Origin of the sequence: Microbulbifer halophilus (assembly GCF_026183675.1) — a bacterium.
GTDB lineage: Bacteria > Pseudomonadota > Gammaproteobacteria > Pseudomonadales > Cellvibrionaceae > Microbulbifer > Microbulbifer halophilus.
The window spans coordinates 57,475-171,143 of sequence record NZ_JAPIVK010000003.1; the positions used below are offsets into that span (position 1 = coordinate 57,475).

The window sequence follows — 113,669 nt, forward strand, 5'->3', positions numbered from 1 at the left end:
CTCTCTCTCGCCACGGTCGGGAATGCTGTCGGCGGCTCGGTGTTTGTGGGGCTGCTGAAATACGGCTATATCGCCAATCGCCGATAAAAAAGGCCAGCGGGCGGAGCCCGCTGGCCTTCTGTTTCGCCGTTTGCCAGTGCGGCGTCAGTGCACCCAGTGGTGGCGCTCCTGCTTCTCCTGGATGGCCTCGGCGGTCGGCGCCGGCATGGCGCTGATCGGCAGGCGCTCGTGGAAGAACGCCAGCCGCTCGTCGGCATCCAGCTCGTTCATGCTTTCCGCTTCGAAGACACGGCCGTTGATCACCGTATAGGTGATATTTTCCGACCGGCGCAGGTTTTCCAGCGGATTGCCGTCGACGACGATCAGGTCCGCCAGCTTGCCCGGCTCGATACTGCCGATATCCCCGTCCATGCCCAGGTAGCGGGCGCCGTCGATGGTGCCGGCGCGGAAGGCCTCCCAGGGGGTGAAACCGCCCTGCTCCATCATCCACAGTTCCCAGTGGGCGCCGAGTCCCTCGCGCTGGCCGTGGGCGCCGATGTGCACGGTCACGCCGCGCTCGCGCAGCTGTTTGGCGTGCTCGGCCACGTCGAAGTGGTTGTAGTGGGCGTCCGGCGCCGTCGGCCGTCGGATGGAGCGCGGTGCGACGATAAAGTCCGGCGTGAAGGTCGTCAGGCGCTCGTTTTTCCACACCTCGGTGCGGTCGTACCAGTACTCCTCACCCCAGAGACCGCCGTAGGCGACCACGAAGGTGGGCGTGTAGCCGACCTGCGTCTGGCCCCAGAGCTGCTTCACATCGGAATAGATATTGGCGATCGGCAGCGAGTGCTCCAGGCCGGTGTGGCCGTCGACGATCATGGTCATATTGTGCTGGTATTTGCCGCCGCCCTCGGGCACCACCATCATGCCCCGCTCGCGGGCCGCCTGCAGCACCTGTTGGCGCTGGTTGCGGCGCGGCTGGTTGTAGCTTTTCACCGAGATGGCGCCCATCTCCTGCAGTCGGCCGATGTGGAAGTCGGCGTCCTCCAGCGAGTTGATCTTGGCGCGATAGCCCGGCCCCTTGGCGCCGTAGAGGATGGTGCCGGTGGAGAAGATGCGCGGCCCGGTAATGATGCCGGCCTTCTGCATTTCCGCGGCGGAGAAGATCTCGCTGCTGTCGTTGGACGGGTCGTGAATGGTGGTGACGCCGAACGCCAGGCTGGAGAAGAGGTTCCAGTTCTGCTGCGGGACAATCTCCTCGCGGCCCTGGGCGCCGTGGGCGTGGGCATCGATCAGGCCCGGCAGCACCGTCTTGCCGCTGACGTCAATGCGTTTGGCGCCCATCGGGATTTCCACATCGCCGGCTGCGCCCACGGCGAGGATGCGGTTGCCGCGGAACAGCACGGTGCCGTTTTCGATCACTTCGCGGGTGTTTTCCGCGTCGCGCATGGTGACCACCCTGCCGCCGGTCAGCGCGATCAGTTTGTCGTGATTTGCGAACGGCTGGCTGAAGCTCAGGTCGCGGCCCTCGGCCACCGGCTGCGGCAGTTGCTCCGGCGCACCGGCGACAAAGTCGAAGGCTTCCGCCAGTTTGCGCTCGTAGAGTTTCGGCCCGTGGGCCCAGCCCAGGGTCTCGCTGTCGGCGGACCAGTGCAGGTTCTCGCCGGCGCGCGCCGATACCTGCGTCACCGCCACGGCCTTCGAGTCCGGGCCGATGGGCTCCGCCTTGCCGGTGTGCATGAACGGTGCCACATAGGCCTTGAAGTCCTGGGTGAAGGCGACCCAGTTGCCGTCCGGCGACAGGCGATAGGAGGTGATCTCCTCGCCGTGCAGGTGTTCGCGCTCGTCCTTGCCGTGCACATCCACGCTCTTCAGCAGTCGCTTGTTGTCGCCGTGATCGGAGAAATAGATGCGGTCGTCGGTGGCGCCGAAGTGCGGCTCGTAGCCGGATTTCACCAGCCGGCGCTGCCAGTCGCCGTCCGCATCCGCTAGGTAGATACCCGGTTCCAGCGAGTACTCCGGGCTCATCAGGTAGCCGCCGGTAAAGCGGCGGAAGGCCACGGTGTCGCCGCTGGGGGAGAAGGACGGCTCCACGTACAGGCCCGGCTCGCGGGTGATATTCTCGCCGCGGCCGCTGCGGGCGGAGACCGCGCGCACATGGCCCAGTTCCTCGTCGTCCCAGGTCACGTAGGTGATCTGGCGGCCGTCGCGGGACCAGCTGGGGTAGAACTCGAAGTGGTCGTCCTGGCGGGTCAGCCGGCGGCGCTCGCCGCTGTCCGCATCCTGGATGTAGATCTTGCCCAGGGCCTGGAAGGCGACCTGTTCGCCGTCCGGGGATTTCTGTGCCCAGCGGATCATCTTCACGTCGAAGGTTTCCGGGGCCACGTCCACCGGGAAGCGCACGGCGTCGGCGACCTTCTTGTCGACGCTGATGTGTGCGGTGATCTCCTCGATATCGCCGTCATCAGCGTCGATATGCTGGAATTTACCGTTTGACCAGACAATCAGCGATTCGCTGTCCGGCATCCAGTCGTACTGCACATAGTTGCCGTGGGAACCGAAGGTTTCCTGCAGGTCCCGCTCCAGTTCCGTGTAGATGGGCGTCTCCAGGCCGGTGTTCAGGTTCTTCAGGAACAGCACCGTCTTGTCGTCCTGGCGGCGCACGAACGCCAGTCGCTCGCCGTCCGGCGACGGTACCGGCGCGATGGCGCCGCCGGGGCCGGAGACAAAGGTCTCCTCTTTTCCGTCCCGCAAGTCGTAGCGGTTGATGGCAAAGATCTGTTGGGTGGAATTCTTGTTGTACTCCCACACGGTGCCCGGTGTGGTGTCGATGGAATAGTAGATATAGCGGCCGTCCGGGGAGAAGGTCGGGTCGGCGATATTCTTCTGCGCGATATCGCCCCCGAGGCGCTCTTTCAGCTGGCGCCCCGTGCCGCCGCCGAAGTGATACATCCAGATTTCGCCGGCGGGGATACTGCGGCCGGACATGAAGCCTTTGCGCGCCACCAGGGTGCGGCCGTCCGGGCTCCAGGCGGGCGAGTGCACCAGGTTTTCCTTCTCCTCGGTGAGTTGGCGCAGGTTTTCGCCATTGCGGTCCATGACCCAGATATTGTCGGCGCCGTCGCGGTCGCTGACGAAGACGATGGAGTCGCCGTCGGGACTGAAGCGCGGCTCCATGTTCCAGGCGATCTCGTTGGTCAGCGGTATCGCCTCGCCGCCGGAGACCGGCACCGTGTAGATATCGCCGAGCGTATCGAAGACGATTGTCTCGCCGTCGGGGCTGATATCCAGGTTGCTCCAGGTGGTCTCGTTGGTGTCGAGGCGGATGGGTTTGAATTCGTACGGCGGCTGGTTCACCTTCCAGGATTCCGCCTTTTGAGTGTCGCCGCTCTTCTGCCCCGTTTCCGCTGCGGGTGCCGCCAGCGCGCTCAGCGGCATGGCCAGAGCCAGCGCGGACAGCCCCAGCAGCCGGCGGCAGAGGCCGGTCTGTTTGTTGTCGATCATCGGAGATTTCCCCTGCGCCGCGCCTTGTGGGCCGGCGTTCGTGCGAGTTGTTATAAGTTGTGGATAAGTTGTGCAATTGATCGAATTGCGCGCCTCAAACTAACCGCTTTGGCGCGAGGCGGCAATCCGGTTGCGCCGATTGTCCGCTTGATGCGGTAAATGGAACTGAAATGCGGAAACTCACAAATAGTCCGGATCGGTGGTGAAGACCACGTCGAACTCCTGCTCGTGCACGAATTCGCCCATGCGATTGGTGAGGATTTCGCGCCATTCATCCGCCTGCTCCACCGGCGCCCCCCGGTAGGCGTCGTCCACCAGGATGCGCGCGTGCAGGTACAGGGAGCGGCCGGTCTTGGTCATGCTCAGGGACCAGCGGCGCCCGGGGATATTCTGCATGGCCCCGGCGAAGGCGCTGCGGATCTGCCGCTGTATCTTGGACGACGGTGACGCCAGCAGCACTTCCATCAGGTTGCGGTACAGGATCCGCACCGGCACGGGCAACATCACCGCCACCATGCCGATCACCATCCAGGCATCCACATAGGGCAGCTGGCCACCCAGCAGCTCGCCGAACTGCCACACGAAGGCAAAGGCGCACAGCACCACACCGCTCAGGATGGCGTCCATCAGCCAGGCGAAGGCGTCCACCTCTATCAGCGATGAACCGGTGGCCCGCGCGATGCGGCGCAACACCAGGTGCACCGCCAGGCAGCCGAGACTGGCAACGGCCGCGTAAACCGTGGCAATCCCCGCCTCCAGTGAGCGGCCGCCCTGGTAGAGCGCGGCGATGGCTGAGGACAGTGCCATCAGCATCACGCCCAGAATCACCATGCTCTGCAGCACATTGAAGGCCGGCTCGAAACTGGCGTAGCCGAACGGAAAGCGCCGGTCGGCGCCGCGGCGGATCAGGCGCGATACACTCAACATCACCAGCGACATGGCGAAGTTGACCAGGGAAAAGACGCCATCGAGAAAGATGGCGTCGGAGCCGGTCCAGTGGGCAAAGCCGAAACCCAATGCCGCCATTGCCAGGCAGCCGATAATCGATAGCCAGAGTCCCTTTGTTTCCACAGTGTCTTACTCCCGGTGAGGTTGGATGATTCTAACGTTTGGCAAGATGGTTTACCTGCCGCCAACTTGTGGTCCTGTCGCGAAGTCGCCACAATTCGCAGCCATTCCTGAATAAACACCGCGAAAAAGAGTTTCCATGAGTATCGATGTTGTCATTCTCGCCGCGGGCAAAGGCACCCGCATGCGCTCCGACCTGCCCAAGGTGCTGCACCCGATCGGGGGAGTGCCCATGCTGGGGCGGGTGATCGCGTCCGCCAAACAGCTGGGCGAGGTGGAGATCACCGTGGTGATCGGCCACGGCGCCGATCTGGTGCGCGAGCAGTTTGCCGACAGCGGCGTGAAATTTGTCGAGCAGGCGGAGCAGCTGGGCACCGGGCACGCGGTCGCCCAGGCGATCCCTAACTTCCGCCGCGGCTCCACGGTACTGGTGCTCTACGGCGATGTGCCGCTGGTGAAAACCGGCACGCTGCAGTCCTTGCTGTCCGCCTCCGACAAAGGCCCCGCCCTGCTGTCGGTGGAGATGGCCAACCCGGCCGGTTACGGCCGTATCGTGCGCGACGACGCCGGCCGAGTACAGGCGATCTGCGAGGAGAAGGACGCCGACGCGGACACCCTGGCAATCCGCGAAGTAAACACTGGCATACTCGCCGCGCCCGCCGATCTGCTGTCCCAGTGGCTGCCGGAGCTGTCCAACGACAACGCCCAGGGCGAGTACTACCTGACCGACGTGGTCGCGCGTTCGGTGAACGAAAATATCCCCGTCACCGGGGTGCGCGCCAGCGATCCGCTGGAGGTGGCCGGCGTCAACAGCCGCGCCCAGCAGGCCCAGCTGGAGCGGGCCCTGCAGCACGGCCGTGCGCTGGCGCTGATGAATGCGGGCGTGACCCTGCTGGATCCGGCGCGCCTCGATATTCGCGGCGGCCTCGAGTGCGGCACCGATGTCTCCATAGACATCAACTGCGTATTCGAGGGCGAGGTGGTATTGGGCAACGGCGTACAGGTCGGCCCCAATTGCCTGCTGAAAAACTGCCGCCTGGCGGATGGCACTACAGTGGAGGCCAACAGCATTATCGAGGATGCCGAGGTGGGCCAGGCCTGCACCGTGGGCCCCTTCGCGCGCCTGCGCCCGGGTACGCAACTGGCGGACGGCGCCAAGGTGGGCAACTTCGTCGAGACCAAGAAGGCGCAGATCGGCCGCGGCAGCAAGGTCAACCACCTGTCTTACGTCGGCGATGCCATCGTCGGCGAGGGCGTCAATATCGGCGCCGGCACCATCACCTGTAACTACGACGGCGTCAACAAGTTCACCACCGAGATCGGCGACGGCGCCTTTATCGGCTCCAATACCGCCCTCGTCGCCCCGGTGAAGGTCGGCCCCGGTGCAACTGTCGGCGCCGGTTCCACCATCACCCGCGAAGTGAGCACTGACGAACTGGCCGTGGCCCGCGGCAGGCAGCGCAATATCAGCGGCTGGCAGCGTCCGACGAAAAAATTCTGAGACCGTCGAGGAACCGCGGAGCTCAGTCCAACCTACATCGTTATCCGACTATGCGGATAGTTCGAAAAGAATACTAAAGCCGATGCAAAGGCCCTGATACCGGAAGCACCTTGTGGGACTGTCAGCGAGAGGGACCTCGCTGCCAAGCCTCTAGGGATGGATTAACGGCGTGCCCCACAAGGTGCTCCCGGTAGCTGGGTCGCCCCTGAGTTGGCTACCAGACCGGGCCTGGAAACGACGAAAAATCCGGCGGCATAACCCACCCCACCAAAACAGCCTCCCGCTGCCCGTCCATTACACTTCCTCATCGGGGCCACAAGGAAACATCCGATGCACAAACCCAGAATGCACCTGGTCGCGTCGTTCGATATTGCTCACCTGCAGTATCTCGACGAACAGGGCCGCGCTTCCCAGGAACTGCCCGATTTCGCCACGCCGGACACGCTGCAGGCGCTCTATCGGCAGATGGCGCTGGCGCGGTTGGTGGACGATCGTGCGGTAAAGCTGCAGCGCACCGGTCGCCTGGGCACCTACCCGTCCACACTGGGCCAGGAGGCCATTGGCGTGGGCACCGGTTCGGCCATGGACAGCGCGGATATCTATTGCCCCTACTACCGGGAAACCGGTGCGCTGCTGGAGCGCGGTGTCGACATTGAGGAAATTCTCGCCATCTGGGGTGGCGACGAGCGCGGCCAGTGTTTCCAGCACGCTCCCGAAGACCTGCCACTCTGTGTGCCCATCGCCACCCAGTTGCTTCACGCCGCCGGTGTTGGCGTCGCGTTGAAATACAAAAACGAACATTTCGACGAACCGCAACGGGTGGCCGTTGCCAGCGCCGGCGACGGCGCCACTTCCCGCGGCGATTTTTACGAAGCGCTGAATCTGGCGGGAGTCTGGCAGTTGCCGGCAGTGTTCGTGATCAACAACAACCAGTGGGCCATCTCCGTGGCCCGCAGCGACCAGACCGCTTCCCAGACCATCGCCCAGAAGGCCGTGGCCGCCGGTATTCCCGGCCTGCAGGTGGACGGCAACGATGTCATCGCCGTGCGCGCGGCGGTGGCCGACGCCGTCGAGCGTGCCCGCCGCGGCGAGGGGCCGACCCTCATCGAGGCGCTAAGCTACCGCCTCTGCGACCACACCACCGCCGACGACGCCGGCCGCTACCGCCCGGCCGGAGAACTGGAGCGGGCGCAGAAGCGCGAGCCCCTGGCGCGGTTGGCACACTACCTGGAATCCGCGGGCCACTGGAATGAGGATGCGGAAACCGAACTGCAGCGCGAACTGGCGGAGATCCTCGAGCGGGAGGTAAAGGCCTACAGCAGTCGCTCCAAAGACAGGCCCGCGGCGATGTTCGAGCACCTCTACGCCGAATTGCCGGAAGCCCTCTACGAGCAGCACGACGAACTGGCGGAACGCGGGGGGGATCGCTGATGGCGGAAATCACACTGGTGGAAGCCGTCACCCAGGCGCTGGCCCACGAGCTGGATGCGGACGAGCGGGTGCTGGTGCTCGGCCAGGATGTGGGCGCCAACGGCGGCGTTTTCCGCGCCACCGACGGCTTGCAGGAACGATTCGGCGCCGATCGCGTGCGGGATACACCGCTGGCGGAGACCATGATCGCCGGCATCGCCGTGGGCATGGCCGCGCAGGGCCTGAAGCCGGTGGCGGAATTCCAGTTTATGGGCTTTATCTACCCGGGCCTGGACCAGATCCTCAGCCACGCCGCGCGACTGCGCAACCGCAGCCGCGGGCGCCTGTGCTGCCCGATTGTCTACCGCGCCCCCTATGGCGGTGGTATCCGTGCGCCGGAACACCACTCCGAGAGCACCGAGGCGCTGTTCGCGCACATTCCCGGCCTGCGCGTGGTGGTGCCCTCCTCCCCGGCCCGCGCCTATGGCCTGCTGTTGGCCGCCATCCGCGATCCGGACCCGGTGGTCTTCCTGGAGCCCAAGCGCATCTACCGCGCCGCCAGGCAGGAGGTGCCGGACGATGGCGAGGCGCTGCCGCTGGATCGTTGCTTCCGCCTGCGCGAGGGCGGCGATATCACCCTGATCAGTTGGGGCGCGTCGCTGAAGGAGACCCTGGCCGCCGCCGAACAGCTGGCGGAAGACGGTGTAGGGTCGGAGGTTATCGACCCCGCCACGCTGAAACCGCTGGATATCCACAGCATTATCGACTCTGTGGAAAAAACCGGCCGTTGCCTGGTGGTGCACGAGGCAGCGCGCACCGGCGGCCTCGGCGCCGAGATTGTCGCTCAGATCAACGATTACGCCTTCGACCTGCTGCGGGCGCCGGTACAGCGGGTCACCGGCTACGACACGGTGATGCCCTACTACCAACTGGAAAACTACTACCTGCCGGATGTGGAGCGGATTGTCGCCGGCGCCCGCGCGGTGCTGGACTACTCGCACGGAGGTGGCCGGTGAAGCGGTTCGAATTGCCGGACCTGGGCGAGGGCCTGCCGGACGCGGTGATCCGCGAGTGGCATGTGGCCGAGGGAGACAGCATCGCCGCCGACGAGAGCCTGGTCACCGTGGAGACTGCCAAGGCGCTGGTGGAGGTGCCCTCCCCGCGCGCCGGCACCATCGAAAAACTCTACGCCGCCGAGGGCGACACCGTCGAGGTGGGCCAGCCGCTGGTCGCCTTTGCCGATGAAAAGCCTGCCAAGGGAACGGCGGTGGCCGCCCGGGATCGGGAGTCCGGTGAATCGGAAGCCGATAGCGGAGGCGGCGATTCCGGCACCGTGGTGGGTCAGATCCAGCGCAGTACTGAAGTGCTGGGCCGGGAAGCGGCGCCCACATCGGTACCGCGCCGGCTGGCCACCCCCTCCGTACGCGCCCTGGCCCGGCGCCTGGGCGTCGACCTGGAGAATCGCCGGCCCGACGGCGAACGCTTTACCGCCGCCGAGGTACGGGATCTGGCTGAGGCATCGGAAAAATCGCCGAAGTCATCGGAAACGTCGGTCAAAGAGCCGGGAAAAGCGAAAAAGCCGGTGGCGGAGATGACCCCGGCCCGCCGCGCCATGGCACTGGTCATGGGCAATGCACGGGACACGGTGGCGCCCATGACCCTCTGCGACGAGGTGGGTATCTCCGCCTGGTGGGGCGAGGCCTCCGCGACCCTGCGGCTGATCCGCGCGGTGCAGGCGGCCTGCGCGGCGGAGCCGAACCTGAATGCGCTCTACCAAGACGAGCGGCTGGCTCCATCGCAATCGGTCCATATCGGCCTGGCAGTGGATTCGCCGCGCGGCCTGTTCGTGCCGGTACTCCGCGATGTTGGCGAGCAATCCGATCGAGCGCTGCTCCGGCAGATCGAGGACTACAAGCGACAGGCCCGCGATACCGGCATCGCCCGCGAGGACCTGCAGGGTGCCACCATCCTGTTGTCCAACTTCGGCGCCCTGGCCGGCCGCTACGCGACGCCGGTGGTGATGCCGCCCACCGTCGCTATCGTCGGCGCCGGGCGCACCTACGACGGCGTGATCGCGGTGGACGGCAAACCCGCGGTGCGCCCCCTGCTGCCGTTGTCCGTCAGCGCCGATCACCGCGCCGTCACCGGCGGCGAACTGGCGCGCTTCCTGAAGACTCTGATGGAATCCCTGTCCTCGTAGGGGGCCCCGTGCGCACCAGATACCCCGGCGGTGCGCACGGCGCACCCTACCCTCCCATGGCACCGCCCACAAACTGTGGGAATTTCGCTTTCGTTTTGCTATTGTTAAGTTTCATATCGAAATTTAATGGATCATGTCGAAACGCAACACCCAGCAACGCCGCCACCAGATTCTGGCGCTCCTGAACGAAGCCGGCGAAGCCAGTGTCGAACAACTGGCGCGGCAGTTCGAAACCTCCGAAGTTACGATTCGCAAGGACCTGACTGCCATGGAGACCCACGGCCTGTTGCTGCGCCGCCACGGCGGTGCGATACCGGTGCCGCGGGAGCTGGTGGTGGAAGAGGCCCCTTCGGAGGTGAAGCGCGCCATCGGCCGCGCCGCGGCGGCGTTGATTCCGGATCACCACCGCATCGTGATCGACTACGGCCGCACCACCGCGGCGGTGATCCCGGAGCTGGAGCGCAAGCGCGGCCTGGTGGTGATGACCAACTCCCTGCACGTAGCCAACGCCCTGCGCGAGCTGGAAAACGAGCCCACGCTGCTGATGACCGGCGGCACCTGGGATCCGCATTTCGAGGCCTTCCAGGGCCGGGTGGCCGAGCAGGTACTGCGCGGTTACGACTTCGACCAGGCGTTTATCGGCGCCGACGGCATCGACCTGCAGCGCGGCACCTGCACCTTCAACGAGCAGCTCGGCCTGTCGCGGGTGATGGCGGAAGTGGCGCGCCAGGTGGTGGTACTGGCGGAATCCAGCAAGGTCGGCCGCCGCATCCCCAACCTGGAGCTGCCCTGGGAACAGGTAAACACCCTGGTCACCGACAGCGACCTGGAGGACGGCACTCGCGCCCGGTTGGAGCGACAGGGCGTGCGGGTCATTTGCGCCGAAGTGAGCGCTTACGTCTGAGCAGTCTCGCGGCTGCTCGATGGTCGAGTAGAGTGCGCCGTGCGCACCGCATCAAGCTAGGTTTAACTCAGTGCCATTCGGGGCGAACCCTGTGTTCGCCCAACCGGCATTCAGATTACAGAGGTAGAGGACTATGTGTGGAATCGTCGGCGCGCTGGCCCAGCGCAATGTCAGTGAAATCCTGCTGGAAGGCCTGCGGCGCCTGGAGTATCGCGGCTATGACTCCGCCGGCGTCTGCCTGCTGGACAGCGACGGCCAACTGCAACTGCGCAAGAGCCGGGGCAAGGTCGCGGACCTGGAGGCGCGGCTGGCCGGGTCCCCGGCCGCCGGCCGCCTGGGCATTGCCCACACCCGCTGGGCCACCCACGGCGCGCCGTCCGACGACAACTCCCACCCGCATATGTCCGGCGATATCGCCCTGGTGCACAACGGCATCATCGAGAACTACCGGGCGCTGCGCACACAACTGGAGGAACAGGGCTACCAGTTTGCCTCGGATACCGACACCGAGGTGGTGGTACACCTGATCCACTCGCTGGTGGCCGGGGGCAGAAACCTGCAGGCCGCGGTCACCGCCGCCACCCAGCAGCTCGACGGCGCCTACGCCCTGGGCGTCATCAGTGCCGCAGAACCCGACACCCTGATCTGCGCCCGCTCCGGCAGCCCCCTGGTGATCGGCATCGGTATCGAGGAAAACTTTATCGCCTCGGACCCGCTGGCACTGCGCCAGGTGACCGACCGCTTTATCTATCTCGAAGAGGGGGATATCGCCGAGATCACCACCGGCGGCATCGCCGTGCGCGATCGGAGCGGCGAGGAAGTCAGTCGCCCGGTGAAGAAACTGAACGGCAGCTATGACGCCGCCGACAAGGGCCGCTACCGCCACTATATGCAGAAGGAAATCTTCGAGCAGCCCCAGGTGGTGGAGGCCACCCTGGCCGGCCGCATCGGCGACAAATCGGTGCTGGCCCAGGCGCTGGGCGCGCGCGCCAACGAGATACTGCCGGAAGTGCAGCAGGTGCAGATCGTCGCCTGTGGCACCAGCTACCACGCCGGCCTGGTGGCCCGCTACTGGCTGGAGGACTGGGCCGGTGTGCCCTGCTCCGTCGAGGTGGCCAGCGAAATCCGCTACCGCAAGGCGGCGGTGCGCCCCGGCACCCTGTTCGTCACCATCTCCCAGTCCGGGGAGACTGCCGACACCCTGGCGGCACTGCGCCAGGCGAAGGAGCTCGGCTACCTGGCCTCGCTGACCATCTGCAATGTGCCCAACAGCTCGCTGGTGCGCGAGTCGGAACTGTCCCTGATGACCGAGGCCGGCCCGGAGATCGGCGTTGCCTCCACCAAGGCCTTCACCACCCAGCTGGTGGCGCTGCAACTCTTCTGCATCGCCCTGGCCAGGATCAACGGCCTGCCGGCGGCGCGCGAGGCGGAACTGGTGGACGCCTTGCACAAACTGCCGGACTTGATGGAACAGTTCACCGGTCTCGACAGCCGTGTGCAGGTCACCAGCGAGGCCTTCGCCGAAAAGATTCACACCCTGTTCCTCGGCCGCGGCGTCGAATACCCGATCGCCCTCGAGGGCGCGCTGAAACTGAAGGAAATCTCCTACATCCACGCCGAGGCCTACCCGGCCGGCGAACTGAAACACGGCCCGCTGGCGCTGGTGGATGGGGACATGCCCGTGGTGGTGGTGGCCCCCAACGACGAGCTGCTGGGAAAACTGAAATCCAACCTGCAGGAAGTCCGCGCCCGCGGCGGCGAACTCTTCGTATTCGCCAGCCCCGAGGCGGGATTCGAGAGCGAGTCGGGACTGACCGTGATCGAAGTGCCGGATGCTCCCGAGAGCCTGGCTCCGATCCTGTACACGGTGCCGCTGCAGTTGCTCAGCTATCACGTGGCGCTGTTGAAGGGCACAGATGTGGACCAGCCGCGGAATCTGGCCAAGTCGGTGACGGTGGAGTAACGATTGCTTCTCCTTCGCCTGTGTCCGCGCCAATTCGGCCAAGAGCGGATTTGCACTGCGAAGCTGACCGAAAGTCGAGTGCCATGGATGGCGCTTGTCAATGACACTGGGAAAACGCAAGCTTCAATTACGGCTTGCAAATATCAACCAAGCTCAATAGGAACACAGCACTGCCTATTCCGGCAACTCCACTATTTACAGTCAGAAATTACGATGGTAGTTTCTTTAAAAATCCCGCTACCGATATGTGAGTTACCAGCGGTTCCCAAAAAAATAAGAGGGGAATGGAGTATCGAGCATAAAACTTAGCCAGCCAACCCAAAATTTTAGGCTCCGCACATTAGCGGGGCCAGATCTTTCATTTGACACAATCTGGAAATTGTAAGACCTGACTCCCGTCGCTCGACCCCAAGGAAGAAGACCCTGCCAATGCTGAATTATAAGATCGCTAAGCAACTCGTAACAGCCGCTTTCCTTACAATAGTTGGCGGTTGTGGCGGTGAATCTGAAACATCTGCGCCGATCATCACACCCACACCTGATGAAAAAACCATGTCCTTGGTGAAGACATGGGGTTCCGGGTCATGCCTGAATATGGATGAATATGACAACTACATATATTGCGCAGCGGCTGGCGCAGGTGTTGATATATATGAAGTTCATTCATCGAAGTTGGAGCGCGTAAATTCGATAGACACTACCCAAACGTCTAAAAATTCACGTTCAACGAATACTGTTAAAATCAAAAACGGAAAGTTGTTTGCGGCAGGTAACGGTAAATGGTTGGATGTGTACGATTTAGCAAACCCCGCAGATCCTGTGCGTATCGGCTCCTTTGCAAACTCAACGTTTGAATCTGTCATTAGCTTGGAACTAACCGATAATTTAGCGTTTTTAGGTTTCTCGAATAATGGTCTTATGATACTGGATATTAGTGACCCACGAAATCCAGTAGAGATAGGAAAATACGAGGGCTTAGATGGCAGAGTAACCGGCCTGCTGGCTCACGGTACGATTCTTTATGTAGGTACACCGTCAGGATTTCATGTTTTAGATTTTACCGTAGTTGACAATATTACCACTGTATATTCTGAGGAGAATTCAGAAACTCTTAGCAGTGAATCGGGCAATGCCGTTCTTCAAATGAAGGGTAGCGCGCTTTATTATGCCTCCAGGTCCGGATTAAAAATCTATGATACTTCCGATCCGTACTTTCCTGTATTGCAAGAAACTGTTGGTGCCACATATGGAAAGTCCATAGTCGTGAAAGATAACGAACTGTTTTATTTGTCTGATTACTATGGTTTGGCCGTTTATCTAATAGAAGGACTTAGTCTCGAAAAAACACAGTCTATTAACCTTGCACACGGTGAGCCACTAACTATTGGTACCCATGATGATTCGATTTTTGTATCTACAACTTCACAAGGTATCAGCCTCCTGGACAGAAGCGCGGCTAATTCAGCTGAGCTGACTTCACTGGTAAATGATGTCGGTTCAGCAGCAGGGATTATTTCCCATAAAAAAATGCTGTTTGCACAGCAAGGTGTTGGGCCGATTTCTATCTTCGATACTGATTTGAATCGTCTATCTGTATTGCCAGGGGATTTCTGGGATTTTGCAATTACTGATAATGATATACTTTTTGGTTTTATTGGTCGGTTCGGTAGTCAGAGTTTGGTGGCTTATGATATTGAAGATATCGAAGATATTAAAATACTTGATTCAATGGAGGTTGATGCCATCAACCCTGATTTTATTTATGGCTTTGGCCTACACGTTGCGGGGGAGAGGTTATTTTTTATTGCTCAAGGTGGAGGTGCGCACTTAGTCGATCTGCCAGCTAGAAAGACTTTACCTTTTGTGAGCCCAAAAGTCACTACGTTTGAGTACGAGGATTTCAAGCTAGAGCGATTGCTGGTTCATGACGAATATATGTATATGGCTGACCTTAATTATGAATTGCGAATTGCTACTTTAGATAATATCGAGGGAGCTGTGAACAAACCCGGCCTGGAGATTACAGATCAATCCATTACAGGCATGAAAATACTAGAAGAGAAGTTATATATCACTACAGCCGGTGCAATTGAAAAATATAGTATTAATAATCCTCTACACCCTGAGCAGGAGATTAAATTAAGCACTCCTTCTGCCAGTAATGTTACTCAAAATCAGATAAATGGAATCGATCTTGTAGAGGGTGACTTAACGTATTTGGATCAAAGCAGTCGGTTGTGTGTGACCGAATCGTTGACTGATAATAGTTTTGAACCTTCTTGTCAGAAGCCGGTGCTAGGGTTTACGTCGGATTTTGTAGTTGTCGACAGCAATATTTATGTGGCAGCGGGAAGCTCGGGAAAGATATATCGGTACCAATACGATTGACTTTCGTTGGCTTCCTGGTCTCTGTACTTTGCCCCGAGGTCGCTGAGTTCGACTAGCTCGGTTCGGCCACAATCGTCACAGGCGTCGATGGCTGCTCCATCCCGCGCCTGAGCACCCCGGCAATCCACAGGCTGAGCCCGGCCACGACCAGCAACCCTGTCTCGACGCCGATCATTGTCGGCCAGTGTTGGCCGAACTCGCCGCCGAACAGCGCCCAGTCGGCGATCACGGTCATTACCGATAGCGCCGCGGTTATCCACAGGCTGAGGCGCAGGAACTGGCGCTTGTTGGCCACGACAAAGGCGAGTACCCCCGAAAGCCCCAGGCCGATGGCAAAGATCCGCGCGAGCCAGTCGCCGCGGGCCTCGAGCCCCAGTGGCATCAGCCGCTCGGCGAGGAAAGCCGCCGCTGTGGCCAACACCACGCCGCCGCAGCCCCCCAGGGTCAGGTTGGCCACCAGGCCGATACCGCGCGGGCCGACGTTTTTCTGCAGCGCGCGCTTGTCCAGCCACAGAAGGTTGCCCACCAGGATCATGCCAGCCACGCCCATACCCAGGAGGAAGTAGAGAATACGCAGGTCGACGCCGGCGAAATGGCCGAAGTGCAGGCCGGACATCACGTCCAGGCCGCGGCGCACGGCGTTGTTGTTCTGCGCATCGGTCTGGCTGATCAAGCTGCCGTCGCCGACGTGGTAGAACTGTTCGTAGCGTTGCGCGAAACCATCCGGATCCCGGGCGCGAATCTGCACCACGGCGTTTTCATCACCGTAATTGTAGAAGCGCAGCATCTCTACCGGCTCACCGTGTTGCCGCTCCACCTCTGCTACATGATCGAAGGCCCGGGTCATATCCAGCGCCTTGCCGCCGGGTTTTTCCTCGATGATGGTGAGGCCGGCGTCTTCCAGCAGCGCATTCTGGTCGCTGTCGTAGAGGAACACGGCAAAGGCGAGCTGGTAGATGATCGACAGATTGAAGACCAACCCGGTGATGGCGAACATCAGGCCGAACGGCAGGCTGGTGACGCCGATGACATTGTGCATGTCCAGCAGCCTGTTGCGCCTGCTCTTCTCCCGGTAGAGGAAGAAGTTGTTGAACAGCTTGCGCGCGTGGATGATGATGCCGGTGAGTATCAGTACCAGGAAGATCAGTGTGGCGAGCCCCACCAGGTACAAGCCACCGGGCAGGCGCAGGTCGTAGTGCAGTTGCAGCAGGAAGTCGGCGAGGTAGAAGTCCCCGATATCCGCCAGGGTTTCGCCGGTTTTCGGGTCCACCACCAGCTCCGCCACCTGTTCCGGGCCCTCGTAACCCTTTTCCGGTTCGAGATCGATATAGACATGGTGGAAGGGCCGGTCTTCACCCGCCATCAATACGGTCAGGTGCTCTTCGTTGTTGAGCCGATGCTCCTGCAGTTTGCGCTCGACGATCTGGCGGATCGGTATATCCTCTGCCGGGGAATCCACCTGGTAATGGGGAGCCTGGGACCAGGTTACCAGTTCCGGGTGAAACAGCACGATGGAGCCAGCCCAGAAGACGATAAACAGGGCCACTGAAATGATCACGCCCAGCCAGCTGTGAGCCTCGATCAGATTCCTGATGCCGGCGTTCTTTTCGCTTGTCTCGCTCATTGATCTCCGTATCCCGTCAGATATTTCCGTAAAGCAGTGCCGCGTTCAGCAGGCCCGATACCACCAGTAGCCCGGCGCAGTTGAGACTGGCGCGCCCGATGGACTGGCTGTAGTAGCAGTAGGTCATGATCCCACCCCAGAGGACGAAGGCAGTCAGCAGCCCGATCAGCAGTTTTACGTCCTGTGCCAGCGGCAGCAGCTGGACGAGGTTCAGAATCAGGCTGATGGAAATCAGCAGTCCGAGGAAAATCCCCGCGATCGATCTGGGCCACATTATCCGGTCACCATAATCAGAGAAAACAGAATGGCCGCCAGCGAACCCACCAGCAGCGGCCGCCCGTGCAGGTGCGCGGCGGCCAGCACCAGGCCGGTCCACAGGCACATCACCAGCACCAGTACCAGCAGGGCGCCGGCCACCGGGCCATAGACGCTCGCCAGCAACAGGACCGCGGCCGTTTGCAATACCGCAAATGTAATCCACGCGAGCTCCCTGAGGACTGGTTTGGCCAACAGGCGCTGGCGGTTCGATGCCAGGTAGGTCATCAGGCAGCCGGCGCAGACCATCAGCGCCGCCAGCAGTTTTACGAGCTGTCCTTCCATTACTTTTGCACTATCTATTTGTATTGATAATTGTTCTCATTAATTTTCGCAAATGATAGCATTGTGCGCAGTTTCCAACCATTCCTTTCTGTCTCGCCAAAATTACGGAGTAAAAAATGTCATTGAGGAGCTCATCGAGGAAGGGGGCGGCGGTCGCTTTCGCCCCGAATCCCCTGTGTCGCGCTATCGCTTTCGGCCTCACCTCCTCTCTCGCCTGCTTTTCCGCCGCGGCGGCCGAGGAGCCCGGCGGACTGGAAGAAGTGATGGTCATGGGTGAGAAAACCGAGCGCAGCCTGCAGGACACGGTGAGCAGTGTGCGGGTGGTTACCGCCGAGGACATCGAAGAGCAGGACATCAACGATTTCCACGATGTGCTGGACCGCACCCCCAACGTGAGCCGCAACCCGGGCAACGGCTTCAATATCCGCGGTATCGATGTCTTCAGTGTGTCCGGCGGCGGCAACAGTTACCTGGCCAGTGTCTATTCCGACGGCGCGCCCCTGCCCTACCGCCTGATTCAGAAGATCGGTTTCTCCACCTGGGATGTACAGCAGGTGGAAGTGCTGCGCGGCCCCCAATCGACCCTGCAGGGGCGCAACGCGCTGGCCGGGGCCATCGTGATGAATACCCAGGACCCTAGCTACGAGTGGGGCTTCAAGGGTCGCCTGGGCTTGGGGGAGGAAGGGCGCGAGGAGAAGGCGGTGGCCTTCGGCGGCGGCCTGGTCGAGGATCAGCTGGCGCTGCGCGTCGCCGCCGAGCAGCGCGACTTCGACGGCTATATCGAGAACACCAGCCGCGGCGAGAACAGCGACTTCAAACACGACGAAACGCTGCGGCTAAAACTGCTGGCCGAGCCGGATGCGCTGCCGAACCTGCGCGCGATGCTCACCCTGACTCAGGCCGAAATGGATAACGGTGTGGACTGGAGCAACAGCGGCGACGCCGACCCGTTCGCGAATCCGCACACCACTTTCAACGATCCCATGCGCGAATTTATCGATTCCGATATGGCGGTGCTGAAGATGAACTACGATCTCGGCGCCAACTGGGCACTGACCTCCACTACCACCTACAGCGACGTCAACTACGGCTACCGGTGGGATGGCGACCAGGGCCCGGAACCGGGCCATACCCTCGCCAATGATCGCGTGGACCAGACCCTGAGCCAGGAATTCCTGCTGAGCTTCGATTTTGACAGACTGCGCGGCGTGGTCGGCAGCTACTATTCGGACCTGGACGTGAACGCGCACCGCAGCGGTGCCCAGGGCATCAGCTTCGCCCGCCTCGGCGTGCCCACACTGCTGATGGCACCGCCGGAATTTGGCGGCCTGGGCCTGACCCAGGAGCAGGCCCAGGCGGTGCTGGCCATCTACGATCCCCTCGACCCGGTCATCGTCGACGACGACCGCACCCTCGAGCAGGGAGTCGGCACGGTGGCGCTGTTTGCCGACCTGACCTATCGGGCCGGCGACCAGCTCGATCTGTTCGCCGGCCTGCGCTACGACCGCGAACGCCAGGGGAATGCGAACAGCGCCGTCACCACCATCGTCAACCGCGAGGACATGCCGGACCCGCCCAACCCCGCCTTCGACCCGGTGACCGCGGCGCTGGTGGCCGGCCTCAACGCCAGAATCCTCGGTATGGCGGATGCGGCCTCCGGCACGGCACCGCTGGAGGACGAGGACTTCGACGCCCTGCTGCCCAAGGCCGGCGCCATCTGGCACTGGAGCGACGATATCTCCACCAGCTTTACCGCGCAGAAGGGGTACCGCTCCGGTGGCGTGGGCGCCAATATCGCGCGCGCCACCACCTATAGCTACGACCCGGAATACACCTGGAACTACGAACTGTCCCTCCGCTCCCTGTGGATGGACGGGCGCCTGGCGGCCAACGCCAGCCTCTTCTACCTGGACTGGGAAGACCAGCAGGTGACGGTGCAGCTGTCCAGCAGCACCTACGACCGGGAGACGCTCAACTCCGGCAGCTCGACCGTCAAGGGCGCGGAAGTGGAGCTGCTGTTCCAGGCGGACGAGCACTGGAGCGGCTACGCCGGCCTCGGCTACAGCAAGACCGAGTTCGAGGAGTTCGAGATAGTCCGGGACACCACCACCTACGACCTGTCCGGCCGATCCTTTGTCGGTGCGCCCGAGGTCACCGCCAACCTGGGCGCCACCTATCGCAACGGCGGCCTGATGCTGAACGCCAACGCCAATTACCGCGACGAGTCCGCGACCCTCGCGAACCCTTACAGCACCGGCCTGACGGAGGAGGACCCCGACTTCGACCCGAAGAACGACGCGCGCACCCTGGTGAACCTGCGCGCCGGCTATGAATGGGACAACCTCGGCGCCTTTCTCACCGTCAGGAACCTTTTCGACGAGGGGTATATAGAGAAGGCGGATTGGGGTGGCGGCACCCACTACCTGGGCCAGCCGCGCTTGGCGACCCTGCGCCTGGAGGCCGACTTCTGACGGCTGCCGGATATCGCCCACAGAAGCCCCGCTCGTCTCCGACCGGCGGGGCTTTCTTGTTGGGGCCATCCCTCCCCCTCGCTCAAAAGTCGATCAGCGTGCTATAACGGGGCCCGGCACAACAACGATCAGGGAGCCGGGTTATGACCACTGCGGAGAAAACAAGGAAAGCAGCGAATACCAACGAAGCGGTAATGAACGGCGATGTCAGCGTGCTGATGGGCGACAGTGCCCAGCCGCCGGAGCAGGTGCGCGCCGAGCGCAAGAAAAAGCTGACCGCCGCCTTCCGCCTGTTCGGCAAATTCGGTTTCGACGAGGGGGTCGCCGGCCATATCACCGTGCGCGATCCGGAGCTGGAGGACCACTTCTGGGTCAACCCCATGGGGGTGTCCTTCAAGCAGATCAGAATGTCGGATCTGCTGCTTGTGAACCACAAGGGCGAGGTTGTGGAGGGCGACGGCTACCTGAACGGTGCCGCCTTCACTATCCACAGCCATATCCACAAGCTGCGCCCCGAGGTGGTGGCCGCGGCCCATACCCACTCGATGTACGGCAAGGCCTGGTCCTCCCTGGGCCGGCTGCTGGACCCAATCACCCAGGACGCCTGTGCCTTCTTCGGTGACCACGGTCTGCTCGACACCTTCTCCGGCGTGGTGCTGGAAATGGGCGAAGGCGAGGCATTGGCCGCGGCGCTGGGGCAGAAGAAGGCGCTGATCCTGCAGAACCACGGCCTGCTGACTGTGGGTAAGTCTGTGGATGAAGCCGCCTGGTGGTATATCACCATGGAGCGCAGCTGCCAGGCGCAACTGCTGGCCGAGGCCGCCGGAGAGCCGAAGCTGATCGAGCCGGAAGTGGCCATCCGCACCCGCGCCGTGGTGGGCACCGAACTGGCGGGCCTGTTCAGCTTCCAGCCGCTCTACGACGTGATCACCGCCGAACAGCCCGATATGTTCGATTAGCCCCGTTTCTCCCCTCTCCCTTTGGGACAAATCCGCCGGGAGCGGATTTGGACGCCGCAGGCGCCCGCGCAGCGGGCGAGCGCCAGGGACGGCGCGAGTCAGTGGGGCCGGGGGAGAGGGCTCTCGAAGACCCACCGACCGCCTTTCCTATACTCGCTGTACATCCACAGGCACAGCGAGAATCCAATTGTCCCCACTCTCCCGCCGCCACTTTCTCAAAAGCCAGCTATTAATCGCCACCACCCTGGCGCTGCCGCCGCTGTGGTCGCCGGACGCGCTGGCCACGGCGCGCCTGAGCAAATTCATGCAACTGTCGGAACACCTGCTGGCGCCCTATGAGCTGGACCAGCGCATCGGCGCCCGCCTGCTGCTGGCGCTGAACGAGCAGATCGACGGTATCGCCGAACTCTTTGCATCGGTATCCGACGGCGCACGGCTGGCGGACTCGCCGCTGACCGGCCCGGTGATCGCCGCCTGGTTCCGCGGTGTCGCCGGCGGCGAGCTGGTGACCTACGAAAAGGCGCTCAAGTACCGGGCGGTGGTCGACGTGCTGCCGGTACGCACCTACTGCCGAGCGAAGCCGGGCTTCTGGGCCGAGCGGCCCGAGGAGAATATCTGAGATGGCGCGCAGGGAAGCGGATCTGGTGGTGATCGGTTCCGGCGTGGCCGGCGCACTGGTGGCCAATGAGCTGGCTGCGGCGGGCAAATCGGTGATCGTGCTGGAGGCGGGGCCGCGCCTGCCGCGCTGGAAAACCGTCGAGCGCTTCCGCAATCAGGTCGACAAGACCGATTTCATGCTGCCCTACCGCTCTTCGCTCTGGGCGCCGCACCCGCAGTACGGCGCGGCGGCCAACGACTATCTGGTTTTCAGGGGCGAACACCAATTCAACTCCCAGTATATCCGCGCGGTGGGCGGTACCACCTGGCACTGGGCCGCCTCCTGCTGGCGCTTCCTGCCGCGCGATTTCAAGTTGAAGAGCCTCTACGGCGTGGGTCGCGACTGGCCGATCGAGTATGACGACCTGGAGCCCTGGTACCAGCGCGCGGAGCGGGAACTGGGCGTCTGGGGTCCCTCCGACGAAGAGCTGGGTTCGCCGCGCAGTGCGCCCTACCCGATGGAGCCGCTGCCGCTGTCCTGGAACGAGGCGCGGGTCAAGGAGCGGTTCAATGCCCACGATGCCGGCTGGCGGGTGGTCACCGAACCGGTGGCGCGCAACAGCCGCCCCTACGACGGCCGTCCCACCTGCTGCGGCAACAACAACTGCATGCCCATCTGCCCCATCGGTGCCATGTACAACGGCATCTTTCACGTGGACAAGGCGGAACAGAACGGCGCCGAACTGATCGAGAACGCGGTGGTGCACCGGCTGGTGACCGACGGTGGCCGCATCGCCGCAGCGCACTATCTGGATCCCGACGGCAGGGAGCACGAAGTCCACGCGAAGAGTTTTGTGCTGGCCGCCAACGGTATCGAAACGCCGAAACTGATGCTGATGTCGACCGGTGGCGACCATCCCGAAGGCATCGGCAACCGCTCCGGCATGGTGGGGTGCAACCTGATGGATCACCCGGGCACCGGCGTACACTTTTACGCGGACGAGCGACTCTGGCCCGGGCGCGGGCCACAGGAAATGACTTCTCTGGTGGGCTTCCGCGACGGCGACTTCCGACGCCGGCAGGCGGGCAAGAAAATACACCTGTCGAATATCAATGCGGTGGATGGCGAAGCCAACAAAATCTTTGCCGACCCGGACAACCTGGGCACCGATGTGCTGGCACTGCGGGACAGGCTGCGCGATCGCGCCGCGCGCTATGTGGAATTCAACAGTTTTCACGAAATACTGCCGCTGCCGGAAAACCGCATTCGCCCGAGCCCGGATCACAAAGATGCGCTCGGCATCCCGCGGCCGGAAATCACCTACCGTATCGACGACTACGTCAAGCGCAGCGCCTCCCACACCCGCGCGCTCTACGGCGAAATCGCCCGCCTGCTGGGCGGTGAGGAAATCGCCTTCGCCGACGACTTCGCCCCCAACAACCACATCACCGGCTCCACCATCATGGGTGCCAGCGCCGAAGACTCGGTGGTGGACAGCGACTGCCGCAGCTTCGACCACCCCAATCTGTTTATAGCCGGCAGCTCGGTCATGCCCACCGTGGGTACCGTCAACGTGACCCTGACCATCGCCGCGCTGGCGCTGCGGATGGCGGATCTGCTGCAGGGGGAGGTCTGAATGCTCGGCTGTAGGAGCCTTCGGGCGTTGACCTGGGTTCTGTTGCTGTGCTTCTTTTCGGCAAACGCCCAAACCGACGAATTCGACGATCCCGAACTGATCGAACGCGGCCGCTACCTGGCCATCGCCGGCGACTGCGCCGCCTGCCACACGGCGGACAAAGACAAACCCTACGCCGGTGGCTACCCGATGCAGATGCCGATGCTCGGCACCCTCTACTCCAGCAATATCACCCCCGATCCGGAACACGGTATCGGCGACTGGAGCCTGGAGGATTTCGAGGGCGCGCTGCGCCGGGGTGTCGGCAAGGGCGGCCGCAATCTCTACCCGGCCATGCCCTATGTCTCCTACGCCAAAATCACCGACCGCGATATCCTCGCCCTCTATGCCTATTTTATGCGCGGCGTCGAGCCGCTGGCCGAGCCCGATCGCAGGAATGACATCCCCTGGCTGCTGCGCGCCCGCTGGCCGCTGAAGGCCTGGAATGCGCTCTACCTGAAACCCGGCCCCTACGAAGTGGATCCGGACCGCGGCGAGCAATGGAACCGCGGCGCCTACCTGGTGCAGGGGCTGGCCCACTGCGGTACCTGCCACACACCGCGGGGAATCGGCTTCCAGGAGAAATCCCTGAGCGAAAAGGGCAAACACTACCTGGCCGGCGGGCCGGTGCTGGCGGGCTGGCAGGCCTACAATATCACCCCGCACGAGAGCGGCGGTATCGGCCTCTGGTCGCAGCGGCAACTGGAGCAGTTTCTGAAAACCGGCCATGTAAACCGCCTCGCCCAGGCCGGCGGTTCCATGGCCGAAGCGGTCGAGAACAGCCTGGCGAAACTGCGCGACGACGATATTCGCGCTATTGCCACCTACCTGCGCGACATTCCGGCGCTGCCGGGTGTAGGGAAGGAACCGCGCCAGCAGCAGGGGTTGGCGGCGGAGAATGTGATCGCCCTGCGCGGCAAGCCGCTGAGCGGCGATATCGGCGAAGACACGGACGGCGCGCGCCTCTACCTCGGCCTCTGCGCCAGTTGTCACGGCGCCGACGGTACCGGCAGCGAGGACGGCTACTATCCGTCGCTGGTGCACAATTCCACCGTCGGCGCCCACAGCGACCACAACCTGCGCCGGGCAATCCGGTACGGCGTCGAGCGCGATATCGGCGACGGGGAAATCCTGATGCCGGGGTTTGCCCGCGAGCTGGATGAAAAGCAGATGAATGCGCTGGTGGATTACCTGCGCCAGCAGTTCGGCGGACGGCGCGGCCCGGATGCGCCGCGACCGGGCGAACACTGACAGGGGCGGTGCGCAATGCACGAGATTGCACTCGCCCTAGTATTGCTGCTGGCGGTTGCGGTCAGTGGTGTTATTGAACGGGTTTTCCCCCTGCGGCTGCCGCTGCCGATCGTGCAGATTGTCGTCGGCGCCCTGCTCGCGGTCGGTTTCCGTGTGCAGATCCCGCTGGATCCGGAAATCTTCTTCCTGCTGTTTATTCCGCCGCTGCTGTTTCTCGACGGCTGGCGCATCCCCAAGGGCGCCTTCTTTCACGACCTGAAACCGATTCTGACCCTCGCTGTGGGGCTGGTGCTGTTCACCGTCGTGGGCATGGGCTTTTTTATCAATTGGCTGGTGCCGTCGATGCCGCTGGCCGTGTGTTTCGCCGTGGCGGCGATACTGGCACCGACGGATCCGGTCGCGGTCTCCGCGGTGCGCGGCGACACGCCACTGCCGGCCCGGCTCGAGCATATCCTCGAAGGCGAGGCGATGCTGAACGACGCCTCGGGGCTGGATTTTTTCCGCTTCGCGGTGGCGGCGGCGATGACCGGCAGCTTTTCCCTGGCACAGACGGCACTGGGGTTTGTCTGGGTGGCGGCCGCCGGCGTCGCTATCGGTGTCGGCGTGGCCTTCCTGTGCGGCTACGCGCTGCGCTGGCTGGCGCAGTACGGTGGTGAGGATACCGGGGTGCAGATACTGGTGAGCCTGCTGGTGCCCTTTGCCGCCTACCTGGCCGCCGAGCACCTGGGCGGCTCCGGTATCCTGGCGGCGGCCACCGCCGGCATCGCTACCCACTATGTCAATCTGCACGGCGCCGAGCTTTCCAGCACCCGCATGGAGCGCCGCGCGGTCTGGAACACCGTGCAGGTGGTGATGAACGGCATCATCTTCGTGCTGCTGGGCGAGCAACTGGTGCACATCGTCACCGGCGGGCCGGCCGGAAAGCGCCACACCAGTGAATCCGGAGCGCCCGTTTGTCGGCAGTATTTCCGTTCAGGGGCCGTCGACGCGCATCTCCAGGGAGTAGAGAGAGTCCATGGCGGTGATAAACAGTGTCCTGCGCGCCTCGCCGCCGAAGGTGACATTGGCAGTCCAGTCTTCGGGCACGTCGATATGCTCGATTTTCTCGCCCTGCGGGTCGAATACGGTAACACCCTCGCCGGTCAAATATAGGTTGCCCCCGGAGTCCAGTGTCATACCGTCGGAACCCATTTCGGCAAACAGGGTCTTGCCGGACAGCCCGCCGTCACTGTCGATGGCGTAGGCATAGGTTTTGTCCGCACCGATATCGGCTATATAAAGTCTCTTCCCGTCCGCACTGCCAATCAGCCCGTTGGGTTTTTGCAGGTCGCCGGCAACGCGGGTGGCCTGCCCGGCGCCGGGTGCAAGGTAGTAGACGGCCTCGGTTTCAATTTCTTTCTTGTCCCTGTCCCAGTAGTCGCGGGGATAGAAGGGATCGGTAAAATAGATGCCGCCGTGCGGATTCACCCACAGATCATTGGGTCCGTTCAGGCGCCGACTGTCGAAATTGTCCAGCAGCACGGTGACTTTTCCGTCCGGGGTTATCTGCCACAGCTCCCCTTTGTCGTCGGCACAGGCGAGCAGGTTGCCGGTGTCATCGAAATAGAGGCCGTTTGCGCGACCGGCGTCGTCCATAAACAGGGACAGGGTGCCATCGGTGCCATATTTCCAGATGTTGTTATTGGGCTGGTCGGTAAAAAACACGTTGCCCGCCGGGTCCGCGGCGGGGCCTTCGGTAAAGCTGAAGTCTTCCGAAATCAGTCTGAGTTTTGCTCCCTCGGAGACAACGGCCGCTGCTGTGGAGACACCGCATGTGCATAAAACCAGCCCGAGCCAGATTATCGGTAATCTGTCCAACATCGTTCTTTTCTCCTGAGTTTGGGCGCGGGGGCTTTTTCCTGCAGTTCCCCGGGAGCCCTGTCGTTCAATCCGATGGTTGATCAGGATTCCGGTTTGCCGCCGTCATCCCAGTAGTGATCCAGGTGCAGGTCCCGGTCGCGCCGGTCCTCGCGCAGTGCCTGCAGCAGCTGCTCGCGGTAGATCTTGGTCTGGGCGATATGCTGGGTCTCGTCGCGCCAGTAGGGGAAGAGCTTTTCCAGCATACGCTGGTCGTGCTGGTGGAACTTGCGCGCCGCGCGGCGGGCCTGCAGCTTGCTCAGCCCCAGCAGTTGCAGCGCACACTCGCCGATCGCCAGTGCCGAATCCACCGTCTCGCGGAAGATGTACTGGACCCCGGCTTCCATCAGCGCGTACTGGTGCATGCGGTTGCGGGCCCGGGCCAGGATGGTCAGGTGCGGGAAGTGCTTGCGGATCTGCGCCACGATTTCCAGCGATGCGGCCTGGTCGCTCAGAGTGAGGATCACCAGGTGCGCGTTACCGGCGCCGGCGGCGCGCAGCAGGTCTTCGCGGGAGGCGTCGCCATAGTAGGCCTGGATGCCGTAGCGGCGCACCAGGTCCAGCTGTTCCGCGTTGCGCTCCAGCAGTGTGGTCTCGAAACCGCAGGCGTTCAGCAGCCGCCCGGCGATCTGGCCAAAGCGGCCGTAGCCGACCATGATTACCGGCGAGCCGCTATCCATCGGCGGTTCCTCTTCGCGCCCGCCGCCCTCGGCGGCACCGCGCATATAGCGTGGCAGCACAAACTGCTCGTAGACCAGCAGCAGTATCGGTGTCAGCGCCATGGACAGCGCGATCAACGCCACCAGCAGGTTGCCGGTGGTGCCGTCCAGTACCCGGTGCTGGGTGGCGAACGAGGTCAAGACGAAACCGAACTCGCCCGCCTGCGCCAGCGACAGCGCAAACAGCCAGTCCTCGCCGCGGGAGATGCCGACTGTGCGGGCCAGCGCGAAGAGTACGGCGAATTTTACTGCCACCAGCAGTGCCACCAGTGCCAGTAACAACAGGGGGTACTCGGCGATGACATTGAAATTCAGGTTGGCGCCCACGGCGATAAAAAAGAGGCCCAGTAGCAGTCCCTTGAACGGCTGAATATCCGCTTCCAGCTCGTGGCGGAATTCGCTCTCCGCCAGGATCACACCGGCGAGGAAAGTACCCAGGGCCGGCGACAGGTCCAGCGCCGTCATCGCCGCCGCCGAACCCATCACGATCAGCAGTGCGGTGACGGTAAAGATCTCGCGCACCTGGCTGCCCGCCACCAGGCGCAGCAATGGCCCCAGCAGATAGCGCCCGGCGAATGCGAAGGCCACCATGGTGCCGATCAGCGCGGCGCCGTAGGCCCAGCCGCTGAGCCCTTCCCGATCCGGCTCCGGCGCACCGCCGGCTAGCAGGGGCAGCAGCGCCAGGATCGGGATCACGGCGATATCCTGGAACAGCAGCACCGCGAAGGCGCCGCGCCCGCCCTCGGTTTTCAGCAGTCCCTTCTCGCTCAGGGACTGCAGCACGATGGCGGTGGAAGACAGTGCCAGGATCAGGCCGATGGCCACCGCGCTGCGCCAGCTCTCCTCGTAGAGCAGCAGCGCCAGTGCGGCGACGGCAATCGCGGTGCAGATCAACTGTGCGCTGCCGGTTCCCAGAATGGCGCCGCGCATCTGCCAGAGTTTGCGTGGTTGCAGCTCCAGGCCGATCAGGAACAGCATCAGCGCCACGCCGAATTCGGCGATATGCATTTCATCGCTGGCGTCGCCCACCAGCCCCAGGGCATAGGGGCCGATGGCCGCGCCGGCGAGCAGGTAGCCGAGTACCGAGCCGAGACCCAGGCGGGTGGCGATGGGAACGGCGATGGCGGCGGCGGCCAGGTAGGTTACCGCCTGTAGCAGGAAACTGGTTTCTTCCATCTGGGTTGTTGTCGTTTGTTATCCGGGAGTTGAGTCGGCTGTCTCGGGCTCGGCAATATCGCGCGAGCGGCGAATCAGCGGCGCGATGGTGGAGCCCTGCACCACAATCGAAAAGAGTACCACGCCGTAAGTCATGACCACCCACAGGTGGCGCAGGTCCTGGCCCTGGATCATTGCGTGGCCCGCGGGGATGGACATCGCCAGTGCCAGCGACAGGCCCCCGCGCAGGCCGCCCCAGATCAGGATGCGCTCCGTGTAGGGGTGGTATTTGCGCCGCCGCTTGAGCAGCGTAAAAGGCACACCCACCGCCAGCGTTCGCGCCACCAATACGATGGCGATACCCGCGGCGATCAGCAGATAGTCGAAGGCGCGGAAGTCGATGGTGATCAGGAAGAGCCCCACCAGCAGGAACAGCAGGCCGTTGAGGAAGTCCTCGGTGATGCTCCAGAAGTTGTCCAACTCGTGCTGGCTGACGCGGGAAAAACCGCGCTCGCGGGTGAAGTTGCCGATGATGATACCGCTCACCACCATCGCCAGGGCGCCGGAGACGCCGAGGATATTGGCCAGCGCAAAGCCGGCGGTGGGGATCACCAGCGTCAACAGCAGTTCCAGCGAGTGATCGTCGGTGGAGCAGATCAGCCAGTGGAACAGGCCACCGATCGCCAGGCCCAGCGCCACACCGCCGACAGCTTCCACCGCAAACAGCTCCGCCACCGCCGGCAGGGTCGGCTCGCCGCCCTCGAACGCCAGTGCGTAGATCACGGCGAAGATCACCAGGCCGAAACCGTCGTTGAACAGGGATTCCCCCTCCACCTGGATGGCGATCTGCTCCGGCGCCTTCAGGCTCTTGATGATCGCCAGCACCGCGATGGGATCCGTGGGCGAGACGAGGGCGCCGAACAGCAGGCAGTAGACAAAGCTCACCGGCATGCCCACAAACTGCAGGAACCAGTAGAGCAGTGCACCCACGAGAAAGGTGGAGATCAGGATGCCCAACACCACCAGCAAGCCTATCTCCAGCTTCTGGTTGCGCAGCGCCAGCAGATCGATATGCAGGCTGCCGGCGAACAGCAGGAAACCCAGCATGCCTTTCAGCAGCAGGTCCTCCAGGTTCATCAGCGGCAGCAGCTGGTCGGCCCAGATGTGCAGTTCCAGCAGCCCCAGCTTGCCCAGCCCGGTGACCAGCAGCGACAGCGCCAGGGAGCCGGCGGTGATGGCGATGGTGGTCTGGGCGCGCAGCACATACTGGTTGAGGAAACCGAGGAAGACGGACACCGCCGCGAGAAAACAAAAGGTGTAATAGACTTCCATCTGGCGCTCGGGGCCTCACTTCACGAGATTGCTGGGCGTGCCGCGTTGCGGCTGTAGGAGCCTACTTGCAGGCGAAAGAATCGGGGGCCCCGATTCTTTCGCCTGCAAGCAGGTTCCTACAGGAGGCTTTTGAAGCAAAAGCCGTCAGTCGGTCAGTGTGCCGTTATTGTAGTCGCGCAGTGCCTGCTCGATTTCCTCGCGGCTGTTCATGACGAAGGGACCGTAGTGGGCAACGGGCTCGCGCAGGGGCCGACCGTGAAGGCACAACAGGCCGGCTCCCTCATTGTGGGCGCGCAATTGTAGCGTCTCTCCGTCGCCGTACAACAGCATATTGCCCCGCTTGATGGCGCCGCGCTCTGTCTCCAAGGCGCCGCGATAGACAAATACCAGCACGCTGTGGTCCGCCGGTATCGGCAGCGTCACCTCGGCGTCTGCCGCCAGGCGGATATCTCCCACCGCTGCCTCGGCGGCGGCTTCGGTCAGCGGGCCCTCCCGGTCTTCTCCATCGACATGCCAGTGCCCGGCGATCAGCCGGATCAGCGAGCCGGCGCCGTCCAGTGCCAGTTCCGGCATTTCCCGCGCCTGGATATCGCGCCAGGTGGGATCGCCCATCTTGTCCGCGGCGGCCATGTTGATCCACAACTGGAAGCCGTGCATGCCGCCGCCCTGCCCGTCTTCGGCCTGCGCCGGCATCTCCGAGTGGACGATGCCGCGCCCGGCGCGCATCCACTGGGCGCCGCCGGAGGAGACGGCGCCGCGGTTGCCCAGGTGATCCTTGTGCTCGAACTCCCCGTTCAGCATATAGGTGAGCGTTTCGATACCGCGGTGCGGGTGCGGCGGGAAGCCGGCGATATAGTCATCGGCATTTTCCGAGCGGATTTCGTCCAGCATCAGGAAGGGACTGAAGTCCGGGCTCTGGAAGCCGGCCACACGCTGGATCTTGACGCCGGCGCCGTCGGCGGATGCCTGACTGGCGAGGCCCCGCACCATCGGGCGGGCGCCGGGGCGCAGTTCAAACTTTTGCATGATCACCTCCATTCGTGATGTTGTGCTCAGTATAAGCCGATGATTTCGATAAAAAATGGCAAAAAATTGCCCGCTTTATTCGAATTCCTAGACCGGTTGCGCTATAAACATTCCGCACGACGCCAATCAATGACAGAAATGCACGAGGAGAGCGCATGGCCAAGGTAACCCTGGAGCAGTGGCGGATGTTTCAGTCGGTGGTGGAGCACGGCGGTTTTTCCCAGGCCGCCGAGGCAGTGCACAAGAGCCAGTCCTCCATCAACCACGCGGTGCACAAGCTGCAGGAGAACCTCGGTGTGGCGCTGCTGGAGGTGCGCGGGCGCAAGGCGGCGCTGACCGATGCCGGTCGCGTCCTGCTGGCCCGCGCCGGCGGCCTGCTGGAAGAGGCAGAGTCGCTGGAGTCGATAGCCGCCAGTCTCGCCAGCGGTGAGGAGGCGGTGCTGACCCTGGCGGCGGACGTGCTGTTCGACTACGAGTGCCTGCTCGGTGCCGTCGAGCGCTTCGCCGCCGAGTTCCCGCACACCCGCCTGGAGCTGCGCGAAACGGTACTCTCCGGCGCCGGGGAACTGCTGCAACAACAGCAGGCGGACTTTATTCTCACCGCGCAGGTGCCGCAGGGCTTTGTCGGCGAACCGGTGGCGCGCGTGCGTTTCGTGCCGGTGGCCCACCCGCAGCATCCGCTGCACCATCTGGGGCGCCCGGTGACGCGCGAGGACCTGAAGACCTGCCGGCAGATAGTGGTGCGGGATTCGGCGCTGAAAAGCCGCCGGGATGCCGGCTGGCTCGGCTCCGACCAGCGTATCACCGTGACCAATGTGCAGACCTCGGTGGAGTTGATCGAGCGCGGCCTGGGTTTCGCCTGGCTGCCGGAGACGCGCATCCGCGAATCCCTGTCCGCCGACCGGCTGCTGCCGCTACCCACCGGGGAACCCTGGGAGCGGGAGGTGACTGTCTATCTGGTCTATGCCGATGCCGATTGCGCCGGGCCGGCCGCCAACTTCCTCGTGGACGCACTGCGGGACGGGCTGGGTCCCTTCGAATAGCAGCGGGCCGGGAGGTTGACCCGCCGGCTTCAAAAAATCGAATATTATTCGCAAAATTTTGCGGTTTTTTCGCTGATTTTCGGCACTACACTGAGGGAAGTTTCACTATTGATGAGTGACTGATCTCAACCCGAGGGCTCGGCGATGAAAGACGGTATATTTTGCGATCTCACCAAACTGCTCGGCCGTGTACTGATGGCGGCCATTTTTATCCAGGCCGGCTGGAGCAAGATCGGCGGCTACGAGGGCACCCAGAGTTACATGGAATCCGCCGGTGTGCCCGGCGCACTGCTGCCGCTGGTGATCCTGGTGGAACTGGGTGGCGGCCTGGCGGTGCTGTTCGGTTTCCTCACCCGTTGGGCGGCGGTGGCACTGGCGCTGTTCAGTCTCGCCACGGCGGTGTTGATGCACTACGCCCCGGGCGATCAGCAGGAAATGATCAGCTTCATGAAGAACCTCGCCATCGCCGGCGGTTTCTTCATCCTCGCCTGTGCCGGCGCCGGCCGCATCAGCCTGGATCAGCTATTCCGGCGCAAGCACTGATCGCCCCGCCGATGGCGGCGCGGCCCGCTGGCGCCGCGCTGCCACTACCTATTTCAATAAAACGATTTCGGAGGATTTATGGGTTTACTGGTCGACGGCCAGTGGCAGGACCGCTGGTACGACACGGAAAAGAGCGAGGGGGAGTTCGTGCGCGAACAGGCGCAGCTGCGCAACTGGATCACCGCCGACGGCAGCGCCGGCCCCAGCGGCGAGGGCGGTTTTGCCGCGGAGAGGGATCGCTACCACCTGTACGTCTCCCTCGCCTGCCCTTGGGCCCACCGCACCCTGATCTTCCGCAAGCTGAAACGGCTCGAGGATTACATCGGCGTATCCGTAGTGAGCCCCTACATGCGCGAGCACGGCTGGACCTTCAACGAGGACGAGGGCAGCAGCGGCGATCCCCTCTACGGCGCCGATTACCTGCACCAGCCCTACACCCGCAACCGGTCCGACTACAGCGGTCGCGTCACGGTGCCACTGCTGTGGGACAAGCAGCGCCAGTGTGTGGTCAGCAACGAGTCGGCGGAAATCATCCGCATGTTCAACCGCGCCTTCGATGGCCTGACCGGCAACGACGACGACTACTACCCGGCGGAGTTGCGCGGCGATATCGACGCGACCAACGACATCGTCTACGAAAATATCAATAACGGCGTCTATCGTGCGGGGTTTGCAACCAGGCAGGATGCCTATGAACACGCCTACGAACGGCTCTTCAGTACCCTTGAGCAGTTGGAGCAGCGCCTGGCCCGCAACCGCTACCTGACCGGGGACCGTATCACCGAGGCGGACTGGCGCCTGTTTACCACCCTGATCCGCTTCGACGCCGTCTACCACGGCCACTTCAAGTGCAACAAACAGCGGCTGGCGGACTACCCGAATCTGTGGGGCTATACCCGCGAGCTGTACCAGTGGCCGGGGGTGGCGGAAACCGTGGACTTCCACCACATCAAGACCCACTACTACGCCAGTCACGACACCATCAATCCCACCGGCATAGTGCCGAAAGGGCCGCAACTGGATTACGCGGCTCCCCACGGGCGCGGAAACTGAAGCGGGTGTGACGTTAAGCCCCCCTCTCCCGTCGGGAGAGGGGATCGAGGAGCCCGGAGGCCTCTCGCGGCCCCTTTGTTGGACTGCGCTGCGCTCATCCACCTACGCTTGTCACGAGCCGATAAACGCTTGATCTGGTTTCTATTCTTAGCCTGCTCAACGCAGAGCCGGGTGGTTTGGCGAAGCGAATTGTCCCCTGGCTAGTGGTCCATGCGGTAAATTCAGTAACACTATCTCTTCGCTACAGGCCCCAGTGCTGCATTGAAAAAGCTTGAATTAGCGCTGCTAGTCCTGCGCTTTTTCGCCTTGCCCTGGAACCTGTGGCTATGAGCTAGAGTCACCGAATTTACCGCATGAACCACTAGGCGGGAAACTCGGTACTGTAACCGAAGGTGCTGAAATCGTCCCGATAGACGCTTGCCACCAGGGCGATCAGGGCATCGTCGCTGTAGTAGTGGCGCAGCTTTTTTGCGGCACCGGTGGGCGGCGGTCCGGCACTGGTGATCTCGTCACTGATACCGGGCCGGATGCGCTGCTTGATCTCGGCCAGGTCCCGGTCCAGGGACTCCACTTTGCCGATAAAATCGAACTCTTCCGCCGGAATCAGCAACAGATCCGCCTGCGGCACCCAGTGGGCGTTGCTGTACAGGAAATCGCGATCGTCTGCCAGCCGCTGCAGGAATTCGGCGAAACTGATGTCGTTGCCGCGGCGGTGGGGGAAGCGCGCTATCTTGTCGAGGTAGGCGGACAATATCCGGCTGTAGGGATTGCGCACCACCGTGAACTTGAATAGATCGTCGAAACGCGCCATATCGGCGCGGCTCAGGCGGCCTGGGTGAGTGAAGATCTTCTTCGCTTGTCTGGACGGCACATCGTGTCCCAGCTTGAGGCGTACCAGATTGGTGACGATGGTGGAGTTGGCGGCCTTGGGAATCCGGCTGCAGAAAAAGCCCAGCTCCAGGTCGATCATGCCGCGGTCATTGGCGCTGCGCATCGAGGCGGGAGAGCGGAACGGATAGCGGCGGTAGAAGGGCCGCAGGGGTAGCGTTGCCGCATTGAAGAGGAGCTTGTCGAGGGCTGGGTACATGATCTGTATCTGGCCGGGGCGGCGGCCGGGTTACTGCGGAGCGCGCTACCTTACCACAGCTCGGCTAGCCGCACGCACCCTATAGCTGGGCGCGCATCAGGCGCTGGATTGCCGCGTAGCGCCGCTTTTCATCCTGTGCCGCCCGCTCGAGCCGCTGAAGCCTGAAGTCGAACTTCCCCGCGTCGCTATTTGCGGAACGCTGCTGCAGCGCGCGTCGGGTGGCGCGGACCTCCTGTTGAAGCTGGTGCAGGCTGGGATCGAAGCAGTAGCGGGCGACGACCCGCGGTTCCTGATCCGGGTGGCGATCGATAAAGTTCCGCAGCAGATTCCGGGCGTCGCCATTGTCCGGGTTGCGGACCAGGGATGAGCAACCCGCCTGCAGGCGCCGCCGCTCCTCCGCCGACAGCAGGGAGCCGAAAGCGCGCGCGGCGTCGGCGGAGCCTTCAATAGCCGCCACCACTTTTTCCTCAAGGTGTAGATGCGCCTCGAAGAGCGTGCGTTGTTCACCCGCCTCTTCCGCGCTGCCGTCTTTGCCGGCGGTCGCCGCCGGTACCTGAGTGGCGCCGGCACCGGTGGCAAATGTCAGGATGGCGGCAAGAGATAGCCAGCGGTTGGCGGATCGGTACAACATGTCATCCTCCGTGACTTGCGACAGTTGATTGGTTCAAATACAACGGTTTGTCTGGATGCCAGCATATTGCAAAAAGGAGGAAGATAAGTTGAACAGTTACCGCCGCGAACTGTGGTTTGATACGGAAAACCGCACGGAATTCATCAACATCACCCCGGAAGTGGAGGCCGCCCTGGAAGACAGCGGTATCCGCGAGGGGCTCTGTCTGGTGAACGCCATGCATATATCTGCTTCCGTCTTTATCAACGACGACGAGCCGGGCCTGCACCGGGACTTCGAGCATTTCCTCGACGAACTGGTGCCCTACGGTCCCATTGAGCAGTACCGCCACAACGACACCGGCGAGGACAACGCCGATTCCCATATCAAGCGCCAGCTTTTCGGCCGCGAAGTGGTGGTCGCGGTGACAGACGGCCGGCTGGATTTCGGTCCCTGGGAGCAGATCTTCTACGGCGAGTTCGATGGTCGCCGCCGCAAGCGGGTGCTGGTGAAGGTTATCGGCGCCTGATGCCCCGGCCCGCCGGGGACCCTTCTATACTCGGGTTATTCGCCCGACTCAGGAGATCCCCGATGAAACTCTACTATGCCCCCGGCGCCTGCTCCCTGTCCCCGCATATCGTCGCCTGTGAGGCCGGCATTCAGCTGGAGCTGGTGAAGGTGGACCTGGGCGAACACAAAACCGAGAGTGGCGCCGATTTCACCGAGATCAATCCCAAGGGCTATGTGCCGGCGCTGCAACTGGAGGGGGGCGAGATACTGACCGAGGGACCGGCGATCGTGCAGTTTCTCGCTGAGCAGAAACCCGAGCGCGACCTGGCGCCGGAGTACGGCACCCTGGATCACTACCGGTTGCTGGAGTGGTTGAACTATATCTCCACCGAGGTGCACAAGGCCTTCGCGCCCCTGTTCTCACAGGCGGCCGACGAGGAGAAGGAGCGGGCGAAGAAAACCGTCGGCAAACACTTCGACTTTGTCGAGAGGCAGCTCCAGCGCGACTACCTGCTCGGCGACCACTTCAGTGTCGCCGACGCCTATCTGTATACCGTTTTCTGCTGGCTGGGTGTGCACAAAATCCCCACCGACCGCTGGCCGAAACTGGAGGCCTTCCGCAAACGCGTGGAGGAGCGGTCCGCGGTGCAGAAGGCGCTGGAGGAGGAGGGGTTATCCTAACCCGGCGATGAAGAACCTGTCTGTTGCGGCGCAAAGCGCCGCACCGCCGGCACCGCATCTACCCGGATCGGCTGCCGCGCCCGCGCGATAAACACCGCCGACAACAGCGCCGTCACCGAGCAGCCCAGCATGGTGGCGGCGATGGGAACCAGTGTGCCCGTGTGCAGCCCGTTGACGACACCGCCCAGCGAGCCGCCGGCGATAAAGAGGGAGGCGCCGTAGAGGGCGTTGGCGCTGCCGCTGACGCGGGGGAAGAATTCCAGGAAGCAGGCGGCGGAGTTGGGCCCGGTGATACCGATACAGGCCATCACCAGCAGCAGCGGCCCCATCCACAGCCAGATCTCCTTCACCCCGGTGAGAGTGCCCAGCAACAGCAGGCTGCAGCCCAGCAGTTGCAGCGATATGCCCGCCAGCAGGATATTGCGTGGCTCGAAGTGCTTCAGCAGGCGGATATTCACCTGCACCATGCCGATCAGCCCCAGCACACAGGAACCGAAAAACAGCGGAAACTGCTTCGCCGGCACCTGGAAATACTCCATGAACACGAAGGGCGCGGTGGTGACATAGGTGAACATTGCACCGCTGACACAGGCTTGGGCGGCGAGGAAGCCCAGTGCGCGGCGGTTGCCCAGCACCAGCCGGTAGTTGCGCAGCAGGTCGCGCTTGGGGCCGCGCTGGCGCCGGGCGCGGGAGAAACGCGACACTGTCTCCGGCAGCAACAGCCACACCAGTGCCAGCATCGCCGTGGCGTAGCACAGCAGGAAAATGAAAATACTCTGCCAGCCGCCCGCAGCCAGCAGCAGCGAGCCGATCACCGGCGCGATCAGCGGTGCCACCAGCATCATGGTGCTGATCATCGAGATGATCCTCGCCGCCTCGCGCCCGTGGTAGAGGTCCCGCACGATGGCCGCGCAGATCACCGTGGCGAAGCCGCCGCCGATGGCCTGGAAGAAACGCAGAACAATCAGGTGATCCACATGGGTCGCGAACAGCACCAGTGCCGAGCTGGCGATATAGATGGACAGGCCGATGGTGCCTACGCCGCGCCGCCCCCAGCGATCCGACAGCGGCCCGCCCAATAACTGGCCCACGGCGAACCCCAGCAGAAAACTCGATACCGAGTGCTGCACCCGCGCCACCGCGGTGTCCAGCGTCCCGGCCATGGCGGGGATCGCCGGCAGATAGCTGTCGATAGAAAACGGCGTCAGCGCCACCAGGGCCGCCAGCCATACCGCCAGCCAGCGCGGCGGTGTCTTGTCGGCGGCAATGGACATGGGACTCATAATTCGGCTCTGGCACGGCGAAATGGTGGGAGGGGCCCGCGGCGGCAGCGGGGATGCGCCGCGGGCGCGCCATGGTAGCGGCGCGCCGGGGGATCTGCCAGTGGCGGTGGGGAATAGTACCGGGAAAAGCCTCAGTGCTTGTCTTCGCGCAGGGTATAGAGCCCCTGCTTGAGCTTCAGCAGGTGATCCTGCAACTGCGGCCCCTTGCGCTGGGCGACGCCGATGGCGAGCACATCGATCACCACCAGGTGGGCGATGCGCGACGACAGCGGTGTGTAGATCTCGATATCCTCTTCCACGTCCACTTCCAGCGGGATGTTGGCCTGCCGCGCCACCGGCGAACCGCTGGGCCCCAGGCCGATCACCGTGGCGCCCTGTTCCCGGGCCATACCCATGGAGCGCAGCAGCGCCTTGGTGCGTCCGCTCTGGGAGATGGCCACCACTACGTCGCCCGGTTGCATCGACATGGCGGACATGTTCTGCATGTGGTGGTCCGAGTGGGCGGCGGTGGCCAGTTGCAGGCGGAAGAATTTGTGTTGGGCGTCGGTGGCCACGGCGCCGGAGGCACCGAAGCCGAAGAACTCGACCCGTCGGGCGGCGGACATGGCGGTCACCGCCGCCTCCAGCGCGCGGGCATCGATCTTGTCGCGCACGTTCAGCAGGGTATCGACGGTGGAGTCGAACACCTTGCGTTTGTACTCGGCGATGGTGTCCGTCTCGGTGACGGCGATCTGGCCGAAGCTGGGGCTGGAGGCCAGTTGCTGGGCCAGGTTGAGCTTGAACTCCTGGAAGCCGGAACAGCCCACTGCGCGGCAGAAACGCACCACTGTCGGTTCGCTCACCTGGGCCTCGGTGGCCAGGTCGACGATGCGCATATGGATGATCTCGTCCGGGTTGGCGAGAATGAATTCGGCCACCTTGCGCTCTGATTTGCGCATGGAGGACAATTGTTCGCTGATTTTCTGCGTGACTTCCGCCGGTTTCACGGGACTTCCTTCTTTATTCCGGATACGCAGTTTAGCGGCTAGCCCGGGCACTGGCGAGCGCCGATCCGTAGTGTGTGCCGTGGCACCGTTGTGGGGGGCTGGTGGCTGCATCCGACTGGTGCCAGTAAGAAGATGTCGTGGCACCATGGCCTTCGCATCTGCATCGGATATTCTTTTCGAGTCCCGAGTCCCCTGTTTATTTACACAGGTAACCCCCGCCACCTCTGTTACAATCGCCGCCCATGGACGTTTCACAGATTCTAGACCCCCTCAACGACGCCCAGCGCGACGCCGTAGCCGCAACCCCGGGCAACCAGCTGGTGCTGGCCGGCGCCGGCTCCGGCAAGACCCGCGTACTGGTACACCGCATTGCCTGGCTGATGCAGGTGGAGGGCGCTTCGCCCTACTCCATCATGGCCGTGACCTTCACCAACAAGGCCGCCCGCGAGATGCGCGCCCGCATCGAGGAGCTGCTGGCGGTGAATACCTTCGGCATGTGGGTGGGCACCTTCCACGGTCTCGCCCACCGGCTGCTGAGGGCCCACTGGCAGGAGGCCAAACTGCCGCAGAATTTCCAGATCCTGGACAGTGACGACCAGCTGCGGCTGGTCAAGCGGGTGCAGAACGACCTGGGGCTGGACGAGAAAAAGTGGCCGCCGCGGCAGACCCAGTGGTGGATCGGCGGTCAGAAGGACGAAGGGCTTCGGCCTCAGTATATCCGGGCCGGCGCCGACCTCTGGTTGCAGACGATGGTGCGCATCTACACCGCCTACGAGGAGGCCTGCCAGCGCGGCGGTCTTGTCGACTTCGGCGAGCTGCTGCTGCGCGCCCACGAGCTGCTGCGGGACAACGATTCCATCCTGGCCCACTACCGCCGCCGTTTCCCGTTCATTCTCGTGGACGAGTTCCAGGACACCAACACCATCCAGTACGCCTGGCTGCGCCTGCTGGCCGGCGACCAGAGCCGCGTCACCGCGGTCGGCGACGACGACCAGTCCATCTACGGCTGGCGCGGCGCCAAGATCGAGAATATCCAGCACTTCGAAATCGATATGCACGAAGTGCAGACGGTGCGCCTGGAGCAGAACTACCGCTCCACCGGCACCATCCTCGATGCCGCCAACGCGGTGATTTCCCACAACACCGGCCGCCTGGGCAAGGAACTGTGGACAAAGGGCGAGGAAGGCGAGCCCATCTCCCTCTACTCGGCCTACAACGAGCAGGACGAGGCGCGCTTTATCGTCGAGCGCATCCGGGACTGGGTGCGCGATGGCAACCGGCGCGACAGCGCCGCCATCCTCTACCGCTCCAACGCCCAGTCGCGGGTACTGGAAGAGGCGCTGCTGCGCGAGCAGGTGCCCTATCGCATCTACGGCGGCCAGCGCTTCTACGAGCGCCTGGAGATCAAGAACGCCCTCTCCTACCTGCGCTTGATCGCCAACCGCGATGACGACACCGCATTCGAGCGGGTGGTCAATACACCCACCCGCGGCATCGGCACGCGCACCGTGGAAATGGTGCGCTCCGTCGCCCGCGAGCACGGCTGCTCCCTGTGGCAGGCGGCCAAGCGGATGCTGCAGCAGCGGGTGCTGGCCGCCCGCGCCGGCAACGCCCTGCAGGGCTTTCTCGACCTGGTCAATCACCTTGCCGCCAACGCCGAGGACAAACTGCTCGATGCCATCGCCGAGGACGTGATCGAGACCAGCGGCCTGCTGGACTTCCACGGCAAGGAAAAGGGCGAGAAGGGCCAGACGCGGGTGGAGAACCTGCAGGAACTGGTCAGCGCCTGCCGCACCTTCGACGGCGCGAACCTGCCCCAGGACGAGGACCGTGAAGAGGAGCGGCCGCTGCTGGAACAGTTCCTCGACAGCGCCGCGCTGGACGCCGGCGAGGGCCAGGCGGACGAGTTCGAGGACGCGGTGCAACTCATGACCCTGCACTCCGCCAAGGGTCTGGAATTCCCGCTGGTATTCATGGCCGGCGTGGAGGAAAACCTCTTCCCCCACAAGATGTCCGCGCAGGACCCGGGCCGCATGGAGGAAGAGCGCCGCCTCTGCTACGTGGGCATCACCCGCGCTATGCAGAAGCTCTATATCACCTACGCCGAGAGCCGCCGCCTGTTCGGCACCGAGAATTTCAATACCCCGTCGCGCTTTGTCAGTGAGATCCCGGCGGAGCTGGTGCACGAAGTGCGCCTGAAAACCGAAATCTCGCGGCCGCTTTTCAAACCGGGCTTTTCAGAAAACAAGTGGGGCAAAGTCGGCAACCTCTCCGACCCGCCACCGGATTTCGACGACCTGCCGCCGCTGGCCCTGGGTGGCCGCGTGGAGCACAGGAAATTCGGCGAGGGCACCGTGGTCCAGTTCGAAGGCAACGGCCCCCGCGCCCGCGTGCAGGTCAACTTCGACGACGCCGGCAGCAAATGGCTGGTGGTGGCCATGGCCAAGCTCCAGCCACTTTAATAGTGCCGAAACCCGTCCCCCGGGTGCGCGGAGCTCCAGCTCCGCACTCCCCTCTCCCTCCGGGAGAGGGCGCGGCCGCAGGTCCGAAAACCGTAGGGTGCGCCGTGCGCACCAGAGCGCCCGCCCCGACCGGTGCGCGCGGCGCACCCTACAAAACGCAATCGCGGAACATGAGCCCGCGTAGAAAAGCAGAATGCAAAAAACCAACAATAAAAAGCCATGAAAAAAATAAACTGGTACCCCGCCGTCATCCTCGGCCTGCTCGCCCTGCTGGTCATCACCTTCGGCGCCCTGGTGGTCTCCACCGCCTCCCGTGGCCCGGCCCAGCAGTTCGCCGCCGGCAGCGAACAGGAAACCTTCGAGTGGAAACTCGTTACCACCTGGCCGAAAAACTTTCCCGGCCTCGGCAGTGCGCCGGTGCGCTTCGCGGAAAAAATCGAAACCATGTCCGGCGGCCGCTTGAAGATCCAGGTCTACGGTGCCGGCGAGCTGGTACCGGCCATGGGTGTGTTCGGCGCCGTCTCCGAGGGCGCCGCGCAGATGGGTCACGGCGCCGCCTACTACTGGAAAGGCAAGGTGCCGGCTGCCCAGTTCTTCACCGCCGTGCCTTTCGGCCTCAACGCCCAGGAAATGAACGGCTGGCTGCACTACGGCGGCGGCATGGAATTGTGGGAGGAAATCTACGCACCCTTCGACCTGATCCCCATGGCCGGTGGCTCAACCGGTGTGCAGATGGCGGGCTGGTTCAACAAGGAAATCAACTCGGTCGAAGACCTGAAGGGCCTGAAAATGCGTATCCCCGGTATCGGCGGCGAGGTCCTGAACCGCGCCGGCGGTACCGCCGTGACCATCCCCGGCGGTGAACTGTACACGGCGTTGCAGACCGGCGTTATCGACGCGACGGAATGGGTGGGCCCCTTCAACGACCTGGCCTTCGGCTTCTACCAGATCGCCGATTACTATTACTACCCCGGCTGGCACGAGCCGGGCTCGATTCTCGAATTCATCGTCAACAAGACCGCCTTCGAAAAGCTGCCGAAAGATTTACAGGAAATCGTCCGCACCGCCGCCCGAGACGCAAGCCAGGATATGCTCGACGAGTACACCGCCCGCAACAACCGCGCCCTGCGGGAGCTGGTGGATGAGCACGGCGTGCAACTGCGGCGGCTGCCGGACGACGTGCTCGCCCACCTGAAGCAGATCAATACGCAAATCCTGGAAGAAACCGCTGCGGAGGACCCGCAGTTCGCCCGAGTCTACGAAGCGTTCAGGGCGTTCGAGAGCGATGTGATTCCGTATCACCGGATCAGTGAGGAGGCCTACTATCAGGCGCGAGCGTTGGAAAATCACTAATCGAAAAATGCAGGTTTTAAATGTGACGTAGTTTGCATTTTTGTGTCGAGTATATCCATAAGCCGATAGAGACACCATAGACAGCTTTTTATTCTCCAAGGCTGCGGAGATAATTCGCGGTCGGCTGGCGGTTTTGCCGGCCGTGAATAAGTAATACTTGGGGAAAATTGATGAAGAATCTACTGCGGCTGTCTTTTGCTGTTATTTTCACTGCCCTGGTCGGCTGTGCTACTCCACAACCACCGGTCCCTCTCGACCAGCAGTTCTACACTGCGGAGGACAAAAAGGTGGGCCTGATGCTCGAAGCTCCCGAAGCGCCCGATTTGGCGCTGGAAGGCAATATCGGCCTGCTGGACTACGCGATTATCGCCGCAGCCACCAGCTCCCTCAGCGAGCACTTTGAAAAACAGAACCTCAATGAATTTCTCGCCGTTGCTGAAGAGCTGAGCAGCAGCCTGGAGAAGGACGGCCTTACAGTGGTGCGCCTGGAAGTGCCGGAGGAGGCGCCGAAGCTCGCCAAGTTCAAGGACCCGGATTCCAAGGACCAGACCTACTACGCGTCCAGGGACCACCGCGGCCTTGTCGCGGAACACGGGGTCGACTACCTGTTGAAACTGAAGGCCACCCGGGCCGGCCTTGCCCGCCCCTACTACGGCTTTGTGCCCACCGACGATCCCCGCGCGGTATTCGATGTGCACGGCGAGCTGATCGACCTGTCCACTAACGAGCTGCTCTGGTACGCCAATATTTCCCAATCCGCCTACGCCACCGGCGAGTGGGACGAGGGGCCGAATTTCCCCGGACTGACCAACACCTATTACGTGGTGATGAACAAGGCCAGGCAGGATGTTGTCAACGCGTTGGCAAGGAAATCCGATATCGACAATATCGCCCTGAACGAAGTTGAAGGGAATGCTGCTGAAGAAGAGTCGTCCGCGGCTGAAAGCGAAGAATAATAACAAACCGACCGGAGCGGCGGTGGTCGCGGCCACCGCGGCAACTATACGATGAAAACAATAAGAAAACTGGCGCTGGCGGGCCTTCTGCTCGCCGGCTGTTCGCAGACATCCACCTACCACATCGCCGTCGGGGACACCCCGGCGATCCGGGCGCTAGACGGTATCTACCTGCAGATGGAACCGCTGGAAAACGGTCCTCTGACGGTGGAAGTACAGCCCGAGCCCTGGCGCTACCAGGCGGTGTCCTCACAGGCCGTCGCCGCCCAGTACTCGGCACCGCCGCCGTCCCCCGGAACCAGCCCGGGTCAGGCTGCTGCCGCCGGAGCGGTGGGCGGGCTGCTCGGTACGTTGATTGCGAAGGGAATGGTTAAAGACCAGGCGCAGGCGGCTGCGCAGCAACCGGCGATGCCCCTGGTGGAGAAGCTGATGGGGCGGGCGATACAGCGCGATGTGCGCGAGGGGCTGGTGGACGGGGTGCTAACCTCTGGATTTGCCGCACAGCACTCGCTGATTTACGGGCCGCAAACCGATCGGGGCCTGGCCGTGCTGAAGTTGCAGCCGTCGATCAAGCTCACCAACCGGATGGATGTGTTCAAGTTCAATATCAATGCGGAGCTGTCCAGGAGCGGTGAGCAGCCGCTGTACAGAAACTCGATCGAATACTGGTCGGCGGGCACCGGCTACGGTGACAAGCTGGATAACCTCGCCTACTGGCAGGTGGCGGACCTGGAGGCGTTCTACCAGGAGCTGGACAGCGCGATTGCCCATACTTCCGATTATCTCGCCATGTCACTGGACGGGGCCCTGCCGGAGGCGCAGTCGCAACAGGCGACACACAAGGTTGCCGCTAACGGCGGCTGGGTCATGCTGCGCGGCAACGTGATCCGCGCCGGCGATGGCCTGACCGTAATCAGGGATCTGCGCGGCAATATTAAGATCATCCGCGGCTCACTGATGCAGTGAACCACCGGGGCTCAGGTGGGTAGCGGCCTCGTGCGTCCGTGGTCGTCGATGGCCACGAATACAAACTCCCCTTCAGTGACCTTCTCCTGCTCGCCGGAATCCACCCGGGTCAGCCAGACTTCCACCATGGTGCGGATCGAGGAGCGCCCCACTTCGATGGGTTCGGCGTAGCAGCTGACGGTGGAGCCCACCGGTACCGGGCGCAGGAACACCATACTGCCCACAGCCACGGTGGTGACGCGCCCGCGGGCGATGCTCTGGGCGAGGATGGCGCCGGACAGGTCCATCTGCGACATCAGCCAGCCGGCGAAGACATCCCCTTGGGGATTGGTATCGCGGGGCATGGTCTGTGTCTGCAGGGTCAGGGTGCCGGTGGGTTGTGGCTCTTCATCAAGTGCGGGCATCGATCGACGGCTCACGGATTGTTAGATTTATTGGCGGCGCCCGGGGAGCGTCCCGAGCGGGTGGCGCATTCTAGCACAATGTGGCCAGCTTTTAACCAGCAGCCTGTGGCAAAAGCGGCTCTGGGAGCCGGCCCTCGGGGACCGGGCTCCAGCGTCCGCTAGTCGCTCTCAAGTGCCAGCAGGTTGTCTTCCGGGTTCTTGTCGATCATCTTGATATAGGGATCGATACCCACCATCGCCGGCTCTCCCTCCACCTCGAATTCCAGACGGGTGCGGTTTTCATCGAACTCGTGTTTGGCGAAGTAGAGCACATGCCCGGAGCCTTCGGCTTTATCGGGATCTTCGCTGAAAACGGCGATATCCAGGCGGTTGTCCAGGGGAATTTCCGTTTCCCGACCCTCGCCGTCCGCCCGGAATTTCTTCGCCGAGACCTCCAGTGCCACCCGGTAGCGGCTGTCTCCCAGCGGCTCGGAACTGGCGTCTTCCACCTTGAGGTCGAACAGCACGATGCGCTCCAGCATATCGCTGATCAGCTTCTGGTCCTCAGCCCCGGCGCGCTCGCGCAGCTGTGCCACCAGGTCCATGCTGGTGGGATAGGGGTCGCTGGCGTAGGCGCTCTCCTCGAGCAGGGCCGCCAGCGCGCCGTTGATCGCCTCTTCGCCCATGGCGTCCTTGAGCGCGTACATGGCCACCGAGCCCTTGCGGTAGTGAACGTAGGGCTGGTCCTCGTTGCGCACCAGCGGCAGCTCTTCCAGCAGTTCTTCGCCGCGGCCGCTGAGATAGCGGTCCAGTTCGTACTTGAGGAACTTGCGGATCTTCCGCGGGCCGTACTCCCGTTCCATCACCATCAGTGCCGAGTACTGGGCCAGGGTTTCCGAGAGCATGGTCGCGCCCTGCACATCGGCGCCCAACAACTGGTGTGCCCACCACTGGTGCGCCACCTCATGGGCGGTGACGTAGAACACATAGTCGATATCCTCCGGGTCGCGCAGGTCGGCGATAAAGCCGAGGGCCTCCGAATAGGGCACGGTATTGGGGAAGGCCTGGGCAAAGCGCTGATAGCCGGGGAACTCCACGATGCGCAACTGGCGGTACTGGTAGGGACTGAACGCCTCGCTGAAATAGGCCAGCGATCGCTTCACGCTCTCCACCATGCGCGGCACATTGTAGTCGTGGGGCTTGTGGTGATAGACCTCTATGGCCACGTCCCGCCACTGGTCCCTCATCACCGTGTAGTTCGCGGACAGATAGGAGAAAAAGTTGTGGATGGGCGCATCCATTTTGTAGTGGAAGTAGTGGCGATTGCCGTCCACCCAATCTTTCTGCAGATAGCCCGGCGCCAGGGCCGTCTGCCCGGCGCTGGTGCTGACGGTGGTTTCGAAGGTCACCCAGTCGGAATCGCCGCGCAGATAGGAGTCGCCGTGGTGGCTCCGGTCCTCCAGTTTGTGCATCCGCTGTGGCGGCGGCAGATCGTATTTTCTGCGCAGGTGGCGGTCGGTCAGCTCGGCGCCCTTGTTGTAACCGATATACGGAAAGGCCTCCATGTTGTTGAAAAAGGCACCGTTGGCCACCAGCGTGGTGGAGGAACCGGCGTTTTCGAAGCCGCGGTTTATCCTGCTCAGATCGAAGTCCAGGGTCAGGGACTCGCCCGGAGCCAGGGGTTGCGACAGGTCGAAAAAGCGATAGCCGAAGCGCTGATCCGTCTCCTGCAGCTCGGCGCCGCTCAGGGTTAACCGGTTGACGGTGAGGCCGCGGTCCAGGCCCACCATTATCTCGTCGATCGGCTCGGCGGTTTTATTTTCCAGCCGGTAGCTGCCGCGCACTTCGTAGCGACGCTCGTCCGGGAAAATATCCACGTCCGCCTTCACATCGGTAATACGCGGCAGCGCGGCCTCGGCGTAGCTCTTGTATTTTTTCTCGTAGTCCGCCGCCCACTCTTCCCGGTCCTTGCTGGTTTCGTAGTCGTTGAGAATATTGGTGTTGTAGAAAATGAAAGTGCCACTGGCCAAAAACAACAGCAGGGCGGTGCCACAGATGACGCGGCTGGGCGCGCCCAGCCGGTGCGGCAACATCCGCAGCCGGCCGCCGAGAGATTGCAGGGTGCCGCGCTGCCAGAGGCCGTAACTGAGCACCGCCAGCACCACGCTGAAGCAGCTCCAGTAAAAGGTGAGCCAGGCCCGGCCCTGTTCGAAGTGGCCGTAGCCGTTCATATCCGAATAGGGCGCCTCGCCGGTACCGGCAAACTGGTAGAGGTTGTGCTCGAAACCGAGGCCGTCCAATACCATGGTGCTGATCAGATAGCCCACCATGATCAACATCGCCAGGAATTTGTTGCGCGTGAGCACCTGCACAAAGAGCGACAGCACTGCCATCAGATAATACGGCGTGGCCACGTGGTACCAGACTCCGTACAGATACAGGCCGGGTTCGAGGTTGAAATAGCCTTTGGCAAGCTGTACCGATACGGTGGTCGCGACACTGGCGATCAGCACGCCCATCAGCACCACCAGCATGGCGACAAATTTGCTGAGTACGAAAATCCAGTTGGGGGTGGGTACCGCATCCATGATCTCGTTGCAGCCGGACTGGCGCTCGCGCCATACCAGTTCTGCGCCGTAGTAGATCAGGACAATCAGCATGATCAGACTGAAGGCGCCCTGAATCAGGTCCACCATGATACGGGTCACCGGATACACGGAGGTGCCGAAGAGCGCTCCCAGATCCAGGCTGGCGCCCAGTATATTGAACATGCCCAGCGCCAGAATCACCCAGAAGGCCAGGCTCTTGAGCACCGCTTTCACCTCGAAGGCGCAGCGGGTCCTAAACTGCAGCCAGGTGGTGCCGGCATTGAACACCGGCGCGAGCCGCGGCAGTTGTGCTGGGCCCACCTCCCGGCCCGTTTCCTCTTCAACCGGCGCGTTTTTTTTGCGGGACCAGAGGGGTTTTCTGTCGGCGAAGGAAAAAAAGCGGTAGCTCAGCAGCAGGAAAACCGCGCTGGCGCCCAGCCAGATCAGCCGGTTGAACAGAAACTCCCCCTCCATGGGCAGCATCGATGTGTTGCGTTCGAATGCGGTCCAGTAGCGGGTGGCGTTTTCAAACGCGGCGTAACCGAAAGGGTCCAGCAGCGAGGCGATGCCGCGGTTGGCGGGCTCATCCAGCATGCCCTGGCTGGTGAAGTAGAGCACCAGGAAGGCGATCAGCCCCGTGTAGGTGGCCATCATGCTGCGGGTGAGCGCCGCCAGGCTGAAAAACAGCGCGGCGCAGAACAGCAGGCTGGGCAGGGTGAGCAGAAACAGCGCCTGTGTATAGTAGGCGATATGCGTGGGGCCCAGGCGCTCTGCGTCCAGCCAGGGCATCCAGGAGCCCAGCAGTATGCCCAGCGCGCTGGCGGAAAAGGCGATAAAGGCCACCGCGAAGGCGCCGCTAAAACGCCCGAACAGATAGTCGCCCTTGCGGATCGGCGCGCTGAACAGGATGCCGTCCATTTTCATATCCCGGTCGCGCAGTACCGGGTTGGCGGAAAAGGCGGTGGTGATGAAAATACTGAAAACACTCATCACCATCAGCGTCTGTATGATGGCGTAGGGGGAGTTGATCAGTGTGCTGCCGCCACCACCGCCAATCTGGATACTGTCGACCGTAGTGGCGCCGAAGGTGAGCAGGAAAAATACCAGGCTGGTGACGTAGAACACCGGCTGGCGGATCTGGTAGAGAAATTCGAATTTTGCGATGGATGTGAACACGTTTTTCCTCCTGGCTCAGGCCGCGGTTTCCAGCGACGAGCGCTCTAGGTCAAAGAGGGTGGAGAAGTACACATCTTCCAGATCCGGCCGCAGCGGCTCGAAGGATTCGTGTGGTTGGCCGTCGCTGAGTACATGCACCAGGGTTTTGCCGGCGAAGAGGCGGGTGGAGATCACATCGAAATCCGCGCGGCACTGGGCCAGCTCGGATTTGTCGACGGTCTTGCGCCATATCCGGCCCCGCAGTTTCTCCACCAGTTCCTCCGGCCTGCCCCCGGCGACTATTTGCCCGCCGGCGAGAATGGCCATGCTCGGGCAGAGATCAGCCACGTCTTCGACGATATGCGTGGAGAGAATCACCACCACATTCTCGCCGATTTCGCTCAGCAGGTTGTGAAAGCGGTTGCGCTCCTGGGGGTCGAGGCCGGCGGTGGGCTCGTCGACGATGATCAGCTTCGGGTCGCCGATCAGCGCCTGGGCGATACCGAAGCGCTGGCGCATGCCGCCGGAATAGCCGCTCAGGTTATTTTTTCGGTCCTTGTACAGATTGGTCTGCGCCAGCAGCTCCGCCACCAGTTCGCGGCGTTGCTTTTTGTTGCTGATACCTTTGAGCACCGCCATATGCTCCAGCATATCCTCGGCGCTGATACGCGGGTAAACGCCGAAGTCCTGTGGCAGATAGCCGAGGCTCGCGCGGATTTGTTCCGGCTGGGTGGCCACATCGATACCGTCGAAAGTAATGGAACCGCTGTCCGCCAGTTGCAGGGTGGCGATGGTCCGCATCAACGAGGATTTTCCGGCGCCGTTGGGGCCCAGCAGTCCGAACATGCCTTTGGGGATGTCCAGGTTGACGTTTTTCAGGGCCTGAACGCGGTTGTCGTAGGTTTTGCAGAGATTGCGGATTTGCAGCATGGTGGATTCCCTTCTTGATTCGTGTAGAAAACTTTGACGACTCGGGCGGTGCAATCGGATGCGGTTTCGCAACCGGAGGGCTACTGCAATACTCCTGGCAACCAGGTCGCCAGCGCCGGCCACAGAGCCAACACACCCATCGCCAGCAACTGGATGGCGATAAACGGCATTACCCCCCGGTAGATGGCCCCGGTGGCGACACTCTCCGGCGCCACGCCGCGCAGGTAGAAGAGTGCGAAGCCGAACGGCGGTGTCAGGAAGGAGGTCTGCAGGTTGATGGCGATCATGATCCCCAGCCACACCGGATCCACACCCATCGCCAGCAGCACCGGCCCCACGATCGGTACCACTACGAAGGTGATCTCGATAAAGTCGAGAATGAAGCCGAGCAGGAAGATCACCGCCATCACCAACAGCGTCGCGCCGACCACGCCACCGGGCAGGCTGTGGAACAGGCCGGTGACCAGCTCCTCGCCGCCGTAGCCGCGGAACACCAGCGAGAACAACGAGGCGCCGATCAGGATCGCAAACACCATCGCCGTGACCTGCAGGGTGCTGCGCCCCACCTCGCCGGCGCGCTGCCAGCCCAGCGCACTGCGGCTGCGGGCCAGCAGGCCGGCGCCCAGGGCGCCCACGGCGGCGGCCTCGGTGGGTGTGGCGGCGCCGCTGATGATCGAGCCCAGTACCAGCAGCATCAGCAGGATCGGCGGCAGCAGGCTCCTGATTGTCTGCAGGTAGTCCACCGCTTCCGCATCGGCCGCCGCCGCCGGCTCGCGCCGGGCCACGAACAGCAGGTAGACGATATAGGCGCTCACCAGCAGCAGTCCGGGCAGGATGGCGCCCACGAACAGGTCTCCTACGCTCACCGGTTGCGGATTGAAGATACCGGCGGACAGCTGCGCCTGCTGGTAGGCGTTGGACAGGGTATCGCCCAGCAGTACCAGGGCGATTGAGGGCGGGATTATCTGCCCCAGGGTACCGGTGGCGCAGATGGTGCCGGTGGCCAGCCCGGGTGAATAGCCGCGACCCAGCATGGTGGGCAGCGACATCAGGCCCATGGTCACCACGGTGGCGCCGACGATACCGGTACTGGCGGCCAGCAGCGCGCCCACCACCACCACCGACACCGCCATGCCGGCGGGAATGCGCGAGAACACCTTCGCCAGGTTCACCAGCAGCTCCTCGGCGATGCGCGCCCGCTCCAGCATCACGCCCATCAGCACGAACAGCGGCACCGCCATCAGGGTGCCGTTTTGCATGATGCCGTAGAGGCGGTCGGGAAAGGCCCGCAGCAGCTCCGGGTCGAAGACGCCGGTGACGATACCCAGGCCCGCCGCAAGCAGCGCCGTGCCGCCGAGGGTAAAGGCCACCGGGTAGCCAAACATCAGCAGGCCGCAGACAGCGGCGAACATCAGCAGCGGAATCAGCTCGATCATGCGCCCGCCTCCTCGGCCGTGTCGGCCGGAGTTTTCCGCGGTGTCGGAGTCGGCGCGGTATCGGATTCCGACGCCATCAGGCGCGCCAGGGCGCGGCAGAACTGGGCGATGCCGGCGAGCGCCAGGGTGAATGCGGACAGTGGGATCAGGCTCTTGAGCAGGAAGACGCCCGGCAGGCCGCCGGCGCTGGAACTGGATTCCAGCACCGCCCAGCTGGCGGCGGCGAACTGCCAGCTGCCGCCGACGATAAAGGCGCACAGCGGCAACAGCAGCACCAGCGTACCTACCGCATCCACCCAGGCCCTGGCCCGCTTGCCCATACGGCGGTAGAAGACGTCCACCCGCACATGCGCGTCCGTCTGCAGCGCGTAGGCCAGGCCGAGCATGAAGGCGGCACCGTGCAGGTAGACTACCGAGTCCTGCAGCGCCACAGAGCCGCCGTTGAAGGCGTAGCGCAGCAATACCACGGCGCTTTGCAGCAATACCATGGCCAGCGTGAACCAGCCGAGCAGGCGGCCGGTGCCGGTTGCCAGCCGGTCGAGGCCGCGGGCGCAGCCGAGAAGTGGGGACATGGGGAGATCTCTCACGATATCTTATTGTTCTGTTCTGAGCCCCAAAGCCTACCCGATTCCGGCGCCGGATACCGAATTCCGGCAGTTGTAACGCAAGTTTCGGGGAGCAGGTCGGCGCCCGCACCGGTTTGTGCCGTCGGCAAGCCTTCCGCCTCGAATCAGGGTGCCTGTAACCTTTTTGTCATCTTTCATTCATAGAATCGTCACCCGTTGTTCCTAGCATCGCCTCGTGAAACAAATACGAATACCCTGGAGTTATCCATGCACAAGCGCTCCCTGAGCAAGAAACTGCTGGCCGCATCCCTGGCGTCCCTGACCATCGCCGCCTCCCAGGCGGCCCTGGCCGCCCGCGACCATATCAGTATCGTCGGCTCATCCACCGTCTATCCGTTTACCACCACCGTGGCGGAGCGTTTCAGTCGCGCCACCCAGTTCAAGACTCCGGTTGTGGAATCCACCGGCACCGGCGGCGGCATGAAGCTGTTCTGCCAGGGGGTGGGTGAGGCCACCGCCGATATTACCGGCGCCTCCCGCCGTATCAAGCAATCCGAGCTGGATATGTGCAACGGCAACGGCGTGGATGTGGTGGAAGTGCAGGTGGGCTACGACGGCATCGTGCTGGCCAACGCCAGAACCGCCGAGCCGTTCGAGCTCTCGCGCAAGGACATCTTCCTGGCCCTGGCCAAGAAAGTACCCGACCCGGACGGTTCCGAGACCCTGGTGGCCAACCCCTACAAGACCTGGAAGGACGTGAACCCGGCGCTGCCGGCGCACGAGATCGAAGTGCTGGGCCCGCCGCCCACTTCCGGCACCCGCGACGCTTTCGCCGAACTGGCGATGGAGGGCGGCTGCAAGCAGTACGACTGGATCGCCGCCAGGAAAAAACAGGACAAGCATGCCTACAAGGCCATCTGCCACACCATGCGCGAAGACGGCGCCTATGTGGAGGCCGGTGAGAACGACAACCTGATCGTCAACAAGCTGGTGGCCAGCCCCAAAGCGCTGGGTATCTTCGGTTTCAGCTTCCTGGACCAGAACGCCGACAAGGTGCAGGGTTCGGTGATCGAGGGCCAGTCGCCCACTTTCGATTCCATTGCCGACCAGAGCTACCCGATATCCCGCCCGCTCTTCATCTACGTGAAGAAGGCGCATGCCAACGTGGTTCCGGGCATGAAGCAATTCCTGGCTGAAATCACCAGCGAGCGCGCCTGGGGCGAAGACGGCTACCTGGCGGACAAGGGCATGATCCCGCTGCCCCCCGTCGAGCGCCGGCAGGTTGTTGCGGATGTGCGCAAGCTGAACGCGCTGACCAACCTGGCGAAGCAATAGTTGCGGACAGGCAGCAGGTAAACGGATTTACCCACCAGGCCCTCAGGGCCTGGTTTTTATTTATACGCCATGCAAACGTAACCAAAAGTCCGGATAATGCCGGCGAATCTATTGGCTGAGCGAATCGATGCAAACCCCTACCCTGTTCGCCCTGTTGCTGCTGCTGGTACTGGTGGCCTATGGCACCGGCTTTACCCGCGCGGTGACGGCCGCGCGCGGCAGCGGCGGCCTGCGCAACCTGGCCTCCCTGCCCGGCTACTATGGCCTGCACACCGCGCTCTGGTGCGGCCTGCCGGCGCTGTTGCTACTGGTGGCCTGGATCGCGTTTGACGACGCCATCATCTGCGCCATGGTCATCAACAGTCTCGCCGACAAACCGGAGACGATTTCCGCGCAGAATCTGCTCTGGACACAGATCCAGAACGTTGCGGCCGGCAACCTGTTCGGCGAGCCGGAACCGCAGATTGCGGCGGCGGCGGAACATCTCGCCGCACTGCGGGACAACTCCCGGCTGCTGAAAGCGGGCCTGACCCTGATCCTCGCCACCGGCCTCGGTGCCTTTACGCTGCTGCGTTTCTCGCCGCAACTGCGCGCGCGGGAGAAGGTGGAGAAAGTATTGCGGTGGGTGCTGCTGGCCTGTGCCTGCGCTGCGATTTTCACCACCATCGGTATCCTGCTGTCGGTGCTGTTCGAATCCCTGCGTTTTTTCCAGGCGGTACCGGTGAGCGAATTCCTGTTCGGCCTGCACTGGAGCCCGCAGATGGCCCTGCGCGCCGACCAGGTGGGCTCCAGCGGCGCCTTCGGCGCAGTGCCGCTGTTTACCGGCACCATGATGGTGACCGCGATCGCCATGTTCGTGGCAGTGCCGGTGGGCCTGATGTCGGCCATCTACCTGGCCGAGTACGCCGGCAGGCGCGTGCGCGCCTTCGCCAAGCCGGTGCTGGAAATTCTCGCCGGCGTGCCCACGGTGGTCTACGGTTTCTTCGCCGCGCTGACCGTGGCCCCCTTCATACGCGACGCGGCCGCGGCCGTGGGCCTGGAAGCCTCCAGCGAGAGCGCGCTGGCGGCGGGCCTGGTGATGGGGGTGATGATCATTCCTTTCGTGTCGTCGCTGTCCGACGACGTGATCAACGCGGTGCCCCAGTCCCTGCGCGACGGCGCCCTGGGGCTCGGCTCCACGCATTCCGAGACGGTGCGCAAGGTGGTGATTCCGGCCGCCCTGCCCGGCATCGTCGGCGGCGTGCTGCTGGCCGTATCCCGCGCCATCGGTGAGACGATGATCGTGGTGATGGCCGCCGGCCTGGCCGCCAACCTGACCGCGAATCCCCTGGACTCGGTCACCACCGTGACGGTGCAGATCGTCACCCTGCTGGTGGGTGACCAGGAATTCGACAGCCCCAAAACCCTGGCTGCCTTCGCCCTGGGCCTGATGCTGTTCCTCACCACCCTGGTGCTGAACTTCATCGCCCTGCATGTCGTGAAAAAATACCGGGAACAGTATGACTGACCTTACACAGGAGCAGGTGCGCGAACGCATCGAGCGGCGCCTGGCGGGCCGCCACCGCGTGGAAAAAACCTTCCGCGGCCTGGGGATCGCCAGTATCGCCTTCGGTATCCTCGCGGTGGTGATCCTGTTTAGCGACATCATCGCCAAGGGCAGCGGCGCTTTCGTGCAGAGTGCCGTCCAGCTGGAGGTCCACTACGACCCGGCGGTGCTGGGTATCGAGCAGGTGGACGAAGAGAGCCTCACCTGGGCCAACTTTACCGGCGTTATCCGCGAGGCCCTGCGCGAACGCTTCCCCGAAGTGAGCGGTCGCAGCGAGAAGCGCGAACTCTACTCGCTGGTCTCTACCGGTGCGCCTTTCAAGCTGCGCAACCGGCTGCAGGCAGACCCGGAGCTGCTGGGCCGGAGTGAAACCGTCTGGGTGGCCGCGGACGACGATGTGGACACTTTCGTGAAGAGCCTGTCCGACTCCGGGGGCGGCTTTCGCGGCCGCACCTCCGATCGCATGATCCGCTGGATCGACCAGCTGCTGGCCAGCGGCGAACTGAAAAAGCGCTTCAACAGCAACTTCTTCACCAACGGCGATTCCCGCGAGCCGGAACAGGCCGGTATCCGCGCGGCACTGGTGGGATCGCTACTGACACTGCTGGTGACCCTGGCGCTGTCCTTCCCGATCGGCGTGGCCGCGGCGATTTACCTCGAGGAGTACGCGCCCAGGAACCGCTGGACCGACCTGATCGAAGTGAATATCAACAACCTCGCCGCGGTGCCGTCCATCGTTTTCGGCCTGCTGGGGCTGGCGATCTTCATCAACTTCTTCGAACTGCCGCGCTCGGCGCCGCTGGTGGGCGGCCTGGTGCTGACGCTGATGACACTGCCCACCATCATCATCTCCAGCCGCGCCGCGCTGAAGTCGGTGCCGCCGTCGATCCGCGAGGCGGCCATGGGGATGGGCGCCTCGCGCATGCAGGTGGTCTTCCACCATGTGCTGCCGCTGGCGATGCCGGGTATGCTCACCGGTACCATCATCGGCATGGCCCAGGCGCTGGGCGAGACGGCGCCGCTGCTGATGATCGGCATGGTGGCTTTTATCGTCGACGTGCCCGGCGGCGTCACCGATCCGGCCACGGTATTGCCGGTGCAGATATTCCTGTGGGCCGACAGCCCCGAACGCGCTTTCGTCGAGCGCACTTCCGCCGCGATCATGGTGCTGCTGAGTTTCCTGATCGTCATGAATACCAGCGCAGTGTGGCTGCGCAAGAAACTCGAGCGCCGCTGGTAGTGGGTGTCGCCGAAAGATGCCGGCCCGCCCGGCCGCGCACACTGAGTGCTAAGATAACGGGATTGCTTCTATGAACACCATGACCCTCGATGCCGCCGGCCAGACTGCGCCGGCGCAACCGGAAAGCGTGGAAAAAGCCACAGTGGACACCGATACCAGAGTCACGGAAACCGTCGGCCAGCCCTTCTGCGACGACGCCAAGCTGCGCATGCGCGGCATCAACGTCTTCTACGGCGAGACCCAGGCGATCAACGATGTGAGCCTGGATATCGGCCGCAACGAAGTGGTGGCGATGATCGGCCCGTCCGGCTGCGGCAAGTCCACCTTCCTGCGCTGCATCAACCGCATGAACGACACCATCGAGGGCTGCCGGGTCGAGGGCGACCTGACCCTGGACGACGAGCCGATCTACGGCCCCAGGGTGGACGTGGTGCCGCTGCGCGCCCGCGTGGGCATGGTGTTCCAGAAACCCAACCCTTTCCCGAAGTCCATCTACGAGAACGTCGCCTACGGCCCCAAAATCCACGGTATCGCCAGCCGCCGCGCGGAACTCGATGAAATTGTCGAGAACAGCCTGCGCCGCGCCGGCCTCTGGAACGAGGTAAAAGATCGCCTCGACCAGCCCGGCACCGGTCTCTCCGGCGGCCAGCAGCAGCGCCTGTGTATCGCCCGCGCCATCGCCGTGAGCCCGGAGGTGATCCTGATGGACGAGCCCTGCTCCGCCCTGGACCCGATCGCCACCGCGCGCATCGAGGAACTGATCGACGAGCTGCGGGAGAACTACACCATCGCCATCGTCACCCACTCGATGCAGCAGGCGGCGCGCGTCAGCCAGCGCACAGCTTACTTTCACCTCGGCCACCTGGTGGAAGTGAACGATACCGAAACCGTGTTTACCAACCCGCAGCACGAACTGACCGAGGCCTATATCACCGGCCGCTTCGGTTGATCGGTTGAACGATTGCTAGCAAAGAAGCGACAGATTATGGAAATGCATTTCGACCAACATATCTCCCGGCAATTCAACGAGGACCTGGAAAGCCTCAAGACCGAGATGCTGGAAATGGGCGGCCTGGTCACCCGCCAGGTGGCCGACGCGGTGGAATCCCTGGCCAACGCCGACAGCGAGCTGGCGGAAAAGGTGCTGCGTATCGAAGAGGACATCGACCGGCGGGAAATGGCGCTGGACGAGCACGCCACCCTGATCATCGCCAAGCGCCAGCCGGCCGCGTCGGACCTGCGCATGGTGATGTCGGTGATCCGCATTGCCCGCGATCTGGAGCGGGTCGGCGACGAGGCCGGCAAGATCGCCAAGATGGCCATCGCGCTCACCGACGAGGGCACCTCGCCGCGCGGCTACACCGAGATCCGCCATATCGCCAGCGCCGTGCGCCGGATGCTGAACGAATCCCTGGATGCCTACACCCGTTTCGATGTGCAGTCGGCGATGAACACCCTGGCCGAGGACGAACAGGTGGATATGGACTACCGCACCGCGGTGCGGGAAATGATCACCTACATGATGGAAGATCCGCGCAGCATCTCGCGAGTGATGAACGTCCTCTGGACCCTGCGTTCGCTGGAACGTATCGGCGACCACGCCAAGAATATCTGCGAGCAGGTGGTCTATTTGGTGGAGGGCGCCGATATCCGTCACGGGCACGAGGACAACCTGAAAAAGGCCTGATAATTTTCGGGACTCAGGATTCAGGACTCGCCGTAGGAGCCTACCTGTGACCGCCACGGATGGCGGGGTGCCACCCAGCGCAGCCTTTTTATGGGAGAAAGCGTATGAAATACATCTTCGAGATCCGCGTCAAAGAGGGCCACACCGCCGAGGAATACGCGGATGCCTGGGTACGCGCCTCCGAACTGATCCAGCGCGCTCCCGGTGCCCGCGGTACCGAGCTGCACCGCAAGATCGGCGACCCGAATACCCTCATCGCCATTGCCCACTGGGACAGCAAGGCCGAGCGCGACGCCATGGAGGCGAGCCACAGCCCGCAGATCGACGAGATTATCCGCAGCGCCGCCAATTTTGTGGAGGTGCGGCCCATCGGCGAGTTCGAGGAGCCCGAGTGGGTGGTCAGGCACCCCGAGTGATCAAGTCATTTTTTACTACAAATAAAGACTAAACAAATTACTTCCACTGACTCCCCGCCTCATTTCCCTAACCCACGGCACCTGAATAAAAGCTGAACCTGTTTCATCGGAAATCAAAAAAATTCCGGCTTTGCCAAATATCCCACATTTCCTTTATTGATTGTTGTCGTCGGCAAAACTTTTGTTAGAATCCGCGGCCCAATTGGAACCCAGTGTTATGAAAAAGGAAATTGCGATGAAATTCAGATTTGCCGCTCTGCCGTTGATGATGTTGGCCGCAACCGCGTCGGCGGAAAGCTACAACTCCATCACCACCGGCGGTTATACCAATACCGAATCCGGGAATGCCGATGCGGACACCTTCCGCTTTGGCAGCACCTACTACTTCGCGCCGCTCGAAACCCGCGGGCCGCTGAAAGAGTTTGACTATATCATCAGGACCACCAATCTCTACGGTGATTATTCCTACACCGATTTTGATGGTGGCGATGCCGATGACCTGACCCTCGGCGGTGAGTACTTCGCAGCCAATGGCTTCATGGGCGGTGTCGAAGTGAATGAGGGCGATCTCGAAGACACCACCGAGCTGACGGCCGGTTACCTGTTCAATCCGGATCTGCTGGTAAGTATCAGCCGTGTCGACCCGGACGAAGGCGATGCGCAGAATTACGTCAACGCGCGCTACAACCACCGCTTGGGTGGCACCGACTATATCGGTTTCAATTTCGAGACCGATGACGACTTCGACAGCCAGAGCCTGTCTTCCAAGTGGTTTACGAAGCTGGGCGGCCAGACCTGGCTGGCGGTTGATGGCGGTTTCACCAATCATGACGAGATCGACAACGACTGGAATATCGGCGCCGAGTACTACTTCAGCAAGGCGACTTCCGTGAGCGCCGGTTACGAGGACTCGGGTCTCATGGGTGACATTTACGATTTGGGTGTCTCCCACTTCTTCAACCGCAACGTCGCGGGCAGCCTGGCCTACGTCACTCGTGATGATGTCGACGTGGACGAGTTCCAGCTGGGTGTGACTGTTCAGCTGTAAACGGCTGCTTTTCAGCCAATAAAAAAGGGCCGCAATTGCGGCCCTTTTTTGTCCGTGAGATTTTTTATCCCTGGCCGTCCAGCGCTTGCATCCGCGCCTGCGCCCGGCTGCCGATCTCGCCGCCGGCCCGCGCTGCGGTCTGGTAGTGGCTGTAGGCGTTCCTGACATTGCCCTGCTGTTCGTAGACCTGCCCCAGGTAGTAGTGGGCGTAGGGCGTCTCCAGATAGCCCAGTGAGCGGTTCAGGTCGCGCTCCGCGGCGGTGTAGTTCTCCAGCTGGGCGCTGGTCATGCCGCGCTTGAGCCAGTGGGAAAACAGCTCCGGGTTCTTTTGAACGGCGCGGTCGTAGGCTCGGTGGGCGCCCTGGTACTGCTTCTTCTGTGCTAGCAGATCCCCCTCCAGCGCGTAGAAGGTCGCTTCTTTGGGCTGCTGTTTCTGGGCCCGGCGCACCAGGGTCAGGGCGCGGTCGTACTGTTTGTCGCCGGCGGCCGCCATGGCCTCGTCGTAGCTCTTGTAGGCGTCCGCATCGCGCTTGAGCTGGGCGATGGCCCGCTGGTAGGCGGCGCGGTTGGTGGCGCCGCCCTTGGGCAGCTTTCTGGCGTGTTCGATATTCGCGTCGACCCGTGCCTGGGACGGCGGGTGGCTGGCAAACAGCGCCTGCAGGCCGCCGGACTGGCGCCCTTTCGACAGCTCCACGAATTTCTCCTGCAACCGCACCGCGCCCTGCGGATCGTAGCCGGCGGCGGCCATGTATTGCATGCCGTATTCGTCGGATTCCAGCTCGTTGTCGCGGCCGTAGCGGGCGATATAGGCGCTGCCGCCCAACTGGCCGCCGAGGGCCACCAGATCGCCGTAGTCGGTGTTCTTGGTGGTGGCGCCCAGCACTGCCAGGCCCGCGCCCAGTACCTGCTGCTGGGACATGGCGGCGGCGGAGTGGCGCGCGGCGGCGTGGACGATCTCGTGGGCGAGCACCGCGGCCAGTTCCGATTCGTCTTCGAGGATGGTCAACAGGCCGCGGTTGACCGCGATCTTGCCGCCCGGCAGCGCCCAGGCGTTGGGCGTGGAGTTGTTCAGCACTGCGAACTCGTAGGGCAGCTGCGGCTGGTCCGACTCCCGCGCCAGCTTCTGGCCCACGCGGCTGACGTAGTCCTGCAGCGACGGGTCGACGATATATTTGCCGCCCTGCTGTTGCTGGTTGACGGGGTACTGCTCCTCTCCCAGCGACAGCTCCTGGCCCTGGGACATCAGCGACAGCTCCTTCTTGCCGGTCACCGGGTTGACCGCACAGCCGGCCAGCAGTGAAACGGCCGCGGCGGCCGCGGTTATCTTGAGTGTGCGCGAGATCATCGCCTCCTCCCTGTATAATATCTGGTTTATGACCCTATTTTACACAGTCCCGGGAGCGAGGTTATGACGGCACTGCAGGTTATCGAATTATTCGCCGGTATCGATCCGGATGGGCAGCCGGTGGTGGAGCGGTTGCAGGTGCGGGTGAACGAGGACGACAGCTGCCAGCTGGTGCGCTCGCCGGTGTTTATCAAGGGCATCGCCAGCGGCGATACCATCAAGGTGGACAAGGACAGTCAGCAGTTCGAGCTGGTCAAGCGCTCGGGCAACCTGGCGGTGCGGGTGCTGTGTCGCGGCGACAGCGCCGCCCTCTCGGACAAGCTGACGCCGGAACTGGAGAAGCTCGGCGGCGAGCTGGATACGGAGAACCCGCGCGTGCTGGTCTATTCCATTCACGTAAGCTGCGGGTTTGCCAATATCGAAGAGATCCTGAACGGCGCCTGCGACGGCGCCAACAGCATCTGGAACTACGGTAATGTATACGACCCGGAGGACGGCCAGACACCGCTGAACTGGTGGGTGGATATCCTCAAGCCGGAGTAGGCCCGGCGCAGGCAAAGCCTCCTGCCCCAAAGCGGGTGCCACTTCAGACGCGAATATTCATTGTTATACAGGGAATCCGATGTTAATTGTTATCTCCCCGGCCAAGACCCTCGACTACGAAAGCGAGATCCCCGCGCTGGAGTCCACCCAGCCGGAATTCCTCAAGGAGTCCGCGGCGCTGATAAAGGAATTGCGCGAGCTGGGCCCGCAGGATATCTCCAGCCTGATGAAGATCTCCGACAAGCTGGGCTCGCTGAACTACGACCGTTTTCAGAGCTGGAAGCGCCCCTTCACTGACAAAAACGCCCGCCCGGCCGCACTGGCGTTCAAGGGCGACGTCTACAGCGGGCTGGAAGCGGAGACCATGGGTGTGCGCGACTTCAACTATGCGCAGAAGCACCTGCGCATGCTCTCCGGCCTCTACGGCCTGCTGCGGCCGCTCGACCTGATGCAACCCTACCGGCTGGAAATGGGGATCAGGTTCGAAAACGCCCGCGGCAAGAACCTGTACGAATTCTGGGGCGACAAGATCACCCGGGCCCTGGACGAACAGCTCGGGAAGCTGAAGAACCGGGAGCTGGTCAATCTCGCCTCCAACGAATACTTCAAGGCGGTGCAGCCGAAAGTGCTGGACGCGGACATCATCACGCCGCATTTCAAGGACTGGAAAAACGGCCAGTACAAGATGATCAGCTTCTTCGCCAAGAAGGCGCGCGGGCAGATGAGCCGCTGGGCCATCGACAACCGCGTGAAAAAGGCCGCGGAGCTGAAAGATTTCGATGTGGCCGGCTACGCGTACAACGCGGAGCTGTCGAAAGGCAACGACTGGGTCTTCACCCGCGACGAGGCACAATGAGCGAAGGACAACTGCCGGACGCCCCGGCCTGCGCGCGCAACCGCGACCCGATCCTCGAGCAATTGCAGCGGCTGCTGGCGGATCGACGCCGGGTTCTGGAGATCGGCAGTGGCACCGGCCAGCACGCCGTCTATTTCGCGCCGCGGCTGCCGCACCTGGTCTGGCAGACCTCGGAGCGTGTGGACAACCTGTCGGGTATCCGCGCCTGGCTGGCGGAAAGGCCCGCCGCCAACCTGCCGGCGCCGCTGCACCTGGACGTCGACGGCGACTGGCCGGCCGCGGATGTCGACGCGGTATTTACTGCCAATACCCTGCACATCATGTCCGCCGACTCGGTGCGCACCCTCTTTCGCAAGCTGGTATCGCTATTGCAGCCCGGGGGGCTGCTGATAGTCTATGGCCCGGTAAAGATCGCCGGGGAATTCATTGGCCCCAGCAACGGCGACTTCGACCACTGGCTCAGGGCGCGGGATCCGCTCAGCGGCATCCGCGACCTGGAGTGGCTGGACCAGCTGGCGCGTGACGCGGGACTGGTGCGCGAGGAATTACACGACCTGCCGGCCAACAACCAGTTGCTGGTTTACAGACAGAACAATGGAGGGGAATCCTGATGCCCGAGTGGTTTGAGATGAGCGTGGTCATCGCCTTTGCGATCGCAGCGGTATTTTTCTTTGCCAAGTACCGCGAGACGGCCAATACCCTGCACGAGAGCGAGCGCATGAAAAAGCGCCTCTCCGACGACCTGAACCGCTACCGCGACGTACCGCGCCTGCGGGCATTGCGCGATGCCATGGTCAGCGCCGACGGCCTGCCGCTGGACGACGACGGTCGCGAGCACCTGCTGCTGCGCGACGGCGAGCTGCAATTGCACCATATTTCGATGCGCCGCCAGTGCAATACGGTGAGCGAGGGAGATACGGTGACTTATACGAAGAATGGCGAAGAGGTGAAGCTCGAGGAGCTGGAGTAACTTCGCCTGCGGCCGCGAAGTCCAACAGTGTGGCCCGGTGCCCTGTCCGTTGGACTTCGCGGACAAGTCTACAGGGACGTATTTACGGTGGGGGCGCCTAGCCGTGTCCCACAAGGTGGTCCCGGTAGCAGGGCCGCCACTGAGTCATCTTACCGGCCCGACACCCGAGGTGGCCCACTCACCGGGCAGCGATCAGGCCGCGGTCTCGGAAACCAGCTTCTGCGGCGGGAAATGCAGGGTAAAGGTGCTGCCGTGACCGGGCACACTTTCCACACTCATTTCCGCGCTGTGGCGCAGCAGCACGTGTTTGACGATTGCCAGCCCCAGGCCGGTGCCGCCGCTCTCGCGGGAGCGGCCGGCGTCCACGCGATAGAAGCGCTCGGTCAGGCGCGGGATATGGATCGGGTCCACGCCGATACCGCTGTCGGTTACCGAGAAATGGCCGCCGCGCTGGTCGACCCACCAGCGCAACTGAATGGGCCCGCCGGACGGACTGTACTTGACCGCGTTCATTGCCAGGTTGGCGAAAGCGCTGTGCAGTTCCGTGCCGTCGCCGATCAGGAGGGTGTCCCGCTCGCAGTCGACGCCGATTTCGTGGCGGCCGTCACTGAAGCTGCGCGCCTCTCGCGCGATGCGCTCCATCAGCTCTCCCACTGCAATCTTCTCGCCGCCGCTGTCGCGCTCTGAGGTCTCCAGCCTTGAGAGCAACAGCAGGTCGTTCACCAGTGTGGTCATGCGCTCGGTCTGCTCGCCCATCTGCGCCAGCGGCTTCTGCCAGCCGTTCGGGGCCATGCCGCTGCCCTCGAGGGTTTCCAGGTAGCCGGCGATCACAGTCAGCGGTGTGCGCAGCTCGTGGGAGACGTTGGCGACGAAATCGCGGCGCATCTGTTCGAGATTGTGCAGGCGGGTGATGTCGCGCACGATCACCAGCGCCTCGTCGCGGCCAAAGTGGGTGACTTCCAGTTGCAGGATACGGGCCTCGTTGCCCGGCGCCGACAGGGTCAGTGGTTCCCGCGGGCCCCGGCCGTCGCTGTGCATATAGTGCACGAAGCCGGGATCGCGCACGAAGTTGACCAGCGGCTGGCCGGCGTCGCTCGGCTGCAGCGCCAGCAGTTCACCGGCGGCGGGGTTCCACCAGGCCAGGTTGCCATCGTCCTCGAGCGCCACAATGCCCTCGCGCAGCGCGCTGGTACTGTCCTGCACTCGGCGCAGCATCGCGTGCAGTTTCTGTTTCTCGCGCCTGTGGCGGCGCTGCATGCGGTAGAAATCGTCGGCGATATCGCCCCAGACGCCGAAGTTGGTCGGCGCCGGGCCGCGGCGACCGTTGACCAGCCAGCGGTCGAAGCGGCTCTGCTGCCAGAAGATCCAGATCAGGTAGACGGCCAGGCCGAGGGTCAGCGCCAGCAGCCAGCGATTGCTGGCAAAGCCGAAGATGGTGCAGCCGAGGGCGATGACTACAAAGCGGGAAAATTCGCCGATACTGCGGTCCAGCATAATCCTGCCGTTTTAAGCGGGTTGGCGGGGGCGCGACACCCCCGGAATTGGTCCGGATGGATTCTATCACCCTCAGGTTTCGGAGTCCGACGTACCCTATCCCGGCTCCCGAATTCGAACCGGGAAACCTGTCGAGTTACACCCGCTCCGCAGTCTGCACCGAAAAGCGGTAACCGGTGCCGCGTACCGTCTGGATAAAGCGATCGTGGCCGTCTACGGCCAGCGCCTTGCGCAGGCGGCGGATATGCACGTCCACGGTGCGCTCCTCCACATAGACGTTGCCGCCCCAGACGTGGTCCAGCAGTTGGGTGCGTGTGTAGGCGCGCTCCTGGTGGGAGAGGAAGAAGGTCAGCAGGCGGAATTCGGTGGGCCCCATCTCCACCGACTGGCCATGGATGGTGACCCGGTGGCCGATCGGGTCCAGCACCAGCTCGCCGGCGGTCAGCGGTTCTTCCGGTACGGACGGGCCGGCGCGGCGCAGTACCGCTTTCAGGCGCGCCACCAGTTCCCGCGGTGAGAAGGGTTTGGTGATGTAATCGTCGGCGCCGGTTTCGAGGCCCTTGATCTTGTGGTCTTCCTCGCCCTTGGCGGTGAGCATGATGATCGGCAGTGTCGAGGTGAGCTCGTCCCGCTTCAGGCGTCGCGCCAGTTCGATGCCGGAGACATCCGGCAGCATCCAGTCGAGCAGGATCAGGTCCGGCTGCTCGTCGATGACCATCGAGTGGGCTTCCTGCGCGTTCTCCGCTTCGATACAGCGGTAGTCGGCCATTTCCAGCGCCACCCGCAGCATATCGCGTACCGGCGCCTCGTCGTCGACTATCAGGATCGTGTTGTTTGTCATCTGCCTGCCATACCCTGCTTATCCAATGTCGCCATTTAACGACATTGACGTGACAAATATATGACAGTTTCGGGCCTGTCCCCAGACAAGAGTTACCCCGGCAGGTAGTGGAAAAAAATTCCCGCGAACAGCGAGGCGCCGACCCAGTTGTTATTCAGGAAGGCCTTGAAGCAGGCGTCCCGTTGCCGGTCGCGCGCCAGCCACTGCTGGTAGGCAAAGAGCCCCGCGGCCCCGGCCAGCCCCAGGTAATAGATTCCGCCCAGCTCGAAGCGCTGCCCGACCAGCAGCAGCGCAAACAGCGTCATCAGTTGCAGCATGCCGATCATGGCCCGGTCCATATCGCCGAACAGCACTGCCGTGGATTTGACGCCGATCTTGAGGTCGTCGTCCCGGTCCACCATGGCGTAGAAGGTGTCGTAGCAGACGGTCCACAGCAGGTTGGCGGTGTACAGAAGCCAGGCCAGCGCCGGCACCTCGCCGGTGACAGCGGCAAAGGCCATCGGGATGGCCATGCTGAAAGCCGCCCCCAGCACCACCTGCGGCAGGTTGGTGTGGCGCTTGGCGAACGGATAGCAGAAGGCCAGTGCCAGTGCCGGCAGAGACATCAGCACGGTGAACCGGTTGGTGGTCAGCACCAGCACCAGGGAGGCCAGGCTCAGGCCGATAAACAGCAGCACCGCGCCCCGCGGCGTGGCGCGGCCGGTGGCCAGCGGTCGCGTGGCGGTGCGCTTGACGTGGCCGTCGATGCGCCGGTCGGCGAAATCGTTGATGGCGCAGCCGGCCGCGCGCATCAGTATCACGCCCAGGGTGAACACCGCAAACAGGTGCAGGCCCGGCCAGCCGCCGGCGGCCAGCCACAGCGCCCACCAGGTGGGCCACAGGAGCAGCAGGGAGCCGATGGGCCTGTCCAGGCGCGCCAGTTGCCAGTAGGGCAGTGCGGCGGGCCAGCGCTGGTCGAGTTGTCGGCTGATCACGATTGTTCCCCTGTATCGGCAGAGACGGTGCTGCGCGCGTAGGGTGCACCGTCGGGTTCGAAGGCGCGCAGGAAGGTCTCCGCCACCAGCAGCGGTTTGTCCCGCAACCAGAAGGTGGAACGGCGGCCCCAGGCGCGCTCGTTTTCGCCGGCCAACAGGCGCAGTCCGCAGTGCGGGTTGCGCCGCAGGCGGTTGAGCAGAATCGGTCCGCGGCGAATATCCGGTTCGTTGAACAGCAGCTCCCCCAGCGGGCGGCTGTCGAGGTTGCGCAGGTAGCGGGACTTGCCCTGCAGGCAGCGCTCCGGCAGCACGCTGCGGGCGTAGACCCAGGGCCGGCCGCGGCCGCAGAGCAGCACTTCCCGCACCAGCGCGCGGCTGCGATCCCGCAGGCCCAGCGCCCGGCGCTCCTCCAGGCCGGGTTGCTGCCAGCGCTGGCTCAGCACTTCCACCCGGAACTGGCCGTCGCTCAGGTGTTTCAGTGCCGCGGTCAGCGAGCCCGGGTGCTGCAGCCAGGGCACCAGCGCCGTGGGTGGCTGCCGGTACAGAGACTCCAGCGGCTGGCTCAGCCAGTCGCCGACCGGTAGGTAGGGAGATTGGTACAACTGCGGCTCCGCTCTTTCACAAAGGGGTATTGTACCGCGGTCGGGGGATTGAGTGGATGGTGGCCATCACTGGCCACTCACCAGGCACCACTGCTTTTGATATAGTGCCGGGCTTGCCGCAATAAACAGAAAACTAGACGAGAAGCTGCTTCATGGGCCTCACTACCAGAATCCTGATCGCGATGCTCGCCGGTATTGTCGTCGGCGTCGTGTTCAATTTCCTCAATACCAGCCAATTGCTCGGCAGCGGGCTCACCGGCTTTATCAACGGTTACCTGACCGAGGGGCTGTTCGATGTGGTCGGCCGCATCTTTATCGCCTCGCTGAAGCTGATGGTGGTGCCGCTGGTGCTGGTGTCGCTGGTGTGCGGCGCCTGTGCCCTGTCCGAGGGCAGCCGTATCGGCCCGCTGGCGGGCAAGACGGTTCTGCTCTACCTGCTGACTACTGCCGTGGCCATCACCCTGGCGATGGTCATGGGGCTGGTGATCCAGCCCGGCGTGGGCGTGGAGGCCACCGCGAGTGCGGCCTTCGAGGCCGCGGAGTCGCCGCCCCTGTCGGATGTGCTGGTGAACATCTTCCCCACCAACCCGGTGGAGGCGATGGCAGAGGGCAATATGCTGCAGATCATCGTGTTTGCGCTGCTGATGGGCTACGCCATCTCCCGCTGCGGCGAACCGGGCCAGCGCATAGCCAGCTTCTTCAATGATCTGAACGGGGTGATCCTGCGCATGGTGGGCGTGCTGATGGCGTTCGCCCCCTACGGTGTCTTTGCGCTGCTGGCCAAGACCTTCGCTACCCTGGGGATGGAGTTTATCCTCGACCTGGGCGTGTACTTCCTGGTGGTACTGGGCACGCTGCTGCTGCACGGGCTCGGGTTCTACTCGCTGCTGCTGAAGCTGCTGACCGGTCTCAATCCCGTCGAACTGCTCAAGAAGATGCGCCCGGCGCAGGTGTTTGCCTTCAGTACCGCCTCCTCCGCCGCCACCATTCCGGTGACCCTGTCCACGGTGGAAAAGCGCCTGGGTGTGGACAACAAGATCGCCGCCTTTACCGTGCCGCTGGGGGCCACCATCAACATGGACGGCACCGCCATCATGCAGGGCGTGGCCACCGTATTCATCGCGCAGATGTACGGTGTGGATATCGGCCTGATGGGCTACCTGACGGTGATCCTGACCGCGACCCTGGCCTCTATCGGTACCGCCGGCGTGCCCGGCGTTGGCCTGATCATGCTGGCGATGGTGCTGCAGCAGGTGGGCCTGCCGCTGGAGGGGATCGCCATCGTGATGGGTGTGGACCGGTTGCTGGACATGGTGCGCACCGCGGTGAACATCACCGGCGACGCGGTGGTGAGCACCGTCGTGGCGAAGAGCGAAGGCGCCGTGTCCGAGGAGATCTTCTACGACCGCAACTACAACAGTGTGGCGGATCGCGCTGCCACCAGCAGTTAGTGGCCGGTGTGAGTGGCTGGTGCTTCCGCCACTCACCGGCAGCTAGTGGTCCATGCGGTAAATTCTGTAACACTATCTCTTCGCCACAGGCCCCAGTGCTGCGTTGAAAAAGCTTGAATTAGCGCTGCTAGTCCTGCGCTTTTTCGCCTTGCCCTGGAACCTGTGGCTGTGAGCTAGAGTCACCGAATTTACCGCATGAACCACTAGTGGGCGGTGCGCAAAGTTCTGTAGCAGTTCGCTGCGCCAGAACGCCCGGCTCTGCGTCGAGAAAGCGCGAAATAGAACCACTATTCCAGCGCTTTCTCGCCTTGATCTGCGCGTTTTGGCTATGCTCCTTTGTGACAGGACGTCGTGCGCAGTCCACTAGCCACTCACCAGATCCTCCAGCTCGCCGGCATCCAGTTCGCCATCGATCTCGTCTAGAATTTCCTCGACCATCCCGGACAGGGCCAGCTTGATCGCTTCCTCGGTATTGTCCTCGGCAGTGCCGCCGCTGCGCGGTTTTCGCACCCGGTATTCTTCCCGCACGCCGAGATCGGCGATATCCAGGTTGTACTCGCGCAGGGTGCGGCCGGCGACGTCGCGCAGCCGGTGGTAGTACCGGCCCTTCAGCTCCACGGTGCCGCGTTCGAGTTCGTAGTCGCCCTCGTTTTTCAGGTTGCTGAGGTGCTTGATCACCTTGATATCGAGACGGTTCTGCAGTGTCAGCAGGCCCTCGCGGGCCACCAGTGGCACTGCCTCGTCGGTGAAGAAAGCGTTCAGTTGCAGCGATAGCCGATCCCGCAGATGCCGGCGGTACTTTCGCAACGCGGCTTCCTTGAGATCGCTGAGACTGGCGCCGTTGTCGGCCCGGGCCAGCAACGCAGTCAGGTTGGCGCCGCTGACCGGCATGGGCACGTCCATGGCGATCTCGGTGGGGACTATGTGCAGGGTGGGGTTCTGTTCGTCGCCCGAAAAACCTGCCTGCGCCGCGATGGCGGAGGAAAAGGTCAACAGGCCGGCCACTATCAGCCCACGGGCTGTAAATCTCATCACCAGACTCTCCCTGAGTTCTTATGGTTATTGTTATATCTGCGGCGAATCTGTTTATTGTTCGCTTGGTGCAGAGGTAGAGGCTGCCATCAGCTTCGGGAGAGGGCAAAGATTTTCGGTGACTGGTTGGTCAGAATTAAGGTTCTGTGATTTCCGGCACGGTGGGTCAACAAGATGTCTGTTAAAGGGCCGCCAGCTCTCGCAGCTCGTCCGCCTCCAGATCGTCCTCGATCCGGTCCAGCAGTCGCTCCACCATTTCTGTCAGTGCCTCCTCGATGGCCGCATCGGTGTTGTCTTCGGTTTCGCCGCCGCTGCGGCTGACCCGGTATTCTTCCCGCACACCCAGTTCGGCGATATCGATACGCCTTTCCCGCAGCGGCTGGCCGGCCTGGCTGTCGAGCCGGTAGTGGTAGTCGCCGCTCAGCTCCAGGATGCCCCGTTCCACCTGGCGATCGCCGATGTTTTTCAGATCGTTGAGTTTTCTGCCCACGGAAATGTCCAGGAAGTTGTGCAGGGTCAGGTAGCCTTCCTGCTGTACCACCGGCACTTCCTCGTCGGTGAAAAACGCCTGCAGTTGTCCGTAGAGTTCCTGTTGCAGCCGCGCGGTGAATTTGCGCGCGGCCTTTTCCTTCAGCGCGCTGAGGCTGTTGCCGCTGCCGGCCTGGGCCAGCAGCTTGGCCAGATCGTCGCCCTGCACCGGGGTGGGCATATTCAGGGCGATTTCCGCCGGGACCAGTGCCAGGCTGGGGGTGGCAGCGTCGCCGCCGATGCCGAGGAATCCGCCCTGGGCGAAAACGCCGCAACTGACAACGAGAAGCAGCAGCCCGCTTGCGAGGCGGCTGCGGATGGATAGCTTGTTCACAAAACTCTCCCTGAGACCTGTCAATTTTCACTCGATTGTTATTGTGGGCTCTGGCCAAATTATTTTGCTTTTAGTGTCGCCAGTGGCAGGCTGCCACCGCCGGCGGCGGAGCGCAAAAATATTGGTGACCAAAACAGGATAGCTGGTTTTGAAAATGGACGGTAGATCAGGCCTCGGCGTAACGGGGCCTATTCTGCAGCCAGCGGGCGATCAACTGGCGACGGATGTCTTCGGTGAGCGCGGCGGACGCGGCGATTCGCTGCACCTGCGGCAGCAGGTGGGCGTCCCGCTGCAGGTCGGCGACGCGGTGCTCGATCTCGCCGGTCTGGCGGGTACCGAGAATCTCGCCGGGCCCGCGCAGGCGCAGGTCCTCTTCGGCGATGGCGAAGCCGTCGCTGTGTTGCCGCAACGCCTGCAGGCGCGCGCGGCCGTTGCGCGATAGCGGCGTGCCGTAAAGCAGCACGCAATGACTGGCGATGGAGCCGCGCCCCACCCGCCCGCGCAGCTGGTGCAGCTGCGCCAGGCCCAGGCGCTCGGGGTTTTCGATGATCATCAGGCTGGCGTTGGGCACGTCCACGCCCACCTCGATCACCGTGGTGGCCACCAGCAGGTCCACCTCGCCGGCCTTGAAGGCGTTCATGACCCGCTCCTTCTCATCCGGCTTCAGGCGCCCGTGCACCAGTGCGATGCGCACGCCGTCGAGGGCTTCCGCCAGCTCGCTGGCGGTGGTTTCGGCGGCCTGGGCCTGCAGCGTTTCCGAGTCCTCGATCAGGGTGCAGACCCAGTAGGCCTGGCGGGCCTCGGCCACGGCGCCCTGTACCCGTTCCATCACCCGATCGCGGCGCTCGCCGGAGATGGCCACGGTGTTGATCGGCTGGCGCCCGGGCGGCAGCTCGTCGATCACCGAGCAGTCCAGGTCGGCGAAGGCGGACATGGCCAGGGTGCGCGGAATCGGGGTGGCGGTCATGATCAACTGGTGCGGCTGCAGCCGGCCGGAGACGCCGTCGGCGGCGCCCTTCTCGCGCAGTTCCAGCCGCTGGCGCACGCCGAAGCGGTGCTGTTCGTCGATGATCACCAGCGCCAGGTTGCGAAAGCTCACGTCGGCCTGGAAGAGTGCGTGAGTGCCCACTACCAACTGCGCTTCGCCGCTCTCGACAGCGGCCAACTGCCGGCGCCGCTCCGACGCCTTCAGGCTGCCGGTGATCTGCGCCACGCCGATACCCAGGGGTTCCAGCCAGCCGCAGAAGTTGCGCCGGTGCTGTTCGGCGAGGATCTCTGTGGGTGCCATCACTGCCACCTGGGCGCCGGCACTCATGGCGCGCAGGGCCGCCAGCGCCGCCACCAGTGTCTTGCCGGCGCCCACGTCGCCCTGCAGCAGGCGCATCATCGGGCGGCTCTGTTCCAGGTCGGCGGCAATTTCGGCGCAGACGCGCCGCTGCGCGCCGGTCAGGGAAAACGGCAGCCGGGCGAGAAAATCCCGCTCCAGCGACGCGTCGCCGGGCAGCGGCGGCGCGGCCACGGCCGAGTGGCTGCGCCGCAGTTCCAGCAGGCTCAGGTGATGGGCGAGCAGTTCCTCCAGCGCCAGCCGCTGCTGGGCCGGGTGCTGTCCCTCGGCCATCTGCTCCAGGTCGGCGCCCGCCGGCGGCGCGTGCAGGTACTGCAGCGCCCCGGCCAGTGGATAGCGCAGGGTCGACGGCAGCGCATCCGTCGGCAACAGTTCGGTGACGCCGTGCTCGAGCATGGCCAGCGCCTGCTGCACCAGGCTGCGCAGGCGCGTCTGGCTGACGCCCTCGGTGAGCGGGTAGACCGGTGTCAGTGTGTCGGGCCTGTCCGAGGTCTCGGCGCCCACTATCTCCGTTTCCGGGTGGTAGAGTTCCAGGCCGGCGGCGCCGCGGCGGGCCTCGCCGTAGCAGCGAATGCGAACGCCGCGGGCGAAGCGGTTTTTCTGTGCGGCGGTGAAGTGGAAGAAGCGCAGCGACAGGGTGCCGGTGTTGTCCTGCAACTTCACCAGCAGGCTGCGGCGGCGGCCGAAGACCACGTCGGCGGCGCGCACCTCGCCCTCGATCACCGCGTCCATACCCGGCGCCAGCGCGGCGATGGGTACCACGCGGGTGCGGTCCTGGTAGCGCAGCGGCAGGTGGAACAGCAGGTCCTGCACCGTGGCGATATGCAGTTTGCCCAGCACTTGGGCGAACTTGTCCCCGACGCCCTTGAGGGCGGTGATCGGTGTTTCCGCCAGGGATTTTCCTCCACTCACGGCCGGCTCACTGTTCCGTCAGATGGCACTGGCTGATGGCGTCGCGCAGTATGTCGATGGCGCGGTGGCGCGGGAAGCTGGCGCGCCAGGCCAGGGCCACGGTGCGCTGCGGCGCCGGCGACGAGAAGGGGCGGGTCTCCAGCAGGCCGCTGGCGTACTGGGAGGCGGTGGCGGCGGACAGCGGCAGCACGGTGATACCGAGGCCCGAGGCCACCATATGGCGCAGCGTCTCCAGCGAGCTGCCGTCGGCGGCGGTGCGGATTTTGCCGTTGCCGGACTCCCCCTCGATCGAGTGCTGCAGCTGCGGGCAGGCCTCCAGCACCTGGTCGCGGAAGCAGTGGCCCTCCCCCAGCAGCAGCACGTTGTCCTCGGACAACTGCCCCGGATCGATAGTCTCCTGTTGTGCCAGCGGGTGGTCGGCGGGCATCAGCACCACGAAGGGTTCGTCGTAGAGCGGCTGGGTGACCACATCCGGTTCGGTAAACGGCAGCGCGATGATGATCGCGTCCAGCTCGCCCTTGCGCAGCCGCTGGCGTAGCACGGCCGTGTAGCCCTCTTCCACGTACAGCGGCATATCCGGCGCCAGCCGCTGCAGTTGCGGGATGAAGTGCGGGAAGAGGTAGGGCCCGATGGTGAAGATGGCGCCCACCGACAGCGGGCTGGACAGTTGGTCCTTGCCGGCACTGGCGATATCCTTGATTGCGGCCGACTGCTCCAGCACCAGTTGCGCCTGGGCGATGATCTGCTCACCCAGTGGCGTCGCCTGCACCCGGGTCTTGGAGCGCTCGAACAGCGCTACGTCGAGCTCCTTTTCCAGCTTCTTCACGGCGATGGACAGGGTCGGCTGGCTGACGAAGCAGCGCTCGGCGGCGCGGCCGAAATGCTGTTCCTGGGCCAGGGTCACGATATAGCGCAGTTCATTCAGTGTCATGTTTTAGGCAATCAGCTGATTAAAGGTAATAGCAATTATTCATAAATCATAGCCGCTGGCCAGTACCTGGCGCCACACTGGTGCTACCGAAAGCGTCCGTTAGTAAAAATTGCTATTAATCGGACGAATTCGACGATAAAGGCGCAGAATTTTGCTATACGTGTAAGGACACAACGCGAGGAGCACCGTCATGGGCATTTTATCCTGGATTATTCTCGGACTGATCGCCGGTGCGCTGGCCAAATGGATTATGCCGGGGCCGGACCCGGGCGGCTGGATTGTCACCATCGTGATCGGCATCGTCGGCGCTTTTCTCGGTGGCTGGTTGGGGTCGCTGGTGGGGATCGGCGGGCCGGTGACCGGATTCGGTATCGGCGATATCATCACCGCGACCATAGGGGCCATCGTACTCCTGTTCATCTACCGGATGCTGAAGCGCCGCAGTCACTGAAAGCGCGGCAGCGCCGCTTCTGTGGGGCACCTGCTCCGCAGGGGCGGCTATTGCCGAAAAACCACAAAACCCGCTATCAAGCGGGTGTTCTCGAATCGACGGTATGCCTGTGGGGCCCCACTGGGGCTCTTTGTAGCGGGGTTAAAAACACAACAACAAAAGGGGATGACGGCAAGGCGGCGCTACAGCGGTCCGCATTTGCCGTGCACGTCATATATGGAAAAAGAAAAACTCTGGATTTTGGGTTGCGGGGACCTGGGGGCGCGCCTGGCCCTGCAGTTGAACCGGCAGGAGTACAGTATCTACGGAATGCGCCGCAATCCATTGGTGGCGCTGGCAACCAAGCGTCGCGCGGATGTGGTCAATTGGCGCCGCGGCGACGCGACGAAAAAGCGGGACATTGAGCGGCTGCTGGCGGACGGCGCCGACGTGATCCTGGCCACCTTCACCCCGGACGAATACTCTCACGGCGGTTACTGCCGCGCCTATGTCGATACCGCCAACGCCCTGGCCGAGGCGCTTCCCAACCTGCCGCGTCCGCCGCGCCTGTTGATCTGGGTCTCCTCCACCCGGGTCTACGGCCAGAGCGGCGACGAGTTCCTCGACGAGCGGACACCGCCGCTTCCCAACAGTTTCCAGGGCGATATGCAGCTGGCGGCGGAGGAGATCATCGGCAATGCCGTGCCCACCACCTGCGTGGTGCGTTTCGCCGGTATCTACGGCCCGGGTCGCGACCGGCTGCTGTCCCAGGTACGCGCCGGCCGCTGCGCACCATCGCAGCCTCCCCAGTACAGCAATCGTATTCATGTCGACGACGCCATCGGTTTCCTGATTCACCTGATGGAAAAGCACAAGCGGGGCTGGTCGCCGGAGAAACTGTATATCGGCGCCGACAGCATGCCGGTACCCATGCACGACCTGCAGCAGTGGCTGGTCAAGGCGATGGGTTACACCAGTGCGCACCTGCGGGAAATCGTGCAGACCAGCGAGCGCCGCTCGAAGAAACTCAGCAACGAGCGCATGCTGGCCAGCGGTTACGAGCTGAAGTATCCGGACTACAAGGTGGGTTACAGCGCGCTGCTGGAGTCTGAAGGGTGAGGGACAATGAATGCGGAATGACGGCTTCGTGGCAAGTGTGTGCCGTTGAGTGGGGTCCATCGTCGGTCCTCTCGCTTCGATGTCGGCTGTAACCCACCGTACCGTCTGGGCCACGCCGAAAGCCGGCGATATCTCCAGACTGGAACAGAAAACCGAGCCGCTGGGCGCCCTGCCCGATGATCGCGTGCGCGTCGATGTGCACGCGGTGGGGCTCAATTTTGCCGATATCTTCGCCCTCACCGGGCTCTACTCCGCCACGCCGCAAGGCGCTTTTATTCCCGGGCTGGAATTCGCGGGCGCCGTATTGGAGTGCGGCGCCGATACCGCGGGTTTCTCGCCCGGCGACCGGGTCATGGGGGTGACCCGCTTCGGCGGTTATGCCTCGGTAATCGATAGCGAGCCGGATACCCTGATACCGCTGTCGGACGACTGGGATTTCGCCCGGGGCGCGGCCTGGCCGGCGCAGACGCTGACGGCCTGGTATGCGCTGACCAGACTGGGCGCGCTGCGGGCGGGGCAGCGGGTACTGGTACACAGTGCCGCCGGCGGCGTGGGGCTGCAGGCGATGAAACTGGCCCGCGCGCTGGGTGGCGAGCCGGTGGGCACCGTGGGCAGTGCCGACAAGGTGTCCACGCTCGCCGGGGCGGGATTCGACCGTATCCTGGTGCGGGAAAAGGATTTCGCCCGGCAGTTGCAGCGCGAGGCGCTGCAGTTCGAGCTGGTGCTGGATGCCGTCGGCGGGCGCGTGCAAAAGGCGAGTTTCGACGCGCTGGCGCCGATGGGTCGGCTGGTGGTTTTCGGTGCGGCCGAATTTACGCCGAAGGGCAAGCGCCCGGATTACCTCAAGGCGGCCTGGCGCTACCTGCGCCGCCCGCGCTACGACGTCATGGACATGATCAGCAGCAATCGCTCGGTGCTGGCCTTCAACCTGATCTGGCTGTGGGAACAGAAACCGGAGATGCGGGCGCTGCTGGCCGAGCTGGAACGGGTGTCGCTGTCACCGCCACTGGTGGGCCATCGCTTTTCCTTCGACGATGCCCACGCGGCGCTGGAGCTGCTCCGCTCGGGGCGTTCTGTGGGCAAGGTGATTTTGGAATGCTGAACGATGAATGCGGAATGATGAACACGCGATTAGGCATTCTGCAGCAGGCGCAGTCCCGGGTCGCGACCTGACACTTGGTCAGTATCGCCCCGATGGCTGGCAGACACCCCATCCCCCTGTTCCGCATTCATCGTTTAGATAACCATCACCGCTTCCGCCTCGAACAACGCTCCCTTCGGCAGTTCCTTCACGCCCACGGCGGCGCGGGCCGGGAAGGGCTCGTCGAACGCTTCCGCCATGATTTCGTTCACGGTGGTGAAGTTGCCCAGGTCGGTCAGGTAGAAATTCAGTTTGACGATATCGCCGAGGGAGCCGTTGGCCGCCTCGCAGACCGCCTGCAGGTTCTCGAACACCTGGCGCGCCTGGTCGGCGAAGTCGTCGGAGACGATCTCCATGGTCTGCGGGTCCAGCGGAATCTGCCCGGACAGGTAGACGGTGTTGTCCACTTTGACGGCCTGTGAATAACTGCCGATGGCTGCCGGTGCCCTGTCTGTTTTTATCACCGCGCGATTGGGCATGTCTGTACTCCTCCCCGGTTGGGGCCGCTTGCTGAAAAAGAAGGCGGGAGACTATAGCGCGAAATACCGGAATCCGGAACACGCGGCCCAGGATCCGTCGGGTGCACTGTGGATCGGGCCTGTGGAGACTACCGGAGATTGATCCGTAAGCGGGTTCCGGGTCGGCCCTGCTGCCGGGGGCTGTTTGCTCAACAGCCTCATCGGCAATCGTTTCCCAAACAGCCCCCGGCAGCAGGGCCTTCGAATCCGGCTTCGCTATTCTTTTTTGACATTGATCGGCCGGTGCGCACGGCGCACCCTACCGAGGGGCCCGGGCGGGGCTCCTACGGCCGCGCGATGCGAATCACCGCCGGCAGGTTGCGCAGCCGCTTCATCACCCGCGCCAGATGTACGCGATTGCTCACCTCGAGTGTCATGGCGATGACGCTGTTGTGTTCGTCTTTCTCGTCCACGTGGATCTGTTCGATGCTGGCGCCCTCCTCGGTGATGCGGGTGGCCAGGCGGGCGATGATGCCGCGTTCGGATTCCACTTCCACGCGCACGTCGCCGAGGAATTCCCCCTTCACGTCCGGCGACCAGTTCACCGCCATGATGTTTTCCGGGTGTTCGCGGAATTCGATGGTGTTGCGGCAGGTGTCCCGGTGGACCACCACGCCCTTGCCGGAGCTGATGTGGCCGATGATGGTGTCGCCGGGAATCGGCCGGCAGCAGCGGGCGAAGCTGATCAGCATGCCCTCCTGCTCGTCGATGGTCAGCGGCGAGGAGATGTTGCTGGCTTCCACTTCTTCGCTGCCCCGGGGCACCAGCTGCTTGGCCGCGGAGAAGGCCACCTTGTTGCCGAGGCCGATTTCCTCCAGCAGCTTGTCCAGGGTGGAGCAGCGGGTCTCCCGCAGGCCGGCCTGCAGTTGTTCCTCGCTCAGGTCCTGCAGGCGCCGGTTGAACTTGCCCAGCGCCTTTTCCAGCAGCCGCCGGCCCAGGGCCACGGAGTCGTGGTGGCGCTGGTGCTTGAGGAAATGGCGGATGGCGCTGCGCGCCTTGGCGGTGACGACGAAGTTGAGCCAGCTGGGGTTGGGCTGGGCGTTGCGGCTGGTGAGGATCTCCACCTTCTGGCCGCTCTGCAGAGGCTGCGATAGTGGCGCCAGGCGCTGGTTGATGCGCACCGCCACGCAGGAATTGCCGATATCCGTGTGCACCGAATAGGCGAAATCCACCGCGGTGGCGCCGGCGGGCAGGTCGATGATCTGTCCCTTGGGGGTGAAGACGTAGACTTCGTCCGGGAAGAGGTCGATCTTGACGTTCTCGATGAATTCCAGCGAATCGCCGGCGCGCTGCTGCATTTCCAGCAGTCCCTGCACCCAGCGGCGGGCGCGGATCTGGCTGGTGCCGCCGGTGTTGATCACCTCGTCGCCGGCGGCCTTGTAGAGCCAGTGGGCGGCGATACCGCTGTTGGCCATCTCGTCCATTTCCTTGGTGCGGATCTGCACCTCGATGGGTACCCCGTGCATACCCAGCAGTACCGTGTGCAGGGACTGATAGCCGTTGGATTTGGGGATGGCGATGTAGTCCTTGAACTCGCTTATCACCGGTTTGTAGAGGTTGTGCATGACCCCCAGTGCCCGGTAGCTGGCGTCCACGCTGTCGACGATGATACGGAAGGCGTAGACGTCCATGATTTCCCGGAACGACTTCTTCTTGGTGCGCATCTTCTGGTAGATGCTGTAGAGGTGCTTCTCGCGGCCGATCACCAGCGCGTCTATGTCCTCGCGCTGCAGGCGCAGTTCCACCGCGTTCTGGATTTTCTCCAGCAGTTCCTTGCGGTTGCCCCGCGCGGCCACCAGGGCCGCGCGCAGGCGGCTGGCGCGCAGCGGGTAGATGGCGAAGAAGGCGCGGTCCTCGAATTCGATGCGCACGTCGTTCATGCCCAGGCGGTTGGCGATGGGGGCGTAGATTTCCAGCGTCTCGCGGGCGATGCGGGCGCGCTTGGCGGGTTTGAGGGCGCCCAGGGTGCGCATGTTGTGCAGGCGGTCGGCCAGCTTCACCAGGATCACGCGGATATCCCGTGCCATCGCCAGAGCCATTTTCTGGAAGTTTTCCGCCTGCTTTTCCGCCGGGCTGTCGGTTTCGAACTGGGTCAGCTTGGAGACGCCGTCCACCAGTTCCGCCACCTCGTCGCCGAACTGTTCCACCAGTGCGGCCTTGGGTATGCCGGTGTCCTCGATGACGTCGTGGAGCATGGCCGCGGCCAGGCTCTGGTGGTCCATGTGCATGCCGGCCAGTATCGTGGCGACGGCGAGCGGATGGGTGATATAGGGTTCGCCGGAGCGGCGCTGTTGCCCGTCGTGGGCCTGTTCCGCATAGAAGTAGGCGCGGCGGACTGTCTGGATCTGGTCGGGGGGAAGGTACGACGAGAGGCGGTGGGCAAGACTATCGATGGTGTGCAAAGCCGCGCGCGCCTCTCGGTTCGGTGATCAGTTCAGGGGAAATTCAACAGTCCGGTCAGTGCCGACGGGCGGGATCAGCCCAGGTCCTGGTCGGACAGGTAGACCGGTGCCGCCGCTGCGGGCTCGGCCGGTATTTCGTCTTCGTCCGGCTCGTCGAGGATACCGACGTCCACCAGGCCCTCCTCGATCTCGCGCAGGGCGATGACCGTGGGCTTGTCGTTCTCCTCCGGAACCAGCGGATCCCGGCCGCCGGTGGCGATCTGGCGGGCGCGTTTGCTGCCCACGATGACGAGTTCGAAGCGGTTGTCGACGTGCTCGAGGCAATCTTCAACGGTAATACGTGCCATAGACTTTCGATTCCATCTATATTTGAGGCGCCGCGCGCGACGCAGTGGGTGCCCGCCGGGGCGAATTCGGACCGGTTATTCTACCGGACCGCGAAGTGTACGCAAATCGATCAATCGGCTCAATGGCGCAGAAGCTTTTCCAGCAGCCCGCCAAAGCGCTCCTGCTGTTGTTTCAGGCGCTGGCGCTGTGCCAGCACTATGGCCCGGAGTTCCTCCAGCGCGTGCTCGAAAGTATCGTTGATCACCAGGTAATCCGCTTCCGGGTAGTGCGACATCTCGTCGATGGCCTGGTCCATGCGCCGCTCGATCACGCTGTCGTCGTCCTGGCCGCGGCCGGTGAGGCGCTGGCGCAGCGCTTCCTGCGAGGGCGGCAGGATAAAGATGCCCACGGTGTCCGGCATCAGCCGGCGCACCTGGGCGGCGCCCTGCCAGTCGATCTCCAGGATCACATCGGTCCCCTCGGCCAGGGTCTTTTCCACCCATTCCTGCGAGGTACCGTAGTAGTTGTCGAACACTTGTGCGTGCTCGAGAAAGGCGTTCCTGTCCAGCATCTGCCGGAACGCGTCGCGGCTGACGAAATGGTAGTTGACCCCCTCCTGCTCTCCCGGGCGAATGGGCCGGGTGGTGTGGGATACCGACACGGTGAGTTGGCTGTCGCTGTCCACCAGCGACTTCACCAGGCTGGTCTTTCCCGCGCCGGAGGGCGCGGACACGGTAAATAGGGTTCCTGTAGGCACGACTGATCCTGTATCCGGACAAATGCGCGGGCATTATAACCGGCACTGGCAACGGGCAAAGATACAGAGCCGGGAGATTGGCGTCCGGAAAGGGGAAAAGGCCGAGCCCCGGCCGGGTTGGGGGGATGTGTTGGGATTTCCGGCGGCGCAGCCCGCACCATCAAACCGCATGGTGAAGGCGACATCGCCGAGCCCGGCCGGGGCCGCCCGGCGGAAGTTTCCCCGATCACCTCTTACCCCCTGTGATCGGATCGCGCTTCCTGTTGCTAATCGCTAACGGAGGCGACTGTATCCTCTTTACCACTAAATGCCAACCACAGCCATGCCAGTCCGCTCGCCAGCGCGTAGCCGGCCAGCGCCGCGGACAGTGCAAAAGGCAATATCGGCGCCACTGCAAGCAGCAGCCCCAGGCGCGCCAGCTCCCAGTGGCGCGCCAGCCGGTGGCCGTCGAGGATGCGGCCGTTGCTGATCAGGCCGAAGGCCAGCAGGCCCACCGCCAGCAGTTGCTCGCCGTAGGCCATGTCCCGCGCGTACCAGAGCAGCGCCAGGGTGGCGCCGGAATAGCAGAGGTGCTGCGCCAGGGCGTAGAGGCGCTGGCCGCAGCCTATCTGTGGGTCGAAGCGCCGGAAGTCGCCCAGGTCGCAGGAAGGCTCCGGCATCGCCTCCTCCGCGTCCGCCGGTCGGTAGCCGGTGCGCCGGAACCAGAGGGTGAGCTTCTCCCGCCAGCTTTTCGTGTACCAGGCGTCCAACGCCATGCGCCGGTAGTGTTGCAGGTTGGCCGCCAGCGGATCGAAGCTTCTGAGTGGCTTGCGCACACCGTAGATACAGGGCTCCTGTTCCAGCTCCTCTTGATAGCTGCCGAACAGCCGGTCCCAGATAATAAAGACCCCGCCGTAGTTGCGGTCCACGTACACCCTGTTCTGGGCGTGGTGCACCCGGTGGTTGGACGGCGTGACGAAGATCCACTCTATCCAGCGGACTTTGGGGAATTTCTGCGTGTGCACCCAGAACTGGTAGATCAGGTCGATGGCGCCGGCGGTGATCATCAGCTCCGCCGGCAGGCCGATCAGCAGCAGCGGAAGATAGAAGATCCAGCCGATCGGCAGCCCGCCGCTGGGCTGGCGCAGCGCGGTGGTGAGGTTGTAGTCCTCGCTCTGGTGGTGCACCAGGTGGTCGGCCCAGAGCAGGTTGATCTCGTGGGCGAAACGGTGCTTCCAGTAGTAACAGAAATCGTAGGCCACCACCGCCAGCAACAGGTGCCAGGGATTGGCGGCCGTCCAGTTGAAACCGACGGCCTGGTAATAGGGGGTGAGCAGCTCGTAGGCGGGCAGGTAGATCAGCAGGCCCACGCCGGAGCGCACCAGGCCGCTGATGCGGCTCATGATACCGGCGCCGAGGCTGCCGATGGCATCGTTCAGCCGGTACAGGCCCCAGTTGCGCCAGCGGTCCAGCGCCAGCTCCACCAGAACCGAAACCAGGAAAAAGGGAATCGCCAGGGTGACAAGGCTCACGGGTACCTCTTTGTATTTTTTATATCGGTCGATTTGTGGTGACTTTGCCACAGCCGGCGGTGCCGGCCCAGTCGCCCGGGGCCGTATTTTCAAAATCCATCAGGTTTTGCCCGCCCGGGTTGTGGTGCGGGCCGGGGGCTGGAATAATTTTCCCGGCCGGTACAGACGGACTGCACCGGACATAACAACAAGCAAATGGAATAAGGAAGCATAATGACTACAGCCGCCAATCCCTACGCCTCACCGCAAACCACCGACCTTACCGAGGGGCGTGACGAAGCGCCGGCCGAACCCAGGGTCTTCAGCTATGCCGGCCGTCTCGGGCGCATGCGCCTGGTGGCCTACACCTTCTACATGTCGCTGATCACCATGCCGCTGGCGTGGATGGCGATGGGGCTCATGTTCTCCGGCAGCATGGTGCTCGGCGTTCTCACCTATATTGCGGTGTTCGGGGTCAGCCTGGTATTCGGCCTCTCTCTCTACGTGCGCCGCCTGCACGACCTCGATCAGCCGGGTATCTGGGTGTTGCTGCTTGTGCTGCCGCTGGTGAACCTGGGCCTGATGATCTACCTGCTCTTTTTCCGCGGTACCGATGGCGCCAACCAGTACGGCCCGGAGACCACGCCCAATTCCACTGGTGTCAAGGTCGGCTTTGTGCTGACACTGGTGTTTGTGGTGGTGATGCCGATACTGGCCGCAATCAGCATCCCCGCGTACCAGGATTACGTGGAGCGCGCGCAACAGTCACAGCTGCAGTAACCGTGTGCGGATTTTGAGTTGATAATAAAAAAGGGGCGGCCGATCGGCCGCCCCTTCTCTTTGCTGCAGGCTGTTACTGACTCTGCGCATCCAGGGTCACGCCCGAGTAGGTCTCGTAGCCGTAGATGCTGATATACCAAGTGCCCGATTGCGGGTTACTGAAGCTGCAGCTCTCGTCATTGCCCCACTCGTAGGGGCGACAGTCGTAGCTGCTGCTGGTGGGCTGGGAGCCGTAGCGTACATACAGGTCGCCGTCGCCGCTGCCGCCGGACATCTGTACGTCCAGCGTCGACATGTCGGCATTCACCTCCAGGGTGAAGTGCTGCCAGGAGCCCTGGCTGCCGGACAGGTCTGTCTCGGTCCAGCCGGTGGCGCCACTGCCACCGCCACTCTCGTCGAAGCTGCCCACCAGGCTCACGCCGGAGAAACTGCTGTAGGCGCGCACCATCACATAGTAGGTGCCCTCCTGCACGTTGGAAATGCTGCAGGTCTCCTCGTTGCCGCTCTGATAGGGACGGCAATCGTAACTGGAGGTGGTGGGGGCGGAGCCGAATTTCACATAGAGATCGGCATCGCCGCTGCCGCCGGAGATCTGGAACTCCAGGTTGGAGGCGCCCGCCGGTACGTCCAGTGTGTAGTGCAACTCCTCGTCGGTGCTGGCGGCCAGGTCCGTCTCCGCCACGCCGTTTTCCAGCACGCCGTCGCCCGGATCGGTACCGCCGCCGCCATTGGCCGCGTCCACCGCCGCCGCCGCATCGACGATACCGGCACCGCAGCCGCTACAGGACGCGGGGAAGCTGCGCGCCGTGTTCTCCAGGATGGAGCCCACTTCAGACGGGGTGATGCTCGCGTCTACCGAGTAGAGCAGCGCCGCCGCGCCAGCTACGTGGGGGGCGGCCATGCTGGTGCCCTGGTAGAAGGCGTAGCTGTCGCTCTCCGGGTCCTGGCTGCCGCTGTTCAGGGTCGACAGCACGCCGTTGCTGGTGGTGGAGGTGTCGCCGCCGGGGGCCGCCACTTCCACCACGCTGCCGTAGTTGGAGTACCAGGCGCGGCCGCCGGATCTGTCTACCGAGGCCACGGTGACGACGCCGTCGCAGCTGGCCGGGGAGTAGCTGCCGGCGTCGTCGTTGGAGTTGCCCGCGGCCACCACGACTGTGGAGCCGAGGCTGCGGGCCGTGTCGATCGCGTTCTGGGTGGTGCTGCCGCAGTTGCCGCCGCCGCCGAGACTCAGGTTCAGTACCTGCGCCGGGTTGGCGTTGTCGGGTACACCGCTGACGGAACCGCCGGCGCCCCAGACAATCGCGTCGGCGATATCGGAGGTATAGCCGCCGCAACGGCCCAGCACGCGGATCGGTACCACCTTGGACTTGTACGCCACGCCGGCAACGCCGCTGCCGTTGTTGGTGACCGCCGCCACGGTGCCGGCCACGTGGGTGCCGTGCCAGCTGCTGTCGGTGGCCGGGGAGCCGGAGTAGCAGGCGTCGGCCGGGGCCCAGTCGCCCGGGTCGCTGGCGTCGCTGTCGCGGCCGTCGCCGTCCCGGGCTATGTCCGAGTCGGAGATCATGTCGTAGCCCGGCAGCAGGTTGTCCGCCAGGTCCGCGTGCGGGCGATAGCCGGTGTCGATCACCGCCACTGTGACGCCGTCGCCCTGGGTGGTGTCCCAGGCGGCGGGCAGGTTCAGGCCGGCGGTGGCCTCGAAGTAATGCCACTGCTCGCCGTAGCGGGAGTCATTGGGGGTGGCCATGGGCTGCATCAGCAGGTCGGGCTCGACGTATTCCACATTGGGATCCTGCTGCAGGCGGCCGGCAATCGCCGCCAGTTCGGATTTGCCCTTGCGGCCGTCGAGGCGCATCAGCTGTGCGCCAGTGGCCAGGCGACGCATATGCCTGAGGTCCATGCCGGCCATGCGCGAGGCGTGTTCCAGGGCCGCCTGTGACATGCCGGGGCCGCTGCCCATCTGCGCGGAGTTTTTGTATTTGACGATAATGCGGTCGGTCATCGGCGCCGCACTGAAGGCTGCTGCCGAGGGATTGTTTTTTTCTACCGCCGTGGCGAAGGGGGCACTGGCGAGCAGCGCGGCGGCGCTTACCAGTGCGGATTTCCGCAGTAGTTTATTGATTGGTGATTTCATTGTTACTAGATGCTCCATAATTATTTTTGTCGGAGTGCTTTATATTGTGGTTGTTGCACTACCGGTTTGATTCAACTTTTTTAATGTTTTGATTACCCTCCTTAGCTTTTTTCCGCAGTGAATGGCCTGTGAGATCGGCTTGGTTGCGCACCAATTTAGCGCAAAAGTAGCCGTAACATTTATCCTAAGTATTCTCTATAACGGTAATGACCCTCCTTCCCTCAGTGGAAAAATGCCCCCAAAAGTGGATTTTTGTGTCAATAAGTAGATCCTTTTAGTCTAAGGATAAGCCCATATGGAATACGAGAAAGAGGCCGCAGCAGTTTTGCAAAGTGCCGCAAATACAAAAGAAGGAGGTGAGGGGGATAAGGGAGGCCAGGTGGGTTTGGCGGGAAGGGTATATAGCGCCGCCGCGGTCAGTAAAAAAACATTGCGTGCGGCGCCTGTCTCGAAAAATTTTCCGCTTATTCGATATTTTGCACTTGCTCCCGCATCTGCTCGATCAACACCTTCAACTCCACCGCCGCCTGGGTGGTATCGGTGACCACGGACTTGGAAGACAGTGTATTGGCCTCGCGGTTGAATTCCTGCATCAGGAAGTCCAGCCGCCGGCCGATGGCGCCGCCGCCTTTGAGTACGCGGCGGGCTTCGGCGACGTGGGCGTCGAGGCGGTCGAGTTCTTCGTCCACGTCGGCTTTCTGTGCCAGCAGTACGATTTCCTGTTCCAGCCGGTCCCGATCCAGGTCGTCCAGCAGTTCTTCCAGGCGCGTGCGCAGTTTTTCCCGCTGGGCGTCAAGGATCTGCGGCAGCAGTTTGCGCACCTCGGCCACCTGTACCTCTATGCTCTCGAGGCGCGTCTCGATAAATCTGCGCAACTCGGCGCCCTCCCGCTCCCGGTTGGCGGAAAGCTGTTCGAGCGCTTCCCGGAACGCCTTCAGGATCGCGGAGGACTGTTCCTCGGTGTCGGTTTCCGGTTCCGCGATCACGCCCGGCCACTGCAGTAGCTGCAGCGGGTTGAGCGGTGCCGGCCCGTCGATCTGCGAGGATACCCGCCCGGCGGCGCTGACCAGGGCGCGCACCAGTTCTTCATCCACCTGCACTGAGGTCTGCTCGCCGGTATCGGCCTTGAGGGTCAGGCCCAGTTCCAGCTTGCCGCGGGCCAGCTGCTTGCGCAGGGCCTCCCGCAATCTGGTTTCCAGCGGGCGCGCGGCTTCGGGCAGGCGGAAGTGCGGTTCCAGGTATCGGTGGTTGACCGAGCGCAATTCCCAGGTGGCAGTGCCGGTGGCGAAAGAGGCCTCGGCACGGCCGAAAGCGGTCATACTGCGCACTGATTTGCTGCCCATTGCGACTCCCTGAAGGCGTTGACTGTTATCCGGTGGGGGCGGGCATCATAGCATGCCCCCTGCGAGCCGGGTGGCTCAGGGTATACAATGGAGCGCTTTGTAAGAAATGGAGAGGTGGAGCATGCAGCGTCCCAGTGGTCGAACGCCCGAGCAATTGCGCGAGGTGCGCATTACCCGCAACTATACCCGTCACGCGGAGGGCTCCGTGCTGGTGGAGTTCGGCGATACCAAGGTGCTGTGCAACGCGTCGGTCGCCAGCGACGTGCCGCGCTTCCTGCGCGGCCAGGGCAGTGGCTGGATTACCGCGGAGTACGGCATGCTGCCCCGCTCCACCGGTTCGCGCATGGGGCGCGAGGCGGCCCGCGGCAAACAGGGTGGGCGCACGGTGGAGATCCAGCGCCTCATCGGTCGCTCCCTGCGCGCGGCGGTGGACCTGAAGAAGCTGGGCGAGCACCAGATCACCCTCGACTGCGACGTCATCCAGGCCGACGGCGGCACCCGCACCGCGTCCATCACCGGTGCCTGCGTGGCGCTGGTGGATGCGCTGCGCTATATGCAGCGGGAGAAGATGATCAGTACCGATCCGCTGAACAATATGGTTGCCTCGGTGTCGGTCGGCATCTATCGGGGCGAGCCGGTGCTGGACCTGGACTACCCCGAGGACAGCAGCGCCGACACCGATATGAACCTGGTGATGGCGGAAGACGGCGGCATGATCGAGATCCAGGGCACCGCCGAGGGCGCCCCCTTTACCGAGCAGGAGTTTGCGCAGATGTTGGCGCTGGGTCGGGCGGGGATCGATGAGCTGATCGATCGGCAGAAAAAGGCATTGGCGGAGTGACGGAGCAGGGTGCGCACGGCGCACCCTGCGGCTTCGACCAGTGTGGCGCGCGCACCGCGCGTCACACCTCCAGGTCGTAATCCATGATCACCGGCAGGTGGCTGCAGAAGTCGACGTTTTTGTTGATGGCGCCGTACTCGATGCGGTTTCTGAGGCCGTGGGAAACCACCTGGAAGTCCGTGCGCCAGCCGTCGCCCTCGCCCACTTTGCCGCTCGGCCACCAGGTGAATTCGTCCGCGTCTTTCACCACCTTGCGGAAGGCGTCGATGTAGCCGATATCGTTGAACAGCTGGTCGAGCCAGCGCTGCTCGTGGCGCATGAAGCCGGGGGTGTCCTGGTGGTCCTGCCAGTTTTCGACGTCGGCGCGGCGGTGGGCCATGCCCCAGTTGCCGCAGAAGATGAAGTCGCGGCGCTTGCGGCTGATCTTGGTCAGGTGCGCCTGCATGTCGTCGAAGAACTGGACCTTTTTCTCCAGTGAGGACTCGTCGGTGGCCACCGGTGCCAGCAGGGAGCCGATGCTCAGGCGTTCGAAATCCGCCTGCAGGTAGCGGCCGAACATATCCTCGCCATTGGAAAAGCCCATGCCGAAGATGATCGCCTTCGGCTGGCTGCGGGTATAGATGGCAACGCCGTTTTCGTGCGGGGTACCGGAGTCGAAGAAATAGCTGTAGAAGCCGTCCGGGTGGAAGATCGGGTGATCCAGCTCCGGTTCCAGCGAGCGCAGGTCCTGGAGGCAGATCACGTCTGCATCCTGGTCCGCCAACCAATCGTAGAGGCCGCGCTGAGCCGCCTGATGAATGCCGTCTACCGACAGACTCACTATTCGCATTATTAGCCCCTTACCAGCGGACTGTGTATGATTACTAACATTATCTAACAGTCATTCTCCGACAGGTCCCTGCGGAGAAGTCTCCTTTCACCTTAGCCAATAGTTATCAAATTTCCATGCAGCAGTATCAGCGCGATTTTATCCATCTGGCCCTGGATCACCAGGTGCTGTGCTTCGGCGACTTCATCCTGAAATCCGGGCGCCAGAGCCCCTATTTTTTCAATGCCGGCCGATTCCACACCGGCGCCGCACTGGCAGCACTGGGGCGGGCCTACGCCGAGGCGATCATCGCGTCGGGGGTGGAGTTCGATGTCATCTTCGGGCCGGCCTATAAAGGTATACCGCTGGGTGCGGTAACCGCCGTGGCGCTGGCGCAGAAAGGTGTGGACAAGCCCTTCTGCTACAACCGCAAAGAGGCCAAGGATCACGGCGAGGGCGGAACCTTAGTGGGTGCGCCGCTCAAAGGCAAGGTTTTGATCATCGACGACGTGATTACTGCCGGCACTGCGGTGCGCGAGGTGATGGCGGTGATCGAGCGGAACGGCGCCGAAGCCGCCGGTGTGGTGATCGGCCTCAACCGCCAGGAGAGGGCCGGCGAGGACTGTGAACTTTCCGCTATCCAGCAGGTGGAGCAAGAGTACAATATCCCGGTATTCGGTATCGTGCAGCTTGATGATATCGTCAGCTTCCTGCAGGAGGAGTCGCAGGATAGCGAAACCCTGCGGAAAATCGTGGACTACCGGCAGCGCTACGGCGTCTCCAGCCAGTGACCCCGCATCGGTCGCGGCCCGGGACGGCAGCGCGCCGGACAATTCAGTGAGAAGTGCGATGAAAATCGCCCCGTCAACAATATCGCTACTGCTGGCCGCGGCCCTGGCTGCGGGCGCCCCGGCAACGGTGTGCGTCGCCGGGGAGACAGAGTTCGGCGACGATGTGCTCTACCGCTATACCGACGAAAACGGCGTCCAGGTGCTGGACGACGCGGTGCCGCCGCGCTATGTGGCCGGCGGCTACGAGATACTGGGCCGCTCCGGGCGCGTGCTCAAGGTGGTGCCGCCACAGCTGACCGGCGATGAGCTGAAAGAGCAGAAACGCCGCCGGGCGCAGGAAAAGGCGGACCGCAAACTGCTCAAGCGCTACAACAGCATCGCCGATATCGAGAGCGCCCGCTCGCGCAAGCTGGCCACCGTGGAGCAGGATATGGCGATCATGCGCTCCAACATCGTAACGCTCGGCAACCAGATAGAGCAGGAAGAGGCCAAGGCTGCGCGCACCCAGCGCAACGGCGGTGACGTGGTGCCGGAACTGCTGCAGCGCATCGAGGACCTGCGCCAGGAAGTGGAGGTGGTGCGCGAACGCCTGCAGCGGCGCGAAGCCGAGGCGGAGCGTCTGGACAAAGAATTCGATCGCGCCGCGGCGCGCTTTGCCGAAATCGCCGACTAGGCGCCTGCTGCGTAGGATGGGCAAAGGAGCGCAGCGACGTGCCCATCAGCCGCACCGGTGATGGGCACGCTCCGCTTTGCCCATCCTACCCACCCATCAGGGCACCAGCGCCGTCTCCCGAAAGAAACCCGCCATCAGCACTGGCCACTGCTCCGCCCAGTATTCGGTGGGCTTGCGTTTGAAGCCGCTGCGCACGTACTGGACGATACGGCCCTCGGCGCTGGCCATCAGCAGGTTGGCGGCGCCGCCCAGGGGAATGGCCGGGCGCAGTTGCTCGCGCAGTTCCGCCTCGCGCAGAATCTGTTTCAGCTGGGTTTCCAGGCGATCGAAGAACTGCAGGATGCGCCCGTGCAGCCGGTCCGTCTCGCCGGTGAGGGCGTCGCCGGTGAGCAGGCGGGTGATACCCGGGTTGCGCTCGCAGAAGGCCAGCAGCAGGTGCAGGATTTTCTGGCAGCGTGTCAGGGCCGACGGCTCGTCCTGCAGGATCAGGGACACGCGACTGAACACCGTCTCCTCGATAAACTCGATCAGTCCCTCGAACATTTTCGACTTGCTGGGGAAGTGGCGGTACAGCGCCGCCTCGGAAAAGCCCACCTCCCTGGCCAGGGCCGCGGTGGTGATGCGGGCGCCGGGGCTGGCCTCCAGCATATGGGCCAGGGCCTGCAGAATCTGTTGACGCCGGTTGATCTTTTCGCTGCTCATTGACTGCCTTGTAACCCGGGCGCTGCCCGGATGCTGGGTTTCTTGTTATCGCCGAGAGAAGTGCGGCGGCGGAATGCTAACGATTCGCCGCGCCCGCTTCAAATGCTATCCGATGAATAGACGCCCGCTGCGCGTCGGGCTTCAGTTGCCCTCGTTGGTGATCAGGGTGCCGACGCCGGTATCGGTGAAGATCTCCAGCAATACCGCGTGGGGCACGCGCCCGTCGATGATATGCGCCGAGGTCACACCGGCCTTGACCGCGTCCAGGGCGCAGGCGATCTTCGGCAGCATGCCGCCATAGATGGTGCCGTCGGCGATCAGGCCGTCCACCTGCAGGGTGGAGAGCCCGGTGAGTACCATGCCTTCGCTGTCCTGCAGTCCGCCGACGTTGGTCAGCAGCATCAGTTTTTCCGCCTTCAGGAATTCGGCGATTTTGCCGGCCACCAGGTCCGCGTTGATATTGTACGAAGTGCCGTCCTCGCCCACACCGATGGGGGCGATCACCGGAATAAAGTCGCTGTTGATCAGCATATCGATCACATCGGTATCGATGCTCTCCACTTCGCCCACGTGGCCGATATCGATGATCTCCGAGGCGTGCAGGCCGGCGGTTTCGTGTTGCATCTTGAGTTGCCGGGCCCGGATCAGCAGGCCGTCCTTGCCGGTCACGCCCACGGCGCGGCCGCCGTTGGAATTGATCAGGTTGACGATCTGCTTGTTGACGGTGCCGCCGAGGACCATTTCCACCACGTCCATGGTCTCGCTGTCGGTCACGCGCATACCGTCGACAAAGCGGGATTCGATGCTCAGCTTGTCCAGCAGTGTGCCGATCTGTGGTCCGCCGCCGTGTACCACCACCGGGTTCATGCCCACCAGTTTCATCAGGATGATGTCGCGGGCAAAACTGTTCTGCAGCGCCTCGTCCACCATGGCGTTGCCGCCGAACTTGACCACCACCGTCTTGCCGATAAAACGCTGGATATAGGGCAGTGCCTCGTTCAGTACTTCGGCGACACGCAGGGCGGATTTGCTGTCCAGTGACATAGGGTTTCGGTTTCCTTTTTTATGCCGGCGTTTTGCGTCTGTAGTAGCCTGCTTGCAGGTAAAAAAACAGGTCGCAGGGTGCGCCGTGCGCACCAATGGATTCTTTGCGGTGTTTCGGAATTGGCCCGGTGCGCACTGTGCACCCTACACAAGTTGCCAGTCGGGCACGGCCAGCTTGGGGTCGATTTTCTTCAGTTGGGCCATCAGCTGCTGGCGGATACGCTCCAGCGCCTCTTCGGTTTCGGCCTCGAAGCGCAGCGTTAGCGCGGCGCCGGTATTGGAGGCGCGCACCAGTCCCCAGCCGTCCGCGTACTCGATGCGCAGGCCGTCGATGGTGTTGATATCGGCCTCGCCGAAATCGCCCTGTTTTTGCAGCTTTTCGATCAGCGCAAATTTTTCGCGCTCGTCCACCTCGATCAGGATTTCCGGTGTGCTGACCAGTTGCGGCAGCGATTCGAGCAGCTCGTCCAGGCTCTGTTCGCGCAGCGCCATGATTTCCAGTATCCGCGCGGCGGCGTAGATGCCGTCGTCGAAGCCGAACCAGCGGTCGCGGATAAAAATATGGCCGGACAGTTCGCCGCCGAGAATGGCCTTTGTCTCCAGCATCTTGGTTTTCATCGGCGCGTGGCCGGTCTTCCACATGATCGGGCGGCCGCCGTACTGGTTGACCAGCTGCGCCAGGGCGCGGCTGCTCTTCACGTCGAAGACGATATCCTCGCCGGGATTGCGCGCCAGGATATCCCGGGCCAGCAGCATCACCAGGCGGTCCGCCCAGGCGATGCGGCCGGAAGACGAAACCAGAGTCACTCGGTCGCCGTCGCCGTCGAGCGCGACACCGAGATCGGCGCCGGTCTCCTTCACCTCGTCGATCAGCGCCTCGAGGTTCTCCGGGCGCGATGGGTCCGGCGGGTGGTTGGGAAAGTTGCCGTCGATCTCGCAGAAGAGCGGTGTCACCGCACAGCCCAGTTGCTCGAACAGACGCGGCGCCAGCAGCGAGGTGGCGCCGTTGCCCGCGTCCACCACCAGTCTCGGCTGCCCGGCCAGGGCCACATCGTTGAAGATGGCGTCGATATAGGTCTCGCGAATATCCTGCTCGCGATTGCTGCCCTGGCCGCTCTTGAAGGGCCCCTTCTGCATCAGTTGGTGCAGGCGCTGTAGTTTGTCCTCCGCCAGCGGCCGGCCCTTCATGACGATCTTGAAGCCGTTGTAGTCCGCCGGGTTGTGGCTGGCAGTGACGACGATACCGCTGCTGGTGTTTTTGCCCCTGGCACAGGCGAAATACAGCAGCGGCGACGGCACCAGGCCCAGGTTTACGCTGTTGCAGCCGCTGTCGAGAATGCCCTCGATCAGGCAGCTGGCCAGCAGCTCGCTGCTGTTGCGGCCGTCGCGGCCCACCAGCAGCAGCTCCTCGCCGATGTGCTGGGCGAGGCTGCCGAGTGCGCGGCCCAACTGGTAGGCGAAGGGCTCATTGATTTCCCTGCCGGCGATACCGCGGATATCGTAGGCGCGAAATACCTGCCGCGGGAAATCGGTAGTGGCCTGCAGCTCCGATTTGGCCGGCGCCTGCGCCGCCGGCTGTTCGACCGTGGCGCTGGGCGCGACGCGCTGCGGAACCGGCTCCTTCCCGCTTTCGGCGAGCAGGTCCGGTTGGCCGGGCTCGGGATGGTCGGCATTGCCGCCGCGGGCACTACTGCCAATGCTGCGCTCCCAGGGCGCCGGGATATGGCGGGGCACAAAGCGCAGCAGCAACAGCAGGGTGATCAGCAAACCGATACCGCCGCCGATATAGCACCAGCGCCCGGCGATGCCGTGTGTGCGGGCAAAGCCGGCATCGGGGGTGAATTCCACGGTCAGGTAGCTGCCCTCGACTGCGGCCCTGGCCGAGCTGCCCCTGCCCTGGCCGGCGCGCCACAGCGCCCGCGCCGGGCCGTCGGAGAATTTCTGCAGCAGAACCAGTTGCCCGCCGCCGCTGTGCAGCTCTTCCAGTGTTGTGGCAAAGGTGTCGAACGGTTGTGTCACCAGCAGGGCGCTGTCGCCTTCCAGGGGGATGGCATTGTGTAGTTGCCGCCGGTCGTCGACACCGGTGCGCAGGATTTCCAGCGGTTGAGACGCCTCCTCCAGGCTGCGCTCGAGCAGGTCCACCAGGGCGAAATTGAGTGGCGGCCGGCTGCCTGCGCCCACGCGGATGTCGCCGCGCCCGAAAAACTGTGCCCGGGCGCCGTCCGGCAGGGCGGCATTGTCGTTCAGTGTGGCGGGGGTGAAAGCGCCGGCCAGCTTCTGCAGTTGGCCGGCGCGCGCGCGCAATTGTTGTTGCAGCTGCGCGGCGTCTTCCCGGACGCGGCTGTCGGCCGCCGCCGCTATCTGTTCCGCACTGCGCGGGGCGACGATATTGCGCTCGATATAGTAGGCGCCGCCCATCCAGGCGGCCACTGCCAGCAGGGCCGGCAGCAGCAGGCCGCGGTGAATCACGGGGAGGCGATCGGGTCTGTCGGAAGCCACGGGAAATTCCAGTAACGCTGATTGTTATTGTGCAAATGCCTTGTCGGCGATGATTTCGATCAGTTGTTCGGCCAGCCCGGTTTTCAGCGCCGGCGGCAGTTCGCGGCTGCCGCCGGCGTCAATCACGGTGACGGCGTTGCGGTCGCTGTCGAAGCCGCTGTCCGCCGCGCTGACATCGTTGGCGATGATCAGGTCGAGGTTCTTGCGGGCCAGCTTGCCCCGCGCGTGCTCGAGCATTTTTTCCGTCTCCGCGGCAAAGCCCACGGTAAAAGGCCGCCGCTCTTTGCGTGCGGCGATGGCGGCGACGATATCCGGATTCTTTACCAGTGCCAGGCTCTCGCGCTCCCCGTCACCGGTCTTCTTGATCTTCTGCGCGGAGATTTCCGCCGGGCGGAAGTCCGCCACCGCGGCGGCGGCGATGAATATATCGCACAGGTCGGCGGCGCGCTCGGCGGTTTCGCGCATTTCCAGCGCGTCGGTGACATCGATGCGTTTGACCCCCGGCGGCGTGGGTTGATTGACCGGCCCGGCGATCAGTGTCACCTCGGCGCCGGCCCGCTGCGCCGCCGCAGCCAGCGCAAAGCCCATTTTGCCGGAGCTGTGGTTGCTGAGAAAGCGCACCGGATCCAGCGCTTCGCGGGTGGGGCCGGCGGTCACGGCGATTTTCCTGCCCGCCAGCGACGCTGTCGGCCGCAGCAGGGATTCGGTTTCCGCCACCAGTGCGTCGGGTTCCAGCATGCGCCCGGGGCCCACATCGCCGCAGGCCTGGCTGCCGGCGGCCGGCCCCCAGATCAGCGTACCGCGACCGGCCAGCGTGTCCGCGTTGGCCGCGGTGGCCGGGTGGCGCCACATGGCCTGGTTCATGGCCGGGGCGATGGCCAGCCTCGCCTCGCTGGCCAGGCACAGGGTGCTCAGCAGGTCGTCCGCCATACCGGCGGCCAGCTTGGCCATCACCTGGGCGCTGGCGGGGGCGATCAGGATCAGGTCCGCCCACTTGGCCAGCTCGATATGGCCCATGGCGGCCTCGGCGTCCGGGTCCAGCAGATCCGTATGCACCGGGTTGCCGGACAGTGCCTGGTAGGTCATCGGTCGCACGAACTCCTGCGCGCCGGCGGTCATCACCACGCGCACGTCGGCGCCGCGCTCGCTCAGGCGGCGCACCAGGTCGGCACTCTTGTAGGCGGCGATACCGCCGCTGATACCCAGCAGGATGCGTTTTTCGGCCAGGGAAGACATAGGGCTGTTTCCGAAATCCGGGGAGCGGGTAAGATTAGCATTTCTGCGCCCGATCAATAAGGAAAGGAATCGACGCCATGGAAGGGAATCTGACCATCAAGGACTGGCCGGCGGCGGAACGGCCGCGGGAGAAGCTGCTCGAGCGGGGCGCGGAGGCGCTGTCGGATGCCGAGCTGCTGGCCATCTTCCTGCGTACCGGCGTGACCGGTTTGTCGGCGGTGGACCTGTCGCGCCAGTTGCTGGCGGATTTCGGCGGCCTGCGGCCGCTGCTGGAGGCGGACAGGGGCGAGTTCTGCCGCGGCAAGGGGCTGGGTGACGCCAAATACGTACAGCTGCAGGCGGTGCTGGAGATGGCGCGGCGCCACCTGGCGGAGGCGCTGCAGCGCTCCGACGCCCTGCGCAGCCCCGGCGCCGTGCGCGACTACCTGTCCGCACAACTGCGCCACCGCCGCCGGGAGGTCTTCTGCTGTCTCTACCTGGACACCCAGCACCGCGTGATCGCCTTCGAGGAACTGTTCGAGGGCACCCTCAACGCCGCCAGCGTCTATCCCCGCGAGGTGGTGCAGGCGGCCCTGAAGAAAAACGCCGCCGCGGTCATCCTCGCCCACAACCATCCCTCCGGTGTCAGCGAGCCCAGCCAGGCGGATATCTGGATCACCGAGCGGTTGAGCAAGGCGCTGGAGCTGGTTGATATCAAGGTGCTGGACCATATGATCGTCGGCGAGGGGCAGGCGCTGTCGTTTGCCGAGCAGGGATTGCTGTGAATGGTGGAAAGGCCCGGGATCCTTTTGCGTCATTCCGGATCAAGTCCGGAATGACGAGAGGACAGATACAAGGGTGCGCCGTGCGCACCGTTGACCTGGTGGTGAGCACAGTGCAGCTACTGCTCCCGAGCCCCGATTTCCCTGTACAAAACTTGCTCCCCGCCCCCTCTTCTGGTATAAAACGCCGCTCTTTGCGGCCGGGCCAGATTCTGAACAGTATCCGCCGCCGCCCAGGAACCGGACTAGAATCCCGAATTGATGTCCCCGCACCCCTGTCATGCGGGCACGAGAGTTTTGAAGAGGCCAACAGATGTCCAAGGTATGTCAGGTAACCGGTAAGCGCCCGGTCACCGGTAACAATGTATCCCACGCCAAAAACCGCACCAAGCGTCGCTTTGTGCCCAACCTGCACAGCCACCGCTTCTGGGTGGAATCAGAGAAGCGCTTCGTGAAGCTGCGCGTCTCCTCCAAGGGTATGCGCGTGATCGACAAGAAAGGTATCGATACCGTGCTGAAAGAGCTGCGCGCCCGCGGCGAGAAAGTCTAACCGGCGTCGAGCCGCTGAGAGATTGGAGACAGTAAGATGCAAGAGAAGATTCGCCTGAATTCAAGCGCCGGTACCGGCCACTTCTACACCACCACCAAGAACAAGCGCAACATGCCGGAAAAGATGTCGATCAAAAAGTACGATCCGGTCGTCCGCAAGCATGTGATCTACAAGGAAGGCAAGATCAAGTAGTTGCCTGTCTTGAAGCGTTCGAAAAAGCCCGGTTTTTGCCGGGCTTTTTTCATTCGGGCAGCCTTCGGCTGTGCAAAACGGCAGTCCTGCCGTTTTGTGTGGGTTGTTGTTCATCAGAAGCTGAAAGAATAGCTCCCCTCTCCCTCCGGGAGAGGGGTCGGGGGAGAGGGGCATGCCGGAGCTGCCAGAAGTAGAAACCACCCGCCGCGGCCTCGGCCCGCACCTCGAGGGCCACATCGTGCGTTCGGCCACCGTGCGCCAGCGCCGGCTGCGCTGGCCGATAGATCGCGGTTTCGAGAAGCGCATCGCCGGCGCGGAGATCCTGCGCCTGGAGCGCCGCGCGAAGTACCTGTTGGTGCACACCGACAGAGGCTGTGCCATCTGGCACCTGGGCATGTCCGGCAGCCTGCGCCTGGTGGAAGCGGACTGCCCGCCCGAGAAGCACGACCACGTCGACTGGACCCTGGATAGCGGCCTGATACTGCGCTACCGGGACCCGCGCCGTTTCGGCGCCCTGCTGTGGACCGGCGGAGACCCGGTCGCCCACGACCTGCTCAGCCACCTGGGCCCGGAACCCCTGTCGGACGATTTCCACGGCGACTACCTGTTCCAGCGCTCCCGCGGCCGCCGCCAGTCGGTGAAGACTTTCGTCATGGACGGTCGCATCGTCGTCGGCGTCGGTAATATCTACGCCAGCGAATCCCTGTTTCTCGCCGGCATCCGCCCGCAGACACCGGCCGGTCGTATCTCCCGCGCCCGCTATTGGCGACTGGCCGACGCCATCAAGCGGGTATTGGCCCGCGCCATCGACGACGGCGGCACCACCCTGCGCGACTTTATCGGCGGCGACGGCAAGCCCGGCTACTTTGCCCAGCAGCTCAATGTCTACGGCCGCGCCGGCGACCCCTGCCCCAAGTGCGGCGCGTCGGTACGCGAGGCGGTATTGGGCCAGCGCAGCACCTTCTTTTGTAACAGGTGCCAGCGCTGAGGGCAGTGATGCAAAGCGCTGCAGGTTCCGCTTGGCAAAAAATTGTCGGCGTCGCTGAGCGGCGGTTGGGAAAATATCCTCCCGAGACTATAAATCGGATTCCGTAGCGACGATTCGGAAGTCTGCCCGTGATCATGATGCTGCCCTTCGTCACAGTGCTGGTATCCGCCTGGTTCGCCTGGCGCTTTTACCATATGACCGATCCCATGAACCTGTCGCTGTAGGAGCCGCCGGTGAAACTCTCCCTCGGCCGCACCGCCCCCTGCGTCAACAGCCTCGCACTGCTGGGTGTCAGCGGTATCCTCTGGTTCGCCTTCGGCTGGCAGTTGGTCCTGCAGGAACTGCCCTGCCCCCTGTGCCTGTTGCAACGGGCCGGCTTTGCCATGGTGGGGATCGGCTTGCTGCTCAACGTCTGTTTCGGTTCCCGTCCGCTGCACTACGGTATTGTCGTCATCTCGGCGCTGGCGGGCATGGTGTCGGCGGTGCGCCAGGTGCTGCTGCATATCGCCCCGGGCGACCCGGGTTTCGGCTCGCCGTTTCTGGGCCTGCACTTCTACACCTGGGCCGCGGTGGCCTTCTTTGCGCTGTTGGTGTGGAGCGGCCTGATGCTGATGTTCGACGACATGGCGAGCGGCCCCGAGTCCGGCGGGCGGCGCAGGCCCGGCTGGCTGGGGAAGCTGGCGATAGCGGCGTTTCTCTCCATACTGCTGATCAACGCCGCGTCCACCGCCCTCGAGTGCGGTTTCGGTCCCTGCCCGGACAACCCCACCGGGTACCAGTGGCTGCCCGGCTGAGCGGAAGCCGTTTCCTATACTGACAGCCATCGGAATCTGCACGGAGGAGTGCGCGGTATGCGAGGGATCTGCTTCCTGGGTCTGTTACTGGCCGTTCTGGCGACCGGCTGCGAGCGCGGAGAGCGCAAAAGCCTGGAACGGGAGGCCGGGGCTGAGGCGCCGCAATCCGCGGTGCAGCCGGCGGAGCTGGTATTCAAAGGCGGCCATATCTACACCCCCGACGAGGCTAAGCAGATCGCACGGGCCATGGCTGTGCGCGATGGCCGTATCGTTTTTGTCGGCAGCGACGGCGATGTCGGGGCGTACATCGGTCCGGATACCCGCGTGGAAAATCTGCAGGGCAAGCTGGTGCTGCCGGGCCTTGTCGACGTCCACGGGCACCTGCTCGCCCCCGGCGACAGGGTCGACCTGTACGCCGGTAAAAACGTGGCCGACTACCGGGAAGTGGTGGCGAAATATATTCGCGAACACCCGGACCGCCAGCTGATCGTCGGCAAGGGCTGGCGGCATACCGCCTTCGCCGGACAGCCGCCCCACAAGGGCCAGCTCGACCAGGTCAGTGACACCATTCCCATCATTCTCTTCTCCAGCGACCACCAGAGCGTCTGGGCCAATTCCGAAGCCTTGGCCGCCGCCGGTATCAATAACGACACCCCGGACCCACCCGGCGGCGCAATCGAAAAGGACGACACCGGCCTCGCCATTGGTGTGTTGCGCGGCGACAGCGCCGTGGCGCTGGTGGGGAAAATCATTCCGGAAAAAGCCGCGCAGGACTACCGCGCGGAAATTCGTGAAATAAAGGAGAGCGGCGGTCTGGAGACCAGTGCTTGGGCGGATTTTGTTGTGCTGGATAAAAGCGCAGCCGGGGCCGGTCTGGAAAAAATCCACCAAGCGAAAGTGCTGCGCGCCTATTACAAGGGAAAGCCGGTTTTCGATGCGAAGAATAACCGGTGAAATTGAACGCGGCGTAGATTGGAGTGAGCGCCGCGAAGTCCAACAGCTGCCCTGTCAGGCCGCGGAAGTCAGCTTCAGCCCCGCAATCCCCATCACAATCAACCCGATGCAGAAAAGCCTGGGCAGCGCCGTGGATTCGGAAAAAAGCACAATACCGAGAATCGCCGTACCCACGGTGCCGATCCCGGTCCACACCGCATAGCCGGTGCCCACGGGAATCGCCTTCAGGGCCTGGGCGAGAAAATAGAAACTGGCGATCATCGCCAGTATCGTCAAAACGCTCGGCAGCGGCCGGGTAAAACCCTGGGTGTACTTGAGTCCCAGGGCCCAGCCGATCTCCAGAAGGCCGGCGACGGTCAGTAGGAACCACGGACTGGTCATTGTCTGCCCCGTTTATTTGCCCAGCGCACTGCCCTCGCGGCGCGGGTCGGCGCCGCCGCGCAGCTCGCCGTCGATCAGCGCAATGGCGTGAATGCCGCTGTTCAGGTCCCGCTCTACAACCCGGTGGCCGAGTTTTCCCAGTTGCGCCACCGTATCCGCGGAGAAGTGGCCCGGTTCCAGTTCCACCCGACGGCCGATGGCGCCGATATTGCCCGCGGCAACGGCGTCTTCAATCGGCATACCCAGCCCCAGGTGGTAGAGAATGGTGCGCGCGGTGTAGTCGATAATGCGCGAGCCGCCGGGGGAGCCCACCAGCAGGCGCATCTCCTTGTCCGTATCGAAGACGATGGTGGGCGACATGGAGGAGCGCGGCCGCTTGCCCGGCTGGATGCGGTTGGCCACCAGCGAGCCCTTGGCGTCTTTCGGTGTGAAAGAGAAGTCCGTCAACTGGTTGTTGAGCAGGAAGCCCTTCACGAGCAGCCGCGAGCCGAAACCGGTCTCGATACTGGTAGTCATGCTGACGCCGTTGCCGTAGCGGTCGACGATCGACAGGTGGCTGGTGTTGGGCATTTCCGGCGAGGCCGCCTCCAGGCGCGGCTCGTCGAAAGACTGCGGTTCGCCGGCGACGGCTTGTGTGGCGCGCTCGGAATCGATCAACTGGGCGCGCCGCGCCAGGTACTGGGGCGCGACCATGGCCTGGCTGGGGACGCTGACAAAGTCCGCATCTGCGGAATAGGTATTGCGATCGGCGAAGGCCAGTTCCGAGGCCTCGCTGAACAGGTGGGTGAGGCGGCTGCCGCCGGCTTCGTATTCCGCCAGCGGAAACTCGCCCAGCATGCCCAGGATGGCGCCCACGGTGGTGCCGCCGGAAGACGGCGCATCGGCGCCGCAGACGCGATAGGTCAGGAAGATACTGCAGATGGGGTCACGCACCCTGGCTTCATAGCCGGCCATATCCTCCAGTGTCATGACACCGGGGTTCTGCGGGTCTTCGCGCACTGCCTCCACCAGCGCCTCGGCAATCGGGCCGCGGTAGAAGGCGTCGGCCCCCTCCTCTGCAATGGTGCGCAGCGTGTCCGCGTACTCGGGGTTTTCCAGCCGGTGGCCCACCGGCAGCGGCTCGCCGTCCTCGCCGAAAAAGTAACCGGCGATGGCCGGGCGCGCATCCACCTGCGGCAGCCTTTCGAGCAACTGGTGCAGACGCGGCGAGACGCGGAAACCGTTTTCGGCCAGTTCGATAGCGGGCTGGAAGAGTGTTGCCCAGGGCAGTTTGCCGTCGCGTTCGTGGGCCAGTTCCAGCATGCGCAGTACGCCGGGCACGCCCACGGAATAACCGCCGATCACGGCCTCGAAAAACGAGCGCGGCTGGCCGTCGTGCAGGAAGTAGTTTTCGTCCACGCCCGACGGCGCGGTTTCGCGACCGTCGTAGTATTGCAGTTCGCCGTCGTCGGCGCGGTAACTCAGCATAAAGGCGCCGCCGCCGATACCGGACGACTGCGGTTCCACCAGGCCGAGCACCAGTTGCGCGGCGATGGCCGCATCCACGGCGGTGCCGCCGCGGGCGAGTATCTTTTCCGCGGCGCGGCTGGCGTGGGGGTTGGCGGTGACCGCCATAGCGTCCCGCGCGGTGGCGGATTTGACTTCGGTCCGGCCGGTGGCCACTTCCGGCTGGACTTCCTGCTGCGCCAGGGCAAGCGGTGCGGTGGACAGGGTGAGGAGGGCGAGAATCAGATAACGCACGAGAAACTCCGCGGACGGTAAAAGTCCGGCCGAGTGTACCAGAAAGCGCGGGAGAGGCCGGCCGCCGTGCGGCGACCGGAGGGCGCGGGGCCCACTATCGGTTGAATTTTTCCTGCAGCGCCTGCCGCACCTGGGCGGGGACGAAATTGGTCACGTCGCCGCCGAGGGAGGCGATCTCGCGCACCAGCGACGAGGAAATGTAGGAGAGGTGTTCCGCCGGTGTCAGGAACAGGCTTTCCATATTCGGCGCCAGTTGGCGGTTCATATTGGCCAGCTGGAATTCGTACTCGAAGTCGGACACCGCGCGCAGGCCGCGCAGCACGCCGTAGGCGTCCACCTGGCGCACCAGATCGGCGAGCAGGATATCGAAGCCGATCACTTCCACATTGGGCAGGTGCTTCAGTACTCGCTGGGACAGCTCCACCCGCTCGTCCAGGGTAAACAGCGGATTTTTGCGGGTGCTAGCGGCCACCGCCACGATCACATGGTCGAACAGTCGGCAGGCCCGCTCCACCAGGTCCATATGGCCATTGGTGATTGGGTCGAAGGTTCCGGGGTAGACGACTTTTTTCATACGTCAGTTTTCCGAGCGGGCCGTGGGGAAACGCATGGTAAACAATTTGTCCCACCGGCTCAAAACAGTGCGATTCACGCACCTGTCTGGGGATCGACGCGGAATAGCCGCATTTGCACCTGCCCCGCCCGCTTGTCCTTCTCCAGATGCCAGCCGTCGGGCGTCGGCAGGGTCGTATCGCGCGGCGTTTCCACATAGACCCGTGTGCCTTTGCGGAGATGCGGGGCCAGTGCCTCCAAAGTCTGTCGCCAGAGATCGGCGGCAAAGGGCGGATCCACGAAGACGATATCGAAAGGCTCGCGCTCCGCGGCGAGAAAGTCCGCCGCACTGCTGTGGTGCACGCGGGCGTTGTCCGCCTGCAGCAGTTGCAGCTGGTCCCGCAGTGTCTGCGCCGCGCGCCGGTTCAGTTCGACAAAGTCGACCTGCCCCGCACCGCGCGACAGCGCTTCCAGCCCCAGTGCGCCGGAACCGGCGAACAGGTCCAGGCAGCGGGCGCCCGGCAGCTGGAACTGCAGCCAGTTGAACAGGGTTTCGCGCAGCCGGTCGCCGGTGGGCCGCAGGCCCTCCACGGTGGCGAACTGCAGCCGCCGACCGCGCCAGCGGCCGCCGATAATGCGCAGCCGGGATGGGGGCTGCGGGGTCGATTTGCGCGGGGAACGTCGGGTCAAGGTTTTCTCTCTGCAGTTGTTCGAGGTTCTGGCTGCCCGGGAGGTCGGGCGTGCTAAGATTAGCGCCTTTCTGCCAGCGGTACACTCGGACCCATTCATGATCTTTGACTTCCTGCGAAAAAAGAAGCCCAGGCCCGACGAGGCCGAATCCGAACAGTCACCCGCGACCGAAGAGCGGGTGGCCGGGGTTGCGGAAGAAACACCCGCGGCCCCGGAGACCGGCGGTGCACCGGTCGACAGCGGTTCCGGGGCGGCGGCCGAAGCGGAACCCGAGCCGGCTGCCGAATCCGAAAAGTTGGTTGAGAAAGCGCCTGCGGAGAAAAAAGGGGGCTTCTTCGCCCGTATCCGCCGCGGCCTCAGCCGCACCAGCGGCCAGTTCGCCGAGGGCATGGGCAACCTGTTCCTGGGCGCCAAGGAGATCGACGAGGACCTGCTGGAGGAGCTGGAGACCCAGTTGCTGATGGCGGACGTGGGCGTCGAGGCCACCACCGAGATCGTCGACCGCCTCACCGAGCGCGTCTCGCGCCGCGAGCTGGCGGACGGCGATGCGCTCTACCGGGCGCTGCAGGAGGAACTGGCGGATCTGCTGGACAAGGTGGAGGAGCCGCTCGAGATCGACAGCGGCAGGAAACCTTTCGTGATCCTGGTGGTGGGCGTCAACGGCGTGGGCAAGACCACCACCATCGGCAAGCTGGCGCACCGCCTGATGGGCGAGGGTAAATCGGTCATGCTGGCCGCCGGCGACACCTTCCGCGCGGCGGCGGTGGAGCAGTTGCAGGTCTGGGGCGAGCGCCACGATGTGCCGGTGGTGGCCCAGCACACCGGTGCCGACAGCGCCTCGGTGATCTTCGACGCGGTGCAGTCGGCCCAGTCCCGCGGTGTCGATGTGGTGATCGCCGATACTGCCGGGCGCCTGCACACCAAGTCGAACCTGATGGAGGAGCTGTCCAAGGTGCGCCGGGTGATGGGCAAGCTGGACCCGAGTGCGCCCCACGAGGTGCTGCTGGTACTGGATGCCGGCACCGGCCAGAACGCCACCAGCCAGGCGGAACAGTTCCGCGAGTCCGCCGGCGTCAGCGGCCTGGTACTGACCAAGCTGGACGGCACCGCGAAGGGCGGTGTGATCTTTGCCCTGGCGCGGCGCTTCGGTATTCCGGTACGCTTTGTCGGGGTCGGCGAACAGGCAGAAGACCTGCAGCCGTTCGTCGCCCGCGACTATGTCGCCGCGCTGTTCGACCGCGACAGTGCCTGAGCTTCCCCTCACGGCCTAGAGGGTCCAGGGCGCCGCCGAACTTCAAAGTTAAAGCTCCCCTCTCCCACCGGGAGAGGGGCCGGGGGAGAGGGCGTCATCCGCCCCTCCCAGACAAGAACAATAACCGCCCATGACCACCTTCGCCCATGATTACGTTTGACAGCGTCAACAAACGCTACGAATCCGGCCAGGACGCCCTGGCGCGCGTCAGCCTGGAGATCGAGCGCGGCGAGCTGGTGTTCCTCACCGGGCACTCGGGCGCCGGCAAGAGCACCCTGCTGAAACTGCTCACCGCCATCGAGCGCCCCACCCGCGGCAGCATCCTGGTGGCGGGCCAGAACCTGAACCGGCTGCGCAACGGCCAGATTCCCTACTACCGCCGCAACTTGGGTATCGTCTTCCAGAACCACCAGCTGTTGTTCGATCGCAGCGTCTACGACAACGTCGCCCTGCCGCTGTCCGTTTCCGGCTGCAACAAGCGCGAGGTGGGTCGCCGGGTGCGCGCGGCGCTGGACAAGGTGGGCCTGCTGCACAAGGAGCGCCAGAACCCGATCGTGCTGTCCGGCGGCGAGCAGCAGCGGGTGGGCATCGCCCGCGCGGTAGTCAACAAGCCGGCGGTGCTGGTGGCTGACGAGCCCACCGGCAACCTGGACCCGCAGCTGTCGGCGGAGATCATGCAGCTGTTTTCCGATTTCAACGCCGTGGGAGTGACGGTAATGGTGGCCAGCCACGACCTGGAGCTGGTCGCGCGCATGAAACGCCGCGTGCTGACACTGCAGGCGGGCCAATTGATCTACGACGGGATTCCGAGCCGTGAAGCAGCCTACCCGTAGCACCAGTGCCAGCCGGTCCCGCCGGACGCAGCGGCCGGAGCCGAAAGCCCAGCGCAGCACCGGCGCCATCGCCGCGCGCACCGGCCTCGGCGACCGCTGGCACGCCTGGGTCGGCCACCACCGGGAGATGGCCGGCGAGGCCCTGCGGCGCTTCTTCGCCACCCCCCTGGCCAGCGGCATGACCGCGCTGGTGATCGCCATTGCCCTGGCGCTGCCGACGGCGCTGCAACTGGGGCTGGTGAATTTCCAGCGCGCCCTGGCCGGCTGGGACGGCCAGCCGCAGATCTCCGTGTTCCTGCACAAGGAGGCGCGCGAGTCCGCGGTGGACTCCTTCACCGAGGAGCTGCGCGCGGACGCCGACGTTGCCGAGGTCACTTACATCTCGCCCGAGGAGGCACTGGAAGAGTTTCAGCAGAGCTCCGGCCTCGGCGATGCCATGATGGGGCTGGACAACAATCCCCTGCCGGCGGTCCTGCTGCTGCGACCGCAGAATACCGACCGGGAGCACCTGCAGGCACTGGCGCAGCGGCTGCGCGACAGCGCCATGACCGACGCGGTGGTGCTGGATATGGCCTGGGTACAGCGACTGGCGCAGCTCACCGAGCTGGGACAGCGCCTGTCCGCCGGTCTGGCGGTACTGCTGGCAATGGGGGTGCTGCTGGTGGTGGTGAACACGATACGCCTGCATATCGAGAACCGCCGCGAGGAGATACTGGTGGTGAAACTGGTGGGCGCCACCGACGCCTTCGTGCGCCGGCCCTTCCTGTACAGCGGCCTCTGCTACGGCTTTTTCGGCGGCCTGCTGGCGTGGCTGCTGGTGGCCGCCGGCGTGGCGCTGCTGTCCGGCCCGGTGGCCGGCCTGTCCTCCTCCTACGGCAGCGGCTACGCGCTGCGCGGCCCCGGATTCCCCTATCTGCTGGCGCTCACCGCCGGCGCCGCGCTGCTGGGCCTGGTCGGTGCCTGGCTGGCGGTGGCGCGGCATATCCGGGCCATAGAACCGCGCTGACCCATTGGTCGCGTAAAGTTGCGTAAAGCGGTCGCAGTCGCGGAACCCGGCCTGTGGATAATCCCTCTAAGAGCCCGTCCTGCAAGGCATTGCGGCGTCGCAGACCGGGCTTCCTAAGCCGGTCGCGCCAGTGCTAAACTTGGAGCCAACCTGTCGCCCGCTGACCGCGGGGACAGCCGCCCGGCCCGGCGCCGGCGGCAGACATATTTTGAGAGGAGAGACCTGAATGGGAACCAGCCTGCAGCCAGTACATACACTGTCTCCGGGTGCCGACCTGAACGCCTATATCCAGACGGTCAGCAGCTTCGAGGTGCTGAGCGCGGAGGAGGAAAAGCGGCTGGCCGAGGACCTCTACTACCGCGAAGACCTGGAGGCGGCACGCCACCTGGTGATGTCGCACCTGCGCTTCGTGGTGCATATCGCCAGATCCTACTCCGGCTACGGCCTCAACCAGGGCGACCTGATCCAGGAGGGCAACGTCGGCCTGATGAAGGCGGTCAAGCGCTTCAACCCGGAAAAGGGCGTGCGCCTGGTGTCTTTCGCCGTGCACTGGATCAAGGCCGAGATTCACGAATTCATCCTGCGCAACTGGCGCATCGTCAAGATCGCCACCACCAAGGCGCAGCGCAAGCTGTTCTTCAACCTGCGCGGCCAGAAGAAAAAACTGGCCTGGCTGACCAACGCCGAAGCCAAGGCGGTGGCGAAAGACCTGAACGTGGACGTGAACCACGTGCACGAGATGGAAGGCCGCCTGGCCGCCCACGACGCCGCCTTCGACGCCGGTGCGGACGACGATGACGACAACGCCTGGCAGGCGCCCGCCCACTACCTGGAGGACCGCAGCTTCGACCCGGCCGCCCAGCTCGAGCGGGACAACTGGCAGGAGACCAGTGTCAGCAGCCTGGGTGTTGCGCTGGAGCACCTGGACGAGCGCAGCCGCGATATCATCCGCGCGCGCTGGCTGTCCGAAGGCAAGGCCACCCTGCACGAACTGGCGGACAAGTACGGCGTCTCCGCCGAGCGCATCCGCCAGTTGGAAAAAAACGCGATGAAAAAAGTGCGCGCGGCCATGGAGGCCTGATTCCGGCACCCTTTATTCAGCGAGCAAAAAACCGCGCAACCGCGCGGTTTTTTCATTGGGAGGAAGGAAAGTCGCCCTCTGGGAGGGAGGCCGGCGAAGAGGCTTCGATCGGCGCCCCCTCTCCCTAACCCTCTCCCGGAGGGAGAGGGGACTGCCCGATGTTCCCTACAGAGCTCCCCTCTCCCACCGGGAGAGGGGCCGGGGGAGAGGGTGCTGGAGTGGCCCCATACTGGAACCCGGCACACCGGGAAAAACCCAAACACGGAAACCACCATGAGCAAACTCTACCTACTACTGACCGCCCTCCTCGGCGGCAGCGGCGTGATTCTCGGCGCCTTCGGCGCCCACGGTCTGCGCGGCAAGGTCGCCGAAAATCTGCTCGAGGCCTACAAGACCGGCGTTCACTACCAGCTGATCCACGCGCTGGCACTGTTCGGCGTCGTCCTGCTGATGCAACAGTGGGGCGAGCGGACATCGCTGCTGGCGGCCGGTGCCCTGTTTGCGCTCGGTGTACTGTTTTTCTCCGGCAGCCTCTACGGTCTCACCTTCGGCGGTCCGCGCTGGCTGGGGCCGGTGACGCCGCTGGGCGGGTTGCTGATGATCGGTGGCTGGGTGGCGCTGTTTATCGCCGCGCTGAATATTGCCAAATAATTTTCTTATTGTTGTAGAAACGTTTGGCCGCTTTCAGGTAACCAGAGTCCCGAATTCGCATCAGAGGTCGCGAACAATGCAAGACGAGTCCGCGGAGGATTTTCCCTACCGCACCGAATACAAGAGAAAATCCATCCGCAGCTATGTAATCCGCGCCGGTCGCATGACCGAGGGCCAGCGCCGCGCCTTCGATACCTACTGGGGCCGATACGGACTGTCGCTGTTTGACGGCCCGCTGGATCCGCTCGAGGTGTTCGGCCGCACTGCCCCGCTGGTACTGGAGATCGGTTTCGGCATGGGCGACTCGCTGCTGGCGATGGCCGAGGCGGAGCCGGAGAAGGACTTTATCGGCATCGAGGTACACCCGCCCGGCGTCGGCCGGCTGATCAACAACGCCGGCGGCGCCGGGGTCGGGAACCTGCGCGTCTACATGGCCGATGCCGTGGACGTGCTGAACGACTGTATCGCCGACGCGTCACTGGACCGTTTCCAGCTCTATTTTCCCGATCCCTGGCACAAGAAAAAACACCACAAGCGCCGTATCGTACAACCGGAATTTGTGCGCCTGCTGTGCGCCAAACTGAAACCCGGCGGCCTGATGCACCTGGCAACGGATTGGGAAAATTACGCTGAGCATATGCTGGAGGTACTGGAAGCGGAGGAACGGCTGGAAAATACCGCCGGCGCGGGAAATTATTCCGGACGCCCGTCGTTCCGCCCGCAAACCAAATTCGAGCGCCGCGGCCAGCGCCTGGGTCACGGTGTCTGGGATCTGCTCTATCGCCGCAAATGATTCGGCTGGCGCGCGCGGCAATATGACAGAAAAATTGCGTTGGCTGGCGCGCCGTTGCGACGCCCCGGTTGTCTGCTATCTTCAATCAGACCCATTGCCGGTAAATGGAACTTCCGGAGCCCACAATGACAAAAAGCCGCCAGATTTCGTCACTCGCCCTCGGTCTCGCTTTTCTAAGCGTTTTCTGTGCCCTGCCCGCCCTGGCGGATGAAGAGACGACACTGAACCTCTACCTGAACGGCGGCCAGTACTGGTTCGACAGCGATCGCCTGGAGGGCACGCCGCTGGACGGTTTCGAGCTGCGCGACTCCACCGGTGGCGGTGTCGGCTTCGGTTACAGCATGACCGATCGCTGGGCAATGGAAGGTGCGGTCGACTATTTCAGTGTGAGCGTCAAGGAGATCGACGAGAAGGTCGACGTCTACAACTACCACCTGGACCTCTTCTATCACTTTCTCGGTCGCTTCTGCGGCAACGAGTGCTGGCAGCCGTACGTGGCTTTCGGTGTCGGCGAACTACGCGTGGATTACCGCCACGATCACGACGACCATCTGGATTGGCACAACCGTCAGACAATGGCCAACCTGGGCCTGGGCATCAAGTACCAGTTGGGCCCACGCTGGCAGACCCGCGCCGACCTGCGCGCTTTCCAGGGGGTGGAGCGCGGCGGTCTGGACGGCTTTCTCAGCGTGAGTATCGGCTACCAGTGGTATGAGTTTACGCGCGAGGTGCGGGACTACGACGGCGACGGGGTTTTCGAGGGGATGGATCGCTGCCCACAGACGCCGCCGGGTATCCCCGTGCTCGGCGACGGCTGCCCGGCGGACAGCGACTACGACGGCGTGCCCGACTACGTCGACAGTTGCCCGGGTACGCCGCGGGGGATTGCCGTGGATGAAGGTGGCTGTCGCCAGTAGAGGCGAACGCAAGGTTCGCCCCCAACCTGTAAACGTTACGTCTGCCCGCGCGCGGCCTCCAGCTCCTCGCTGATTTCCAGCCACTCCATTTCCAGCGCCTCCAGCTCTTCCCGCTGCTGCGCCTGGGCCTGGTTGAGCCGCGCGATTTCATCCTGCTGGCCGCCGCTGTAGAGGTTCTCGTCGGCGAGCTGTTCGTCCAGTGCCGCCAGCTGTTTTTCCGCCCGGCCCATTTTCTGTTCCACGCTTTTCAGCCGGTTGGTCAGTGGCTTCAGCTGTTCCCGCCGCGCCGCAGCGGCGCGGCGCTGGGCCTTCCTGTCCTCGGTCGGGGCGGTCCTGTCATCGGCCTTTTCATCGCGGTTCTTCTGCTCGCGGTTGAAGCTCAGCAGCCAGCGTTTGTAATCCTCGAGATCGCCGTCGTAGGGCTCGGCGCGACCGTCGGCGACGAGAATGAATTCGTCGGTGGTATTCGCCAGCAGGTAGCGGTCGTGGGAAACCAGCACCACGGCGCCGGGAAATTCCGTCAGCGCCAGTGTCAGTGCGTGGCGCATCTCCAGGTCCAGGTGGTTGGTGGGCTCGTCCAGCAGCAACAGGTTGGGTTTCTGCCAGGCGAGAATCGACAGTGCCAGGCGCGCCTTCTCGCCGCCGGAAAAGTCGCCCACGGGTTCGAACACGCGGTCGCCGACAAAACCGTAGCCGCCGAGAAAATCCCGCAGCGACTGTTCGCTCGCCTCCGGCGACAGCCGCTGCAGATGCAGCATCGGCGACGCCGCGCTGTCCAGCGCCTCCAGCTGGTGCTGGGCGAAATAGCCGATAGCCAGGTGTTCGCCGCACTGGCGCTCGCCTCGAATCGGGGCCAGCTCGCCGGCCAGTGTCTTGATCAGTGACGACTTGCCGGCGCCGTTGGGGCCCAGCAGGCCGATGCGCCGGCCGGGCTGGATGCCGAGCTGCACTTTGTGCACGATGACCTTGTTGTTGCCGCTGTTATCCCGGTAACCGATATCCGCATCGCGCAGGTCGATCAGCGGGTTGGAGGTCTTCTCCGCCGCCGGCAGGGTAAAGCGGAACGGCGAATCGACATGGGCGGGGGCGATGGTGGCCATGCGATCCAGCGCCTTGAGGCGGCTCTGTGCCTGCCTGGCCTTGGTGGCCTTGGCGCGGAAGCGGCGCACGAAGTCCTCCATATGTGCGCGCTCCGCCTGTTGCTTTTCGTACTGCGCCTGCTGTTGCGCCAGGCGTTCGGTGCGGGTGTGCTCGAAGTTGCTGTAGTTGCCACTGTAGAACACCAGTTGGCGATGCTCGAAACTGACGATGCCGTCCACCACCGCGTCGAGAAAATCCCGGTCGTGGGAGATGATCAGCAGGGTGCCGGGAAAACGCTGCAGCCACTGCTCCAGCCACAGGGTCGCATCCAGGTCCAGGTGGTTGGTGGGCTCGTCCAGCAGCATCAGGTCGGCGGGACACATCAGCGTCCGGGCCAGGTTCAGCCGGATGCGCCAGCCGCCGGAGAAACTGCGTACCGGCCGCTGCTGCTCGGCGTGGCTGAAGCCCAGGCCGTCGAGCAGCTGTGCAGCGCGCGCCGGGCCGCTGTAGCCGTCGATGGCCGCCAGGCGCTCGTGCAGCTCGCCCAGCCGGCGGGCGTCGGTATCGCCGCCGTTCTCGGCCCGCTCCAGCTCCCGCTGTAGTTGCCGCAGTTCCCCGTCGCCGTCCAGCACATGGTCGAGCGCCGTCTGTTCGCCCGCGGCCACCTCCTGGGCCATATGGGCAATACGCCAGCCGGCCGGCACTTCCACGCGGCCGCTGTCGCTGTCCAGCTCGCCCAGCAACAGCTTGAACAGGGTCGACTTGCCGCAGCCGTTGGCGCCGATGATCCCCACCTTGTGGCCGGGAAAAATGCGGCAGTCGGTATTGCGCAGCAGTTCGCGGGTGCCCTGCTGGATGGAAACGCCTTGCAAGTTGATCAAAGAAAGAACCTCATGGAGCCTGTCGATGCTAGGCTATCGGAATAACAAACGGTCGGGATTCTAACGTGACAAAATCCGCACCTCCATCTTCTCCCCTGGACAATCCGCTGTGGCAGTTCAGCCTCGAATTCTACCGCCGCGCGGAGGTGCAACAGTTCCTGCTCGACTGCCAGGACAAAAAGGGCGCGGACGTCTGTCTGATGCTGTGGGCCAGCTATGTGACCGCCTGCGGCCGACAACTGAGCGAAGAGAGTTGGCGGGTGGCGGACCGCGGCCTGGCGCCGCGGCGCCGGATGATTGCCAGCGTGCGACACCTGCGCCGCTGGCTGGGGCGGATGCGCCCGCGGACCCAGCGCCTCTACGAAGCCTGCAAACAATACGAATTGAAACTGGAGCAGCGCCAGTTGGCGGCACTGTGGAAGTTGCAGGGAGAGTCCTGGCCGGAGGACCGGTCGGCACTGGCGCTGGCGGGCCAGCAGTACGGCCTGCTGCAAAAAGAACAGGCCCGCTGGGCGGACCTGATCGACAGCTATAGGGGGTAGTTAGTTCCTATTTCTCGTCGTCCCCGGAGTCTTCGCCGGAAAACAGGCTGTTGGCCGGTGTGATCGGCGTGATGCTCGGCTTCGGCGGCTCGACCGGCCTGGTCGGTTTCGGCTCCGCTGGCGACGGGGTGCCGAAGGGGCGCGGTTCCGGTGTCTTGCCCAGGATCGGTGTACCGGATTCCGGGCGGGACTCGGCGGGGCCGGTTTCCCGGGATTGGCTTTCCGGCGGCTTTTCTGCCGGCGCGGTGGGTCTGGTTTCCGGAGTCTCGGCTTGAGACGGCTTTGTCGGCTCGACAGTCGCGTCGGCCTTTTTCTCGGCCGGCTTGTCTTCGGCCGGTTTTTTCACCGGTGCTTTCTTCACGGAGGCCTTTTTCACCGGCGCTTTGGAGGGAGACGGCTTTTTGGCGGCCGGTTTGGTCGCGGCTGTCTTTTTGGCGGGCGTCTTGGCGGCGGTTGCCTTTTTCGCCGGCGTCTTCTTGTCTGTGGTTTTCTTGGTCGTCGCCTTTTTTGCAGCGGCTTTTTTCGGTGCCGCCTTGGCGCTGGTCTTTGCCTTCTTGGCGGCCGTTTTCCCGGTTGCCGCTTTCCTGGCAGTGGACTTGGCAGCGGTCTTCTTGCTCGGGGTCTTTTTCGCCGCAGTTTTCTTTGCTGTGGTCTTCTTCTTGGCGGCTTTCTTTTTCTGTGCCTTCAGCGCTTCCTTCTCCGCCTTGGCCGCGGTCCTGGCGACCGTCTGTGCCGCCTTCAGCTCCTGTTTGGCCGCGGCTTCCGCCCGCTTGGCTTCCGCCGCCGCATCCCTGGCCTGCTGCAGTTCTTTGTTCAGTTTGTCCACAGCGGTCTTGGCGGTATCGATGCGCTTTTTCACCGCGGCGGTCTTGCTCTTCCTGGCCGCGGTGCGGGCCTTGGCGAGTCTCTCTCTGGCCTTGGACAGCTTGCTCTTGGCGGAAGTCACCGCCTTGCCAGTTTTCTGTACCGCTTTGCCGGCGTCGGCAACCTGTTTGGTACGCGCCTTGTCCAGTTGATTGGTGAGCTTGGCAATTTGTGCTTCCAGTTCTGCGACCGGATTGACAACTTTTTGTTTGGCAGCCATGAGTCAATATCCTGAGGTTTATTTGCGATTCGGCGCACCCGGGTAGTGCAGGTACCCGGCATTTCTGCGGCCTCGGCCACATTCACAGATCCATGCACTGATCGGTTGCCCCGAAAGCCGGCAGACCTGGCGGTTTGCGAGGCAACAACAGGTGGAAGCCCGATAATAGCGCTGTTCTACCAAAAAATGTATGCCGCTGACCGGTAAATGAAGCATCGATTTACGGTTTTTGCCAAGTTTAACGGCCAGATACCGCCCCGGGAGTTGTGAACCCGGCCGGTATGCACCGGCTGTCCCCTTGCGTTAGACTTGCACGGCACCGGCTGGCTTGGCGCGCCCAAGTCGCTTTCAGAGCCTTTATGGCTATACACGAACCACAAATGCATCACGGACAAAGAGACAATTTCCATGAATAAATATCCTTTGGCTGCAGCAATTGCCCTGGGCATAGCGCTGGCCGGCTGTAATAAACAGGAATCCGAGAAGGCGGAAGAGGTCAAGCTCGAGACCCAGGAGCAGAAGGTCAGCTATATCATCGCAGAGGATATGGCCAAGCGCCTGGACTCCCAGGGCGTGGAGCTGGATTCGCAGGTGGTACTGATGGCGCTGAACGATGCGGCCGAGGGCCGTGAGTCGCGCCTGTCAGATGAGGAAAAGCAGCAGGTGATCTCCGTTTTCCAGGAGAATATGCAGGCCAAGCAGCAGGAAATGATGGCCGAGCAGGAGAAGGAGCTCAAGGCACAGGCCGAGGAGAATCTGGCCGAAGGCGAGGCCTTCCTCGAGGAGAATGCCCAGAAAGAGGGTGTGACCACCACCGATTCCGGCCTGCAGTACAAGGTTATCACCGAGGGCAGCGGCGACACCCCGACCGCCGAGAGCGTGGTTGAAGTGGACTACCGCGGTACCCTGCTCGATGGCACCGAGTTCGACAGCTCCTACGCCAACGGTGAGCCGGTACAGTTCCCGGTCAACGGTGTCATCAAGGGCTGGACCGAAGCGCTGCAGCTGATGAAGGAAGGTGCCAAGTGGGAGCTGTATATCCCCGCTGACCTGGCCTATGGCCCGGGCGGCGCCGGCGGCAAGATCGGCCCCAATGCCACACTGATTTTCGAAGTGGAACTGCACAAAGCCAATGTGCAGCAGGACCAGGACGGCGACAGCGGTGCGGCCGATTCCGCCGAAGAACCGGAAGCCCAGAGCGAAGAGAGTGCCGAGCAGTAAGCTGCTGCGCGCTCAAGCTGACCTGTAGGGGCGAACCTTGTGTTCGCCCTTTTTGATTCTGGCACCTTGGCTGGTGCCGGTAGCCAATCTTGTGACGGCCCTGCTGTCTGGCGAAGAAGGTCGGGGCGCTATAGTAAAAAGGGCGAACACAAGGTTCGCCCCAGAGATAACCGGACCGGCCGCTTTCAGGCCAGCTGATTCTTGTGCGCCGTGTGCAACAGCGCGATCATCTTGTCCTCAGACTCGAAGCGGTTTTCCAGGGCCTCGCCCAGTTGCGACAGGTCCTGGGCGAGGCTGGAGAGGTCGTCGGTCTCCAGGTACTTGTCGTTGAAGTCGATGGCGATATCCGTGGTGCCGTCGATGCCCTGGTAGAGGCTGCGGCATTCTTCCAGGGCGATCTTGTCACCGAAATCCTTTCCCTCGCGAATCAGTTGCTCGTAGACTTCAAAGTGACCGGCGGAGACGTAGTCCACCAGTTGCTGGCACAGTTGGCGCAGGTTATCCCCCGCCTCGTTGTCGCCCTCGCTGAACGCCTTTTTTTCCGACAGGGCGCAAAAGCGCACCAGCAGTGCCTGGCGCGACAGTAACCAGCGGTCGATGATGTCGCTTACCCCACCCCAACGCTCGCGCGCCGACTTGCAATTCTCCAGCATTTCAAAAACTTCCTTTCGTTGCCTTTTACTGCCGCCGCGCCGGCACCGTGAGAGATGGCAGCGCAGTCTAATGGAAGATAGGAGATTCGCCCGCCGGCGGCAAGGAGGCCAGCGCATTGAACGCCAAAATAGCGCTGGCTTAATACGCCGCGCCCGGAAGAGAAAAGGAAACCGGGGTGTACACACCGACACACTGCCGCCGCGACGATCGGGCAATTCTCTACCGGGGCCGCAGGGTGGCCGGGGCCTTCAGTTGAATACCCCGGCCAGCAGCGGCAGCGCGATCGCCGTCAGCGCCCCGCACAGCCCCATCGCCAGCGCCGCGAAGGCGCCGCACAGGGCGCTGATTTCCAGTGCGCGCGCGGTGCCTATCGCGTGCGCGTTGATCCCCAGGGCGAAGCCGATTACGCGGTGGTCGCGGATTTCCAGCCGGTGCAGCAGCGGCGGTCCCAGCACCGCGCCCACGACACCGGTGAAGAGGACGATACCGACGGTGAGGCTCTGTGCCGCGTGTATCTTGTCGGCCACGGCCAGCGCCACGGGCGTGGTCACGGACTTGCCGGCCAGTGCCAGCAGCGCCGGCTCCGTCGCCCCCGCCAGCAATGCAATCAGTATCGCCACCACCGGTGCCAGCGCGGCGCCGACCACCAGGGTCACCGCCAGCGGCCAGCCGGCGCGGCGAATGATGCCCAGGTTCTGTTTCAGGGGCACCGCCAGCGCCACCACCGCCGGGCCCAGCAGCGCGTAGAGCAGTCCGCTGGCCCGCTGGTAGTCGGGGTAGTCGATATCCAGGCTCCACA

Annotated in this window: 103 protein-coding genes and 1 pseudogene (2 of these 104 only partly in view); 57 read left to right on the forward strand and 47 right to left on the reverse strand. The window is 63.5% G+C overall.

Features of this window, described 5'->3' with window-relative positions:
* On the forward strand, positions 1-87 hold the 3' portion of the coding sequence (locus tag OQE62_RS02330; RefSeq protein ID WP_265720380.1) for a formate/nitrite transporter family protein. 705 nt of this gene lie to the left of the window's left edge; only the last 87 of its 792 coding nucleotides appear in the window; the start codon falls outside the window, past its left edge; it ends in the stop codon at positions 85-87.
* Positions 88-144: 57 nt separating this feature from the next.
* On the opposite strand, the gene OQE62_RS02335 is transcribed toward OQE62_RS02330, so the two are convergent.
* Complete coding sequence (locus OQE62_RS02335) at positions 145-3,480, reverse strand: amidohydrolase family protein (protein ID WP_265720381.1); 3,336 nt, start codon at positions 3,478-3,480, stop codon at positions 145-147.
* A gap of 180 nt (positions 3,481-3,660) precedes the next feature.
* A complete protein-coding gene (locus OQE62_RS02340; RefSeq protein ID WP_265720382.1) occupies positions 3,661-4,551 on the reverse strand; it encodes a cation diffusion facilitator family transporter in 891 nt (296 codons plus the stop codon).
* 136 nt (positions 4,552-4,687) lie between these two features.
* On the opposite strand from OQE62_RS02340, the gene glmU reads away from it, so the two are divergent.
* The 7 genes from glmU to OQE62_RS02375 all read left to right on the forward strand — a co-directional run bounded on the left by glmU (position 4,688) and on the right by OQE62_RS02375 (position 14,914).
* Entirely contained in the window at positions 4,688-6,049 is a 1,362-nt protein-coding gene (gene glmU, locus OQE62_RS02345; RefSeq protein ID WP_265720383.1) for a bifunctional UDP-N-acetylglucosamine diphosphorylase/glucosamine-1-phosphate N-acetyltransferase GlmU, read from the forward strand.
* A gap of 330 nt (positions 6,050-6,379) precedes the next feature.
* Positions 6,380-7,480, forward strand: a complete 1,101-nt coding sequence (pdhA, locus tag OQE62_RS02350; RefSeq protein WP_265720384.1) for a pyruvate dehydrogenase (acetyl-transferring) E1 component subunit alpha — start codon at positions 6,380-6,382, stop codon at positions 7,478-7,480.
* Entirely contained in the window at positions 7,480-8,475 is a 996-nt protein-coding gene (locus tag OQE62_RS02355; protein WP_265720385.1) for an alpha-ketoacid dehydrogenase subunit beta, read from the forward strand. Before pdhA ends, OQE62_RS02355 begins: the two co-directional genes overlap by 1 nt.
* Positions 8,472-9,659: a dihydrolipoamide acetyltransferase family protein gene (locus OQE62_RS02360; protein WP_265720386.1), complete on the forward strand. Its 1,188-nt coding sequence runs from the start codon at positions 8,472-8,474 to the stop codon at positions 9,657-9,659. Before OQE62_RS02355 ends, OQE62_RS02360 begins: the two co-directional genes overlap by 4 nt.
* Before the next feature lie 133 nt (positions 9,660-9,792).
* Positions 9,793-10,563 carry a DeoR/GlpR family DNA-binding transcription regulator gene (locus OQE62_RS02365; RefSeq protein WP_265720387.1) on the forward strand — a complete coding sequence of 257 codons (771 nt, stop codon included), beginning with the start codon at positions 9,793-9,795 and terminating at the stop codon, positions 10,561-10,563.
* Positions 10,564-10,696: 133 nt separating this feature from the next.
* Complete coding sequence (gene glmS / locus OQE62_RS02370; RefSeq protein WP_265720388.1) at positions 10,697-12,526, forward strand: glutamine--fructose-6-phosphate transaminase (isomerizing); 1,830 nt, start codon at positions 10,697-10,699, stop codon at positions 12,524-12,526.
* 429 nt (positions 12,527-12,955) lie between these two features.
* Entirely contained in the window at positions 12,956-14,914 is a 1,959-nt protein-coding gene (locus tag OQE62_RS02375) for an LVIVD repeat-containing protein (protein ID WP_265720389.1), read from the forward strand.
* A 52-nt stretch (positions 14,915-14,966) separates the two neighbouring features.
* Here OQE62_RS02375 and OQE62_RS02380 read toward each other — a convergent pair whose 3' ends face one another.
* From OQE62_RS02380 to OQE62_RS02390, 3 genes are read right to left on the reverse strand one after another with little or no spacing between them, the layout of a single operon-like run.
* On the reverse strand, positions 14,967-16,538 hold the full coding sequence (locus OQE62_RS02380) for a PepSY-associated TM helix domain-containing protein (RefSeq protein ID WP_265720390.1): 1,572 nt from the start codon (positions 16,536-16,538) through the stop codon (positions 14,967-14,969).
* Between the two features lie 16 nt (positions 16,539-16,554).
* Positions 16,555-16,812, reverse strand: coding sequence for a hypothetical protein (locus OQE62_RS02385; RefSeq protein ID WP_265720391.1), 258 nt, complete (start codon positions 16,810-16,812; stop codon positions 16,555-16,557).
* Positions 16,812-17,138 carry a hypothetical protein gene (locus OQE62_RS02390; RefSeq protein ID WP_265720392.1) on the reverse strand — a complete coding sequence of 109 codons (327 nt, stop codon included), beginning with the start codon at positions 17,136-17,138 and terminating at the stop codon, positions 16,812-16,814. Before OQE62_RS02390 ends, OQE62_RS02385 begins: the two co-directional genes overlap by 1 nt.
* 116 nt (positions 17,139-17,254) lie before the next feature.
* On the opposite strand from OQE62_RS02390, the gene OQE62_RS02395 reads away from it, so the two are divergent.
* The 6 genes and pseudogenes from OQE62_RS02395 to OQE62_RS02420 form a co-directional block, all read left to right on the forward strand.
* On the forward strand, positions 17,255-19,609 hold the full coding sequence (locus OQE62_RS02395) for a TonB-dependent receptor (RefSeq protein ID WP_265720393.1): 2,355 nt from the start codon (positions 17,255-17,257) through the stop codon (positions 19,607-19,609).
* Between the two features lie 143 nt (positions 19,610-19,752).
* A complete protein-coding gene (locus OQE62_RS02400; protein ID WP_265720394.1) occupies positions 19,753-20,568 on the forward strand; it encodes a class II aldolase/adducin family protein in 816 nt (271 codons plus the stop codon).
* A gap of 187 nt (positions 20,569-20,755) precedes the next feature.
* Complete coding sequence (locus OQE62_RS02405; RefSeq protein ID WP_265720395.1) at positions 20,756-21,187, forward strand: sugar dehydrogenase complex small subunit; 432 nt, start codon at positions 20,756-20,758, stop codon at positions 21,185-21,187.
* Between the two features lies 1 nt (position 21,188).
* Complete coding sequence (locus tag OQE62_RS02410; protein ID WP_265720396.1) at positions 21,189-22,802, forward strand: GMC family oxidoreductase; 1,614 nt, start codon at positions 21,189-21,191, stop codon at positions 22,800-22,802.
* A 27-nt stretch (positions 22,803-22,829) separates the two neighbouring features.
* Entirely contained in the window at positions 22,830-24,092 is a 1,263-nt protein-coding gene (locus OQE62_RS02415; protein WP_265720397.1) for a cytochrome c, read from the forward strand.
* A 15-nt stretch (positions 24,093-24,107) separates the two neighbouring features.
* Positions 24,108-24,974 (forward strand): annotated as a pseudogene (locus tag OQE62_RS02420) (cation:proton antiporter); the annotation flags it as partial.
* Positions 24,975-25,064: 90 nt separating this feature from the next.
* Here OQE62_RS02420 and OQE62_RS02425 read toward each other — a convergent pair.
* The 4 genes from OQE62_RS02425 to OQE62_RS02440 all read right to left on the reverse strand — a co-directional run bounded on the left by OQE62_RS02425 (position 25,065) and on the right by OQE62_RS02440 (position 30,220).
* Positions 25,065-25,952, reverse strand: a complete 888-nt coding sequence (locus OQE62_RS02425) for an SMP-30/gluconolactonase/LRE family protein (RefSeq protein ID WP_265720398.1) — start codon at positions 25,950-25,952, stop codon at positions 25,065-25,067.
* A gap of 80 nt (positions 25,953-26,032) precedes the next feature.
* The gene (locus OQE62_RS02430) at positions 26,033-27,883 is read right to left on the reverse strand and encodes a monovalent cation:proton antiporter-2 (CPA2) family protein (protein WP_265720399.1); all 1,851 of its coding nucleotides are present in this window, start codon (positions 27,881-27,883) and stop codon (positions 26,033-26,035) included.
* A gap of 18 nt (positions 27,884-27,901) precedes the next feature.
* Positions 27,902-29,194 carry a cation:proton antiporter gene (locus OQE62_RS02435; RefSeq protein WP_265720400.1) on the reverse strand — a complete coding sequence of 431 codons (1,293 nt, stop codon included), beginning with the start codon at positions 29,192-29,194 and terminating at the stop codon, positions 27,902-27,904.
* A 144-nt stretch (positions 29,195-29,338) separates the two neighbouring features.
* Positions 29,339-30,220: a pirin family protein gene (locus tag OQE62_RS02440; protein ID WP_265720401.1), complete on the reverse strand. Its 882-nt coding sequence runs from the start codon at positions 30,218-30,220 to the stop codon at positions 29,339-29,341.
* Between the two features lie 155 nt (positions 30,221-30,375).
* Between OQE62_RS02440 and OQE62_RS02445 the strand changes: the two genes are divergently transcribed.
* From OQE62_RS02445 to OQE62_RS02455, 3 genes are all read left to right on the forward strand, one after another.
* Positions 30,376-31,263: a LysR family transcriptional regulator gene (locus tag OQE62_RS02445; RefSeq protein ID WP_265720402.1), complete on the forward strand. Its 888-nt coding sequence runs from the start codon at positions 30,376-30,378 to the stop codon at positions 31,261-31,263.
* A 144-nt stretch (positions 31,264-31,407) separates the two neighbouring features.
* Positions 31,408-31,806 (forward strand): DoxX family protein, encoded by a 399-nt coding sequence (locus OQE62_RS02450; protein WP_265720403.1) that lies wholly within the window; start codon positions 31,408-31,410, stop codon positions 31,804-31,806.
* Between the two features lie 78 nt (positions 31,807-31,884).
* Entirely contained in the window at positions 31,885-32,859 is a 975-nt protein-coding gene (locus OQE62_RS02455) for a glutathione S-transferase family protein (protein WP_265720404.1), read from the forward strand.
* 361 nt (positions 32,860-33,220) lie between these two features.
* On the opposite strand, the gene OQE62_RS02460 is transcribed toward OQE62_RS02455, so the two are convergent.
* Entirely contained in the window at positions 33,221-33,946 is a 726-nt protein-coding gene (locus tag OQE62_RS02460; protein WP_265720405.1) for a sulfotransferase family protein, read from the reverse strand.
* A 79-nt stretch (positions 33,947-34,025) separates the two neighbouring features.
* Entirely contained in the window at positions 34,026-34,577 is a 552-nt protein-coding gene (locus OQE62_RS02465) for a hypothetical protein (protein WP_265720406.1), read from the reverse strand.
* An 88-nt stretch (positions 34,578-34,665) separates the two neighbouring features.
* Here OQE62_RS02465 and OQE62_RS02470 point away from each other — a divergent pair, with 88 nt between their 5' ends.
* The gene (locus tag OQE62_RS02470) at positions 34,666-35,085 is read left to right on the forward strand and encodes a secondary thiamine-phosphate synthase enzyme YjbQ (protein WP_265720407.1); all 420 of its coding nucleotides are present in this window, start codon (positions 34,666-34,668) and stop codon (positions 35,083-35,085) included.
* 62 nt (positions 35,086-35,147) lie between these two features.
* Positions 35,148-35,747 (forward strand): glutathione transferase GstA, encoded by a 600-nt coding sequence (gene gstA, locus OQE62_RS02475; protein ID WP_265720408.1) that lies wholly within the window; start codon positions 35,148-35,150, stop codon positions 35,745-35,747.
* Here gstA and OQE62_RS02480 read toward each other — a convergent pair.
* Positions 35,744-37,030 (reverse strand): multidrug effflux MFS transporter, encoded by a 1,287-nt coding sequence (locus OQE62_RS02480; protein WP_265720409.1) that lies wholly within the window; start codon positions 37,028-37,030, stop codon positions 35,744-35,746. The genes gstA and OQE62_RS02480 overlap by 4 nt on opposite strands.
* Before the next feature lie 131 nt (positions 37,031-37,161).
* A complete protein-coding gene (gene hexR / locus OQE62_RS02485; RefSeq protein ID WP_265720410.1) occupies positions 37,162-38,016 on the reverse strand; it encodes a transcriptional regulator HexR in 855 nt (284 codons plus the stop codon).
* Between the two features lie 242 nt (positions 38,017-38,258).
* On the opposite strand from hexR, the gene uvrD reads away from it, so the two are divergent.
* The 4 genes from uvrD to OQE62_RS02505 all read left to right on the forward strand — a co-directional run bounded on the left by uvrD (position 38,259) and on the right by OQE62_RS02505 (position 43,753).
* Positions 38,259-40,478 carry a DNA helicase II gene (gene uvrD, locus OQE62_RS02490; protein WP_265720411.1) on the forward strand — a complete coding sequence of 740 codons (2,220 nt, stop codon included), beginning with the start codon at positions 38,259-38,261 and terminating at the stop codon, positions 40,476-40,478.
* Between the two features lie 219 nt (positions 40,479-40,697).
* Positions 40,698-41,831: a TRAP transporter substrate-binding protein gene (locus OQE62_RS02495; protein ID WP_265720412.1), complete on the forward strand. Its 1,134-nt coding sequence runs from the start codon at positions 40,698-40,700 to the stop codon at positions 41,829-41,831.
* Between the two features lie 170 nt (positions 41,832-42,001).
* A complete protein-coding gene (locus tag OQE62_RS02500; protein WP_265720413.1) occupies positions 42,002-42,787 on the forward strand; it encodes a hypothetical protein in 786 nt (261 codons plus the stop codon).
* Positions 42,788-42,838: 51 nt separating this feature from the next.
* The gene (locus tag OQE62_RS02505; RefSeq protein WP_265720414.1) at positions 42,839-43,753 is read left to right on the forward strand and encodes a hypothetical protein; all 915 of its coding nucleotides are present in this window, start codon (positions 42,839-42,841) and stop codon (positions 43,751-43,753) included.
* Between the two features lie 11 nt (positions 43,754-43,764).
* Here the strand turns inward: OQE62_RS02505 and OQE62_RS02510 are convergent, their stop codons facing one another.
* From OQE62_RS02510 to OQE62_RS02530, 5 genes are all read right to left on the reverse strand, one after another.
* On the reverse strand, positions 43,765-44,157 hold the full coding sequence (locus OQE62_RS02510; protein ID WP_265720415.1) for an acyl-CoA thioesterase: 393 nt from the start codon (positions 44,155-44,157) through the stop codon (positions 43,765-43,767).
* Positions 44,158-44,315: 158 nt separating this feature from the next.
* Positions 44,316-47,900: an ABC transporter permease/M1 family aminopeptidase gene (locus OQE62_RS02515; protein ID WP_265720416.1), complete on the reverse strand. Its 3,585-nt coding sequence runs from the start codon at positions 47,898-47,900 to the stop codon at positions 44,316-44,318.
* Positions 47,901-47,915: 15 nt separating this feature from the next.
* Positions 47,916-48,809: an ABC transporter ATP-binding protein gene (locus OQE62_RS02520; RefSeq protein WP_265720417.1), complete on the reverse strand. Its 894-nt coding sequence runs from the start codon at positions 48,807-48,809 to the stop codon at positions 47,916-47,918.
* 80 nt (positions 48,810-48,889) lie between these two features.
* Entirely contained in the window at positions 48,890-50,245 is a 1,356-nt protein-coding gene (locus tag OQE62_RS02525) for a TRAP transporter large permease (protein ID WP_265720418.1), read from the reverse strand.
* Positions 50,242-50,817 carry a TRAP transporter small permease subunit gene (locus OQE62_RS02530; RefSeq protein ID WP_265720419.1) on the reverse strand — a complete coding sequence of 192 codons (576 nt, stop codon included), beginning with the start codon at positions 50,815-50,817 and terminating at the stop codon, positions 50,242-50,244. The genes OQE62_RS02525 and OQE62_RS02530 overlap by 4 nt, the downstream gene beginning before the upstream one ends.
* Positions 50,818-51,078: 261 nt before the next feature.
* Here OQE62_RS02530 and OQE62_RS02535 point away from each other — a divergent pair, with 261 nt between their 5' ends.
* The 7 genes from OQE62_RS02535 (at position 51,079) to OQE62_RS02565 (ending at position 58,083) form a co-directional block, all read left to right on the forward strand.
* Positions 51,079-52,146 carry a PstS family phosphate ABC transporter substrate-binding protein gene (locus OQE62_RS02535; protein WP_265720420.1) on the forward strand — a complete coding sequence of 356 codons (1,068 nt, stop codon included), beginning with the start codon at positions 51,079-51,081 and terminating at the stop codon, positions 52,144-52,146.
* 127 nt (positions 52,147-52,273) lie between these two features.
* Positions 52,274-53,653, forward strand: coding sequence for a phosphate ABC transporter permease subunit PstC (gene pstC / locus OQE62_RS02540; protein WP_265720421.1), 1,380 nt, complete (start codon positions 52,274-52,276; stop codon positions 53,651-53,653).
* A complete protein-coding gene (gene pstA / locus OQE62_RS02545) occupies positions 53,646-54,932 on the forward strand; it encodes a phosphate ABC transporter permease PstA (RefSeq protein ID WP_265720422.1) in 1,287 nt (428 codons plus the stop codon). Before pstC ends, pstA begins: the two co-directional genes overlap by 8 nt.
* A 208-nt stretch (positions 54,933-55,140) precedes the next feature.
* The gene (gene pstB / locus OQE62_RS02550; protein ID WP_265720513.1) at positions 55,141-55,881 is read left to right on the forward strand and encodes a phosphate ABC transporter ATP-binding protein PstB; all 741 of its coding nucleotides are present in this window, start codon (positions 55,141-55,143) and stop codon (positions 55,879-55,881) included.
* 36 nt (positions 55,882-55,917) lie between these two features.
* On the forward strand, positions 55,918-56,619 hold the full coding sequence (gene phoU / locus OQE62_RS02555) for a phosphate signaling complex protein PhoU (RefSeq protein WP_265720423.1): 702 nt from the start codon (positions 55,918-55,920) through the stop codon (positions 56,617-56,619).
* Positions 56,620-56,723: 104 nt separating this feature from the next.
* Positions 56,724-57,035: an antibiotic biosynthesis monooxygenase family protein gene (locus OQE62_RS02560; protein ID WP_265720424.1), complete on the forward strand. Its 312-nt coding sequence runs from the start codon at positions 56,724-56,726 to the stop codon at positions 57,033-57,035.
* Positions 57,036-57,270: 235 nt separating this feature from the next.
* Positions 57,271-58,083, forward strand: a complete 813-nt coding sequence (locus OQE62_RS02565; protein ID WP_265720425.1) for a putative porin — start codon at positions 57,271-57,273, stop codon at positions 58,081-58,083.
* A gap of 64 nt (positions 58,084-58,147) precedes the next feature.
* Here OQE62_RS02565 and OQE62_RS02570 read toward each other — a convergent pair whose 3' ends face one another.
* On the reverse strand, positions 58,148-59,428 hold the full coding sequence (locus tag OQE62_RS02570; RefSeq protein WP_265720426.1) for a M48 family metalloprotease: 1,281 nt from the start codon (positions 59,426-59,428) through the stop codon (positions 58,148-58,150).
* 63 nt (positions 59,429-59,491) lie between these two features.
* On the opposite strand from OQE62_RS02570, the gene OQE62_RS02575 reads away from it, so the two are divergent.
* From OQE62_RS02575 to OQE62_RS02590, 4 genes are all read left to right on the forward strand, one after another.
* A complete protein-coding gene (locus OQE62_RS02575) occupies positions 59,492-59,971 on the forward strand; it encodes a DUF4265 domain-containing protein (RefSeq protein ID WP_265720427.1) in 480 nt (159 codons plus the stop codon).
* A gap of 79 nt (positions 59,972-60,050) precedes the next feature.
* On the forward strand, positions 60,051-60,827 hold the full coding sequence (gene yaaA / locus OQE62_RS02580) for a peroxide stress protein YaaA (protein ID WP_265720428.1): 777 nt from the start codon (positions 60,051-60,053) through the stop codon (positions 60,825-60,827).
* Positions 60,824-61,438 carry a DUF938 domain-containing protein gene (locus OQE62_RS02585; protein ID WP_265720429.1) on the forward strand — a complete coding sequence of 205 codons (615 nt, stop codon included), beginning with the start codon at positions 60,824-60,826 and terminating at the stop codon, positions 61,436-61,438. The genes yaaA and OQE62_RS02585 overlap by 4 nt, the downstream gene beginning before the upstream one ends.
* On the forward strand, positions 61,438-61,797 hold the full coding sequence (locus OQE62_RS02590) for a hypothetical protein (RefSeq protein ID WP_265720430.1): 360 nt from the start codon (positions 61,438-61,440) through the stop codon (positions 61,795-61,797). Before OQE62_RS02585 ends, OQE62_RS02590 begins: the two co-directional genes overlap by 1 nt.
* A gap of 192 nt (positions 61,798-61,989) precedes the next feature.
* Here the strand turns inward: OQE62_RS02590 and phoR are convergent, their stop codons facing one another.
* The 4 genes from phoR to OQE62_RS02610 all read right to left on the reverse strand — a co-directional run bounded on the left by phoR (position 61,990) and on the right by OQE62_RS02610 (position 65,708).
* A complete protein-coding gene (gene phoR, locus OQE62_RS02595) occupies positions 61,990-63,291 on the reverse strand; it encodes a phosphate regulon sensor histidine kinase PhoR (protein WP_265720431.1) in 1,302 nt (433 codons plus the stop codon).
* A gap of 136 nt (positions 63,292-63,427) precedes the next feature.
* Entirely contained in the window at positions 63,428-64,132 is a 705-nt protein-coding gene (gene phoB, locus OQE62_RS02600) for a phosphate regulon transcriptional regulator PhoB (RefSeq protein ID WP_265720432.1), read from the reverse strand.
* 92 nt (positions 64,133-64,224) lie between these two features.
* Positions 64,225-65,106, reverse strand: coding sequence for a 4-hydroxybenzoate octaprenyltransferase (gene ubiA, locus OQE62_RS02605; RefSeq protein ID WP_265720433.1), 882 nt, complete (start codon positions 65,104-65,106; stop codon positions 64,225-64,227).
* On the reverse strand, positions 65,103-65,708 hold the full coding sequence (locus OQE62_RS02610) for a chorismate--pyruvate lyase family protein (protein WP_265720434.1): 606 nt from the start codon (positions 65,706-65,708) through the stop codon (positions 65,103-65,105). The genes ubiA and OQE62_RS02610 overlap by 4 nt, the downstream gene beginning before the upstream one ends.
* Positions 65,709-65,860: 152 nt before the next feature.
* On the opposite strand from OQE62_RS02610, the gene OQE62_RS02615 reads away from it, so the two are divergent.
* Positions 65,861-67,159, forward strand: coding sequence for a dicarboxylate/amino acid:cation symporter (locus tag OQE62_RS02615; RefSeq protein WP_265720435.1), 1,299 nt, complete (start codon positions 65,861-65,863; stop codon positions 67,157-67,159).
* 363 nt (positions 67,160-67,522) lie between these two features.
* Here OQE62_RS02615 and OQE62_RS02620 read toward each other — a convergent pair whose 3' ends face one another.
* From OQE62_RS02620 to OQE62_RS02635, 4 genes are all read right to left on the reverse strand, one after another.
* Positions 67,523-68,194: a hypothetical protein gene (locus OQE62_RS02620; RefSeq protein WP_265720436.1), complete on the reverse strand. Its 672-nt coding sequence runs from the start codon at positions 68,192-68,194 to the stop codon at positions 67,523-67,525.
* 178 nt (positions 68,195-68,372) lie between these two features.
* Positions 68,373-69,053 carry a hypothetical protein gene (locus tag OQE62_RS02625; protein ID WP_265720437.1) on the reverse strand — a complete coding sequence of 227 codons (681 nt, stop codon included), beginning with the start codon at positions 69,051-69,053 and terminating at the stop codon, positions 68,373-68,375.
* Positions 69,054-69,219: 166 nt separating this feature from the next.
* A complete protein-coding gene (gene recG, locus OQE62_RS02630) occupies positions 69,220-71,310 on the reverse strand; it encodes an ATP-dependent DNA helicase RecG (protein ID WP_265720438.1) in 2,091 nt (696 codons plus the stop codon).
* 7 nt (positions 71,311-71,317) lie between these two features.
* Complete coding sequence (locus OQE62_RS02635; protein ID WP_265720439.1) at positions 71,318-72,241, reverse strand: hydrogen peroxide-inducible genes activator; 924 nt, start codon at positions 72,239-72,241, stop codon at positions 71,318-71,320.
* A 190-nt stretch (positions 72,242-72,431) separates the two neighbouring features.
* Here OQE62_RS02635 and OQE62_RS02640 point away from each other — a divergent pair, with 190 nt between their 5' ends.
* The 3 genes from OQE62_RS02640 to OQE62_RS02650 all read left to right on the forward strand — a co-directional run bounded on the left by OQE62_RS02640 (position 72,432) and on the right by OQE62_RS02650 (position 74,892).
* The gene (locus OQE62_RS02640; RefSeq protein ID WP_265720440.1) at positions 72,432-72,692 is read left to right on the forward strand and encodes a GlsB/YeaQ/YmgE family stress response membrane protein; all 261 of its coding nucleotides are present in this window, start codon (positions 72,432-72,434) and stop codon (positions 72,690-72,692) included.
* A 216-nt stretch (positions 72,693-72,908) separates the two neighbouring features.
* Positions 72,909-73,790: an NAD-dependent epimerase/dehydratase family protein gene (locus tag OQE62_RS02645; protein WP_265720441.1), complete on the forward strand. Its 882-nt coding sequence runs from the start codon at positions 72,909-72,911 to the stop codon at positions 73,788-73,790.
* A gap of 79 nt (positions 73,791-73,869) precedes the next feature.
* A complete protein-coding gene (locus OQE62_RS02650; protein ID WP_265720442.1) occupies positions 73,870-74,892 on the forward strand; it encodes a zinc-binding dehydrogenase in 1,023 nt (340 codons plus the stop codon).
* A 134-nt stretch (positions 74,893-75,026) separates the two neighbouring features.
* Here OQE62_RS02650 and OQE62_RS02655 read toward each other — a convergent pair whose 3' ends face one another.
* The 5 genes from OQE62_RS02655 to OQE62_RS02675 all read right to left on the reverse strand — a co-directional run bounded on the left by OQE62_RS02655 (position 75,027) and on the right by OQE62_RS02675 (position 80,446).
* Positions 75,027-75,410, reverse strand: coding sequence for a RidA family protein (locus OQE62_RS02655; protein ID WP_265720443.1), 384 nt, complete (start codon positions 75,408-75,410; stop codon positions 75,027-75,029).
* A gap of 323 nt (positions 75,411-75,733) precedes the next feature.
* A complete protein-coding gene (gene spoT, locus OQE62_RS02660; RefSeq protein ID WP_265720444.1) occupies positions 75,734-77,851 on the reverse strand; it encodes a bifunctional GTP diphosphokinase/guanosine-3',5'-bis pyrophosphate 3'-pyrophosphohydrolase in 2,118 nt (705 codons plus the stop codon).
* Positions 77,852-77,925: 74 nt separating this feature from the next.
* Positions 77,926-78,198, reverse strand: coding sequence for a DNA-directed RNA polymerase subunit omega (gene rpoZ, locus OQE62_RS02665; RefSeq protein WP_265720445.1), 273 nt, complete (start codon positions 78,196-78,198; stop codon positions 77,926-77,928).
* Between the two features lie 119 nt (positions 78,199-78,317).
* Positions 78,318-78,935 carry a guanylate kinase gene (gene gmk, locus OQE62_RS02670; RefSeq protein ID WP_265720446.1) on the reverse strand — a complete coding sequence of 206 codons (618 nt, stop codon included), beginning with the start codon at positions 78,933-78,935 and terminating at the stop codon, positions 78,318-78,320.
* 266 nt (positions 78,936-79,201) lie between these two features.
* On the reverse strand, positions 79,202-80,446 hold the full coding sequence (locus OQE62_RS02675) for a sterol desaturase family protein (protein WP_265720447.1): 1,245 nt from the start codon (positions 80,444-80,446) through the stop codon (positions 79,202-79,204).
* Between the two features lie 213 nt (positions 80,447-80,659).
* Here OQE62_RS02675 and OQE62_RS02680 point away from each other — a divergent pair, with 213 nt between their 5' ends.
* On the forward strand, positions 80,660-81,205 hold the full coding sequence (locus OQE62_RS02680; protein WP_265720448.1) for a DUF805 domain-containing protein: 546 nt from the start codon (positions 80,660-80,662) through the stop codon (positions 81,203-81,205).
* A gap of 73 nt (positions 81,206-81,278) precedes the next feature.
* Here OQE62_RS02680 and OQE62_RS02685 read toward each other — a convergent pair whose 3' ends face one another.
* Positions 81,279-83,336 carry a S8 family peptidase gene (locus OQE62_RS02685; protein WP_265720449.1) on the reverse strand — a complete coding sequence of 686 codons (2,058 nt, stop codon included), beginning with the start codon at positions 83,334-83,336 and terminating at the stop codon, positions 81,279-81,281.
* A 464-nt stretch (positions 83,337-83,800) separates the two neighbouring features.
* On the reverse strand, positions 83,801-84,679 hold the full coding sequence (locus OQE62_RS02690; RefSeq protein WP_265720450.1) for a YicC/YloC family endoribonuclease: 879 nt from the start codon (positions 84,677-84,679) through the stop codon (positions 83,801-83,803).
* Positions 84,680-84,800: 121 nt separating this feature from the next.
* Here OQE62_RS02690 and rph point away from each other — a divergent pair, with 121 nt between their 5' ends.
* Positions 84,801-85,520, forward strand: coding sequence for a ribonuclease PH (gene rph / locus OQE62_RS02695; RefSeq protein ID WP_265720451.1), 720 nt, complete (start codon positions 84,801-84,803; stop codon positions 85,518-85,520).
* Positions 85,521-85,581: 61 nt separating this feature from the next.
* Here rph and OQE62_RS02700 read toward each other — a convergent pair whose 3' ends face one another.
* Positions 85,582-86,349, reverse strand: coding sequence for an exodeoxyribonuclease III (locus OQE62_RS02700; protein ID WP_265720452.1), 768 nt, complete (start codon positions 86,347-86,349; stop codon positions 85,582-85,584).
* Positions 86,350-86,465: 116 nt separating this feature from the next.
* Here OQE62_RS02700 and pyrE point away from each other — a divergent pair, with 116 nt between their 5' ends.
* The gene (pyrE, locus tag OQE62_RS02705; RefSeq protein ID WP_265720453.1) at positions 86,466-87,119 is read left to right on the forward strand and encodes an orotate phosphoribosyltransferase; all 654 of its coding nucleotides are present in this window, start codon (positions 86,466-86,468) and stop codon (positions 87,117-87,119) included.
* A 58-nt stretch (positions 87,120-87,177) separates the two neighbouring features.
* The gene (locus OQE62_RS02710) at positions 87,178-87,792 is read left to right on the forward strand and encodes a hypothetical protein (RefSeq protein ID WP_265720454.1); all 615 of its coding nucleotides are present in this window, start codon (positions 87,178-87,180) and stop codon (positions 87,790-87,792) included.
* A gap of 96 nt (positions 87,793-87,888) precedes the next feature.
* Here OQE62_RS02710 and slmA read toward each other — a convergent pair whose 3' ends face one another.
* From slmA to coaBC, 4 genes are all read right to left on the reverse strand, one after another.
* Complete coding sequence (gene slmA, locus OQE62_RS02715) at positions 87,889-88,494, reverse strand: nucleoid occlusion factor SlmA (RefSeq protein WP_265720455.1); 606 nt, start codon at positions 88,492-88,494, stop codon at positions 87,889-87,891.
* Between the two features lie 141 nt (positions 88,495-88,635).
* Positions 88,636-89,538 carry an acetylglutamate kinase gene (gene argB / locus OQE62_RS02720; RefSeq protein WP_265720456.1) on the reverse strand — a complete coding sequence of 301 codons (903 nt, stop codon included), beginning with the start codon at positions 89,536-89,538 and terminating at the stop codon, positions 88,636-88,638.
* 144 nt (positions 89,539-89,682) lie between these two features.
* Positions 89,683-92,037, reverse strand: coding sequence for a phosphomannomutase/phosphoglucomutase (locus OQE62_RS02725; protein WP_265720457.1), 2,355 nt, complete (start codon positions 92,035-92,037; stop codon positions 89,683-89,685).
* A 24-nt stretch (positions 92,038-92,061) separates the two neighbouring features.
* Complete coding sequence (gene coaBC / locus OQE62_RS02730; protein WP_265720458.1) at positions 92,062-93,273, reverse strand: bifunctional phosphopantothenoylcysteine decarboxylase/phosphopantothenate--cysteine ligase CoaBC; 1,212 nt, start codon at positions 93,271-93,273, stop codon at positions 92,062-92,064.
* 89 nt (positions 93,274-93,362) lie between these two features.
* On the opposite strand from coaBC, the gene radC reads away from it, so the two are divergent.
* The 6 genes from radC to OQE62_RS02760 all read left to right on the forward strand — a co-directional run bounded on the left by radC (position 93,363) and on the right by OQE62_RS02760 (position 97,512).
* The gene (radC, locus tag OQE62_RS02735; RefSeq protein WP_265720514.1) at positions 93,363-94,037 is read left to right on the forward strand and encodes a RadC family protein; all 675 of its coding nucleotides are present in this window, start codon (positions 93,363-93,365) and stop codon (positions 94,035-94,037) included.
* A gap of 310 nt (positions 94,038-94,347) precedes the next feature.
* Positions 94,348-94,584, forward strand: coding sequence for a 50S ribosomal protein L28 (gene rpmB, locus OQE62_RS02740; protein WP_250461707.1), 237 nt, complete (start codon positions 94,348-94,350; stop codon positions 94,582-94,584).
* A gap of 36 nt (positions 94,585-94,620) precedes the next feature.
* Positions 94,621-94,776 (forward strand): 50S ribosomal protein L33, encoded by a 156-nt coding sequence (rpmG, locus tag OQE62_RS02745; protein ID WP_265720459.1) that lies wholly within the window; start codon positions 94,621-94,623, stop codon positions 94,774-94,776.
* Between the two features lie 172 nt (positions 94,777-94,948).
* Complete coding sequence (gene mutM, locus OQE62_RS02750; RefSeq protein ID WP_265720460.1) at positions 94,949-95,764, forward strand: bifunctional DNA-formamidopyrimidine glycosylase/DNA-(apurinic or apyrimidinic site) lyase; 816 nt, start codon at positions 94,949-94,951, stop codon at positions 95,762-95,764.
* A gap of 233 nt (positions 95,765-95,997) precedes the next feature.
* The gene (locus OQE62_RS02755) at positions 95,998-96,558 is read left to right on the forward strand and encodes a disulfide bond formation protein B (RefSeq protein ID WP_265720461.1); all 561 of its coding nucleotides are present in this window, start codon (positions 95,998-96,000) and stop codon (positions 96,556-96,558) included.
* A 57-nt stretch (positions 96,559-96,615) separates the two neighbouring features.
* The gene (locus OQE62_RS02760) at positions 96,616-97,512 is read left to right on the forward strand and encodes an amidohydrolase family protein (RefSeq protein WP_265720462.1); all 897 of its coding nucleotides are present in this window, start codon (positions 96,616-96,618) and stop codon (positions 97,510-97,512) included.
* A 54-nt stretch (positions 97,513-97,566) separates the two neighbouring features.
* On the opposite strand, the gene sugE is transcribed toward OQE62_RS02760, so the two are convergent.
* The 4 genes from sugE to rsmD form a co-directional block, all read right to left on the reverse strand.
* Positions 97,567-97,893: a quaternary ammonium compound efflux SMR transporter SugE gene (gene sugE, locus OQE62_RS02765; RefSeq protein WP_265720463.1), complete on the reverse strand. Its 327-nt coding sequence runs from the start codon at positions 97,891-97,893 to the stop codon at positions 97,567-97,569.
* 12 nt (positions 97,894-97,905) lie between these two features.
* Positions 97,906-99,633 (reverse strand): gamma-glutamyltransferase, encoded by a 1,728-nt coding sequence (gene ggt, locus OQE62_RS02770; RefSeq protein ID WP_265720464.1) that lies wholly within the window; start codon positions 99,631-99,633, stop codon positions 97,906-97,908.
* A gap of 94 nt (positions 99,634-99,727) precedes the next feature.
* Positions 99,728-100,207: a pantetheine-phosphate adenylyltransferase gene (gene coaD / locus OQE62_RS02775; protein ID WP_265720465.1), complete on the reverse strand. Its 480-nt coding sequence runs from the start codon at positions 100,205-100,207 to the stop codon at positions 99,728-99,730.
* A gap of 74 nt (positions 100,208-100,281) precedes the next feature.
* Positions 100,282-100,875, reverse strand: a complete 594-nt coding sequence (gene rsmD, locus OQE62_RS02780; protein WP_265720466.1) for a 16S rRNA (guanine(966)-N(2))-methyltransferase RsmD — start codon at positions 100,873-100,875, stop codon at positions 100,282-100,284.
* Positions 100,876-100,972: 97 nt separating this feature from the next.
* Between rsmD and ftsY the strand changes: the two genes are divergently transcribed.
* From ftsY to OQE62_RS02815, 7 genes are all read left to right on the forward strand, one after another.
* Positions 100,973-102,127 carry a signal recognition particle-docking protein FtsY gene (gene ftsY, locus OQE62_RS02785; RefSeq protein WP_265720467.1) on the forward strand — a complete coding sequence of 385 codons (1,155 nt, stop codon included), beginning with the start codon at positions 100,973-100,975 and terminating at the stop codon, positions 102,125-102,127.
* A 146-nt stretch (positions 102,128-102,273) separates the two neighbouring features.
* Positions 102,274-102,960, forward strand: coding sequence for a cell division ATP-binding protein FtsE (ftsE, locus tag OQE62_RS02790; RefSeq protein WP_265720468.1), 687 nt, complete (start codon positions 102,274-102,276; stop codon positions 102,958-102,960).
* Complete coding sequence (gene ftsX / locus OQE62_RS02795; protein ID WP_265720469.1) at positions 102,941-103,966, forward strand: permease-like cell division protein FtsX; 1,026 nt, start codon at positions 102,941-102,943, stop codon at positions 103,964-103,966. Before ftsE ends, ftsX begins: the two co-directional genes overlap by 20 nt.
* 226 nt (positions 103,967-104,192) lie before the next feature.
* Entirely contained in the window at positions 104,193-105,047 is an 855-nt protein-coding gene (rpoH, locus tag OQE62_RS02800; protein WP_265720470.1) for an RNA polymerase sigma factor RpoH, read from the forward strand.
* A 273-nt stretch (positions 105,048-105,320) separates the two neighbouring features.
* A complete protein-coding gene (locus tag OQE62_RS02805; RefSeq protein ID WP_265720471.1) occupies positions 105,321-105,698 on the forward strand; it encodes a DUF423 domain-containing protein in 378 nt (125 codons plus the stop codon).
* A gap of 76 nt (positions 105,699-105,774) precedes the next feature.
* The gene (gene trmB, locus OQE62_RS02810; RefSeq protein ID WP_265720472.1) at positions 105,775-106,491 is read left to right on the forward strand and encodes a tRNA (guanosine(46)-N7)-methyltransferase TrmB; all 717 of its coding nucleotides are present in this window, start codon (positions 105,775-105,777) and stop codon (positions 106,489-106,491) included.
* A gap of 125 nt (positions 106,492-106,616) precedes the next feature.
* Positions 106,617-107,408, forward strand: a complete 792-nt coding sequence (locus OQE62_RS02815) for an outer membrane beta-barrel protein (protein ID WP_265720473.1) — start codon at positions 106,617-106,619, stop codon at positions 107,406-107,408.
* Positions 107,409-107,443: 35 nt separating this feature from the next.
* Here OQE62_RS02815 and OQE62_RS02820 read toward each other — a convergent pair whose 3' ends face one another.
* Positions 107,444-109,369 (reverse strand): ATP-binding cassette domain-containing protein, encoded by a 1,926-nt coding sequence (locus tag OQE62_RS02820; RefSeq protein ID WP_265720474.1) that lies wholly within the window; start codon positions 109,367-109,369, stop codon positions 107,444-107,446.
* Between the two features lie 65 nt (positions 109,370-109,434).
* Between OQE62_RS02820 and OQE62_RS02825 the strand changes: the two genes are divergently transcribed.
* Positions 109,435-109,911 (forward strand): TIGR02444 family protein, encoded by a 477-nt coding sequence (locus OQE62_RS02825; RefSeq protein WP_265720475.1) that lies wholly within the window; start codon positions 109,435-109,437, stop codon positions 109,909-109,911.
* Between the two features lie 7 nt (positions 109,912-109,918).
* Here OQE62_RS02825 and OQE62_RS02830 read toward each other — a convergent pair whose 3' ends face one another.
* On the reverse strand, positions 109,919-110,995 hold the full coding sequence (locus OQE62_RS02830) for a histidine kinase (protein ID WP_265720476.1): 1,077 nt from the start codon (positions 110,993-110,995) through the stop codon (positions 109,919-109,921).
* Between the two features lie 408 nt (positions 110,996-111,403).
* On the opposite strand from OQE62_RS02830, the gene OQE62_RS02835 reads away from it, so the two are divergent.
* Positions 111,404-112,216, forward strand: coding sequence for an FKBP-type peptidyl-prolyl cis-trans isomerase (locus tag OQE62_RS02835; protein ID WP_265720477.1), 813 nt, complete (start codon positions 111,404-111,406; stop codon positions 112,214-112,216).
* A 185-nt stretch (positions 112,217-112,401) separates the two neighbouring features.
* Here OQE62_RS02835 and rsd read toward each other — a convergent pair whose 3' ends face one another.
* Together rsd and OQE62_RS02845 are read right to left on the reverse strand one after the other, a co-directional pair.
* Positions 112,402-112,869, reverse strand: a complete 468-nt coding sequence (rsd, locus tag OQE62_RS02840; protein WP_265720478.1) for a sigma D regulator — start codon at positions 112,867-112,869, stop codon at positions 112,402-112,404.
* 249 nt (positions 112,870-113,118) lie between these two features.
* A protein-coding gene (locus OQE62_RS02845; RefSeq protein WP_265720479.1) for an LrgB family protein crosses the window boundary here: on the reverse strand, positions 113,119-113,669 show its 3' portion. Its footprint extends 154 nt past the window's final position; only the last 551 of its 705 coding nucleotides appear in the window; the start codon falls outside the window, past its right edge; its stop codon occupies positions 113,119-113,121.

Bases quoted from the DNA above. Each gene is read 5' to 3' on its own strand.
- OQE62_RS02335 (WP_265720381.1), bottom strand. From the start codon at position 3,480: ATGATCGACAACAAACAGACCGGCCTCTGCCGCCGGCTGCTGGGGCTG.
- glmU (WP_265720383.1), top strand. From the start codon at position 4,688: ATGAGTATCGATGTTGTCATTCTCGCCGCGGGCAAAGGCACCCGCATG.
- pdhA (WP_265720384.1), top strand. From the start codon at position 6,380: ATGCACAAACCCAGAATGCACCTGGTCGCGTCGTTCGATATTGCTCAC.
- OQE62_RS02355 (WP_265720385.1), top strand. From the start codon at position 7,480: ATGGCGGAAATCACACTGGTGGAAGCCGTCACCCAGGCGCTGGCCCAC.
- OQE62_RS02365 (WP_265720387.1), top strand. From the start codon at position 9,793: ATGTCGAAACGCAACACCCAGCAACGCCGCCACCAGATTCTGGCGCTC.
- glmS (WP_265720388.1), top strand. From the start codon at position 10,697: ATGTGTGGAATCGTCGGCGCGCTGGCCCAGCGCAATGTCAGTGAAATC.
- OQE62_RS02375 (WP_265720389.1), top strand. From the start codon at position 12,956: ATGCTGAATTATAAGATCGCTAAGCAACTCGTAACAGCCGCTTTCCTT.
- OQE62_RS02380 (WP_265720390.1), bottom strand. From the start codon at position 16,538: ATGAGCGAGACAAGCGAAAAGAACGCCGGCATCAGGAATCTGATCGAG.
- OQE62_RS02385 (WP_265720391.1), bottom strand. From the start codon at position 16,812: ATGTGGCCCAGATCGATCGCGGGGATTTTCCTCGGACTGCTGATTTCC.
- OQE62_RS02390 (WP_265720392.1), bottom strand. From the start codon at position 17,138: ATGGAAGGACAGCTCGTAAAACTGCTGGCGGCGCTGATGGTCTGCGCC.
- OQE62_RS02395 (WP_265720393.1), top strand. From the start codon at position 17,255: ATGTCATTGAGGAGCTCATCGAGGAAGGGGGCGGCGGTCGCTTTCGCC.
- OQE62_RS02400 (WP_265720394.1), top strand. From the start codon at position 19,753: ATGACCACTGCGGAGAAAACAAGGAAAGCAGCGAATACCAACGAAGCG.
- OQE62_RS02410 (WP_265720396.1), top strand. From the start codon at position 21,189: ATGGCGCGCAGGGAAGCGGATCTGGTGGTGATCGGTTCCGGCGTGGCC.
- OQE62_RS02425 (WP_265720398.1), bottom strand. From the start codon at position 25,952: ATGTTGGACAGATTACCGATAATCTGGCTCGGGCTGGTTTTATGCACA.
- OQE62_RS02430 (WP_265720399.1), bottom strand. From the start codon at position 27,883: ATGGAAGAAACCAGTTTCCTGCTACAGGCGGTAACCTACCTGGCCGCC.
- OQE62_RS02435 (WP_265720400.1), bottom strand. From the start codon at position 29,194: ATGGAAGTCTATTACACCTTTTGTTTTCTCGCGGCGGTGTCCGTCTTC.
- OQE62_RS02440 (WP_265720401.1), bottom strand. From the start codon at position 30,220: ATGCAAAAGTTTGAACTGCGCCCCGGCGCCCGCCCGATGGTGCGGGGC.
- OQE62_RS02445 (WP_265720402.1), top strand. From the start codon at position 30,376: ATGGCCAAGGTAACCCTGGAGCAGTGGCGGATGTTTCAGTCGGTGGTG.
- OQE62_RS02450 (WP_265720403.1), top strand. From the start codon at position 31,408: ATGAAAGACGGTATATTTTGCGATCTCACCAAACTGCTCGGCCGTGTA.
- OQE62_RS02455 (WP_265720404.1), top strand. From the start codon at position 31,885: ATGGGTTTACTGGTCGACGGCCAGTGGCAGGACCGCTGGTACGACACG.
- OQE62_RS02460 (WP_265720405.1), bottom strand. From the start codon at position 33,946: ATGTACCCAGCCCTCGACAAGCTCCTCTTCAATGCGGCAACGCTACCC.
- OQE62_RS02465 (WP_265720406.1), bottom strand. From the start codon at position 34,577: ATGTTGTACCGATCCGCCAACCGCTGGCTATCTCTTGCCGCCATCCTG.
- gstA (WP_265720408.1), top strand. From the start codon at position 35,148: ATGAAACTCTACTATGCCCCCGGCGCCTGCTCCCTGTCCCCGCATATC.
- OQE62_RS02480 (WP_265720409.1), bottom strand. From the start codon at position 37,030: ATGAGTCCCATGTCCATTGCCGCCGACAAGACACCGCCGCGCTGGCTG.
- uvrD (WP_265720411.1), top strand. From the start codon at position 38,259: ATGGACGTTTCACAGATTCTAGACCCCCTCAACGACGCCCAGCGCGAC.
- OQE62_RS02495 (WP_265720412.1), top strand. From the start codon at position 40,698: ATGAAAAAAATAAACTGGTACCCCGCCGTCATCCTCGGCCTGCTCGCC.
- OQE62_RS02500 (WP_265720413.1), top strand. From the start codon at position 42,002: ATGAAGAATCTACTGCGGCTGTCTTTTGCTGTTATTTTCACTGCCCTG.
- OQE62_RS02505 (WP_265720414.1), top strand. From the start codon at position 42,839: ATGAAAACAATAAGAAAACTGGCGCTGGCGGGCCTTCTGCTCGCCGGC.
- OQE62_RS02510 (WP_265720415.1), bottom strand. From the start codon at position 44,157: ATGCCCGCACTTGATGAAGAGCCACAACCCACCGGCACCCTGACCCTG.
- OQE62_RS02520 (WP_265720417.1), bottom strand. From the start codon at position 48,809: ATGCTGCAAATCCGCAATCTCTGCAAAACCTACGACAACCGCGTTCAG.
- OQE62_RS02525 (WP_265720418.1), bottom strand. From the start codon at position 50,245: ATGATCGAGCTGATTCCGCTGCTGATGTTCGCCGCTGTCTGCGGCCTG.
- OQE62_RS02530 (WP_265720419.1), bottom strand. From the start codon at position 50,817: ATGTCCCCACTTCTCGGCTGCGCCCGCGGCCTCGACCGGCTGGCAACC.
- OQE62_RS02535 (WP_265720420.1), top strand. From the start codon at position 51,079: ATGCACAAGCGCTCCCTGAGCAAGAAACTGCTGGCCGCATCCCTGGCG.
- pstC (WP_265720421.1), top strand. From the start codon at position 52,274: ATGCAAACCCCTACCCTGTTCGCCCTGTTGCTGCTGCTGGTACTGGTG.
- pstA (WP_265720422.1), top strand. From the start codon at position 53,646: ATGACTGACCTTACACAGGAGCAGGTGCGCGAACGCATCGAGCGGCGC.
- pstB (WP_265720513.1), top strand. From the start codon at position 55,141: ATGCGCGGCATCAACGTCTTCTACGGCGAGACCCAGGCGATCAACGAT.
- phoU (WP_265720423.1), top strand. From the start codon at position 55,918: ATGGAAATGCATTTCGACCAACATATCTCCCGGCAATTCAACGAGGAC.
- OQE62_RS02560 (WP_265720424.1), top strand. From the start codon at position 56,724: ATGAAATACATCTTCGAGATCCGCGTCAAAGAGGGCCACACCGCCGAG.
- OQE62_RS02565 (WP_265720425.1), top strand. From the start codon at position 57,271: ATGAAATTCAGATTTGCCGCTCTGCCGTTGATGATGTTGGCCGCAACC.
- OQE62_RS02570 (WP_265720426.1), bottom strand. From the start codon at position 59,428: ATGATCTCGCGCACACTCAAGATAACCGCGGCCGCCGCGGCCGTTTCA.
- OQE62_RS02575 (WP_265720427.1), top strand. From the start codon at position 59,492: ATGACGGCACTGCAGGTTATCGAATTATTCGCCGGTATCGATCCGGAT.
- yaaA (WP_265720428.1), top strand. From the start codon at position 60,051: ATGTTAATTGTTATCTCCCCGGCCAAGACCCTCGACTACGAAAGCGAG.
- OQE62_RS02585 (WP_265720429.1), top strand. From the start codon at position 60,824: ATGAGCGAAGGACAACTGCCGGACGCCCCGGCCTGCGCGCGCAACCGC.
- OQE62_RS02590 (WP_265720430.1), top strand. From the start codon at position 61,438: ATGCCCGAGTGGTTTGAGATGAGCGTGGTCATCGCCTTTGCGATCGCA.
- phoR (WP_265720431.1), bottom strand. From the start codon at position 63,291: ATGCTGGACCGCAGTATCGGCGAATTTTCCCGCTTTGTAGTCATCGCC.
- phoB (WP_265720432.1), bottom strand. From the start codon at position 64,132: ATGACAAACAACACGATCCTGATAGTCGACGACGAGGCGCCGGTACGC.
- OQE62_RS02615 (WP_265720435.1), top strand. From the start codon at position 65,861: ATGGGCCTCACTACCAGAATCCTGATCGCGATGCTCGCCGGTATTGTC.
- OQE62_RS02635 (WP_265720439.1), bottom strand. From the start codon at position 72,241: ATGACACTGAATGAACTGCGCTATATCGTGACCCTGGCCCAGGAACAG.
- OQE62_RS02640 (WP_265720440.1), top strand. From the start codon at position 72,432: ATGGGCATTTTATCCTGGATTATTCTCGGACTGATCGCCGGTGCGCTG.
- OQE62_RS02645 (WP_265720441.1), top strand. From the start codon at position 72,909: ATGGAAAAAGAAAAACTCTGGATTTTGGGTTGCGGGGACCTGGGGGCG.
- OQE62_RS02650 (WP_265720442.1), top strand. From the start codon at position 73,870: ATGTCGGCTGTAACCCACCGTACCGTCTGGGCCACGCCGAAAGCCGGC.
- OQE62_RS02655 (WP_265720443.1), bottom strand. From the start codon at position 75,410: ATGCCCAATCGCGCGGTGATAAAAACAGACAGGGCACCGGCAGCCATC.
- rpoZ (WP_265720445.1), bottom strand. From the start codon at position 78,198: ATGGCACGTATTACCGTTGAAGATTGCCTCGAGCACGTCGACAACCGC.
- OQE62_RS02680 (WP_265720448.1), top strand. From the start codon at position 80,660: ATGACTACAGCCGCCAATCCCTACGCCTCACCGCAAACCACCGACCTT.
- OQE62_RS02685 (WP_265720449.1), bottom strand. From the start codon at position 83,336: ATGAAATCACCAATCAATAAACTACTGCGGAAATCCGCACTGGTAAGC.
- OQE62_RS02690 (WP_265720450.1), bottom strand. From the start codon at position 84,679: ATGGGCAGCAAATCAGTGCGCAGTATGACCGCTTTCGGCCGTGCCGAG.
- rph (WP_265720451.1), top strand. From the start codon at position 84,801: ATGCAGCGTCCCAGTGGTCGAACGCCCGAGCAATTGCGCGAGGTGCGC.
- OQE62_RS02700 (WP_265720452.1), bottom strand. From the start codon at position 86,349: ATGCGAATAGTGAGTCTGTCGGTAGACGGCATTCATCAGGCGGCTCAG.
- pyrE (WP_265720453.1), top strand. From the start codon at position 86,466: ATGCAGCAGTATCAGCGCGATTTTATCCATCTGGCCCTGGATCACCAG.
- OQE62_RS02710 (WP_265720454.1), top strand. From the start codon at position 87,178: ATGAAAATCGCCCCGTCAACAATATCGCTACTGCTGGCCGCGGCCCTG.
- slmA (WP_265720455.1), bottom strand. From the start codon at position 88,494: ATGAGCAGCGAAAAGATCAACCGGCGTCAACAGATTCTGCAGGCCCTG.
- argB (WP_265720456.1), bottom strand. From the start codon at position 89,538: ATGTCACTGGACAGCAAATCCGCCCTGCGTGTCGCCGAAGTACTGAAC.
- coaBC (WP_265720458.1), bottom strand. From the start codon at position 93,273: ATGTCTTCCCTGGCCGAAAAACGCATCCTGCTGGGTATCAGCGGCGGT.
- rpmB (WP_250461707.1), top strand. From the start codon at position 94,348: ATGTCCAAGGTATGTCAGGTAACCGGTAAGCGCCCGGTCACCGGTAAC.
- rpmG (WP_265720459.1), top strand. From the start codon at position 94,621: ATGCAAGAGAAGATTCGCCTGAATTCAAGCGCCGGTACCGGCCACTTC.
- mutM (WP_265720460.1), top strand. From the start codon at position 94,949: ATGCCGGAGCTGCCAGAAGTAGAAACCACCCGCCGCGGCCTCGGCCCG.
- OQE62_RS02760 (WP_265720462.1), top strand. From the start codon at position 96,616: ATGCGAGGGATCTGCTTCCTGGGTCTGTTACTGGCCGTTCTGGCGACC.
- sugE (WP_265720463.1), bottom strand. From the start codon at position 97,893: ATGACCAGTCCGTGGTTCCTACTGACCGTCGCCGGCCTTCTGGAGATC.
- coaD (WP_265720465.1), bottom strand. From the start codon at position 100,207: ATGAAAAAAGTCGTCTACCCCGGAACCTTCGACCCAATCACCAATGGC.
- ftsY (WP_265720467.1), top strand. From the start codon at position 100,973: ATGATCTTTGACTTCCTGCGAAAAAAGAAGCCCAGGCCCGACGAGGCC.
- ftsE (WP_265720468.1), top strand. From the start codon at position 102,274: ATGATTACGTTTGACAGCGTCAACAAACGCTACGAATCCGGCCAGGAC.
- rpoH (WP_265720470.1), top strand. From the start codon at position 104,193: ATGGGAACCAGCCTGCAGCCAGTACATACACTGTCTCCGGGTGCCGAC.
- OQE62_RS02805 (WP_265720471.1), top strand. From the start codon at position 105,321: ATGAGCAAACTCTACCTACTACTGACCGCCCTCCTCGGCGGCAGCGGC.
- trmB (WP_265720472.1), top strand. From the start codon at position 105,775: ATGCAAGACGAGTCCGCGGAGGATTTTCCCTACCGCACCGAATACAAG.
- OQE62_RS02815 (WP_265720473.1), top strand. From the start codon at position 106,617: ATGACAAAAAGCCGCCAGATTTCGTCACTCGCCCTCGGTCTCGCTTTT.
- OQE62_RS02830 (WP_265720476.1), bottom strand. From the start codon at position 110,995: ATGGCTGCCAAACAAAAAGTTGTCAATCCGGTCGCAGAACTGGAAGCA.
- OQE62_RS02835 (WP_265720477.1), top strand. From the start codon at position 111,404: ATGAATAAATATCCTTTGGCTGCAGCAATTGCCCTGGGCATAGCGCTG.
- rsd (WP_265720478.1), bottom strand. From the start codon at position 112,869: ATGCTGGAGAATTGCAAGTCGGCGCGCGAGCGTTGGGGTGGGGTAAGC.